This is a genomic window from Mycolicibacterium sp. XJ879 (assembly GCF_053483935.1).
Genome location: NZ_JBEFTH010000004.1, coordinates 57,672 through 171,986, shown reverse-complemented (window position 1 = coordinate 171,986; position 114,315 = coordinate 57,672). Strand labels below are relative to the sequence as shown.

112 protein-coding genes (2 of these 112 running past the window's edge) are annotated in these 114,315 nt (G+C 66.0%); 39 read left to right on the top strand and 73 right to left on the bottom strand.

What is annotated here, in order from left to right:
* From ABQF13_RS11345 to ABQF13_RS11300, 10 genes are all read right to left on the bottom strand, one after another.
* Positions 1-456: the beginning of a virulence factor Mce family protein gene (locus ABQF13_RS11345; RefSeq protein WP_448392840.1), read on the bottom strand. The gene continues 687 nt to the left of window position 1, outside the view; the window shows 456 of its 1,143 coding nt (coding positions 1-456); the start codon lies at positions 454-456; the stop codon falls past the left edge of the window.
* Complete coding sequence (locus tag ABQF13_RS11340) at positions 453-1,700, bottom strand: MCE family protein (protein ID WP_448392839.1); 1,248 nt, start codon at positions 1,698-1,700, stop codon at positions 453-455. Before ABQF13_RS11340 ends, ABQF13_RS11345 begins: the two co-directional genes overlap by 4 nt.
* Positions 1,697-2,944, bottom strand: coding sequence for an MCE family protein (locus tag ABQF13_RS11335; RefSeq protein WP_448392838.1), 1,248 nt, complete (start codon positions 2,942-2,944; stop codon positions 1,697-1,699). Before ABQF13_RS11335 ends, ABQF13_RS11340 begins: the two co-directional genes overlap by 4 nt.
* Complete coding sequence (locus tag ABQF13_RS11330) at positions 2,941-3,969, bottom strand: MCE family protein (protein WP_448392837.1); 1,029 nt, start codon at positions 3,967-3,969, stop codon at positions 2,941-2,943. Before ABQF13_RS11330 ends, ABQF13_RS11335 begins: the two co-directional genes overlap by 4 nt.
* Positions 3,966-5,330: an MCE family protein gene (locus tag ABQF13_RS11325; protein ID WP_448392836.1), complete on the bottom strand. Its 1,365-nt coding sequence runs from the start codon at positions 5,328-5,330 to the stop codon at positions 3,966-3,968. The genes ABQF13_RS11330 and ABQF13_RS11325 overlap by 4 nt, the downstream gene beginning before the upstream one ends.
* A gap of 1 nt (position 5,331) precedes the next feature.
* Positions 5,332-6,186, bottom strand: coding sequence for an ABC transporter permease (locus ABQF13_RS11320; protein ID WP_448392835.1), 855 nt, complete (start codon positions 6,184-6,186; stop codon positions 5,332-5,334).
* 10 nt (positions 6,187-6,196) lie between these two features.
* On the bottom strand, positions 6,197-6,970 hold the full coding sequence (locus ABQF13_RS11315; protein ID WP_448393131.1) for an MlaE family ABC transporter permease: 774 nt from the start codon (positions 6,968-6,970) through the stop codon (positions 6,197-6,199).
* Between the two features lie 191 nt (positions 6,971-7,161).
* Positions 7,162-7,356: a ferredoxin gene (locus tag ABQF13_RS11310; protein WP_448392834.1), complete on the bottom strand. Its 195-nt coding sequence runs from the start codon at positions 7,354-7,356 to the stop codon at positions 7,162-7,164.
* Positions 7,353-7,766: a nuclear transport factor 2 family protein gene (locus ABQF13_RS11305; RefSeq protein WP_448392833.1), complete on the bottom strand. Its 414-nt coding sequence runs from the start codon at positions 7,764-7,766 to the stop codon at positions 7,353-7,355. The genes ABQF13_RS11310 and ABQF13_RS11305 overlap by 4 nt, the downstream gene beginning before the upstream one ends.
* Positions 7,763-8,998, bottom strand: coding sequence for a cytochrome P450 (locus ABQF13_RS11300; protein WP_448392832.1), 1,236 nt, complete (start codon positions 8,996-8,998; stop codon positions 7,763-7,765). The genes ABQF13_RS11305 and ABQF13_RS11300 overlap by 4 nt, the downstream gene beginning before the upstream one ends.
* A 125-nt stretch (positions 8,999-9,123) precedes the next feature.
* On the opposite strand from ABQF13_RS11300, the gene ABQF13_RS11295 reads away from it, so the two are divergent.
* The 3 genes from ABQF13_RS11295 to ABQF13_RS11285 all read left to right on the top strand — a co-directional run bounded on the left by ABQF13_RS11295 (position 9,124) and on the right by ABQF13_RS11285 (position 12,175).
* Positions 9,124-10,305, top strand: coding sequence for a LuxR C-terminal-related transcriptional regulator (locus ABQF13_RS11295; RefSeq protein WP_448392831.1), 1,182 nt, complete (start codon positions 9,124-9,126; stop codon positions 10,303-10,305).
* Positions 10,306-10,514: 209 nt separating this feature from the next.
* The gene (locus ABQF13_RS11290; RefSeq protein ID WP_448392830.1) at positions 10,515-10,907 is read left to right on the top strand and encodes a limonene-1,2-epoxide hydrolase family protein; all 393 of its coding nucleotides are present in this window, start codon (positions 10,515-10,517) and stop codon (positions 10,905-10,907) included.
* Positions 10,908-10,990: 83 nt separating this feature from the next.
* Positions 10,991-12,175 carry a TetR/AcrR family transcriptional regulator gene (locus ABQF13_RS11285; RefSeq protein WP_448392829.1) on the top strand — a complete coding sequence of 395 codons (1,185 nt, stop codon included), beginning with the start codon at positions 10,991-10,993 and terminating at the stop codon, positions 12,173-12,175.
* 6 nt (positions 12,176-12,181) lie between these two features.
* Here ABQF13_RS11285 and ABQF13_RS11280 read toward each other — a convergent pair whose 3' ends face one another.
* Genes ABQF13_RS11280 through ABQF13_RS11255 form a run of 6 tightly spaced genes read right to left on the bottom strand, consistent with a single transcriptional unit; the run spans position 12,182 to position 19,337 of the window.
* Positions 12,182-12,952 carry a glucose 1-dehydrogenase gene (locus ABQF13_RS11280; protein WP_448392828.1) on the bottom strand — a complete coding sequence of 257 codons (771 nt, stop codon included), beginning with the start codon at positions 12,950-12,952 and terminating at the stop codon, positions 12,182-12,184.
* A 36-nt stretch (positions 12,953-12,988) separates the two neighbouring features.
* A complete protein-coding gene (locus ABQF13_RS11275; protein ID WP_448392827.1) occupies positions 12,989-14,083 on the bottom strand; it encodes a 3,4-dihydroxy-2-butanone-4-phosphate synthase in 1,095 nt (364 codons plus the stop codon).
* Positions 14,080-14,592, bottom strand: coding sequence for a flavin reductase family protein (locus ABQF13_RS11270; protein ID WP_448392826.1), 513 nt, complete (start codon positions 14,590-14,592; stop codon positions 14,080-14,082). The genes ABQF13_RS11275 and ABQF13_RS11270 overlap by 4 nt, the downstream gene beginning before the upstream one ends.
* Positions 14,592-15,647, bottom strand: a complete 1,056-nt coding sequence (locus ABQF13_RS11265) for an alpha/beta fold hydrolase (protein ID WP_448392825.1) — start codon at positions 15,645-15,647, stop codon at positions 14,592-14,594. Before ABQF13_RS11265 ends, ABQF13_RS11270 begins: the two co-directional genes overlap by 1 nt.
* Before the next feature lie 22 nt (positions 15,648-15,669).
* Positions 15,670-18,204 carry an FAD-binding oxidoreductase gene (locus ABQF13_RS11260; protein WP_448392824.1) on the bottom strand — a complete coding sequence of 845 codons (2,535 nt, stop codon included), beginning with the start codon at positions 18,202-18,204 and terminating at the stop codon, positions 15,670-15,672.
* A gap of 23 nt (positions 18,205-18,227) precedes the next feature.
* Complete coding sequence (locus ABQF13_RS11255) at positions 18,228-19,337, bottom strand: LLM class flavin-dependent oxidoreductase (protein ID WP_448392823.1); 1,110 nt, start codon at positions 19,335-19,337, stop codon at positions 18,228-18,230.
* Positions 19,338-19,570: 233 nt separating this feature from the next.
* On the opposite strand from ABQF13_RS11255, the gene ABQF13_RS11250 reads away from it, so the two are divergent.
* The 8 genes from ABQF13_RS11250 (at position 19,571) to mmsB (ending at position 30,280) form a co-directional block, all read left to right on the top strand.
* Positions 19,571-20,467 carry an enoyl-CoA hydratase gene (locus ABQF13_RS11250; RefSeq protein ID WP_448392822.1) on the top strand — a complete coding sequence of 299 codons (897 nt, stop codon included), beginning with the start codon at positions 19,571-19,573 and terminating at the stop codon, positions 20,465-20,467.
* Entirely contained in the window at positions 20,467-21,681 is a 1,215-nt protein-coding gene (locus ABQF13_RS11245) for an acyl-CoA dehydrogenase (protein WP_448392821.1), read from the top strand. The genes ABQF13_RS11250 and ABQF13_RS11245 overlap by 1 nt, the downstream gene beginning before the upstream one ends.
* Position 21,682: 1 nt before the next feature.
* A complete protein-coding gene (locus ABQF13_RS11240; RefSeq protein WP_448392820.1) occupies positions 21,683-22,747 on the top strand; it encodes an acyl-CoA dehydrogenase family protein in 1,065 nt (354 codons plus the stop codon).
* A 23-nt stretch (positions 22,748-22,770) separates the two neighbouring features.
* The gene (locus tag ABQF13_RS11235; RefSeq protein WP_448392819.1) at positions 22,771-25,914 is read left to right on the top strand and encodes a long-chain-fatty-acid--CoA ligase; all 3,144 of its coding nucleotides are present in this window, start codon (positions 22,771-22,773) and stop codon (positions 25,912-25,914) included.
* A gap of 63 nt (positions 25,915-25,977) precedes the next feature.
* Complete coding sequence (locus ABQF13_RS11230; protein ID WP_448392818.1) at positions 25,978-26,610, top strand: class I SAM-dependent methyltransferase; 633 nt, start codon at positions 25,978-25,980, stop codon at positions 26,608-26,610.
* A 77-nt stretch (positions 26,611-26,687) separates the two neighbouring features.
* Positions 26,688-28,208 (top strand): CoA-acylating methylmalonate-semialdehyde dehydrogenase, encoded by a 1,521-nt coding sequence (locus ABQF13_RS11225; protein ID WP_448392817.1) that lies wholly within the window; start codon positions 26,688-26,690, stop codon positions 28,206-28,208.
* Positions 28,209-28,214: 6 nt separating this feature from the next.
* Positions 28,215-29,393 (top strand): acyl-CoA dehydrogenase family protein, encoded by a 1,179-nt coding sequence (locus ABQF13_RS11220; RefSeq protein WP_448392816.1) that lies wholly within the window; start codon positions 28,215-28,217, stop codon positions 29,391-29,393.
* Positions 29,390-30,280, top strand: a complete 891-nt coding sequence (mmsB, locus tag ABQF13_RS11215; protein WP_448393130.1) for a 3-hydroxyisobutyrate dehydrogenase — start codon at positions 29,390-29,392, stop codon at positions 30,278-30,280. The genes ABQF13_RS11220 and mmsB overlap by 4 nt, the downstream gene beginning before the upstream one ends.
* 102 nt (positions 30,281-30,382) lie before the next feature.
* Here mmsB and ABQF13_RS11210 read toward each other — a convergent pair whose 3' ends face one another.
* The 3 genes from ABQF13_RS11210 to ABQF13_RS11200 all read right to left on the bottom strand — a co-directional run bounded on the left by ABQF13_RS11210 (position 30,383) and on the right by ABQF13_RS11200 (position 34,405).
* Positions 30,383-32,683, bottom strand: coding sequence for a hypothetical protein (locus ABQF13_RS11210; protein WP_448392815.1), 2,301 nt, complete (start codon positions 32,681-32,683; stop codon positions 30,383-30,385).
* A gap of 182 nt (positions 32,684-32,865) precedes the next feature.
* Positions 32,866-33,552: a nitroreductase family protein gene (locus ABQF13_RS11205; RefSeq protein WP_448392814.1), complete on the bottom strand. Its 687-nt coding sequence runs from the start codon at positions 33,550-33,552 to the stop codon at positions 32,866-32,868.
* Positions 33,553-33,601: 49 nt separating this feature from the next.
* Positions 33,602-34,405 (bottom strand): HAD-IA family hydrolase, encoded by an 804-nt coding sequence (locus tag ABQF13_RS11200; protein ID WP_448392813.1) that lies wholly within the window; start codon positions 34,403-34,405, stop codon positions 33,602-33,604.
* A 115-nt stretch (positions 34,406-34,520) separates the two neighbouring features.
* Between ABQF13_RS11200 and ABQF13_RS11195 the strand changes: the two genes are divergently transcribed.
* Positions 34,521-35,186: a response regulator gene (locus ABQF13_RS11195; RefSeq protein ID WP_448392812.1), complete on the top strand. Its 666-nt coding sequence runs from the start codon at positions 34,521-34,523 to the stop codon at positions 35,184-35,186.
* Positions 35,183-36,421, top strand: coding sequence for a GAF domain-containing sensor histidine kinase (locus ABQF13_RS11190; RefSeq protein ID WP_448392811.1), 1,239 nt, complete (start codon positions 35,183-35,185; stop codon positions 36,419-36,421). Before ABQF13_RS11195 ends, ABQF13_RS11190 begins: the two co-directional genes overlap by 4 nt.
* A 52-nt stretch (positions 36,422-36,473) precedes the next feature.
* Here ABQF13_RS11190 and ABQF13_RS11185 read toward each other — a convergent pair whose 3' ends face one another.
* The 10 genes from ABQF13_RS11185 to secY form a co-directional block, all read right to left on the bottom strand.
* The gene (locus ABQF13_RS11185) at positions 36,474-36,995 is read right to left on the bottom strand and encodes a MarR family winged helix-turn-helix transcriptional regulator (RefSeq protein WP_448392810.1); all 522 of its coding nucleotides are present in this window, start codon (positions 36,993-36,995) and stop codon (positions 36,474-36,476) included.
* A gap of 40 nt (positions 36,996-37,035) precedes the next feature.
* Positions 37,036-38,046: a pyridoxal phosphate-dependent aminotransferase gene (locus tag ABQF13_RS11180; RefSeq protein ID WP_448392809.1), complete on the bottom strand. Its 1,011-nt coding sequence runs from the start codon at positions 38,044-38,046 to the stop codon at positions 37,036-37,038.
* Positions 38,046-39,056, bottom strand: coding sequence for a 3-oxoacyl-ACP synthase III family protein (locus tag ABQF13_RS11175; RefSeq protein ID WP_448392808.1), 1,011 nt, complete (start codon positions 39,054-39,056; stop codon positions 38,046-38,048). The genes ABQF13_RS11180 and ABQF13_RS11175 overlap by 1 nt, the downstream gene beginning before the upstream one ends.
* 4 nt (positions 39,057-39,060) lie before the next feature.
* Positions 39,061-39,726 carry a DUF8713 domain-containing protein gene (locus ABQF13_RS11170; RefSeq protein ID WP_448392807.1) on the bottom strand — a complete coding sequence of 222 codons (666 nt, stop codon included), beginning with the start codon at positions 39,724-39,726 and terminating at the stop codon, positions 39,061-39,063.
* Positions 39,707-41,404, bottom strand: a complete 1,698-nt coding sequence (locus ABQF13_RS11165) for a thiamine pyrophosphate-binding protein (RefSeq protein ID WP_448392806.1) — start codon at positions 41,402-41,404, stop codon at positions 39,707-39,709. The genes ABQF13_RS11170 and ABQF13_RS11165 overlap by 20 nt, the downstream gene beginning before the upstream one ends.
* Positions 41,405-41,477: 73 nt before the next feature.
* On the bottom strand, positions 41,478-42,188 hold the full coding sequence (locus tag ABQF13_RS11160; protein WP_448392805.1) for an anti-sigma factor family protein: 711 nt from the start codon (positions 42,186-42,188) through the stop codon (positions 41,478-41,480).
* The gene (locus ABQF13_RS11155) at positions 42,185-42,709 is read right to left on the bottom strand and encodes a sigma-70 family RNA polymerase sigma factor (protein WP_448392804.1); all 525 of its coding nucleotides are present in this window, start codon (positions 42,707-42,709) and stop codon (positions 42,185-42,187) included. Before ABQF13_RS11155 ends, ABQF13_RS11160 begins: the two co-directional genes overlap by 4 nt.
* 145 nt (positions 42,710-42,854) lie before the next feature.
* Positions 42,855-43,652, bottom strand: coding sequence for a type I methionyl aminopeptidase (gene map, locus ABQF13_RS11150; RefSeq protein WP_448392803.1), 798 nt, complete (start codon positions 43,650-43,652; stop codon positions 42,855-42,857).
* Positions 43,653-43,655: 3 nt separating this feature from the next.
* The gene (locus tag ABQF13_RS11145; RefSeq protein WP_448392802.1) at positions 43,656-44,201 is read right to left on the bottom strand and encodes an adenylate kinase; all 546 of its coding nucleotides are present in this window, start codon (positions 44,199-44,201) and stop codon (positions 43,656-43,658) included.
* On the bottom strand, positions 44,198-45,535 hold the full coding sequence (secY, locus tag ABQF13_RS11140; protein WP_448392801.1) for a preprotein translocase subunit SecY: 1,338 nt from the start codon (positions 45,533-45,535) through the stop codon (positions 44,198-44,200). Before secY ends, ABQF13_RS11145 begins: the two co-directional genes overlap by 4 nt.
* A 256-nt stretch (positions 45,536-45,791) precedes the next feature.
* Between secY and ABQF13_RS11135 the strand changes: the two genes are divergently transcribed.
* Complete coding sequence (locus ABQF13_RS11135) at positions 45,792-46,721, top strand: class I SAM-dependent methyltransferase (RefSeq protein WP_448392800.1); 930 nt, start codon at positions 45,792-45,794, stop codon at positions 46,719-46,721.
* Positions 46,718-47,614, top strand: coding sequence for a class I SAM-dependent methyltransferase (locus tag ABQF13_RS11130; protein WP_448392799.1), 897 nt, complete (start codon positions 46,718-46,720; stop codon positions 47,612-47,614). The genes ABQF13_RS11135 and ABQF13_RS11130 overlap by 4 nt, the downstream gene beginning before the upstream one ends.
* On the opposite strand, the gene ABQF13_RS11125 is transcribed toward ABQF13_RS11130, so the two are convergent.
* Positions 47,593-48,942: a xylulokinase gene (locus ABQF13_RS11125; RefSeq protein ID WP_448392798.1), complete on the bottom strand. Its 1,350-nt coding sequence runs from the start codon at positions 48,940-48,942 to the stop codon at positions 47,593-47,595. The two genes, ABQF13_RS11130 and ABQF13_RS11125, sit on opposite strands and share 22 nt — an antisense overlap.
* A 27-nt stretch (positions 48,943-48,969) precedes the next feature.
* Here ABQF13_RS11125 and ABQF13_RS11120 point away from each other — a divergent pair, with 27 nt between their 5' ends.
* Both ABQF13_RS11120 and ABQF13_RS11115 read left to right on the top strand, forming a co-directional pair.
* Positions 48,970-49,950 (top strand): NAD(P)-dependent oxidoreductase, encoded by a 981-nt coding sequence (locus ABQF13_RS11120; RefSeq protein ID WP_448393129.1) that lies wholly within the window; start codon positions 48,970-48,972, stop codon positions 49,948-49,950.
* Positions 49,947-50,600 (top strand): L-fuculose-phosphate aldolase, encoded by a 654-nt coding sequence (locus ABQF13_RS11115; protein WP_448392797.1) that lies wholly within the window; start codon positions 49,947-49,949, stop codon positions 50,598-50,600. Before ABQF13_RS11120 ends, ABQF13_RS11115 begins: the two co-directional genes overlap by 4 nt.
* A gap of 5 nt (positions 50,601-50,605) precedes the next feature.
* Here the strand turns inward: ABQF13_RS11115 and sppA are convergent, their stop codons facing one another.
* The 15 genes from sppA to ABQF13_RS11040 all read right to left on the bottom strand — a co-directional run bounded on the left by sppA (position 50,606) and on the right by ABQF13_RS11040 (position 61,646).
* Positions 50,606-52,396 (bottom strand): signal peptide peptidase SppA, encoded by a 1,791-nt coding sequence (sppA, locus tag ABQF13_RS11110; RefSeq protein WP_448392796.1) that lies wholly within the window; start codon positions 52,394-52,396, stop codon positions 50,606-50,608.
* Positions 52,397-52,485: 89 nt separating this feature from the next.
* Complete coding sequence (gene rplO / locus ABQF13_RS11105; protein WP_427058591.1) at positions 52,486-52,932, bottom strand: 50S ribosomal protein L15; 447 nt, start codon at positions 52,930-52,932, stop codon at positions 52,486-52,488.
* A gap of 3 nt (positions 52,933-52,935) precedes the next feature.
* A complete protein-coding gene (gene rpmD, locus ABQF13_RS11100) occupies positions 52,936-53,115 on the bottom strand; it encodes a 50S ribosomal protein L30 (protein WP_448392795.1) in 180 nt (59 codons plus the stop codon).
* Positions 53,116-53,117: 2 nt separating this feature from the next.
* Positions 53,118-53,777 (bottom strand): 30S ribosomal protein S5, encoded by a 660-nt coding sequence (rpsE, locus tag ABQF13_RS11095; protein ID WP_448392794.1) that lies wholly within the window; start codon positions 53,775-53,777, stop codon positions 53,118-53,120.
* Positions 53,778-53,802: 25 nt separating this feature from the next.
* Complete coding sequence (gene rplR / locus ABQF13_RS11090) at positions 53,803-54,207, bottom strand: 50S ribosomal protein L18 (RefSeq protein WP_448392793.1); 405 nt, start codon at positions 54,205-54,207, stop codon at positions 53,803-53,805.
* Positions 54,208-54,209: 2 nt separating this feature from the next.
* A complete protein-coding gene (gene rplF / locus ABQF13_RS11085) occupies positions 54,210-54,749 on the bottom strand; it encodes a 50S ribosomal protein L6 (protein ID WP_448392792.1) in 540 nt (179 codons plus the stop codon).
* Positions 54,750-54,762: 13 nt separating this feature from the next.
* Positions 54,763-55,161, bottom strand: a complete 399-nt coding sequence (rpsH, locus tag ABQF13_RS11080) for a 30S ribosomal protein S8 (RefSeq protein ID WP_069405603.1) — start codon at positions 55,159-55,161, stop codon at positions 54,763-54,765.
* Between the two features lie 74 nt (positions 55,162-55,235).
* Positions 55,236-55,421, bottom strand: coding sequence for a type Z 30S ribosomal protein S14 (locus ABQF13_RS11075; RefSeq protein WP_448392791.1), 186 nt, complete (start codon positions 55,419-55,421; stop codon positions 55,236-55,238).
* Between the two features lie 5 nt (positions 55,422-55,426).
* Positions 55,427-56,020, bottom strand: coding sequence for a 50S ribosomal protein L5 (gene rplE / locus ABQF13_RS11070; RefSeq protein ID WP_448392790.1), 594 nt, complete (start codon positions 56,018-56,020; stop codon positions 55,427-55,429).
* Positions 56,017-56,337: a 50S ribosomal protein L24 gene (rplX, locus tag ABQF13_RS11065; RefSeq protein WP_448392789.1), complete on the bottom strand. Its 321-nt coding sequence runs from the start codon at positions 56,335-56,337 to the stop codon at positions 56,017-56,019. The genes rplE and rplX overlap by 4 nt, the downstream gene beginning before the upstream one ends.
* The gene (gene rplN, locus ABQF13_RS11060) at positions 56,338-56,706 is read right to left on the bottom strand and encodes a 50S ribosomal protein L14 (RefSeq protein WP_128107848.1); all 369 of its coding nucleotides are present in this window, start codon (positions 56,704-56,706) and stop codon (positions 56,338-56,340) included. It lies immediately after the preceding gene.
* Positions 56,707-56,967: 261 nt separating this feature from the next.
* Positions 56,968-57,852, bottom strand: coding sequence for a formylglycine-generating enzyme family protein (locus ABQF13_RS11055; RefSeq protein ID WP_448392788.1), 885 nt, complete (start codon positions 57,850-57,852; stop codon positions 56,968-56,970).
* A gap of 4 nt (positions 57,853-57,856) precedes the next feature.
* Complete coding sequence (locus tag ABQF13_RS11050) at positions 57,857-58,549, bottom strand: hypothetical protein (protein ID WP_448392787.1); 693 nt, start codon at positions 58,547-58,549, stop codon at positions 57,857-57,859.
* Between the two features lie 51 nt (positions 58,550-58,600).
* Entirely contained in the window at positions 58,601-60,952 is a 2,352-nt protein-coding gene (locus tag ABQF13_RS11045) for an arylsulfatase (protein WP_448392786.1), read from the bottom strand.
* A 34-nt stretch (positions 60,953-60,986) separates the two neighbouring features.
* Positions 60,987-61,646, bottom strand: a complete 660-nt coding sequence (locus ABQF13_RS11040) for a DUF2306 domain-containing protein (RefSeq protein WP_448392785.1) — start codon at positions 61,644-61,646, stop codon at positions 60,987-60,989.
* Between the two features lie 57 nt (positions 61,647-61,703).
* Here ABQF13_RS11040 and ABQF13_RS11035 point away from each other — a divergent pair, with 57 nt between their 5' ends.
* On the top strand, positions 61,704-62,393 hold the full coding sequence (locus ABQF13_RS11035) for a TetR/AcrR family transcriptional regulator C-terminal domain-containing protein (RefSeq protein ID WP_448392784.1): 690 nt from the start codon (positions 61,704-61,706) through the stop codon (positions 62,391-62,393).
* A gap of 6 nt (positions 62,394-62,399) precedes the next feature.
* Here the strand turns inward: ABQF13_RS11035 and ABQF13_RS11030 are convergent, their stop codons facing one another.
* The 16 genes from ABQF13_RS11030 to ABQF13_RS10955 form a co-directional block, all read right to left on the bottom strand.
* Positions 62,400-64,082: an ArnT family glycosyltransferase gene (locus ABQF13_RS11030; protein WP_448393128.1), complete on the bottom strand. Its 1,683-nt coding sequence runs from the start codon at positions 64,080-64,082 to the stop codon at positions 62,400-62,402.
* Between the two features lie 2 nt (positions 64,083-64,084).
* Entirely contained in the window at positions 64,085-65,560 is a 1,476-nt protein-coding gene (locus ABQF13_RS11025) for a glycosyltransferase (protein WP_448392783.1), read from the bottom strand.
* Complete coding sequence (locus ABQF13_RS11020; protein WP_448392782.1) at positions 65,557-67,083, bottom strand: hypothetical protein; 1,527 nt, start codon at positions 67,081-67,083, stop codon at positions 65,557-65,559. Before ABQF13_RS11020 ends, ABQF13_RS11025 begins: the two co-directional genes overlap by 4 nt.
* Positions 67,080-68,969 carry a hypothetical protein gene (locus ABQF13_RS11015; RefSeq protein ID WP_448392781.1) on the bottom strand — a complete coding sequence of 630 codons (1,890 nt, stop codon included), beginning with the start codon at positions 68,967-68,969 and terminating at the stop codon, positions 67,080-67,082. The genes ABQF13_RS11020 and ABQF13_RS11015 overlap by 4 nt, the downstream gene beginning before the upstream one ends.
* 400 nt (positions 68,970-69,369) lie before the next feature.
* Entirely contained in the window at positions 69,370-69,684 is a 315-nt protein-coding gene (gene rpsQ, locus ABQF13_RS11010; RefSeq protein ID WP_448392780.1) for a 30S ribosomal protein S17, read from the bottom strand.
* Positions 69,684-69,917, bottom strand: coding sequence for a 50S ribosomal protein L29 (gene rpmC / locus ABQF13_RS11005; RefSeq protein ID WP_064345597.1), 234 nt, complete (start codon positions 69,915-69,917; stop codon positions 69,684-69,686). Before rpmC ends, rpsQ begins: the two co-directional genes overlap by 1 nt.
* The gene (gene rplP / locus ABQF13_RS11000) at positions 69,917-70,333 is read right to left on the bottom strand and encodes a 50S ribosomal protein L16 (RefSeq protein WP_046753689.1); all 417 of its coding nucleotides are present in this window, start codon (positions 70,331-70,333) and stop codon (positions 69,917-69,919) included. Before rplP ends, rpmC begins: the two co-directional genes overlap by 1 nt.
* Before the next feature lie 2 nt (positions 70,334-70,335).
* Entirely contained in the window at positions 70,336-71,193 is an 858-nt protein-coding gene (rpsC, locus tag ABQF13_RS10995; RefSeq protein WP_448392779.1) for a 30S ribosomal protein S3, read from the bottom strand.
* Positions 71,193-71,792 (bottom strand): 50S ribosomal protein L22, encoded by a 600-nt coding sequence (gene rplV, locus ABQF13_RS10990; protein WP_448392778.1) that lies wholly within the window; start codon positions 71,790-71,792, stop codon positions 71,193-71,195. Before rplV ends, rpsC begins: the two co-directional genes overlap by 1 nt.
* Positions 71,792-72,073 (bottom strand): 30S ribosomal protein S19, encoded by a 282-nt coding sequence (gene rpsS / locus ABQF13_RS10985; protein WP_006245110.1) that lies wholly within the window; start codon positions 72,071-72,073, stop codon positions 71,792-71,794. The genes rplV and rpsS overlap by 1 nt, the downstream gene beginning before the upstream one ends.
* A 9-nt stretch (positions 72,074-72,082) precedes the next feature.
* A complete protein-coding gene (gene rplB / locus ABQF13_RS10980) occupies positions 72,083-72,925 on the bottom strand; it encodes a 50S ribosomal protein L2 (protein WP_448392777.1) in 843 nt (280 codons plus the stop codon).
* A 28-nt stretch (positions 72,926-72,953) separates the two neighbouring features.
* Positions 72,954-73,256, bottom strand: a complete 303-nt coding sequence (gene rplW / locus ABQF13_RS10975; protein WP_448392776.1) for a 50S ribosomal protein L23 — start codon at positions 73,254-73,256, stop codon at positions 72,954-72,956.
* Positions 73,256-73,912 (bottom strand): 50S ribosomal protein L4, encoded by a 657-nt coding sequence (gene rplD / locus ABQF13_RS10970; protein WP_448392775.1) that lies wholly within the window; start codon positions 73,910-73,912, stop codon positions 73,256-73,258. The genes rplW and rplD overlap by 1 nt, the downstream gene beginning before the upstream one ends.
* Positions 73,913-73,914: 2 nt before the next feature.
* Positions 73,915-74,565, bottom strand: a complete 651-nt coding sequence (gene rplC, locus ABQF13_RS10965) for a 50S ribosomal protein L3 (RefSeq protein ID WP_448392774.1) — start codon at positions 74,563-74,565, stop codon at positions 73,915-73,917.
* A 14-nt stretch (positions 74,566-74,579) separates the two neighbouring features.
* The gene (gene rpsJ / locus ABQF13_RS10960; protein ID WP_003883485.1) at positions 74,580-74,885 is read right to left on the bottom strand and encodes a 30S ribosomal protein S10; all 306 of its coding nucleotides are present in this window, start codon (positions 74,883-74,885) and stop codon (positions 74,580-74,582) included.
* A gap of 553 nt (positions 74,886-75,438) precedes the next feature.
* The gene (locus ABQF13_RS10955; protein WP_448392773.1) at positions 75,439-76,977 is read right to left on the bottom strand and encodes a carboxylesterase/lipase family protein; all 1,539 of its coding nucleotides are present in this window, start codon (positions 76,975-76,977) and stop codon (positions 75,439-75,441) included.
* A 150-nt stretch (positions 76,978-77,127) separates the two neighbouring features.
* On the opposite strand from ABQF13_RS10955, the gene ABQF13_RS10950 reads away from it, so the two are divergent.
* Positions 77,128-78,378: a cytochrome P450 gene (locus ABQF13_RS10950; protein WP_448392772.1), complete on the top strand. Its 1,251-nt coding sequence runs from the start codon at positions 77,128-77,130 to the stop codon at positions 78,376-78,378.
* A gap of 87 nt (positions 78,379-78,465) precedes the next feature.
* On the opposite strand, the gene mftG is transcribed toward ABQF13_RS10950, so the two are convergent.
* The 7 genes from mftG to mftA all read right to left on the bottom strand — a co-directional run bounded on the left by mftG (position 78,466) and on the right by mftA (position 84,983).
* Positions 78,466-79,899 carry a mycofactocin dehydrogenase MftG gene (mftG, locus tag ABQF13_RS10945; RefSeq protein WP_448392771.1) on the bottom strand — a complete coding sequence of 478 codons (1,434 nt, stop codon included), beginning with the start codon at positions 79,897-79,899 and terminating at the stop codon, positions 78,466-78,468.
* 9 nt (positions 79,900-79,908) lie between these two features.
* On the bottom strand, positions 79,909-81,321 hold the full coding sequence (gene mftF / locus ABQF13_RS10940) for a mycofactocin biosynthesis glycosyltransferase MftF (RefSeq protein WP_448392770.1): 1,413 nt from the start codon (positions 81,319-81,321) through the stop codon (positions 79,909-79,911).
* Positions 81,318-82,061: a mycofactocin biosynthesis peptidyl-dipeptidase MftE gene (gene mftE, locus ABQF13_RS10935; RefSeq protein ID WP_448392769.1), complete on the bottom strand. Its 744-nt coding sequence runs from the start codon at positions 82,059-82,061 to the stop codon at positions 81,318-81,320. The genes mftF and mftE overlap by 4 nt, the downstream gene beginning before the upstream one ends.
* Positions 82,062-82,178: 117 nt before the next feature.
* Positions 82,179-83,372, bottom strand: a complete 1,194-nt coding sequence (gene mftD / locus ABQF13_RS10930) for a pre-mycofactocin synthase MftD (RefSeq protein WP_448392768.1) — start codon at positions 83,370-83,372, stop codon at positions 82,179-82,181.
* Between the two features lie 2 nt (positions 83,373-83,374).
* Complete coding sequence (gene mftC, locus ABQF13_RS10925) at positions 83,375-84,574, bottom strand: mycofactocin radical SAM maturase (protein WP_448392767.1); 1,200 nt, start codon at positions 84,572-84,574, stop codon at positions 83,375-83,377.
* A complete protein-coding gene (gene mftB, locus ABQF13_RS10920) occupies positions 84,571-84,876 on the bottom strand; it encodes a mycofactocin biosynthesis chaperone MftB (RefSeq protein ID WP_448393127.1) in 306 nt (101 codons plus the stop codon). The genes mftC and mftB overlap by 4 nt, the downstream gene beginning before the upstream one ends.
* A gap of 14 nt (positions 84,877-84,890) precedes the next feature.
* Positions 84,891-84,983: a mycofactocin precursor MftA gene (mftA, locus tag ABQF13_RS10915; protein WP_448392766.1), complete on the bottom strand. Its 93-nt coding sequence runs from the start codon at positions 84,981-84,983 to the stop codon at positions 84,891-84,893.
* 95 nt (positions 84,984-85,078) lie between these two features.
* On the opposite strand from mftA, the gene mftR reads away from it, so the two are divergent.
* The 4 genes from mftR to ABQF13_RS10895 all read left to right on the top strand — a co-directional run bounded on the left by mftR (position 85,079) and on the right by ABQF13_RS10895 (position 89,252).
* Entirely contained in the window at positions 85,079-85,681 is a 603-nt protein-coding gene (gene mftR, locus ABQF13_RS10910; protein WP_448392765.1) for a mycofactocin system transcriptional regulator MftR, read from the top strand.
* 64 nt (positions 85,682-85,745) lie between these two features.
* The gene (locus ABQF13_RS10905) at positions 85,746-87,392 is read left to right on the top strand and encodes an NAD-dependent malic enzyme (RefSeq protein ID WP_448392764.1); all 1,647 of its coding nucleotides are present in this window, start codon (positions 85,746-85,748) and stop codon (positions 87,390-87,392) included.
* 55 nt (positions 87,393-87,447) lie between these two features.
* Entirely contained in the window at positions 87,448-87,972 is a 525-nt protein-coding gene (locus ABQF13_RS10900; protein ID WP_448392763.1) for an RNA polymerase sigma factor, read from the top strand.
* Complete coding sequence (locus ABQF13_RS10895) at positions 87,969-89,252, top strand: VOC family protein (protein WP_448392762.1); 1,284 nt, start codon at positions 87,969-87,971, stop codon at positions 89,250-89,252. The genes ABQF13_RS10900 and ABQF13_RS10895 overlap by 4 nt, the downstream gene beginning before the upstream one ends.
* Before the next feature lie 54 nt (positions 89,253-89,306).
* Here the strand turns inward: ABQF13_RS10895 and ABQF13_RS10890 are convergent, their stop codons facing one another.
* Both ABQF13_RS10890 and ABQF13_RS10885 read right to left on the bottom strand, forming a co-directional pair.
* A complete protein-coding gene (locus ABQF13_RS10890) occupies positions 89,307-90,479 on the bottom strand; it encodes an NAD(P)/FAD-dependent oxidoreductase (protein WP_448392761.1) in 1,173 nt (390 codons plus the stop codon).
* A 136-nt stretch (positions 90,480-90,615) separates the two neighbouring features.
* Positions 90,616-91,128, bottom strand: a complete 513-nt coding sequence (locus ABQF13_RS10885; RefSeq protein ID WP_448392760.1) for a TetR/AcrR family transcriptional regulator — start codon at positions 91,126-91,128, stop codon at positions 90,616-90,618.
* Positions 91,129-91,797: 669 nt separating this feature from the next.
* On the opposite strand from ABQF13_RS10885, the gene ABQF13_RS10880 reads away from it, so the two are divergent.
* From ABQF13_RS10880 to ABQF13_RS10825, 12 genes are all read left to right on the top strand, one after another.
* Complete coding sequence (locus ABQF13_RS10880; RefSeq protein ID WP_448392759.1) at positions 91,798-92,574, top strand: MlaE family ABC transporter permease; 777 nt, start codon at positions 91,798-91,800, stop codon at positions 92,572-92,574.
* Positions 92,571-93,422, top strand: coding sequence for an ABC transporter permease (locus tag ABQF13_RS10875; protein WP_448392758.1), 852 nt, complete (start codon positions 92,571-92,573; stop codon positions 93,420-93,422). Before ABQF13_RS10880 ends, ABQF13_RS10875 begins: the two co-directional genes overlap by 4 nt.
* Positions 93,423-93,425: 3 nt before the next feature.
* Positions 93,426-94,778: an MCE family protein gene (locus ABQF13_RS10870; RefSeq protein ID WP_448392757.1), complete on the top strand. Its 1,353-nt coding sequence runs from the start codon at positions 93,426-93,428 to the stop codon at positions 94,776-94,778.
* Positions 94,779-94,806: 28 nt separating this feature from the next.
* Positions 94,807-95,835, top strand: a complete 1,029-nt coding sequence (locus tag ABQF13_RS10865) for an MCE family protein (protein ID WP_448392756.1) — start codon at positions 94,807-94,809, stop codon at positions 95,833-95,835.
* Positions 95,832-97,070, top strand: a complete 1,239-nt coding sequence (locus ABQF13_RS10860; protein WP_448392755.1) for an MCE family protein — start codon at positions 95,832-95,834, stop codon at positions 97,068-97,070. Before ABQF13_RS10865 ends, ABQF13_RS10860 begins: the two co-directional genes overlap by 4 nt.
* Positions 97,071-97,102: 32 nt before the next feature.
* Positions 97,103-98,311 carry an MCE family protein gene (locus ABQF13_RS10855; RefSeq protein WP_448392754.1) on the top strand — a complete coding sequence of 403 codons (1,209 nt, stop codon included), beginning with the start codon at positions 97,103-97,105 and terminating at the stop codon, positions 98,309-98,311.
* Complete coding sequence (locus tag ABQF13_RS10850; protein ID WP_448393126.1) at positions 98,308-99,447, top strand: MCE family protein; 1,140 nt, start codon at positions 98,308-98,310, stop codon at positions 99,445-99,447. Before ABQF13_RS10855 ends, ABQF13_RS10850 begins: the two co-directional genes overlap by 4 nt.
* Before the next feature lies 1 nt (position 99,448).
* Positions 99,449-100,879: an MCE family protein gene (locus tag ABQF13_RS10845; protein WP_448392753.1), complete on the top strand. Its 1,431-nt coding sequence runs from the start codon at positions 99,449-99,451 to the stop codon at positions 100,877-100,879.
* A gap of 87 nt (positions 100,880-100,966) precedes the next feature.
* Positions 100,967-102,916: a fumarylacetoacetate hydrolase family protein gene (locus ABQF13_RS10840; protein WP_448392752.1), complete on the top strand. Its 1,950-nt coding sequence runs from the start codon at positions 100,967-100,969 to the stop codon at positions 102,914-102,916.
* Entirely contained in the window at positions 102,913-104,478 is a 1,566-nt protein-coding gene (locus ABQF13_RS10835; protein ID WP_448392751.1) for an AMP-binding protein, read from the top strand. The genes ABQF13_RS10840 and ABQF13_RS10835 overlap by 4 nt, the downstream gene beginning before the upstream one ends.
* Before the next feature lie 5 nt (positions 104,479-104,483).
* Entirely contained in the window at positions 104,484-105,923 is a 1,440-nt protein-coding gene (locus ABQF13_RS10830; RefSeq protein ID WP_165757583.1) for an amidohydrolase family protein, read from the top strand.
* A gap of 6 nt (positions 105,924-105,929) precedes the next feature.
* On the top strand, positions 105,930-107,438 hold the full coding sequence (locus ABQF13_RS10825) for a class I adenylate-forming enzyme family protein (RefSeq protein ID WP_083042326.1): 1,509 nt from the start codon (positions 105,930-105,932) through the stop codon (positions 107,436-107,438).
* Positions 107,439-107,455: 17 nt separating this feature from the next.
* Here ABQF13_RS10825 and ABQF13_RS10820 read toward each other — a convergent pair whose 3' ends face one another.
* The 3 genes from ABQF13_RS10820 to ABQF13_RS10810 all read right to left on the bottom strand — a co-directional run bounded on the left by ABQF13_RS10820 (position 107,456) and on the right by ABQF13_RS10810 (position 110,261).
* Entirely contained in the window at positions 107,456-107,677 is a 222-nt protein-coding gene (locus ABQF13_RS10820) for a ferredoxin (RefSeq protein ID WP_083042327.1), read from the bottom strand.
* Positions 107,674-108,933: a cytochrome P450 gene (locus ABQF13_RS10815; protein WP_083042328.1), complete on the bottom strand. Its 1,260-nt coding sequence runs from the start codon at positions 108,931-108,933 to the stop codon at positions 107,674-107,676. The genes ABQF13_RS10820 and ABQF13_RS10815 overlap by 4 nt, the downstream gene beginning before the upstream one ends.
* A gap of 164 nt (positions 108,934-109,097) precedes the next feature.
* A complete protein-coding gene (locus ABQF13_RS10810) occupies positions 109,098-110,261 on the bottom strand; it encodes a PucR family transcriptional regulator (protein ID WP_448393125.1) in 1,164 nt (387 codons plus the stop codon).
* A gap of 189 nt (positions 110,262-110,450) precedes the next feature.
* Here ABQF13_RS10810 and ABQF13_RS10805 point away from each other — a divergent pair, with 189 nt between their 5' ends.
* The 4 genes in view from ABQF13_RS10805 to ABQF13_RS10790 are tightly spaced (at most 38 nt apart) and all read left to right on the top strand, a layout consistent with a single transcriptional unit that may run on beyond the window.
* Positions 110,451-111,428: a polysaccharide deacetylase family protein gene (locus tag ABQF13_RS10805; RefSeq protein WP_165757585.1), complete on the top strand. Its 978-nt coding sequence runs from the start codon at positions 110,451-110,453 to the stop codon at positions 111,426-111,428.
* A 14-nt stretch (positions 111,429-111,442) separates the two neighbouring features.
* Positions 111,443-112,978, top strand: a complete 1,536-nt coding sequence (locus tag ABQF13_RS10800) for an AMP-binding protein (RefSeq protein ID WP_448392750.1) — start codon at positions 111,443-111,445, stop codon at positions 112,976-112,978.
* Between the two features lie 38 nt (positions 112,979-113,016).
* Complete coding sequence (locus ABQF13_RS10795) at positions 113,017-113,829, top strand: enoyl-CoA hydratase (protein ID WP_448392749.1); 813 nt, start codon at positions 113,017-113,019, stop codon at positions 113,827-113,829.
* Positions 113,826-114,315: the 5' end (the start) of a thiolase family protein gene (locus tag ABQF13_RS10790; RefSeq protein WP_083042331.1), read on the top strand. It continues 716 nt past the right edge of the window; only the first 490 of its 1,206 coding nucleotides appear in the window; its start codon is at positions 113,826-113,828; its stop codon lies off the right edge, out of view. The genes ABQF13_RS10795 and ABQF13_RS10790 overlap by 4 nt, the downstream gene beginning before the upstream one ends.

Genomic DNA, 114,315 nt, shown 5'->3' with positions numbered 1-114,315 from the left:
CGCCAGGGTTTGCTCGGTGCTCGGGAATGCGTCACCACGCGAGAGCGGAATCAGGGAGCCGTCGTGCAGCCTGCCCTGCGGCGCCGCGTCTGCGGGTGGGCTCAGCTCGATGTGCAAAGAGCCCAGCAGGCTGGTCAGACCTATTGTGACGGTGGAGTTTTCCGGCAGCTCGACGTCACCGTCAATCCGCATCGTCAGCAGCGCGTGCCAGCCCTGACGCTCGATGTTGGTCACGGTGCCGACGTCGACATCGCCGACACGGACGCGTGAGTTCGGCTGGATGTTGTTGACATCGGGTAGTTGTGCCTGGATCACGAACGACCCGGGACCACCGCCTGCGGTGCCCGGCATCTGCAACGAGTTCAGCCCGCGCCAGTCCCCACAACCGGCAACCGCCGCCGCCATCGCGGTCGCGGCGCAGGCCGCGACGATGCGGCGCCACCAGATCCATCTCATGGGCCTTCTCCGTTGGCAGGGACCATCATTCCCGACAGACCGGCTGCGGGATCAGTCGGGAGTGCTGGCGGCACGTAGTCGGGGCGCAACCAGGCTTCGCTGTAGGTGACCTCGTTGGGTCTGGCTTGTGCTCCGACGAGGAGGTTCTCACCGATCGGCGGAAAGTTGTACTGCCGGTTCTTGACGATCGGGGCCAGGTATTGCGCGCAAAGCTTTGCCGACTGCTCGGCGCCGCGCCGGGAGGCCGCCTGAACCGCACCGCACAGAAAGCTGATCGGGTTGGCGAAGTTGTTGACGGCCAACGCGCCGGTCAACGCCCCGTTGGCGGGCTCGAAGATGTTATTGAAGTTCGCGACTGTGCCGGGGGCGATGTGCAGTGTCTGCTCGATATCGTCCAGGCTGGCGACCAACACGTCGCTGATCGACGCCAGCTGGTCCGTCGCGGTGCCGATCGCTTCCCGATTCTCGTCGGCGAAGCCCTGCACGTCGCCGATGACATCTCCGAGATCCTCGACCGTGCGCGCGACCTTCTGCGGATCGTCGGCGATCAGCGAAGTCACTGCCGCCATGTTTCCGTTGAGCTGCTCGAGCAGTTCGGCGCTGTCGTGCAGGGCGGAAACCAGTGTCGACAAGTTGGTGAAGGTGGTGAAGATGTCGGAGCTGTGTTCGCCCAGTGTCGCCAGCGCCGAAGACAGCCGGATGACGGTTTCGCGGATATCAGCGCCCTGCCCGCGCAGATTGTCGGCCGCGGTGTTGACCACCGCGCCCAGCGTGCTGACGCCGCCCGGATCGGTGGGCTGAAGAAGTTCGGTCAAGCGCTGCAGTTGAATTCGGACGTCGTCCCATTCCACCGGAACGGCGGTGCGCTCCTGCGGTATCACCGCGCCGGTGGGCATGGCGGGCCCGCCGGTGTAGACCGGGGTCAACTGAATCGCCCTGCCGGTCACCAATTGCGGCGAGAGGACCACCGCTTTGGCGTCGGCCGGCACCGGATGTTTGCGGTCCACCCAGAAGGAGACCTTGGCGCGGGTGGGCTGCGGTTCGATGCGGTCGACGCGTCCCACCGGCACCCCGAGGATACGCACGTCATCCCCGGCGAACAGACCATTGCTGTTCTCGAAATACGCTGTCACCCAGATTTTCCCGTCCGCCTCGATATACCGAGCCACCACGACGACGCCGGCGGCGAGTGTTACCGCCAGTACCGCGGCCAGCGCCGTGCGCAACCAGCGCGGCCCGGTCATGGCTGCTCCGATCCCGCTGTCGCGGTGCCCGGCAGCGCGGGTGGACCCGGTGGCGGCCCGCCAGGCGGTGGCGCCGGCAGCGGTTCGCGGTACGGATAGCGTGGGTCACCCGGTTTGCCGGTGATGGCGTCGGGCAGGGTGAGATGGGGCGCACCGCCCTGACCGGTGCGCGGGTACGGCACCGGCAGCGCAGGCGTACCAGGTTGGCCTGTCTGCGGATCGGTCAACTGCGAAGGAGCCAGCACGTTGGGGTCGAGTCCGAGATCGGAGAACGCCGCGTCGACGAAAGGCTGCACGAACTGTCCGGGCAGGAGGTTGACCACGTAGGCCTTGAAGAACGGACCCGACGACAGCGCCTCACCCAGTGACATCGCGTATTTGTTGAGTAGTGTGACCGCTTCCTGCAACCGTTCCTTGCGGTTGTCGATGATCGACATGACCACGTTGAGCTTTTCCAGCGCCGGCCGCAGTTGCTGGCGGTTTTCGGTGATGAATGCCTTCAATTGTCTTGCGGCCGAGGACATACTGTCCCAGATCTGGTTGACCGCGTCACTCTGGGTACGCAGTTGCGCCAACAACGCGTTGGTGGCGGAGACCAGGCCCGCGATCTGGTCGCTGCGGTGCGCCAAGACACCAGTGGCCTTGGCGGCGTTGTCGAGCAGGGTGCGCAACTGCGCGTCGCGGGTGTTCAGAGTCTGGGCGAACCGTGCCACGCCGTGCACCGCGCTGCGCAGCTTCTCGGGAGTGTCGGCGAAGGTCTCCGACAACGTCGACAACGATTCCGACAGTTGATCTGTGTCCAGCCCGCTGATGGTCTCGGCGAGATCACCGAGCGCGTCCGGCAGCTGGTAGGGCGAGATAGTGCGGGAAAGCGGAATAGGCCCGTGGAGTTCACCGCCGCCCTGCGGCAGCACGGCCAGCATTTTGGTGCCCAGCAGGCTCTTGGTCTTGATCGCGGCCTCGGTCGCCTCCCCCATCCGGATGTTCTTGTCGACGCTGAACCGGACCAGCACGGCGGCTCCGTCGAGTTCGATGGACGACACCCTGCCCGCCGGATATCCGGAAACCTCCACCGTGGCACCGGTGAGCAAACCGCCGGCGTCGGCGAAGTGGGCGGAGTAGGTCTTGACCTGGTTGACCACGGGAAGGTTCTGGTATTGCAGCGCGCCGATGACCACCGCGGAGACCACGACGACGCCGACGGCTCCGATCGCCAGCTGGCTGCGCTCGGTGAAGGATCTCATTTCGGTGCGCACCGCCCCGAAACCTGATCGGCGATCTTGACATACACCGGCTGACCGCCTTTTCCGTTGAGTTTCAACACGATTTCGCACAGATAGAAACTGAAGAAGTCGCCGCTGATGGCCTGTCGGCCCAACGCCCGGTACTTATCCGGCAACGTGTTGAGCAGGGTGTCGAGATAGTCGCGATCGGCCACCGCGATGGCGGCGGCGCGGTCGGTTTCGCGGACCACCTTGGCGAAGGGCCGGCGCGACTGGGCCAGCAGGTCGGCAACCGAACTGGCGGCTGCATCGGTGTAGGCCACCGCAGTTGAGATGTCGCTCTTGCGTTCGGCCAGCCCGCCCACCAGCTCTGACAACGACCTCACCGCCGTATCGAGCCGCTCAGTTTGACTGCCGAGCGAGCCGAGCACGACGTTGAGGTTGTCGATGACCTCACCGATCAGCATGTCGCGGTCAGCCAGGGTGTTGGTCACCATCGCCGCCTGCTGCAGAAAGGATCCGATGGTTGCGCCCTGGCCCTGAAGGGCCGAGATCAACTGCCCGCTGAGCGCATTGACCTGTTCGGGGTCAAGCACCCGAAACAGCGGCTTGAACCCGCCGATGACCGAGTCCAGGTCGAGCGCGGGCTCTGTCCGCGCCACCGGGATCGTTCCGCCCGGTTGCAGCTGACGAACTCCGCCGGCACCCTCCTCCAAGGCCAGATAGCGCCCGCCAATCACATTGTCATAGCGGACTGCGGCACGGGTAGCCTCCGTGAGAACGACGGAGTTCTCGGTGCTGAACTCGACTCTCACGGTGGAGTCGGCATTGAACGAAATGGCTTTCACCGTGCCGACCTCCACGCCGGCGATGCGCACCATGTCGTCGTCTTTGAGACCCGACACATTGGTGAACTCAGCGAGATATCTGTCGCCACCGCCGAATCGGAACTCGGCGAACACCGTCAACAACGCAAAGGTTCCGAACGCACACACCGTCAGGAAGATCAGCAGACGCCACGCAGCACCTTTGAAGTTGTCCCTCATGGATGGTCTCCCGAGCTCGGTGCGGCCGGGTCAGCGGCCGGTGGTACTCCTGGCCATAGCGGCACCCCACCGGGGCCGTACCGGGCCGCCCCGTAGGGCGGCGCTCCCGGGTACGGGATCGGCCCCGGCGCAGGTCCGGGCAGGCACTGCCTGATGCTCGGCGGCTCGGGTACCGCGCGGGTAACCGGGAGGTAGTTGGCCCAACAGCGCTGGCCGATACCGGGATTCGGCCGGATGTCCAGCCCGGTTCCCCAGCCGGTGTTGGTGATGAGCTGGCGTACGGGGAAGTTCTTGGTGGCGTCCGGCAGTGACCCGCAGCCGGGCTTTCCACCTGGCCCCCCTTTCGCGGCGATGGCGGGCAGGTGGTTCGGGTAGGCGTAGGGGTCGTTACCGAACAGCAGACCGACATCGAGCTGGATCGAGCGGCCGTTGGCACCGCCCCAGACGTCGTACCCGCCGTTGTCGAGGAACCACTTTGCGCCTTGCAACCAGCAGGTGTAGACGGGGCTGTACTGGTTCAGCAGACCCGTCGTAGGCTCGAGCACACTGACCAGACCCACCAGGCTGTCCTTGCTCGACGCGAGCAACTCGGTTCCGGAGGTGGCCAACCCGATCGTGTTGAGCAGCAGGGCATCCAGGTGTGCCGCCTGGTCGACGACGGTCTTGCTGGTGGTGCTCGCACCGTCGAGGATCGTCACGATGTCGGAGGCGGCCGCGGCATAGCTGTCGTTGAACCCTTTGAAGGACCGCCAGTCCTGGCGGATGGTTTCGTTGCGGTCGTTGAGCGCGGTGAGCACGACGTTCATGTCGGTGGTGGCCTGCCCAATCCGTTCACCCTGGCCGCGCACGCCGTCAGCGACGGCGGTGAGCACCGCGTTGAGCTTTGCCGGATCGATCATCTGCAGGAGATCCGAGAGGTTCTCGAAGATGGTGTTGACCTCGGTGCTGACGTTGGCTGACTGCAGCGTCGCACCGGCGGCCAGCGGGACCGGGCTGGGGTCCGGTGGGTACACCAGGTCGACGAACTTCGCGCCGAACGCGGTGGTGGCCTGGATCTGTGCCTGCACGTTGGCCGGGATGAACTGGATCTGCTTCGGCTCGATGGCCAGTTCCAGCGTCGCGCGGCCATCACCGCCGGTGATGTCGCGGACCCGGCCGACCTCGACGCCGCGCAGCTTGACCTTGGCACCGGTTTCCATCACCAGCCCGGACCGATCCGACGTCAAAGTGACTGGTACATAAGAGTGGAACGTACCGTTGTAGACGTTGGCGGTGACGAGGAAGAAGCCGGCGATCACAGCGAGCAGAATGGCGGTCCACCATGCATTGTGGAGGCGGGCTTCACCCTTGCGCGGCCGCATGTCAACCCGCCAGGTTGAAATTGCCTGACTGACCGTAGACGGCCAGTGAGATCATCACGATTTCAACCGCAGCGACAACCATCGATGTGCGCACCGCGCGGCCCACCGCCTCACCGACACCAGCGGGTCCACCCGATGCGGTGAAGCCGTAGAAGGTGTGCACGAGCATGATGACGACCGTCATTGCCACGCACTGGAAGAAGGACCAGATCAGGTCCGTCGGGTTGAGGAATGTTCCGAAGTAATGGTCGTACACACCTGAGCCCTGACCGTAGATGACGGTGGTGCCGAACCGGGCCGCAAGAAACGCCATCATCACCGCCACGCAGTACAGCGGGATGACGACCACCACGCCCGCGAGGACACGCGTCGCGGCGAGGTAGGTGATACTGCGGATCCCGATCACCTCGAGCGCGTCGATCTCCTCGTTGATCCGCATCGCGCCCAGTTGGGCGGTGGCCCCGGCGCCGATGGTGGCCGACAACGCCACCGACGTGGTGCCTGGCACGATCAGCCGGACGTTGAAGAATGCCGAGGCGAACCCGGTCAGCGCCTCGAACCCCACCGACGCCAACTGGTTGTAGCCCTGCACCGCAACCAGGGCGCCGGTCGTCATGGTGAGGAACCCGACGATCGCCACGGTTCCGCCCACAACAGCCAGTGCTCCGCTGCCCAGCCCCATTTGGGCGATCAAACGGAACAGCTCGGTGCGGTAATGGACGACGGCATCGGGAATCGCCGCCAACGTGTTGGCGTAGAACCTGGCTTGCCCTCCGATGCGGTTCCAGCCGGCGACGAACCCGTCGACAATGCGCGCCGTCCGTCCGAACGGCTTGCTGGGTATCCCGACACTCATGGGTATCGCCTCACGACACCGTGAACTGGATACCGACCGCGGTGACGAGAACGTTGATCGCGAACAACACCATGAAGGTGAAGACGACCGTCTCGTTGACCGCATTGCCTACGCCTGCAGGTCCGCCGTCGACGGAGATTCCCTTGTAGCAGGCGATCAGCCCGGCGGCCAAACCGAAAAGCGTTGCCTTGGTCAGCGACACGATGACATCCCCGGCCCCGGTGAGCAGGGTGAGGCCGGAGATAAAGGCACCAGCTGAGACGTTCTGGATATACACGCAGAAGAAGAACGCGCCCGTCAGGCCGACGATGATCACCGATGCCGCTAACGCCAGAGCGACGGTTGTCGCGGCGAGCACACGAGGCACGACCAACGCCTGTATCGGGTTGATACCCATGACGCGGAGCGCGTCGAGCTCGTCGCGTATCGTGCGGGCGCCGAGATCGGCACACATCGCGGTCGCCCCGGCTCCGGAGACCACCAGCACCGTCACGATCGGCCCGATCTGGTTCACCGTTCCGATTGCCGCACCGGTTCCCGAAAAGTCGGTGGCGCCAAACTCATTGAGCAGGATATTGAACGTGAACACAAGCAGTACCGAGTACGGCATCGTCAGCATCAGCGCCGGCAGCACCGAAACACGCGCGACGAACCACGTTTGAATAACGTATTCGCGCCAGGCGAACGGCCGCTTGAACATCAAGACGAAGGTGTCCAGCGACATCGCGAACACGCCGCCGATCGCACGTATCGGCTTGGTCGCCGTCTGCGCGGCCATCAACATGGCGTCTCGCACCTCCCTCCGAACAGGTCGATGTGGACCAGTGACATTGGCGAGTGTACGCGCCGCGCCACCCTTATGTCCATAGCCAGTACGCTCTCAGCGCATCCTATATTCCGGGGATTTTGGTTGTAACAGTAATTTAGCTCTAGGTAAGTATCTTGTTGATATCGCCTGCATCCGCGCCAGGGCGGTCATGGAGTCAACATCTGCAGGGCCCCCGACGGGCACAGCCCGATGGCGAGTCGGACCCGCGCCCGCATATCGTCGGGCACCACGTCCGACACGAGCACGACGACACCGTCCTCGTCCTGATCGAAGAACCCGTCGGCGGTCATCACGCACATTCCTGCCGACATGCAGATCTCGCGGTCGGCGGTGACCTTCATCGGCTGAACGCCTCCTGGGTCAGGGCGGAGTTCATGAAGTCGCGGAAATGCAGCCAGCGCCCCTGACGAAGTGTGATGATGTGTGCGAATTCCGACTGCCATTCGTAACCGGTGTCGAGCTTGCGGAAGCGCTGCCGGCCCCAGACGGCGAGCTCGTCACCGTCTGCGATGAACTTCCACGGTTCCATCTCGACGATTTGGATGGTCTCGCCCACCTTGGTGAAGAAGGTCACCGCCTCGGCGATGCCGTGATAATCACCGGCGTACGGGATGACCTCGGTGCCGTAATAGGTGATCCGCACATCGGGATCCATGTGCTCCAGCGCGGCGTTCAGGTCGCCCGCGGGCACGGCGGCGTAGATCGCCTTCGTCGCTTCGATGTTGCGTGCTTCGTTGGCGATGGTGGTCATGACAGCCGCAGGGGTAGCCGGACATACGCGTGCGTCAGCAGGCTGGCGGTCTGCTTTGTGCCGGGGTCATCGCTCAACTCGATGTGCTGGTAACGGTTGAGTACCGCGTTGAGCATCGCGCTGACTTCCAGCCGGGCCAGCGAAGATCCGAGACAGAAGTGCAACCCGGAACCGAACGAGAGCTGCTTGCGCAGGTTCGGCCGATCGATGTCGAGCCGTGACGGGTTGGGAAATACCGCGGGATCGCGGTTGGCCGACCCGAAGAACAGCGCCACCCAGTCACCCGCGCGGATCGGCTTGCCGCCCACCTCCACATCGCGGGTGGCGATCCGAAACAGCCGCTGCGGAGGTCCGTCGAGCCGCATCGTCTCCTCGATGAAGACCGTCAGCAGCGACCGATCGGCACGGACCCGTGCGGCGATTTCGGGTTCGCGCGCCAGGGCGTGCAACAGGTTGCCGATCAGAAACGTCGTGGTCTCACTGCCGGCGACCACCAGCGTGACGCAGAACCGGACGATCTCCTCCGGGGTCAGCCGTTGACCGTCGACTTCGGCACGCAACAACGCCGATATGAGGTCTTCGGCGTCCTCGACGTCCTCGCTCGTCGTTTGTTGGGCGACCAGTGACGTGTGGTCGGCGAGCCTGGCGGCGAAGGTCGCAACCATTTCCTCGTTGCTTGCGATACGTTCCTGCGGCGTCAGCGGCGAGCTCAGCATGAACGCGTTGGCCCATTTCTTGAAGCGGACGTGGTCGCCTTCGGGCAGGCCCAGCAGCCGCACCATGGCCCGGGTGGGTATTTCGGCAGCGAACGGCATCACGTCCACTTCTCCCTCGCCGAGATCGTCGAGCAACTGGGGGATCAACCCGTCGAGCCAGGGTTCCAGCCGCCTCACCCGACGGGGAGAAAACGCTTGTGAGACCAACTTTCGCTCCACCTCGTGTTTGGGTGGATCCGTGTTGACCAGCATCAGGCTGGGCGCGGAGGAGGCCTCTTGCAGCGGGTCCCGCGACGAGAACGTGGCACTGTCGCGCGCGGCCTCGAGTACCTGGTCGTAGCGGAACAGCGCCCATGCGGTGACGGGCTCATCGGCCCCGGGCACGGTCCCCGGCGGCCAGTCGCGGTAGCCCGCGACCGGGGAGGACGCGCGCAGCTGGTCGTACAGCGGATACGGGTCGGCGACGCCCTGTGGCGTGGTCAGCATTTCCAGCGCTGAAACGGTGGTGGATGACATGTCTCTTAGCCTCGGACAGCCACGCCAGCAAAGCGATCCCCCGTTGGGGAGTACTCCTACCCCCGTACGAGGGCAATTTGCGGTTCTGACCGCAACGACACCGCGGTCGGGGCACAGTGGACACCATGATCATCGCCGACGGCACACGGGACGCCGAGTCGGGCGAGACGTTGGCGGGCCATCCCGGCTGGGCGTCACGTCCGGCTGAGGAAAGTGAGGCTGCCCGCCGGTACCGAGAGGTGTTTCGGGGTTGGGGTGTCGACCCTACCGACGATCCGATGGCCGTGGTTTCGGAGGCTATCGACAGCAAGGCCACCGAGGTACGAAACGCGTTGGAGGCCTGTGGTGACGAAGAGGCGATCGTCGCGCTGGAGTCGGTGCTCGACTTGTGTTCACTCGAACGGGAGCTGATCGAGGACGGCGCGCGGCGGCGCACTTTCGCGCTGTTACAGGTCCAGGAGGCGTTGAGCAAGCTGCGGGTGGTCGATGATGTCGCGACGATCGTGGACCGGGCGCCGCGAGAGTTGGTGGCGTCGTGCGGATTTGATCGCGCCGTACTTTTCCGCGTGCACGAGGGCCGGATGTTCATGGAGTCGGCCTATTTCGGCGACGATTGCGAGGGTGCCGAGAAGATGGTCGCATTCGCACAGTCCGTGGCGCCGCCGCTGGATCACATGCTGTTGGAGACACAGATGATCCGCCGCCACGCACCGGCGATTGTCCGGGACGCCCGCAACGATCCCCGCGTCAACAGGCCGATCGTCGACTTCTCGATGACTCATTCCTACGTGGCGGCACCGGTGATGCCGACCGGCAAGGTGATCGGTTTCCTGCATGCCGACCGGCTGTATTCGGGCCGCCTGGTCGACGAGATCGACCGCGACACGGTGTGGGCGTTCGCAGAGGGGTTCGGGTATGCCTACGAGCGCACGGTGCTGCTGGAACGGATGCGCCGCCAGCACGCGGAGGTGCGTAACGCACTGGCTTCCGCGGACGAGGCGGCTCGTGCGTTACAAGACGCCGATCTGGACCTGCGCAAGATCGAACCCCTGGAGCGCAGTCCGGCGGCGCGGTCGTTGGCCGAGGTGCAGACGAGGGTGATGACCATCCTCACGCGCCGCGAGGTCGAGGTGCTTCGGCTGATGGCAGCCGGTCGCACGAACCAACAGATCGCCGATGAACTGGTGATATCGGCGGGCACGGTCAAGTCCCACGTCAAGAGGGTGCTGCGCAAGCTCAACGCGACCAACCGCGCAGAGGCAGCGTCGGCCTACGTGCGTTTGGCCAGTGTTCCCGAACTCAGCTGATCCGAACAGCTTTCACTACCCGGCGCAACCGCTGGCACCGAATCAACGGATGGTGCAGCCCAGCTGAGGATTATGTCTATCACCAGTATCAGCTGACACCAGTTCCTATTGAGTAATTTCGATTGAAATATAAGATATTGCCGAGCGCTAAGTCGCTTGGCAGTACCATGATGCTGGATCAGTTATGACCGGTTCGAAGGAGGCTGCCGATGACCGACACTGCACAAGCCACCGAAAGGCTCGTCCGCGATTTCCTTGACTCCTGGATGACGAGAGATCTCGATGCGATCTGCTCTGCGTTCGCAGACGACGCCGTCTACCACAACGTGCCGGTCGACCCGATTGTCGGTATCACCGCCATACGTGGGATCTTTCAGGCGTTCCTCGACGCGTTCACCGAGGCCAAACTGGACGTCGTCGCGCTCGCCGCGGCGCCAGGGCTGGTGCTGGCCGAACGGGTCGACTACTTCACGCTCACCGAGGGCGGCAAGGTCGAACTGCCGGTGACCGGTGTGTTCGTGGTCGAGGACGGCAAGATCAAACGGTTCAGCGATTACTTCGACCTCGCCGACTTCGAGCGCCAGAGCGGGGTCAAACTGTAGCGGATCTGCGGTGAGCGACTTCTGGCAGGATTGAAGCCGCTAACGTCGGCCGGTTGCGAGGGTGCGAAGGGAGGACCTCCGACATGGAACCCGTCGTCGGCACGGTCAAACGCCGGCCGAAGGATCGCAAAAAGCAGATCCTGCGCCAGGCGGTCCGCCTCTTCACCGAACGCGGCTTTCACTCGGTCCGACTCGAGGAGATCGCCGAGGCCGCCGGTGTCACGGCCCGCGCGCTGTACCGGCACTACGAAAACAAGCAGGCGCTGCTCGCCGCGGTGATCATCACCGCGCAGGACGAGTACCAGTCCGTCCTGGGTCGGGATCCGGACTCGACGGATCAACCGCTGCGAGACCAATTGCCGGACCTGATCACCGCTGCCGTCGCGACCCGCGCGTTGACGGTGTTGTGGCAGCGCGAGGCGCGCTACCTCAACGACGCCGACCGGGCGCAGGTGCGCAGCAGGATCAACACCATCGTCGCGGGCATGCAGGCCGGCATCCGGTTGGAAGTGCCCGAGCTGAGCGACCGGCATTCCAGGCTCCGCGCTTGGGCGGTCTCGAGCACGTTGACCAGCCTCGGCCGCCACTCCCACACCCTCCCGCGGGAAGAGCTCAAAGACCTTCTCTACCAAGCCTGTATGGCTGCCGCACGGACAGCGCCGGTCAGCGACCTGACTTCCAATATCGCGACCGCCCATCCCGAACGCGCGCTGTTCTCCCGGCACGAGACACTGCTGGCGGCTGGTGCGCGGTTGTTCCGCGCACAGGGCTACCCGGCTGTCAGCACCAGCGAGATCGGGAAGTCGGTCGGTATTGCGGGCCCGGGTTTGTACCGGTCGTTCTCTTCCAAGCAGGCGATCCTGGACACGCTGATCCGCCGTCTGCACGAATGGTGGACGCTTGAATGCGTCCGAGCATTGCGGGCCGACGGTGACGAGGCCGCACGGCTGCAGCGACTGGTCGCCGGACGGGTCCGTGTCAGCCTCGACGACCCGGACCTGGTGTCGGTGTCGATCACCGAACTCGCCCATGCCTCCGAGGAGGTGCGCGAGAGCTACCTCAGGAGCCAGGCGGACCGCGAGGCGGTGTGGACGGAGCTCATCCGCAAGCTGGTGCCCGAGACCACCCCGGCGCAGGCCCGCCTGCTGGTAGCGGCGGCCGACAGCTTTGTCGACGATGTGGCGCGGACATGGCGGCTGACGCAATATGCGGGGGTGACCGACGAGATCACCGCCCTGGCACTGGCCATCCTGACCAGCAGACGCTGACGGTCGTCACCACAGCGCGGCGGCGGTGCCGCCGTCCGCGAGCTGTGCGCTGCCGTTGACCATCGAGGCATCATCGGACAGCAGAAAGGCCACCACCCCGGCCATCTCCTCGGGACCGGCCATCCGGCCCTGCAAACGATCGATCATCGAGTCGGCTCCGCCTTCGCCGAGCGCCTCATCGAAGGTCGTCATCGCCGTCCGTTGCATCGGGGTGTCCACGAAAGCGGGCAGCACGGCGTTGGATCGCACGTTCGCCGAACGTAATTCGGCGGCGGTGACGCGACTCAGGTGGATGATCCCCGCCTTGGACATACCGTAGGCCGAGGTGCCGCCTGCCGCCTTGAGCCCGGCCAGCGAGGACATATTGACGATGGCGCCGCCACCGCGTTCGATCATCTTCGGCGCCGCATGCTTGGTACACAACCAGGCACCACGTAGGTTGATTTGGATCACGCGGTCGAAATCCTCGAGCGCGGTGTCGAGCACCGAAGCGAAGTGCACCACACCGGCATTGGCTACCAGCTTGTCGACGCCTCCGAAGGCCGCCGTACAGGCATCGACCATGGCGATCACCTGCTGTTCGTCGCTGACGTCGACGCGATGCGCGACCGCACCGCCACCGACCTTCGCTGCCGCGGCCTCGGCGGACCCGGCGTCGATATCGGCGCACAACACCCGACAGCCCTCGGCGCCAAGCCGTTCCGCGATCGCCAGGCCGATCCCTGCGCCCGCTCCGGTCACGATCGCCGTCTTGCCGGCCAGGTCTGGATATGTCATCGAACTCCCTTGGGTGGTGTCGTCATGGCTGCCATTTCACCCCGCGACCCGTAGCCCATGCTCGCGAATCGCCCCGAAAATCACCAAACCGAATCCCGGTTCGTCATCGGCCAGCCTGACGGTGTAGACCCCGAGATCGCGCAGAATCCACGCCACCGTCTGCGACAGCTCTTCTGAATCAACCTCTTCGGTGTCGGTCAGGCCGCAGGCACGCATGGGGCCGGCGGGGCGGAGGTAAACGACGACCCCGCCGTCGCGTGCCCGCATCTCGCTCAGCGCGTTGTCCAGGGTGGTACCGCACCGGCAGGCGGTCGACCCGAACACATCTGACGACAGGCACTCGACGTGGACGTGCAGCGGTACCGGCACCCCGGCTCCGACGTCGCCGACGATGACGGCGAGGTGCTCACCGTCGCCGTGTGTCTCGCGGAAACCCATGACACGGAACCTGCTGCCCCGGTTGGGCAACACCGTTTCTGCCATCCGTACGACCTGAGGTTCGGTGCGGCGCCGGTAGCTGACGAGCTCCGCGACGGAAACAACCGCCAAACCGTGCTCGAGGGCGAACTCGAGGAGCTCGCCGCTCCGGGCCATCCCGTTGGGACGCTGGCGCGACACGATGTCGCACAACCCCGCCGCCTCTCGCCGGCCCGCGAGGCGGGCGAGGTCGAGCGCGGCCTCGGCGGGACCCGGCCGCCCGAGTACGCCGCCGGGTGCCACCTCGACCGGAACCACATGTCCGGGTCGGCGAAAGTCCACTGAGTCAGCGGTTTTGGCTGCCAGCGCCGCGATGGTCGCGGCACGGTCGGTCGCCGATATGCCGGTGCCGGTCCCCTTCCAGTCGACCGTCACCCGGTGCGCACTCGCATCGGACCGCGCACCTGATCCGGCATTGCCGCGGTGGCATATCGGTGGCAGGTTCAGTCGCTCGCACTCGGCGGTCGGCAGCGCGACCCTGACATAGCCCGAAGTATGCCGAACCGTGAAGGCCAGCAGCCGTGGTGTGGCGGCTTCGGCGGCGAAGGCGAGGTATCCCTCATGGTCGTGCTCGGGGCCCATGGTCACCACGACCGGGCGGCCGGCGCCCACCGCGGTGATCGCGCGGCGCACCCTGGTATCGGTCGTCTTCATGTCTGCTCCTGCAAGTCTGCGCAGGCGATCCGGCGAAAGCGGCTGCCATGGAACACCAGTGGCGCAATCTCGGCATCTGCGTCCAAGGCACAGACCTCGAGGACCACGATCGTGTGATCACCGGCCCGCACTTCGGTGCGCGGCCGACAGTCCAACCAGGCGCTCGCCCTGGACACGAACACCGCTCCGTTCGCCAGCTCCGTCCAGGGCACACCGGCGAACCTGTCACCGTCTTTGCGTGACAGGCTGCGGCACGCCTCAGCGTGGTTCTCCGCCAGCACGCTCAAGCCCAGCCGCGCCGCCCTTTTCAGTCGCGGCCATGTCCTGGAGTCGTTTCGGATGCAGATCGAGACCAGTGGCGGTTCGACCGAAACCGACGTGAACGAACTGGCGGCCAACCCGACCGGCTCACCGTGGACCATCGCGCACACGGCGGCCACCCCGGACGGGTAACAGCCGTAGACCTGTCGCAGTTCGGCGCCGTCGATGGGAACGGGGCGCAGGGCCATTAGCGCAGTCCCGCCAGGAAATCGAGCAGTAACCGGTTGGTCTCCTTGGGCTCCTCTTGTTGGATCCAGTGCCCGACATCGGCGATCATGTGGGTGCCGCAGTAGTTGGGCATCACCTCATGCGCGCGTTCCACCGCCTCGGCGCCCCACGTCGTTCCGACGTCGTACTGGCCCCCGATGAACAACGCCGGCGGGATCAGCGGCGTGTTTTCCTGCTCGGCGAGGTCGCACCAGTCGTTGTCGATGTTGTGGTAGAAACTCAGCGGCCCGCCGAACCCGGACCGTTCGAACTCTGCGGTGTAGAAGTCGAGATCGGCCTCGGTGAACCAGTCCGGCATCGTCTCCGGGTACATGAACGCGTCCTTGAGGCGGGCCCCCTCGGCCAGACACAGCGGGCCGGAGCGGATCACCTCGATCGGGTCCATCGATTCCAGGTCGACGCCGGCCGCCACCGCCGCCTGCGTGGCCGCGATCATCCCCTGACCAGACACGGTGTAGGTCAGCCCGAGCAACCAGGCGCGCAGATCCTCTTCGATCTCGGTGATGACGGCGTCTTGTTCGGCGAAGTAGTCCTGATACCAGAGCTTGCCGGGGCCCGCCAGCTCGAGGTGGTAGTCCTTGGGCCTGCGCTCACCGAACGGGCTGCCGGGCAGGCCGATCACGCCGCGCCCGGCGAACGGAACGCTGATGCCGACGACGCCGCGGCAGCGTTCAGGGTGCAACCAGGCGAATGTCCACGCCACCGGCGCGCCCCAGTCGTGACCGACCACCACTGCCTGCTTCTCACCGTAGGCGTCGAGAACGCCCACGATGTCCCCGACCAATTCCTTGATGCGGTACGCCTTTTGCACCCGGTACTTCGACGAGCGTCCGTAGCCGCGCTGGTCGATGGCAACCACCCGGTAGCCCGCGCCGGCCAACGCCGGAATCTGATGACGCCAGGAGTACCAGGACTCCGGGAACCCGTGTACCAGGATCACCAGCGGTCCCTCGCCTTCCTCCACGGCATGGATCCGGGCGCCCCGGCAGTTCAGCAACCGATGGGTCTGCGACATTCTCGACATCTGTGCCCCTTCTCTAGCGGGTGTGGCTTGCGGCGAAACCGGCTGTCAGTGCCTGGGATTGCTCGAGGTGGTCGGGGGCGGGAACCGTGCGGTTCTGGTAGTTGCGGGCAATCAGCGTCTGCTGGCCCGACAGCCTGGTCCGCGCCCAATTGCCCAGCACCCGCGTGGCAAACCTCGGTGACATCAGCGCCGCCGGTGGCTTGACCAGATGGACAACCGCCAGGAACTCGCCGTAGCTTTCGGGGTCATCGTGTACCAGTTCCAGCACCCGGTCCATGTACCAGGTCAGTGCGCCGAAGTAGAACGGCCGCTTCTTGGCCACATCCTTCAACCAGTCGAACCGAAAGTTCTGCTCTCTGATCACAAACCAGGCGGTGTCGGCCAGCTTCGCGATCCGACGGTAGTAGCGCCGCGGCAGATCGGGGTCACCGGATCCGCGTTTCGCGAGCAGCGTCTGCATCTCGCGGACTTCCTTGAGCGCCAGGGTCATACCGAGTCCCGACACCGGATCGGAACTGGTGTAGGCGTCGCCCACCGCCAGCAATCCGCTGGGCAGGTTGCGCTTCTTCTCGTAATGCAGCCTCAGCATGTTGGGATAGCGGAAGTTGTAGATCGGCGATGCCGGTTCCAGGCCGTCGATGTTTTCGCCGACCACCGGTGAGGGCATCAGGTCGGCGAAGCGACGAAACTCCTCGGCGGTGCGCGGCGGCGAATAGCAGTTGTAGGCGACCAGTGTGGTGGACAGGATGGTGCGCGAACTATCGGTGTAGTACTGCGCCGCGTAGGTGTCCTCATACGGACGGTACGCGTAGCAGATCATCATCACCTTGTCCTGCCACTGACGTTCGGGTGGTACCCAGTGGTACATGGTCGAGTAGAAGCAGTTGATGATGTCCTGTTCGATCTCGGGCGCCCCGATCCCGGCCTGCTCGAGGAACTCCGGAACGCGGGTGTTCTTGCCCGAGGCGTCGACGACGAATTCAGCGGGCACGACCTCCAATTCACCGCGCCGGTCCACGGCGACGCCGATCACGGTGTTGGCTTCGCGGTCGTAGACCAGGTCGGCGACCTCTGCCTCGTAATGAAACTCGACGCGCGGTTCGTCGTCGAGGCGACGGCGCACGCACCACTCGAGCAGCGGACGACCGGCGCAGACGATCTGGATATCGCCGGTTCCCGGCTTCTTCCAGGTGCCGCCCAGCCGGATCCGGTACTGAGCGGCCATGTCGACGTCGAATGCGCCTTCGCGCACCATATCGTCGATGATGCCGGGGAATATCCGCTCCAACTCGATGCGCCCGGCGGTGAGCAGGTGGTGCAGATGCCAGCCCTGAGCGGCACCCGGACGACCTTCGCGGCGGCGGTGCGGGTCGTCCTTCTCCAGCACGATCACCCGCTCGAAGAACTCGGTCAGCATCTTGGCGGCGGCAATGCCGGCGATGCTGCCTCCGATGACGACGGCGGTGCCGCGACCGCGGTACCGCACGTCGGCCAGATCGACATCGGCGTAGTCCAGCCGCAGCGGGACGCGCCGCCGTGCCGCCCCGCTCGGCACAAACTTCTCATAGTAAAGGCCGATGCGGTGAATGTTGCGGTTGTCCAACCAGTTCCGGACGGCTTCCACCATCGCGGCCGGACCGCACAGATAGACATCTGCGTCGCCGCCGGCGAGCATCTCATCGTCGAGCAAATCAGTCACCAGCCCGACCGGCCCGGACCAGCGGTCATCGGCACGTGACACGATCGTGTGCACGCATAGGTTCGGGATCCGCTGCTGCAACTGCACGAGCTCGTCGCGTTTGCAGAGGTCCTCGACGTCGGTGACCCCGTACAGCAGGTGGATCGGCTGGCCGGGATCGCCGGTCAAACTCTGCGCCATCGCCAGCACCGCCGACAATCCGGTGCCACCGGCGACCAGGACCAGCGGGCGCACCACCGGTCGTAGGTAGAAGCTGCCTTTGCTGCCGCGCAAGGCGATTCGGTCACCGGGTTTGGCGCGGTCGCGCAGGTAGTCCGACATGACACCGCTGGGAAGCAACCGGATGATGAACTCGAGTTCAGCGCGTCCGTCGGCCGGATGCGCATAGGAGTAATTGCGCCACGTGTCCGTTCCGGGAACCTGCAACTGCGCGAACTGCCCCGCCTGGTAGGACAGCGCGGGCATAGCCGAAACGTCGAGCCGCAGAATGGCCGTGGACGACGAGATGAGCTGCACCTCGGTGACCGTGGCATGCCCGGCGACCAGTTTGGCAGCGTTGTCGTCAGCCGGGTACTGCAGGTCGATAAGGCAGTCGGAGTTGGCGAATGTCTGGCACGTCAGCACCTTTCGCGCGTCGCGTTCGACCTCGGATAGCCCTTCGGTACGTCCCATCTCGTACTCACCGGAGCGGCAGGTGCCCACACAGGTGCCGCAGATGCCGCTCTGGCACTCGTTGACGATCGCAATGCCGTTTTCTTCCGCAGCTTCCAGAATCGTCTGGTCGGGCCGCGCGGTCATCATTCTGCACGCACCGTCTGAGTACCGGACGGTGATCTTGTGTGGGTCCATCGCGATGCCTTTCGATTCGGCGACTAGGCGATTGCGATCGCGGGCTTATTGGCGATGCGGGCGTTCAGCCTGGGCATGACCTCCTCGGCAAGCAGCCGCATCGACTCCTTCCACGGTCCGGGGTTGTCGCTGTAATCGCAACCGAGGGTCAGCAGGTGACCGAAGCCGCCGACCTGGTCATAGGTGGCCTCCAGCTTGTCGACCACTGTCTCGACGGAGCCGACCACAAAAGTGTTCTCCGCCAGGTATTCCGGTGTTACGTCCTCATCGGGAACCGAGGGGTTGTGCTTGTAGAACTTGGTCATGCCGAACATCCGGAACGTCGGCAGAACGTACTCGCGCATGAAGCGGCCAATCATGCCGTCGACGGCGTATCGGAATGCCTGTTCGTCGGTTTCAGCGACGACGACCTCGCGCACCAGGCGCCAGTCGCGGCGGTCCGGAGTACGGCCGCTGCGGGCGGCCCCCTCGAGCACTGCGTCCCAGTGCGTCGCGACGTACTCGGTGTTCAGATCGAGGCTCATCGGAAGATAGCCGCGCTCACCGGCAAGCTTGAGCGTTTCGGAGCCGGCGCTGAACCCGGTCACCCCGATCGGCGGGTGAGGCGCCTGGAAGGGCTTGATGTGCCGATGCATCAGGCCTTCGAACATCGGGGCGATCCCGTTGGCATTCCAGTACTTTCCGCGGTACTCCCACGGGTTGTCCTCGGTCCAGACCTTGAGCATGATCTCGAGTGCTTCCCGGGTCATTTCCCGGTGCTCACCGTTCTGCCCGTCGACATCGAAGAGCGCCCAGTCGCCGGGGATACCGCTGGCACCCACCCCGAGCATGAAGCGGCCCTGGGCGAGGTGGTCGAAATAGGCGACCCGGTGCGCCAATTCCACCGGATGGTGGTACGGAAGCAGATGGGCGCCGGGCGCCAACTTGATCGACTTCGTCCGCAGCAGCGCCTGGGCCAGCAGCAGGTCCGGTGCGCAGATCGGCTCCCAGGGCACGGTGAAGTGCTCGCCGACCCACGCCTCGACGTAACCCAGTTCGTCGGCGAGTTGGATCAGCTCGAGATCCCACTGGGTCGCGTCGTACAGGCTGCGCTCCGGCGGGTGCGCCGGCATGAGAAATAGTCCCAGTTCCATCTTCAGCCCTCTCAGTAGTTGCCCGCTCGCCAGACGGCTCGCTGCGATGTGCACCACAGTACTAGCAAGATACTTCATCTAGCGCAAGTAGGCTACTGTCTTGGCGATTTACTTCTTCAATTATTTCGTAACTGACGTACTGGCTATGGACATACCGCGTTGGGTCCGCGTAGCCTGCTCGATGAGCAGCGTGGCCGCGCCTAAAGCGGTGACGACCCGAAGGGAGCATTTTCGTGCAGCATTTCGACTACCTCGATTACGAGCTCCTCGATGACGGCCGAATCGCCGTCATCACACTCAACCGCCCGAAACAGCGCAACGCGCAGAACCGCGGAATGCTTGTCGAGCTCGGATCGGCTTTTGAGCTCGCCGAAGAGGACGATGCCGTGCGGGTGGTCATCCTGCGCGGTGCCGGGCCGTCCTTCTCCGCCGGCCATGACCTGGGATCCTCCGACGACGTTCGCGAGCGTTCACCCGGACCCGGTCAGCACCGGACGTATCTCTGCAACGGCGGAACGATCGGCGGGGTCGAGACACGACATCGGCAGGAATGGCACTACTTCTTCGAGAACACCAAGCGCTGGCGCAATCTGCGCAAGATCACCGTCGCCGAGGTACACGGGATGGTCTTGTCGGCCGGGCTGATGCTGGCGTGGTGTTGCGATCTCATCGTCGCGGCCGACGACACCATCTTCGCCGACGTCGTCGGAACCCGCCTCGGAATGTGCGGTGTGGAGTACTTCGGCCATCCGTGGGAGTTCGGCCCCCGCAAGGCCAAAGAGCTGCTGCTCACCGGCGACGCGCTCAGCGCTGACGATGCGCACGCTCTCGGGATGGTCAGCAAGGTCTTTCCCAACGACGAACTGGCGCAGAACACCGTCGAATTCGCCCGTCGGATCGCCAAGGTGCCGACCCTGGCCGCACTGCTCATCAAGGAGTCGGTGAACCAAAGCGTCGACGCCATGGGGTTCAGCAGCGCGCTGGACGCCTGCTTCTCGCTGCATCAGCTTAACCATGCTCATTGGGCCGACATCACCGGCGATCCGTTGGGCATCGGCACCGTCGCGCACGGGCTCGAGGACTGGCGGCTGTCACCGGAGATCCTCCCTGCGGCCAAGCGGCGGCCCTGATGGACGTCGACTACCCGCCGGAGGCGACCGCCTTCCGCGACCAGATCCGGGCGTTTCTGGCTGAACACCTGCCGAGTGACTGGGTTGGTGCCGGTGCGCTGCCGCCTGACGAGCGCGAACAGCTCGGGGCGCGGTGGCGCAAGATCCTCGCCGATCGCGGTCTGATCGCGGTGTCCTGGCCCAAGGAGTACGGCGGTGGCGGGCTCTCGGTGATCGAGCAGCTGGTGCTGGCCGAGGAGTTCGCCCGCGCCGGCGCCCCCGACCGCGACGAGAACGATCTGGCCGGCATCGAACTGCTCGGCAACACGATGATCGCGCTGGGCTCCGAGGAGCAGAAGCGCCACTTCTTACCGCGCATCCTGACCGGCGAGGACCGCTGGTGCCAAGGGTTCTCCGAACCCGAGGCCGGCTCCGACCTGGCCTCCGTGCGAACCAAGGCGGTGCTGGATCGCGGCGACTGGGTTATCAACGGACAGAAGATCTGGACCTCGGCCGGTCCCACGGCCAACTGGATCTTCGTGCTCGCCCGCACCGACCCCGATGCGCCCAAGCACCGCGGCCTGTCGATGCTGCTGGTGCCGATCGAGCAACCCGGCGTCGTGGTGCGGCCGATCGTCAACGCCGCCGGACACGCCTCGTTCAGCGAGGTGTTCTTCACCGATGCCCGCGCCCGTGCCGCCGATGTGCTCGGTGGCGTTGGCGGCGGCTGGCGCACCGCGATGACACTGCTCGGTTTCGAACGTGGCTCACAGATCATCACCGCCGCAGCGGAGTTCGGCCGTGATCTTGAGCGGCTGGTGATTCTGGCCCGGCAGCGCGGACGGAACATCGATCCACACGTGCGCGACGAGCTGGCGTGGTGCTATTCACGCGTGCAGATCTTGCGCTATCAGGGGTTTCGCGGTCTGACAGCGTTGTTGAACGGGGAGCGTCCCGGCGCCGACGCGGCGATACACAAAGTCATCTGGAGCGAGTACTTCCAGCGTTACACCGAACTCGCAGTCGAAATCCTCGGCCTCGATGCACTCAGCCCCGAAGGCCCGGGAAACGGTGCGGCGCTGATCATTCCGGCAGCAGGCACACCCAACTCTGCCAGCTGCTGGATGGATGAGCTGCTGTACGCGCGCGCCGCAACCATCTATGCCGGCAGCTCACAGATTCAGCGCAACGTGATCGGCGAGCAGCTGTTGGGTCTGCCCAAGGAGTCCCGCTGACATGGATTTCCGGTACAGCACCGAGCAGCACGACTTTCGTGCCGCGCTGCGTGGCCTGCTCTGCGAGGCAGCGCCGCTGCATCGCGTACGCGAGATGTCGGGGTTCGACGAACACCTGTGGCGGCGGCTGTGCACTGAAATGGAGCTACCCGCGATACACGTCGGGGCCGAGTACGGCGGCGCGGGCGGATCCCTGGTGGAGGCCGCCATCGTCTTCGAAGAGCTCGGCCGGGGGCTGACGCCGGTTCCCTTGCCGGGCACCGTCTTGGTGACCGAGGCCTTGCTGCGGATGGGCGACGAGGAACAGCGCCGCAGGCTGCTACCCGGGTTGCTGAGCGGGGAAGCGATCGGAGCTTTCGCATTGGCAGAGCCGGACACGGCGGTGCGAGCCAACGTCGCCGGCGACCGCATCACCTTGTCGGGCACCTGCTCACCGGTGCTGCACGGACACGTCGCCGACCTGTTTCTGATACCGGCCGAGCACGACGGAGCGCTTCGGCTGTACCTGGTGGCCGCCGACGCCCCCGGCGTTTCCGTGGCACCGCTGCCGTCGTTCGACACCACCCGACCGGTCGCCCGGCTCACGTTGCAGCGGGCGCCCGCGGAGGAGCTGGCGTCGTCCGACTCCTGGGAGCGGGTACTCGACGTGGCGCGTGTGCTGTTGGCAGCCGAGATGCTCGGCGGCGCCGAAACGTGTCTGGAGCTGTCGGTTGAATATGCCACCAGCAGAAGGCAATTCGATCGACCGATCGGCTCGTTCCAGGCAGTCAAGCATGCGTGCGCCGAGATGATGATCGAGATCGACGCCACCAGGGTCGCTGTCATGTACGCCGCGATGAGCGCCGCCGATCCCGAGCAGCTCGCGATCACCGCTCCGCTGGTCAAGGCCCAGGCCGCCGACACCTTTGCTATGTGCGCCGGTGCGGCGATGCAGGTGCACGGTGGCATCGCGTTCACCTGGGAGCACGACATCCATTTGTACTTCCGCCGTGCCAAGACCACCGCAGCCCTGTTCGGCAGCAGCACCCATCACCGGGCGCTGCTCGCCGACCGCGTCGGTTTGTAAACCCGCATCGGGAGGAGCCAGCGATGACCATCTCGCCGTCCACGGGTATCACGCTCAGCGACGCACTCACGCGGCAGGCGCGAGTGCGTCCGGCCGACGTCGCGTTCGTCGACTGGCAACGACGATGCACGTTCGAAGAAATCGACCGCCGGGTGACGCGCCTGGCCAACGCGCTGGCGGCGCGTGGCGTCGGCCGTGGCGACCGAGTGGCAGTGCTGGGGCTGAACCGGATCGAGATCGTCGAAAGCTGGTTCGCCGCACTGCGCCTGGGCGCGATCGTGGTCCCGGTGAACTTCCGGCTCGTCGCCAACGAGGTCGGCTATGTGCTTTCTGACAGCGGTTCTTCCGCGGTGATCGTCGATGGTGACCTCGCCGCCGTCGCCGAGAAGGCACGCGCCGCCGCGCCGTCAGTACACACCGTGTTGACCATCGGTGGCGACTTCGAGGACGCCATCACCGCTGCCAGTGCCGACCCTGTCGGCGGACCCGACGTCGACCAGGCCCCCGCGTTCCTCGTGTACACCTCCGGGACCACCGGCTTCCCCAAGGGTGCGGTGCTCACCCACCGCAATCTCTATCTGCATGCGTTCAGTTCGATGGCCAGCCTCGGCCACCGGGACGACGACGACTGTTGGATGGGCGTCGCCCCGCTGTTCCACACCGCGGGGATCTCCGGGATGTTGCCGGCGTTTCTGACCGGCGGCAAGGTCGTGATTCCGCCGTCGGGCGGTTTCGACGCCGAGGCCACCATCCGCACGATTGTCGACGAGCGGGTGTCGTCGTGCTTCATGACACCGGCGCAGTGGCAGACGGTATGCGCACTGGACAACCTCGCCGACTGGGATCTGTCGCGTCTGCGCCGGGTCTGGTGGGGCGCAGCGCCCGCATCGACGACGTTGCTGCAGAACATGATCGACGCGTTCCCCCAGGCCGAGATCATCGCCGCCTTCGGCCAGACCGAGTGCAGTCCGATCACTTGCCTGCTGCGGGGCGAGGACGCGGTGGCCAAGATCGGCTCGGTGGGCACCCCGATGCTCAACGTCGAGGCGCGCATCGTCGACGAGGACATGAACGACGTCACGCCCGGCACCGTCGGCGAGATCGTGTATCTGGGCCCGCTGGTGATGACGGAGTACTGGAACAAGCCCGCCGAGACTGCCGAGGCCTTTCGGGGCGGATGGTTCCACTCCGGTGACCTGGTCCGGCAGGACCAGCAGGGCTACATTTATGTGGTCGACCGGAAAAAGGACATGATCATCTCGGGCGGTGAGAACATCTACAGCGCCGAGGTGGAGAGCGCTGTGGCGGCCCAACCGAAGGTCGCCGAGGTGGCGGTGATCGGTGTGCCCGATCCGGATTGGGGCGAGACACCGATGGCGGTGATCGTGCCGCGCGACGCCGCCGACCCGCCGACCGAGGCCGAGATCGAGTCGCACTGCCGGGCGCAGCTGGCCGCCTACAAGCGACCGCGACGCATCGCGCTCGTCCAGGAGTTACCCCGCAACGCGGCCGGCAAGGTCCTCAAGAACGTGCTGCGTGAGACCTATGCGGCGGCTCTTGCCTACGCCGCGGGGCCGACCGACGTCCCCCTGCTCGAGGAGACCATCGGGGCCAATTTCGAACGCACGGTCTCGGCCCATCCCGACGTCGACGCGCTCGTCGACGTGACCACCGGCCGACGCTGGACCTATGCCGAACTCAATGCCGAAATCGACGTCGTCGCAAGGGGTTTGATGGCTCTCGGAATCGCGGCGGGCGACCGCGTCGGTATCTGGGCACCCAACTGCGCGGAGTGGACGATCCTGCAGTACGCCACCGCCAAAGTCGGCGCGATCCTCGTGACGGTCAACCCCGCCTACCGCACGCATGAGCTGACCTACGTGCTACAGCACTCGGGGATCCGGATGCTGGTGGCGGCCACCGAGTTCAAGTCCTCCGACTACCGCGCCATGGTCGCCGAAGTGCGTCCGGCAGCGTCCGACCTGACCGAGGTGGTGTTCGTCGGCACCGACGACTGGCAGCAACTTCGACGGCGGGCCGACGACATCTCGGTCGACGACCTGCGCGCCCGGATGACCAGCCTGGCACCATCGGATCCCATCAATATCCAATACACCTCGGGCACAACGGGTTCACCGAAGGGCGCGGTGCTGTCACACCGCAATATCCTCAACAACGGCTTCTTCGTCACCGAGCTGATCAACCTCCGCGAAGACGATCGGCTGTGCATCCCGGTGCCGTTCTACCACTGTTTCGGCATGGTGATGGGCAACCTCGGTGCCACCACCCACGGCGCGACCATGGTGATCCCGGCCCCCGGCTTCGACCCGGCGGCGACGCTGGCGGCCATCGAGGCCGAACGCTGCACCGCCGTTTACGGGGTGCCGACCATGTTCGTGGCGATGCTGGCCCACCCGGACCTGGCGCGACGCGATGTGTCGTCGTTACGCACCGGAATCATGGCGGGCGCGACCTGCCCGGTGGAGCTCATGAAGCGCTGCATCAACGAACTGCACATGTCGGAGGTGTCGATCGCCTATGGCATGACCGAGACCTCTCCGGTGTCCTGCCAGACCCGCATCGACGACGACCTTGACCGGCGCACCGCCACCGTCGGGCGTGTGCACCCCCACGTCGAGATCAAGGTTGTCGACCCCGACACCGGAACGACGCTCAACCGCGGTGTGCCAGGCGAGTTCTGCACGCGGGGCTACTCGGTGATGACCGGCTACTGGTGCGACGAGGACAAGACCCGCGAGGCCATCGACGGCGACGGCTGGATGCACACCGGCGACCTCGCCGTGATGCGCGACGACGGGTACTGCCGGATCGTCGGGCGCATCAAGGACATGGTGATCCGCGGGGGCGAGAACGTGTACCCCCGTGAGATCGAGGACTTCCTGCACTCCCACCCCGATATCGAGGATGTGCAGGTGATCGGTGTACCCGACGACGATTACGGCGAGGAGATCTGCGCCTGGGTCAAGATGCGGTCGGGTGCAGAGCCGCTCGATGCCGCCGCGGTGCGCAAATTCGCCACCGGAAAGCTCGCGCACTACAAGATCCCGCGCTATGTCCACATCGTCGAGGAGTTCCCGATGACCGTCACCGGCAAGGTGCGCAAGGTCGACATGCGCGCCGAGACCATCCGGTTGCTCGACCTCTGACCTCCAATTGCCAATACGGCAATATGTGTTGCCACCTAGGAGACCTCACCGGATGGTGGAGGTATGACGAGCGAACTTGATCAGAATTACTGGGACGAGCGGTGGGAGCAGGTCTACCGCACCCGCCAGGCCACCGCCGATAGCCGCGAGCCGAACCCGCAACTGCGCGCCGAAGTCAGCGCGCTCAAACCCGGCCGAGCGCTGGATGCCGGTTGCGGCAACGGGTCCGACGCGATGTGGCTTGCCACGCAGGGCTGGCAGGTGACCGCCGCGGACTTTTCCACCGCCGCGCTCAAGCACGCGCGAAGACGCGCCGACGACGCCAACTTGGGCGACCGAATCGATTGGGTGCACGCCGATCTCGGTAGCTGGACGCCGCCCGCCGCCCGTTTCGATCTGGTGACCAGCCACTACCTTCACGGTGTGCCGCAACGGACGTCGGCCTTTCGCCGCCTCGGTAATGCGGTGGCGCCCGGCGGCACGCTGCTGATCGTCGGCCATCATCCCGACGACCGACCCGATGACCCCGCAGCGCCTCCTCTGGAGGCGTTCTTCCGGGTGGAGGAACTGCTCGACGCCCTGGACCCGGCCGGCTGGCATGTCGTCGTCGCCGAGACCAGGGTGCGCCCCGGCGCCGACCACGACGGCAACCCGATCACCCGCACCGACGCGGTGCTGCGGGCACAACGACGCTGATCGGGCAGCGCACCCCTTGCGTACGTGCCCAGCGCATTACTAGGATATCCAACTATCTAGTAGCGAAGGGCAAGCTCATGACCAAGCAGATTCCGCACTTCATCAACGGGCAGCGCACCGCCGGTGAGTCCAAGCGCACCGCCGACGTGTTGAACCCGAGCACCGGGCAGGTGCAGGCCACGGTGCCGATGGCCTCGGCCGCCGACGTCGACGCCGCGGTGGCAGGCGCCGTCGATGCACAAAAGGAGTGGGCGGCGTGGAACCCGCAGCGCCGCGCACGCGTCATGATGAAGTTCATCGAGCTGGTCAACCAGAACATCGACGAGCTCGCCGAACTGCTCTCTCTCGAACATGGCAAGACGCTCGCCGACTCACGCGGCGACGTCCAGCGCGGCATCGAGGTCATCGAGTTCTCCGTCGGCATCCCGCACCTGCTCAAGGGTGAGTACACCGAGGGCGCCGGCCCGGGTATCGACGTGTACTCGCTGCGCCAGCCGCTCGGCGTGGTCGCGGGCATCACCCCGTTCAACTTCCCGGCGATGATCCCGTTGTGGAAGGCGGGCCCGGCGCTCGCATGCGGAAACGCCTTCATTCTCAAGCCTTCTGAGCGGGACCCGTCGGTTCCGCTGCGGCTGGGCGAGCTGTTCATCGAGGCGGGGCTTCCGCCCGGCGTGTTCCAGGTCGTACACGGCGACAAGGAGGCCGTCGACGCCATCCTCGAGCACCCGACCATCGCGGCCGTCGGCTTCGTCGGCAGCTCCGACATCGCGCAGTACATCTACTCCGGCGCGGCCGCCAACGGAAAGCGCTCACAGTGCTTCGGCGGCGCCAAGAACCACATGATCGTCATGCCCGACGCCGACCTCGACCAAGCCGTCGACGCGTTGATCGGGGCGGGCTACGGCAGCGCAGGGGAACGCTGCATGGCGATCAGCGTCGCCGTCCCGGTCGGTGAGCAGACCGCAGATCGCCTGCGCGCCAGGCTCGTCGAACGCATCAACAACCTGCGGGTCGGCCACAGCCTCGATCCCAAGGCCGACTACGGGCCGCTGGTCACCGAGGCCGCGCTGGCGCGGGTGCGCGACTACATTGCCCAGGGTGTGGACGCCGGCGCCGAACTTGTGGTCGACGGACGCGAACGCGGCAGCGACGAACTGCAATTCGGCGACGACAGCCTCGAGGGCGGCTACTTCATCGGGCCCACCCTGTTCGACCACGTCACCACCGACATGTCGATCTACACCGACGAGATCTTCGGCCCGGTGCTGTGCATGGTCCGGGCGCACGACTATGACGAGGCGCTGCGGCTGCCCTCCGAACACGAGTACGGCAACGGGGTCGCGATCTTCACCCGCGACGGCGACGCGGCCCGCGACTTCGTCTCGCGCGTGCAGGTCGGCATGGTCGGCGTCAACGTGCCGATCCCGGTTCCGGTGGCCTACCACACCTTCGGCGGCTGGAAGCGCTCCGGCTTCGGCGACCTCAACCAGCACGGGCCGCACTCGATCCTGTTCTACACCAAGACCAAGACCGTTACGCAGCGGTGGCCCTCGGGCATCAAGGACGGCGCGGAGTTCGTCCTGCCCACCATGAAGTAGGCGTCCGTGGATTACTTCGGGCTCGACGACGACGAGCGCGTGATCGCCGAGACGGCGGCCGCGTTCGCCGAGAAGCGCCTCGCGCCACACGCGTTGGAGTGGGATGCCGCCAAGCACTTCCCCACCGACGTGCTGCGCGAGGCGGCCGAGCTCGGCATGGCGGCCATCTACTGCCGCGACGACGTCGGCGGCAGCGAATTGCGCCGGCTCGACGCGGTGCGGATCTTCGAGGAGCTGGCCAAGGCCGATCCGAGCATCGCCGCGTTTCTGTCGATCCACAACATGTGCGCGTGGATGGTCGACACGTTCGGCACCCCCGAACAACGCAAGGCCTGGGTGCCGCGGTTGGCGTCGATGGAGAACATCGCCAGCTATTGCCTGACCGAACCCGGCGCGGGCTCGGATGCAAGCGCATTGCGCACCAGGGCCGTTCGCTCAGGCGGCGACTACGTGCTCGACGGCGTCAAACAGTTCATCTCCGGCGCCGGGTCGTCGGACGTGTACGTGGTGATGGCCCGCACCGGCGGTCAGGACTCACCGCCGGGCCACCGTGGCATCTCGGCGTTCCTCGTCGAAAAGGACACGCCGGGGCTGAGTTTCGGTGCTGACGAGCTGAAGATGGGCTGGAACGCCCAACCGACCGCGCAGGTGATCTTCGAAGGCGCGCGGGTGCCCGCCGACGCGATGCTCGGCGGCGCCGACGGAGAAGGTGCCGGCTTCGGCATCGCGATGAACGGCCTCAACGGCGGCCGGATCAATATCGCCGCGTGTTCGCTGGGCGGCGCGCAGGCCGCTCACCAGAAGGCGGCGCGCTACCTCGCCGACCGGCAGGCGTTCGGCGGCGCGCTGCTCGACGAACCGACGATCCGGTTCTCGCTCGCCGACATGGCCACCTCGTTGCAGACGTCGCGAGTGTTGTTGTGGCGCGCGGCTGCTGCGCTCGACGAGGACCACCCGCAGAAGGTGGAACTGTGCGCGATGGCCAAACGCTACGTCACCGACGCCTGCTTCGAGGTCGCCGATCAGGCGTTGCAGCTGCACGGCGGATACGGATATCTGCGCGAGTACGGGCTGGAGAAGATCGTCCGCGATCTGCGGGTGCATCGGATCCTGGAAGGAACCAACGAAATCATGCGCGTGGTCATCGGTCGGGCCGAAGCGGCCAGGGCCCGCGCGTCGGCATAAAGCAGGGAGATCGCATGAGCACGGTCGCGTTTCTGGGGTTGGGCCACATGGGCGGGCCGATGGCGGCGAATCTGGTTGCCGCGGGCCACACAGTCCACGGTTTCGACCCGGTGCCGGGCTCGCGCGACGCGGCTGCCGAGAAGGGTGCCCAGGTGTTCGACAGCGGCGCCGCGGCCGTCGGCGACGCGGACGTCGTGATCACCTCGCTGCCAAACGGCGACATCGTCAAGTCGTGCTATGCCGAGGTGTTGCCCGCGGCCAAAGACGGCGCGTTGTTCATCGACACCTCGACGATCTCCGTCGACGACGCCCGCTCGGTCCACCAGCAGGCCGTCGACCGCGGTTTCGCCCAGCTCGACGCGCCGGTATCCGGTGGGGTGAAGGGTGCTGTCGCGGGCACGTTGGCGTTCATGGTCGGCGGTGAAGACAACGCCGTGGCGCGCGCCCGGCCGGTGCTGGAACCGTTGGCCGGCAAGATTATTCACTGCGGAGCCTCGGGCACCGGCCAGGCCGCTAAATTGTGCAACAACATGGTGCTGGCGGTGCAGCAGATCGCCGTCGGCGAGGCGTTCGTACTCGCCGAGAAGCTCGGGCTACCGGCACAGTCCCTGTTTGATGTCATCACCGGCGCCACCGGCAACTGCTGGGCTGTACACACCAACTGTCCGGTGCCGGGTCCGGTGCCGACGTCACCGGCCAACAACGACTTTCAGCCGGGCTTCGCCACCGCGTTGATGAACAAGGACCTCGGCCTGGCGATGGCCGCCGTGAACTCGACAAGCGCCAAGGCGCCGCTGGGCAGCCACGCCGCCCAGATCTACGCCGAGTTCGCGACCGACCACGCCGACAAGGACTTCAGCGCGGTCATCGAACAGCTACGGGACTGACCTACAGTGGCCGGTCCGCTTGTGATCGTAAAGATTCGGCGACGCGGCAGCTTGTCTTGTTATATACGGCATTTCGATACCTAGACCGGTGATCCACCGAGGTTAGGTCCTTCGAAGTAAGCCGGTCACGCCAGCGAGGAGCAGGGCCAGCAAACTCCATGCGAAAAATTTCAGAAGGAATAGCCACCCAGTCAGCCAGAGTGGCCCATCTGTTCGAATGATCCAATCCGCGTTTGGCGTTCCCCATGCGGGAACTACGCTATTCAATGTAAATGATAACCAGTGCCAACAGGGATACCCCGGATATGCCTCACATGGGCTATTTGCAGTAACAGAGAAGTTCCCCATACTCGCCGATACCGTAGCCGCGCAACCCAATCTTCCAGGCTCACCAGTTATGGACGAATTTTCGCCACAGATACCTCTTAGCACGGCAGCTCGCGCGCGCTCGTAATTCGCTGGGACGATGCGGTCTTCGATGTTGAACACCGTCAACGAACTCACAGCGAGAACTATAATGAGCCAGGCTAATGCTGCGATTGGGTAATAACCGTGGCCGACCAACGCCCCGTACATCAACCTAGGAACCTTTGTGGGAGTTGGTGACTGGCGGGTTACCTTGTTCGCTGCAAAGAATCTCAGGCGTCGTCCAGCTGCAGGGTCGCCGTTTCGTTCATAGACTTCAGCTAATGCCCACCACGGTTGAGCAGGTTTCTTCTTGTTTGGGTGCGACTTCAACCATCTCCGCGCCGCACCAGTGCTCCCCCGCACCGGACCTTGGATATCAGCGACCCGCCAACCTGTAGCTGTCAGAGGAGCCGGCAGTTCCTCCCCGGTCTCTAAGTCACCGATTACTGCGCGTCGAAGATCTAGACCCTCGATGTGAATCGGGGACCGCAGCACAAGCCCCCTCATCGAAGCCGATTTAATGCATACCGCGCCGACGTGAACGTGCGGGTGATCCGAATTGTTGCTATCCGACGCGGAGTCGTCGGCTTTAATATTCGCGAGTTCCACATGTGATCGCTTAGCAGAACAACTCCAAGCCGTGCTGCGCGCACAGCCAAAGTGCCGGTCAAAGCATGCGCCGGGGCCATGGACCTCTCTTCGAGGGTCGTCAACGTCGTCATTCTTTCGACGAACGATAGACCTGGTGAGATTGACCTCACCTCCGATAGTTGCGCCAAGTATGCAGACAGTGCCACACGCCCTGAAAACGCCTCTAGCTCCGGCCGCGCCGGCCATCAGGTCACCCGCGATTGCGATGCCATCGAGTTTGAGAGCTTCTCGCCCACAATTTCGTAGCGTCGCCCCCCTCAACTCAAGGTCGCCACCAATCTTTGCACCGTTTGCACGCACTGTTCCGGCGGCTTCGAAACCGTTTCGGAGGTAAAGATTCCTTGCAATTTCGGCACCGTCAACATTGATGGCATCGCCGTCCGGATTCAGAAGAGTCGCTGTGCTGAGATTTAGTGATCCGCCAATACGGGCATCAACGGCGTGAACACAACCCTCGGCGGCGAATCCGTCGGCAAGTACTAATCCGCCGGCGATGGAGATGCGATCGATGTGAAGCGCGTCGTCCCCGGTGTTTCTTAGTGTGGCCGCACTCAAGTCGAATAAGCCCCCGACACGCGCCTCGGGTCCGCGAACTTTGCCATCGGACTTGAAACCCCTGCGCGCCAGTATCCCGCCGGTAATCTCGGCGCTGTCGAAGCTGAGCGTGTCCGCGCCGGCGTTGTATATGGCGGCGTTGTTCAGATTCAGTTGCCCGCCGATGTGTGCGGCAAGAATGAGCACCTCGCCGTGGGCCTCGAAGCCGTCGTTAAGCAGCAGTTCGCCCTTCACTTCAGCGCTGTCGAGGTTTAGTGCAATGCGTTCACGGGCCGCCTCAGTTTCGTTTCGAAGGATTGCGTGACTCATCACCAGACGGCCGCCGATCTGAACTCCTCGCGCACTGAAGGTTCCAGTGACTTCGAATCCGTTGTCTGCCAAGCAGTCACTTGCTATCTTCGCTTGGTCGAGTTCGACTCCTCGTGCATGCGTGCCGGAGAGACAGAGTTCCTTGATCTCGGCGCCGCGAAGGCTGATCCGCGCTTGTGCATCACAATTCAACAGACGCAACGGGTGAGGAAACTCAACACCGGCAAGATCCAACTCCTCCAAGAACAGTGCTCCTCGAATCTGGAGTCCGTGCGGGTCTACATTGGTACTGCGGCTCGCGAGAACCTGGCGGATTGCAATGGTTGGGATGTAACGCTCATCGGTCCGACTTCTTTCGGACGGTCGCTCTCCTTGATGGTGACCCAGGTCTAGAAGGCGGCCGGTTCGAGCTGCGACTTTTAGGCGACTCACCCAGCGCTGCAACTCCATTTTCGAGCCGATCCCGGTCGAAATGTTCATATCAAAATGATGCCGACAAGGCGCTGATTCGTTTGCCGCTTTCGATTATCTGCGATAAAAGCAGGCCAGCGAAGTGAGCCCGATTTGGAGATGCAGCCACGCCGCCGAGATCTACGCCGAGTTCGCGACCGACCACGCCGACAAGGACTTCAGCGCGGTCATCGAACAGCTACGGGACTGACCTACACATCGCGCCATGCGCGGTTGCCGTACCCGTCGAGGTGCACGACCTCCTGCACCGGCTTGCGGGTGGTGGGTCCGTATCGACCCCGCGGCCAACCGAGCGGCACGATGCACACCGGGGTCACCGTCAGCGGCAGGCCCAAGATCCTGCGTGCCGACGTCACGCTCCACAGCGGCAGGGTGATCAGCGACGCGCCCAGCCCCATCGCCCGCGCCGCCAGCAGCAGGTTCTGCACGCTGGGATAGATCGAACCGAAGAACGACGACTCCCCCACGAACGGGGACGGTATGTACGGCACCCGTGCGCCGCCACGCAGGCACGGCACGACGAGGACCGGGATCTCGCTGAAGTGGTCGACCTGCCATTGGACGGCCCGCAGGATCTTCTGCATCGACTCGTCACCGGCGGCGACGCGTCGGCCGGCCGCGCCGTACAGCGACCACGCTTGGCGGTAACGCTTGCCGAGTCGGTCCTTGACGCGCTGGTCCTTCACCACGATGAATTCCCAGTTCTGCCCGTTGGATCCGGTGGGCGCCCGCAGCGCCAACTCGATGCACTTGAGCACCACGGCATCGTCGACGGGGTCGGGCAGGACGCGGCGCACGGCCCGCTGGGTCATCATCGCTTCGGCCAGCGGCATATCGAGGCGGGCAAGCGCGTCCTCGACGGTGGGGATGTCGGTCATCCCATGAAACTACCGCGCCGACTCCCGGCGGCAGAGTGACGCCTGGCTGTTACGCCGCCGACGAACTGTGCGTCTTGCACCAGCTGGCATGCAGCCGTTGACATTCGGCTATACGTAGCGGCTCGCTGCCACCGAAGTCCGGCCGCACCGCCACCGCCGTCGGGATGTCGGGGGTGCCTTCGCCGGTGATGACGACGGTGGCCAGCCCGGCGGCGTTCGCGGCGCGCAGGCCCGTCGCCGAGCCGCACACGGCCAACGCATCGTCGGCCGACAGGCCCAGCTCCCACAGCGCGTGTCGATGCGCGTCGGGATCGGGCATCGTCTTGTGGACGTCGTCGGCGGTCACCACGGTTTCGACGACGCCCTCGCCGGCCAGCTGGCGCACCAACGGCTCCGCCCAGCTGCGCTGCCCGTTGGTCACCACAGCCACCTGCACGCCCGCGGCGTACGCGTCGGTGAGCAGATCGATCAGCCCGGGCCGCGGTGCGAGATCGTGCTCGAGGACCAACTCGTCGAACATCATCGTCTTGGTGTTGTAGATGTCATCGGCGAGCAGGGCGGTCAGCACATCGGACTCGGTGGCCACGCAGCGCTTGCGCAACTCGGCCGCCACCCGCTGACGCTCATCGACCAACGCGAGCAGTTGGCGGTAGCGCGTCACTGACCACTCGAAGTCCAGCCCGTGGGCGGCGAAGGCGGCGTTGTATGCCACCCGGTGGCCGTCGCACTCGATGTCGGTCAGCGCATCGAGGTCGAAGACGACCGCCCGCAGTTGGCTGTCGGCTCCGGCCGGCGCTGCCTGATCCCACCAGAAGCGTCCGGCACGCCATGTCTTCTCCTGCGTTATCGACATGGAAATAGGGTGGCGCATGTCACAGCCCTCGCGCCTCCCCCGCTGGGGGGATAGTCAAGGTCAACTTGCGCGGCGACCGCCCCGACCAAGCATCAGGTCGCAATAAGGTGTTGTCATGACCGTAGCCGCCGAACCGGTGCGAATCGTGCTGGTAGACGACCACGAGATGGTGATCGAGGGGCTCAAGGCCATGCTCGCGGCGTTCTCCGATCGCGTCGTAGTGGTCGGCCAGGCCGTCGGCGCTGAGCGGGCGCTCAGCGTGATTGACGAACTCGACCCCGACATCGTGCTGTGCGACGTGCGGATGGAGGGCTCCAGCGGTCTGGACGTATGCCTGGCGCTGCGGGAGCGCAACGCGGAGCGCAAGGTCGTGATGCTGTCGGTCTACGACGACGAGCAGTATCTGTTCCAGGCTCTGCGCGTCGGCGCATCCGGATACCTGCTGAAGAGCATCAGCAGCGACGAACTGGTGCGCCAGCTGGAGTTCGTACACCGCGGTGAGACCGCGATCGATCCCGGTATGGCGGCCAGGGCCGCCGACACCGCTGCACGGTTGCAGCGCGACGAGTTCTGGCCCGGCGTGCGCCAAGGCCTGACCCAACGTGAGAGCGAGATCCTGTCGTTTGTCGTCGACGGGCTGTCCAACCGCGCGATCGCCACCAAGCTGGTGATCGGCGATGAGACCGTCAAGAGCCACCTCAGCTCGATCTACCGCAAGCTCGGGGTCAGTGACCGCACCGGCGCGGTGGCCACGGCACTCCGTGAAGGGATCTATCGGTGACCACAGGACCCCGGCCCGGCGACGCGGTCCGCGACCTCAGCGAGTACGCGCTGGCCGTCGACCGCGAGCTGGCGCTGCTGCGCGAACTGATCCAGGCCGCATCCAAGGGCCCCGGCGTCGAGCCGTTGGCTGCCGCGGCCGCGCGGATGATCACCGCGGCGACCGCCAGCGACGTGTGCTTTGTGCACGTTCTCGACGACACTGAACACTCACTCACGTTGGCCGGTGCGACGCCGCCGTTCGACGCGGCGGTCGGCAAGATCAGACTGCCGCTGGGCCAAGGGATTTCGGGATGGGTGGCCAGCCACCGCGAACCCGTGGTGATCACCGAGGACAAAGAGTCCGACCCCCGGTACATGCCGTTTCAGTCGCTACGCGGTTCGGATTTCACGTCGATGGTGTCGGTTCCGATGGAGACCGATCCCGGCGGGCTGGTCGGCGTGCTCAACGTGCACACCGTCGAGCGGCGCGACTTCACCGAACGCGACGTCGAGCTGCTGTTGGTGATCGGCCGGCTCATCGCAGGCGCGATGCACCAGGCCCGGCTGCACCGCCAGCTGGTCGCCCGCGAACGCGCGCACGAAGTGTTCGTCGAGCAGGTGATCGAGGCGCAGGAACTCGAACGCCGCCGGTTGGCCGGCGACATTCACGACGGCATCTCGCAGCGCCTGGTCACCCTGTCCTACCGGCTGGATGCGGCGGCCCGCGCCGCCGATCCGGCCGTCGCCGCCGAACAGCTGGGCACCGCCCGCGAACTGGTGGAGTTGACGCTGCAGGAGGCGCGGGCGGCGATCAGCGGGTTGCGGCCCCCGGTGCTCGACGACCTCGGGCTGGCCGGCGGGCTGGCCAGCCTGGCCCGCTCGATCCCGCAGGTGAACATCGATGTGGATCTGGCGGAAACCCGGCTGCCCGACCATATCGAGCTCGCGCTGTACCGGATCGCGCAGGAATGCCTGCAAAATGTCGTCAAACACGCCAACGCCACGACGGCCCAGCTCACCTTCGCCGTCGACGCGGGTCGGTCTGCGCCGGTCGCGCGGCTCGAAATAGTCGACGACGGCGTCGGTTTCGACACTTTCGAGCATCCACTGGGCAGCGACGAGATGGGTGGCTACGGGCTGTTGTCGATGGCTGAGCGCGCCGAGATCGTCGGCGGCCGGCTCAACATCCGGTCCCGCCCGGGCACGGGGACAGCGGTGACGGCGACCATCCCGCTGCCGTCCCAACCCCAGTGATTTGTGTGCGTTTTGCGGCGCTCACCGCTCCTGAACGCACACAAATCGCCCGCTAGAAGTCGCCGGAGTTCCTGCGCAGCGTTTCGATCGAATCGGCGAGCGCCCGCGACTCGTCCTCGGACATGCCGATGTCGGCGAACACCTCCTTGTTGAGGGTCACCGTGGCGTCCTCGACCGTCGAGCGGCCGAGGTCGGTGATCCGCACCAGCGTGGTACGGCCGTCGGTCGGATGGGGGGTCCGCTCCACCAGTCCGTCGGCTTCCAGACGACGGATCGCGTGGGTGACGCTGGTGACGTGCACCTGCAACCGGTCGGACGCCTTGGTGATCGGCAGTTCCCCGTTACGGCTGAACGCCAACAACCGCAACAACTCGAATCGGGAAAAGCTCAGGTCGTAGGGCCGCAGCGCGGTCTCCACCCGGGCCAGCAGGATCTGGTGGGCCCGCATCACCGATGTGACCGCGACCATGCCGTCGGCGACGTCACCCCATCCGGAGCGCTCCCAGTTGGCGCGGGCCAGCGCGATCGGGTCGCGATGGTCGGGCTGCGACGGCTGCGGGTTTTGCGAGGCCACGCCTCTTCATACCGCACCAGCGCGCCCGGGCCGCTGATTTCTAACGTACGGCGGCCAGCACGGCGCGGGTGGAGCGGCGGTCACCGACGGTGATGCGCACGCCGCCGTCGGCGTAGTGGCGCACCCGCAGCCCGGCGCCGTCGAACACCTGCGTCCAGTCCCGGTCACGGCGCGGCAGGTAGACAAAGTTGGCGTGGCTGTCGGTGCTGTACACGCCCATCGAACCCAACCGCATCCGCAGGTAGCGAGATTCGTTGGCGATCATCGAGATGCGTTGCTGCAGCTCGGCTTCCGCCTCATAGGAGGCCTCGACGGCCACCTGACCGGTGCTCGCGATGCCGAACGGCAGTTGCATGGCCCACAGCCTGCGGGCCAGTGGCTGGGCGCAGAAGCCATAGCCGATACGCAGTCCGGCGAGGCCGTAGGCTTTCGAGAAGGTCCGCAGCACCACGAGATTCGGAAAGCGCGCGACCAGTCCCGCAGCGTCGAGCCGCGATTCCGGTGCCAGGAACTCGACGTAGGCTTCGTCGAGCAGTACGACGGTGTCGGGCCGCACGCACCGCAGGAACGCCTCGATGTCGGCGGGCGTCTCGATGGTGCCGGTCGGGTTGTGCGGCCGGCACACCACCACCACCCGCGCGTCGGCCGCGGCGCGCGCCAACGCCTCCAGATCGTGCCGGCCATGGCTGTCCAACGGCACGGTGATCGGCACCAGCCGGGCCATCCGCGCGAAGACCGGATATCCGTCGAACGTCGGTGACGTCATCGCCAGCACCTCGCCGGGGCACGTCACCGCCTGCAGCACCTGCATGATCACACCGGTGGCGCCGACGCCCAGGACCACCTGTTCGTCGCGCACCCCGATATGCGCGGCGATCATCGAGCGCAACCGCTGCGGCAGATACTCCGGATACCGGTTGGCCGAACCGATCGAGGCGCTCAGCGCCATCTGCACCGCGGGCAGCGGCGGGAACGGATTCTCGTTCAGCGACAACGCGAACGGGCTCATCACGTCCGGTAGTACGCCGCCGTCACCTTCCGGTGTGGTCATCAGCCGCGACCGCCCCACCGCACCGCGGCCGCGCCCGCGAAGTCGCCGGCATGGGCGAACGCCGCCATCATCACCACGTCACCGGCCTGCAACCGACCCTCGGTGACGGCCCGGTCGAGGTTGATCGGGATGCCCGCGGCGAACAGGTTTCCGCACTCGTCGAACGTGTCGACGTGGCGCTCCTTGGGCAGTTCGAGCGCTTCGCGCCAGTTGCGCAGGAACACCCGGTTGGGCTGGTTGGTGACGAGCAGGTCGAGATCTTGGGGTTTGAGGCCGATGCGGTCGCACACGGCATAGGACACCTCGGGAACCTGGCGGTTGCCCCGCGCGAGCACCTTGGTGATCTTGGCATCGGTGAATCCGATGTAGCCCTCACCGGGCCCCGGCTGCCACCATTTGCGCGGCGGATCAACTGCGATGGTCATATCCCCGGCGAATTCCCCGTAGGTGCGGCACTCGACGTCGAGGATCGGCGAGCGTTCCGACACCGCGACCAAACCCACCGCGGCGCCGTCGCCCGGGACCGCGGCCTGCGCCTTTCGCCGCACACTCGGTTGGTCGAACACCTGCCCGGCGGCGTTCTGCGCGACGGCGATCAACGCCGTCTGTCCCGCACCCGACGCCAGTAGCTGACGTGCCAGCTGCATCCCGAGGACAAACGCAGCGCAGCCACCGTTGTGCAGATCCAGCACCCAGTTCGGTTTCATCCCAAGCCGATACGCGACCGCGCCACCGGCGCCGTAGAACGGCATGTCCGGTAGCTGGGTGTGGGTGATCAGCACGTCGACGCCGGCGATCACGTCGGCCCCGTGTCGTTGCACCAGGTCCGCCGCGGCGCGCTCGACCATGTCGACCGCGGTCTCATCCGGGCCGACGTGGTGACGGTAGCGCGGCGCGCGGAACATCACGTTGTCGCGCAGTGCATCTGATTCGGCGAACTGCGCGTAGTAGCTCGCGCCGATCGGCTCACCCGGCAGATAGCTGGCGATATCCAGCAGGCTGACGGTCATCTGTTCACCTCATCCAGTCCGGTGTCACGGGAAGCCCGTTGGAATAGCGGTATTCGGCGATCGCCTTGAGGTTCTGCAACTCCAGCAGGTGGCCCGCGCCAAACATGTCCCAGAAGTCGCCGACCCACACGGGTCGCTGCGGCGGTGCAGTTTCCGGATATGGGTTGTGGTCGTAGAACGGGTGATGGCAGTTGGTCCACAACACCACGGATCCCGGCTTGTTGAACACCGACTGCGCGTCGACGATCCGCATCAAATAGATCATCCAGAGGTGCTTGCCCTGGTCCCACGCGCAGTGGTAGTCGACCGTCATCGCCTGTTTGTTGGCGTGGGTGCGGGTGAAGATCCGGGTCTCTGAGCCGAGCCGGTCGTAGGCAAGCCACAGCCCGGGTTCTTCGGTGGTGGTGAAGCCACGCAGGCTGTAGGTCCACTCCTCGAGGCTGCGGGTATCGGACATGTATTCGAACAATTCGTCGGGTGGACAGTCGATATGGCTGTTGACCGTGCAGAATTCGCCGAACACGTCGTCGTGCGGATAGACCGACCGCATCATCTCCATGATGATCGGGGTGGCCTTCTCCCGCGGTGACGTCTCGACGCGGACGAGCCCGCCGAGCGGGTCGGTGGTACCTCGGTGGGCGACGATGTCATCAAGTGCGGGCAACGACATGGGATCTGCTCTCCTTTGCGCGGGCAACGGCTGAGGTGAGAAAAGCTGCAAAGGGCGGGATTTCGTCTGCCGAGCATTCGACGCCGACGACCGACGGACCGTCAACCGCCAGTGCGGTATCCAACGCGGCAGGCAGCCGCAAGAGGTCGTCGACGTCGAACGAGGCCAGCCCCGGAAACATCGCGGCCAGACCGGCTCCGAGCCGGCTCGGGCCGAACCGGTTGTAGCTGTAGCGGTCGCCGTAGAACAGCTGCTCGCGGGTCACGCACATCGCATGCGCGTGGTTGTCGAACAACAGAAACGTCACGGGCAGCCGGTACTGCAGCGCGGTGTGGATCTCCATGCCGTGCATGAGAAATGCGCCGTCGCCCGCGATCACCACGGTGCGGCGCCGACGCCCGAACGCCATACCGACACCGGCGCCGAAACTGTAGCCCATACCGCCCATGCCGAGCGCGACGAGGAACCGGCTGTCGCGGCGCACCGGCAGGTGATGGATCGCCGATGCGCCGATGTTTCCGGCGTCGACGACGATGTCGGTGCCGTCGGGCAGCGCGCCGTCGATCACGCTCATCGCGTCGCGGTACCGGATCCCCGGACCGCCGTGTGCCGGTGGTTCCAGGCACGTGCGCGGCACCGCGTCGGGCACCCGCACGCCGGTGGCGCGGCCGTTACCGGACAGCGCCGCGGTCAACAGCATCAGCGAGCCGCGCAGATCGTCGGTGTGCACGTGGGTACACGGCAGGTGCGGCGGGTCGGATCCGATGGAGTACACCGACGTCGCCGCCAGCGCGGTCTCCAGCCCGGCGCGCGCCGTCACCGTCATGCGGGTGCCCACCAACAGGCACAGCGCGCTGCCCGCGACGGCGGTGGCGACGCTGGGATGTCCCATCACGCCCGTCACGCCCAGAAACGACGACGATCCCGAACCGGGCGTACCCGCAGCATCTTTCGCGTCGGGCACGCAGGCCACCCGGGCGCGCACCTGGGCCCGCAGCCGTTCGAGTTCGACGCGCGCATCGTCGCGAGCGACCTGTTCGCCGGCGATGATCGTGACGGGCCCGTCGGCGCGCCGCAGCGCGCGCCCGATGGGGTGTGGGTCGCCGAGTTGACTGCGAAGCTCATCTGAAACCCCGGCGCCGCCGTTGACGGGCAGTTCGGCCTGCTGAACGTCCTTGGGTAACAACAACACCGACGGCCCGCGCAACCTTCGAGCCGCGGCGATCGCCTCCGGCAGCGCCGCTTGGATGTCGGCCGGGGTCAGCACGCGTCTGCAGTGCGCCGAAACCGCGGAGAACAGCGCGTGCGCATCAAGCGCGCCGTTGAGTCCGCTGGTGTCCTGGAACGCCCCGCGTCCGTCGAGCACCGTCGGGGACTGCCCGATCAGCGCCAGCACCGGCACCCGGCTGGCGAATGCCTCCCCCAGCCCGGGCACCGTGTTCAGGCAGCCGCCGCCCGAGGTGGCGGCCAGCACGCCCAGGCCGGCTCCGCTGCGGCTGTATCCGTCGGCCATGGTCGCCGCGGAGAACTCGTGCTTGGCCAGCACCGCGGTGATCCCGTCGCGGAAGTGGGCGGCGTCGTAGAGGTCTTCGATATTGGCGCCGTCGACGCCGAAGATGTACTCGACGCCGATCGCCGCGAGATATTCGACGATGTGGTCGACCACCCGATGCGCCATCGCTGCCCCGCTTTCGCACGCTTACCCCCGGAATACGGCGAGCTACCCGGTTGGGTTCAACGCGCGCCGCGATTCACAGCCGGCGTTCCAGCAGCACCTGGTCGTCATCGGCCGAAACCAGTTGCACCGCAGCGATTTCATTCGGCTGCATCGGGGTGTTGGCGCTCGGCAGCGCGGTGGCACCGGACAGCCCCAGCCAGGTCGCGACCTGTTCGCGGCTGCCGTCGCGGCCGATCACCACCATGCCGAGGTTCTGCGGCGGCGCGTCGCGCTGACCCCAGTCGCCGTAGGTGCAGGCCATGTCGATACGGGTGCCCCAGCCGTAGCCGGTGACGGTGATCGTGGCGTTGATCGGCGTCTCGGACACCTTGACCATCTCCAGTTCGGTGCCCGAGGCCTGCGGCGCGGGGGGTTGGGTGTCCAGCACCCCGGGACGCAGCACGAGCACCAGACCGAGCGCCAGCAGCGCGGCGGCCATCGCGACCGCGGCGGTGGTGACCCAACGGGTCCGCCTGCGTCGCGCATGCACCTTGTCCAGCAGGGTGTCGAGCACCTCGGGCCGCAACGCGGGCGGGTCGCATTGGTCGATATCGGTGACGTCGATCGTGGCCAGCAGCGCGGGTATGCCGCCGAGTTCGGCGACCGCGGTCCGGCACCGCGCACAGGTCTGCAGGTGCGCCTCGTATTCGCGGCGCTCTTCGCTGGACAACGAACCCAGCACGTAGGCGGCGTCCCAGGTGAGGTAGCGATCGTCATCGCTTCGGGGGAAACCGGATTCGGTCATCGCGTCACCCCCATCTCCTGCAACTTCAGCCGCAGCGCACGCACCCCGTAGTGCAGCCGCGACTTCACCGTGCCCTCGGCGATCTGCAGATCGGCGGCGATCTGCGCAGTGGTCCAGCCCTGGTAGTAGGCGCGGCGGATGACGGCCCGATGTTCCTCGGACAGTTCACGAATGGCTTCACCAAGCAGCATCCGGTCCAGTGCCGTCTCCACCTCGTCGGGACCAGCGCGGTCCGCCGTCTTCTCCATGTCCGGCGTGCCGGTTTCACTGCGGAAGCGGGCGCTGCGTCGCTCGTCGATAACGAGGTTACGCGCCACGGTGAACAGCCACCCCCGAGGTGAGCGCTCCCGGTCGGCGGCCACCTCGGGATGGCGCCAAGCACGCAACAGCGTCTCCTGCACGACATCCTCCGCCCGGGCCGTATCCCCCGTCAGCCGCAAGGCGTAGCGCCAGATGGCTGCGGCATGCTCGTCGTAGAGCAGCCGCATGACGTTGGCGTCGAGGGCATCCGGGTCGTCCAAACTCAACCTCCATCAGAGATACGAGGTTGCCGGTCGTCCGGTTCAGTATTCGCCCATTCGCCCAGTCCGCCGAACGTGGGTTACCCGCACGTCTACCCCCTCCCACAAAAGTGTGCGGGTAACCCACGTTCGCGGCGGCCTGAAGCTACTGCGTGAGGATGCGGGGGCCGTCTTCGGTGACGGCGACGGTGTGCTCCCAGTGCGCGGCGCGAGAACCGTCGGCGGTGACGACGGTCCATTCGTCTTCGAGCACCACGGTTTTGGTGGTGCCCAGCGTCAGCATGGGTTCGATGGCCAGCACCGACCCGGGCGCCAGATAGGGTCCGCGACCGGGTGCCCCCTCGTTGGGCAGAAACGGGTCCATGTGCATCTGCCTGCCGATCCCGTGGCCGCCGTAGCCGGCGACGATGCCGAACTTGCGGCCGTGACGCGCTTCGGCGGCGCGGGTGCCGACCTCGATCGCGTGTGAGACATCGGTGAGCCGGTTGCCGGGCACCATCGCGGCGATCCCGGCCTCCATGGCCTCCCGAGTGGCCTGCGACAGCGTTTCGTCGACGGGGATCAGCGGCCCGACACCGAACGTGATCGCCGAGTCCCCGTGCCAGCCGTCGACGATCGCGCCGCAGTCGATGGACACCAGGTCCCCCGCCGCCAGCGTCTCGCTGGCCGACGGGATGCCATGCACGACGCGCTCGTTCACCGAGGAGCAGATGCTCGCCGGAAAACCGTGGTAGCCCAGAAACGACGGCACCCCGCCGCCGTCGCGGATCACCGACTCGGCGATCTCGTCGAGCTCGAGCGTGGACACCCCCGGCACGGCCGCCTGCCGCACGGCCTTCAGGGCCGACGCCACCAGTGCGCCCGCGACGGCCATTGCGTCGAGTTCGGCGGAGGTGCGCTGGGCGATGACCTTGCGGTTGCGCAAGCCGGGGAGTCCGATCATCTGCTACTTGCCGAGCGCCTGCAGCGCCCGAGAAAACACCTCGTCGAGCCCGCCGACCGCGTCGACGGTGTGCACGTTGTCGCGGTAGTACTCCAGCAGCGGCTGAGTCTCATCGCGGTACACCTGCATCCGGTTGTGGATGACTTCCTCGGTGTCGTCGGCGCGGCCACGGGCCTTGAGGCGCTTGAAGAGCTCCTCTTCGGACACCGCGAACTCCAGCACCGCGTCGAGTTCGGTGCTGCGCTGTTTGAGCATCTCGTCGAGCGCCTTGGCCTGCTCGACCGACCGTGGGTACCCGTCGAGGATGAAGCCGTCCGCGGCGTCGGGCTGGGTGATCCGGTCCTCGACGAGCTTGTTGGTCAGCTCCGAGGGCACCAGGTCACCGGCGTCGAGGTAGCGCTTGGCCTCCAGCCCGAGCGGGGTGCCATCGCCGATGTTCTTGCGGAACAGGTCCCCGGTCGAGATCTGCGGGATGCCGAGCTTCTCGGAGAGCTTCTGGGCCTGGGTGCCCTTACCGGCACCGGGTGGCCCGAGCAGAACGACCCTCACTTCAGGAACCCTTCGTAGTTGCGTTGCATGAGCTGGCTCTCGATCTGTTTGACCGTATCCAACCCGACGCCGATCATGATCAACACCGCAACACCGCCGAACGGCAGGTTCTGCACCGGACCGCTACCGCCGACGGACAGGAACATGTTCGGGAGCACGGCGATGCCGCCCAGGTAAATCGAGCCGGGCAGGGTGATCCGGTTGAGCACATAACGCAGGTAGTCGGCGGTCGGCGCACCCGGTCGGATACCGGGGATGAAGCCGCCGAACTTCTTCATCTCGTCGGCGCGTTCGTCGGGGTTGAATGTGATCGACACGTAGAAGTACGTAAAGAACACGATCAGGCCGAAGTAGACCGCGATGTAGATCGGGTCGGACGGGTTGGACAGGTTCTCGGCGACGAACCGCTGCCACCAGCCGGTGCCGGGGCTGGCGCTGCCGCTCTGGATCAACTGCGTGATCAGCTGTGGGATGTAGATCAGCGACGACGCGAAGATGACCGGGATAACACCGGCCTGGTTGACCTTCAGCGGCAGATACGTCGACGTGCCGCCGTACATTCGCCGGCCCACCATCCGCTTGGCGTACTGGACGGGGATGCGCCGCTGGCCCTGCTCGACGAACACCACGCCGATGAGGATGGCCAGCGCGCCGGCGCAGACCAGGGTGAAAACCAGGCCGCCGCGGCTCTCCAGGATCATCTGGCCCTCGCCGGGCATTGCCGAGACGATGCTGGCGAAGATGATCAGCGACATGCCGTTGCCGATGCCGCGCTCGGTGACCAGCTCGCCCATCCACATCACCAGCGCCGCGCCCGCGGTCATCACCAGCACCATGACGACGAGCACGAAGATGTCGATGCCGTCGTTCTGGCCCTGGATGATGTCGAGCGAGCAGCCCTGCAGCAGCCCGCCGTTAGCGGCCAGCGCCACGATGCTGGTGGCCTGCAGGATCGCCAGCGCGATCGTCAGATAACGCGTGTACTGCGTCATCTTGGTCTGGCCGGCCTGACCCTCCTTGCGCAGCTGCTCGAATCGCGGGATCACCACGGTCAGCAGCTGCACGATGATGCTGGCGGTGATGTAGGGCATGATGCCGACCGCGAACACCGACAGCTGGAGCAGCGCGCCCCCCGAGAACAGGTTGATCAGGGAGTAGACCTGCCCGGCGTCGCCGCCGCTGACCTCGGCGATGCACTTCTGGATGTTCGGGTAGTTCACGCCGGGCGACGGGATCGATGCGCCGACCCGGTAGATGATGACAATGCCCAGGGTGAAAAGAATCTTTCGCCTCAGGTCGACTGTCCGCAGCGATGAGATGAAAGCCGAAAGCACTCTTCCTCCTGCGCAGCCGACCTTGTGGCCGCAGCGTACGAACTGGGCTGGTGTGACCAGCGTCTTGGTTAAGTCGTGTGCGGACCTCCGCCGAGCGCGCAGCCTGCGAAGTTACCCGTCAAACAGTCTACGAGAGTAACAGTTGGAAACGCCTCGCCATGAATCCCAGACTCACAGCAGTCTCTCAGCTCGGGAACATAGCGTGTCAAGCATCTCGTTATATCTACTAACTAGCGACAGGGATGTAAGGAATCAGATGACTCGGACCGACAACGACACCTGGGATCTGGCTTCGAGCGTCGGGGCGACGGCCACGATGGTCGCGGCCGCCAGGGCGCTGGCCACCAACGCCGAGCAGCCCCTGATCGACGATCCGTTCGCCGACCCCCTGGTGCGTGCGGTCGGCGTGGATTTCTTCACCCGGCTGGTCACCGGGGAGTTGCGTCCCGCCGATTTCGACGACGACGGCAACATGGGCGGCATGCAGCGGATGACCGACAACATGGCGGTGCGAACCAAGTACTTCGACGAATTTTTCGCAGCCGCCACGCGCGCCGGCGTGCGGCAGGCGGTGATCCTGGCGTCGGGGCTGGACGCGCGCGCCTACCGGTTGGCGTGGCCCGCCGGCGTCGTCGTCTATGAGATCGACCAACCGGAGGTGATCGCGTTCAAGAGCGCCGCGCTGGCGGAATTGGGCGCCGAACCGACCGCTGACCGTCGCGCGGTCGCTGTGGACCTGCGCTTTGACTGGCCGTCGGCGCTGATCGCGGCGGGCTTCAACCCCAGCCAGCCGTCGGCGTGGAGCGCTGAAGGCCTGCTGGGCTACCTGCCGCCCGGCGCCCAGGACCGCCTGCTCGATACGATCACCGAGCTGAGCGCGCCCGGCAGCTGGATCGCGGTGGAGAGCGTGCCCCGGATCGATCCCGACCGTCAGGAGCAGGCGGTCGAGCGGATGCGCGCCGCAGCGCAGCGGTGGCGTGAGCACGGCTTCGACCTGGACTTCACCGAGCTCGTCTACCTCGGTGACCGCAACGAGGCCGCCGCGTACCTGGATGACCGTGGGTGGCGGCTGACCCGCCACAGCGTCCGGGACCTGCTGGTCGCCAACGGGTTGCCGCCGCTGGACGACGAGGAGGCCGCCGACTTCGGTGAGCTGCAGTACGTCAGCGGGATACTTTCCGCATGAGCCGTACCGATGGCGACACCTGGGATCTGGCCTCCAGCGTGGGTGCGACGGCGACGATGGTCGCCGCGCAGCGTGTGCTGGCCCACCGCGAGGGGTTGATCGACGACCCGTTCGCCGAGCCGCTGGTACGCGCGGTCGGGCTCGACTTCTTCACCCAGGCCATCGACGGCGAGATCGATTTGGAGGCCGTCGACCCCGAGTTCAACGTGCGCAGGGCCGCCGAGGGCATGGCGGTGCGCACGCGCCACTTCGACCGGTTGTTCACCGACGCCGCCGCGGCCGGGGTGCGCCAGGCGGTGATCCTGGCGGCGGGTCTGGACGCCCGGGCCTACCGGTTGGCGTGGCCGGCCGGGACCACGGTGTATGAGGTCGACCAGCCCGAAGTCATCGAGTTCAAGACCGCGACGTTGGCGAGGTTGGGTGCGCAGCCGACCGCCGACCGTCGCACGGTCGCCGTGGACCTGCGCGAGGACTGGCCTCAAGCGTTGCGCGACAACGGATTCGACCCGGCTCAGCCGACTGCCTGGATCGCCGAAGGCCTGCTCATCTATCTACCGCCCGAGGCGCAGGACCTACTGTTCGACCGGATCACAGAGCTGTCGGCGCCCGGCAGCCGACTGGCCACCGAACACATCCCCGACATCACGATGTTCTCCGACGAGCGCTCGCAGCGCATCGCCGACCGGATGAAGAAGTACGGCTCGAACATCGAAATGGGCGAGCTGATCTACCACGATGAGCGCAACGACGTTGTCGAGTACCTGACCCAGCACGGCTGGACGGTGTCGGCGCAGTCGATGCGAGAAGCCTACGCCGCCAACGGGTTCACCTTCCCCGAGGAGGAGACCATCGGAATGTTCGCCGATATGAGCTACCTGAGCGCGGTGCTCTGACGCCCATCGGCGAGTTCGAGGAACCGGGCGTAGCGGTCCTGCGTCGGCGCCGTCCACTGCGGGTCGGGTTCGACGACGCGTCCGGTGCGTGCCCAGCGCGACCCGTCGGTAAGCGACGACTCCAGCCCAACGGCCACCCGGCCCAGGAACGCGGCGCCCAGCGCGGCCCCTTCGGGTATCGCGCTGAGGTGCACGGGTAGCCCGGTCGCGTCCGCGACGGCCTGCATCCACGGCGCGACGCGGGTGCCGCCGCCGGTCGCCACGATGCGCGCGGCCTGCGCGCCGCTGCGCTCGACGAGTTGGCGCACGACGAACCCGGATGCCTCGTAGGCGGCGCGGCGCACGCTGGCGCTGTCATGGGTGAGGTCGAGGCCGTCGAGCACGCCGCGGCGGTCCGGGTCGTGGTAGGGCACCCGCTCACCGCGGACGTACGGTGACCACACCGGCACCCGTCGCGCGTCGACGGCCGCGCCCGCGCTCGGCCCCAACAGGCGGTCCGCCCAGCCCAGAAACAGCCCGCCGGCGTTGCTCGGCCCGCCGATCTGGCACCTGCCCGGCATGCGGTGCGGCAGCGTCCACAGCCCGGGCACCTCGCGGTACGACTCGATCATCGTCCACACGATCAGCGTCGTACCGCACAGCACCAACACATCGCCGACGTCGTCGGCGCCGGCGACCATCTGCTCGCACACCGCGTCCACCGCGCCGGCCGCCAGCACCGCGTCGGAGTCGTGGACCCGGCCGGCCGGCGTGCCGGTCGCCGCGACGCGCGGCATCTGTGCCGGCGTGACTTCACAATCGGCACAGACCTTTTCGCTCCAGCCGTCGCCGTCGTACAGCGGGTAGCTGGTGCCGGCCGTCGTCGTGTCGATCATCGCCTCCCCCGCCAGCGCGTGGTTGGCGGCAGCGGCCGCGGGCCAGTAGCCGTGCGCGCCGGGGGCCTGCCGCGCGGTCCAGCGCAGCAACTCGACCGACTCGCCGGTGAGGAACCGGGTGTCGGGCCCGGCGTCGAAGGCGCGTCCGCGGCTGTCGCCGTAGAGCAGGCCCGGGGTCAACGGCCGGCCCTCGGCGTCGACGGCGGTCAGCGAGGGCACCATCGCGGTGACGGCCACCGCCGCCGCGTCCGGCACGCGCAATTCGGCGAGCGCGGTCAGCGGCCCGCGCCGCCACGCCTCGTCGGCGTCGTGCTCGAGCCGGTCGGGCCCAGGCACCCGCAGCCGATGGGGAATCCGTGTCCTGGCCAGCACGTGGCCGTCGGCGTCGGCGGCGACGGCCTTGACGGCGGTGGTGCCGATGTCGACGCCGATTGTGACGTCTTTGGCTGACACGGGCGTCACCGTACGCCAGCATGAGCAATCGTGACCCGACTTCGCGCGCTCGTGACCGCACCGCTTCGCGGTCCGGGCTTCGACAAACTGCAGCAGTTGGTCGATGTGGTGTATGACCCCTGGATCGAGTTGCGCCCGCTGCGGATCTACACGGCCGAACAGCTCGCCGAGCGCGTGTCGGCGGAGCGCGCCGATGTGCTTGTAGTGGAAGGTGATTCGGTTACCGGGCCGGTTTTCGGCCTGCCGCTGCGTGCGGTCGCCGCCACCCGCGGAGACCCGAACAACGTCGACGTCTCCGGCGCCACTGCGGCGCGAATCCCGGTGCTGCACACCCCCGCCCGCAACGCCGACGCCGTTGCGGAGATGGCCGTCGGCCTGTTGTTCGCCGCGACGCGCCATGTGCTCACCGCCGACGCCGACGTCCGCGCAGGTGAGGTGTTTCGCGACGGCACCATCCCCTACCAGCGTTTCCGCGCGTGGGAGGTCGCGGGCCGCACGGCAGGCCTGGTCGGGCTGGGCGCGGTGGCGCGCGCCCTGCGGTGGCGGCTCGAGGGGCTGGGGATGACGGTGATCGCCTACGACCCCTTCCACGACGAGGCTCGCCACAGCCTCGACGAACTGCTCGCCGAGGCCGACGTCGTGTCGCTGCACGCACCGGTCACCGAGGACACCGTCGGCATGATCGGCGCCGCTCAGTTCGCCGCGATGCGCGACGAAGTGGTGTTCCTCAACACCGCGCGCGCCCAGTTACACGACACCGACGCGCTGGTCGACGCGCTGCGGCGGGGCAAGGTGGCCGCGGCGGGTCTGGATCATTTCGTCGGCGAATGGCTGCCGCCGGATCATCCGCTGGCGGCGATGGACAACGTCGTGCTCACCCCGCACATCGGCGGGGCGACGTGGAACACTGAGGCACGGCAGGCGCAGATGGTCGCCGACGGCCTGGAGGCGCTGCTGTCGGGGCGCACACCCGCCCATATCGTCAATCCGGAGGTGCTCAGGCCATGAGGTTCGTGGACAACCCCGAGGACGCGGTGCTCGCAGCGGCCAAGGACATGCTGCGCCGCGGGCTGGTCGAGGGTACGGCAGGCAACATTTCGGCCCGGCGCGAGGACGGAAACCTCGTGATCACACCATCATCGGTGGACTACCGCGATATGGCGCTCGAGGACCTCGTCGTCGTCGACCCGGGCGGTGCGGTGGTGTCGGGGAAGGACGGTCGGGCGCCGTCGTCGGAGATGGCGCTGCACCTGGCGTGCTATCGCGCGTTCGACGACATCGGCAGCGTGATCCACAGTCATCCCGTGTGGGCGACGATGTTCGCCGTTGCGCACCAACCGATTCCGGCATGTATCGATGAATTCGCCGTCTACTGCGGCGGCGATATCCGTTGCGCTGACTACGCGGCGTCCGGCACCGCCGACGTTGGCCACAACGCGGTGAAGGTGTTGCAGAACCGCGCGGCTGCGCTGATCGCAAACCACGGTCTGGTCGCCGTCGCGCCGCGGCCGGACAAGGCGCTGCACGTCACCGCGCTGGTGGAGCGCACCGCGCAGATCGTATGGGGCGCACGGGCGCTGGGCGGTCCGGTGCCGATACCCGAGGACGTCAACCATAACTTCGCCGCGGTGTACGGGTACCTGCGCCAGCAGGGGTGACCACCTCAAAAGCGGGAGTCACCCAGCCACAGCGCGCTCACTCCGGACAGCGAGCGCTCGGCATTGTCGAGCACACCCACCACCGAGCGGCCCACCAGCGCCGCGAACGCCTCCGGCAGCGAGGCCGCCGCGGGCTGCGACGACGGCTTGGGTCGCAGCAGGTCCATCAACGACGAACCGGGATAGGCAACCGTGCGGACCTCGTCCTCCGCGTCGAGCCCGGCCAGCACCTGCGCGCGGTTGATCGCGGTGCGCAGCCCACCGAGTTCGTCGACAAGGCCACGCTCCAGCGCGTCGGCGCCCGTCCACACCCGCCCCCGGGCGACCACCTCGACGTCCTCGACGCTCAGGTTGCGACCCTGGGCGACCCGCTCGATGAAGTCGGTGTAGAACAGGTCCGCTTCGTCCTCGACGTGCGCGCGCTGTTCTTCGGTGAACGGTTGGTTGACCGACCACGCGTCGGCGTTTCGGTTGGTGCGCACCGAATCCGACCCCACCCCGAGCCGGTCCTTGAGCTCACGCGCCACCAGCTTGCCGGCCACCACACCGATCGACCCGGTGATCGTCCCGGGGTTGGCGACGATCGTATCGGCGGCCATCGACACGTAGTAACCACCGGACGCCGCCACCGAACCCATCGACGCAACGACCGGGGTTCCGTTGTCACGCACCCGGTCCACCTCGCGCCAAATGGTTTCCGACCCGGTGACTGAGCCGCCGGGGCTGTCGACCCGCAGCACGATGGCCACGACGTCATCGTCGGCGGCGGCTTCGCGCAAAGCCGCGGTGATGGTGTCGGCGCCGACGCTCGAGTTGCCCAGCGGCAGCATCGGAGGCCCGCCGCGACCGCTGACGATCGGCCCGTCCAGCGTCACCACCGCGACGACCGGTTTGGCCTTGCCGGCGATCGCGGGCAGTGACGGCCCCGATCGCGGCGCGGTGGCCCGCGCATACCGCGACAGATACAACCGCGGGGGCGCGTCGTCGGAGTCGGCATCGCCGGTTTCCGGTGATATCCCCGGCGCACCAACCAGTTCGCCGATGCGGGCATAGGCTTCGTCACGGAAGCCGATGCGGTCGACGAGCCGGCCCATGACGGCGTCGTCGCGCAGCAACGGCGCCTTGTCGACGAGTGCGTCGAGCTCCTCGGGATCGAGATGGCGCGACTGGCCCACGTCGGCCAGCACCTGGGCGTGCAGGCTTTCGATCAGCCGGCTGTCGGCTTCCCGGTGGGCGTCGGTGTAGCTGTTCTCCGTGAAACGGTTTGCGGCCGACTTGTATTCGCCGCGGGCGACGAACTGCGCCTCGAGGCCCGCCTTGTCCAGCGCGTCACGCAGGAACGTCGCGCTGGTGGCGAAGCCGACCAACCCGACGGAGCCCGACGGCTGCATCCACACTTCGCGAAACGCGGACGCCAGGTAGTAGGACATGGTGCCCGGATAGGTCTCGGCCCACGCCAGCGACGGTTTGGCGTCGCTGAATGCCGCGATCGCCGACCGCAGTTCCTGCACCGGCCCCGCTGCGGCGCCCGGAAGCTGGATCCGCGCGATCAGGCCCGCGACCCTGGGGTCCTCGGCGGCGCGGTGGATGGCCTCGACGGCCGCCCGAAGCAGCACCGGCCGGCCGCCGGCCAGAAACGCGAACGGGTCGAACCCGCCGGTCTCGTTGGGCACCGATAGCAGGTCGAGCTCCAGCACAACACCGTCCGGCACGCCACGGTGGCGGGCGGTGTCCATGCGCTTGACCAGTGCGCGAATGTCGTCAACTCCGGGGACGCCGGGCAGCAATGCGAACATGCTTCGAGCGTACCGACGCCGCGCCGACTTCAAGCCGGCGGTTTGTGTGCAGTTCGTTGCGGTGAGCGCAACAAACTGCACACAAATCCCTACAGTTCGGTCGCCGAACCGCCTGCCGCGGTGATCTTTTCGCGCGCGCTACCGCTGAACTTGTGCGCGGTGACATTCACCTTCGCGGTCAGCTTGCCGTCGCCGAGCACCTTCACCAGCGTGTTCTTGCGCACCGCACCCGCCGCCACCAGCTCGTCCACGCCGATATCGCCGCCGTTGGGGAACAGCTTGTTGATATCGCCGACGTTGACAACCTCATACTCGGTGCGGAACCGGTTCTTGAACCCCTTGAGCTTGGGCAGTCGCATGTGAATCGGCATCTGGCCGCCCTCGAACGTCGCGGGGACGTTCTTGCGGGCCTTGGTGCCCTTGGTGCCGCGACCGGCGGTCTTCCCGCGGCCGGAACCCTCACCGCGACCCACCCGGGTCTTGGCCGTCTTGGAGCCGGGAGCCGGCTTCAGGTCGTGCAGCTTGATGGGTGTCATCGGTTAGACCTCCTCCACCTGTACGAGGTGATGCACGGTCTTGATCAGCCCGCGCGTCTGCGGGTTGTCGTCGCGGACGACGGACTGCCGGATCCGGCGCAGTCCCAGCGTCCGCAGGGTTTCCCGCTGCTTCCAGCGCGCACCGATGGTGCTGCGCACCTGGGTGATCTTCAGCTCTGCCATGGCTATGCCGACCCTTCCCGTGTGGTCGATGCCGCCAATGCCTCGGCCTCGCGCCGGGCGCGGAGCATGCCTGCCGGCGCCACATCCTCGATGGGCAGACCGCGCCGGGCGGCGACCTCTTCGGGACGCTGCAGCATCTTGAGCGCGGCGACGGTGGCGTGCACCACGTTGATCGCGTTGTCACTGCCCAGCGACTTGGCCAGGATGTCGCGCACGCCAGCGCATTCCAGCACCGCACGAACGGCGCCGCCGGCGATCACACCGGTACCGGGGCTGGCCGGACGCAGCATAACCACACCGGCTGCGGCTTCACCCTGCACCGGATGCGTGATGGTGCCGCCGATCAGCGGAACCCGGAAGAAGTTCTTGCGCGCTTCTTCGACGCCCTTGGCGATGGCGGCCGGAACCTCCTTGGCCTTGCCGTAGCCGACGCCGACCATGCCGTTGCCGTCGCCGACGATCACCAGCGCGGTGAAGCTGAACCGGCGGCCACCCTTGACCACCTTGGAAACTCGGTTGATCGAGACGACGCGCTCGAGGTAGTTGCTCTTGTCACCGTCGCGGCCACGGCCGCCCCGGTCGTCGCGCCGACCCCGTCCCTCGCGCTCACCGCGCGCCGGGCGGCCTTCTGGGGGGCCGCCGGCGGTTGCCTGTTCGGCCATCATGCAGTCCTTCCGTTAACAGTCATTAGAACTTCAGCCCGCCTTCGCGCGCCGCGTCGGCCAGTGCCGCTATCCGTCCACCGTAGGTGTATCCACCGCGGTCGAACACGACCTTGTCGATCCCGGCGGCCTTGGCCCGCTCGGCGATCAGCTGACCGACGCGCACGCTGTGGGCCTTCTTGTCGCCGTCGACCGCGCGCACATCGGGCTCGATCGACGACGCGGCAGCAAGCGTGGTGCCGTTGACGTCGTTCACCAGCTGCACGTGAATGTGCCGTGACGACCGGTGCACGACGAGGCGGGGCAGCTCGGCCGTGCCGGAGATCTTCTTACGGAGCCGGGCATGCCGCCGCAGCCGCGCGGTGCGCCGAGTCTCGGAGATGTTGCGCCCCACGGCCACGCGCTTCGCGGACTCTGTCTGAGAAGCCATATCTACTTACCTGTCTTTCCGACCTTGCGGCGGATCTGTTCACCCGCGTAGCGAACGCCCTTGCCCTTGTAGGGGTCCGGGCGGCGCAGCCGGCGGATGTTCGCCGAGATCTGACCGACCTTCTGCTTGTCGATACCCGAGATCGAGAACTTGGTGGGCGACTCCACCGCGAAGGTGATGCCCTCCGGCGCCTCGACGCTGACGGGATGGCTGAAGCCAAGGGAGAACTCGAGGGTGTTGCCCTTGAGCTGCACGCGGTAACCGACGCCGTGGATCTCCATCTTGGTGGTGTAACCCTCGGTCACCCCGGTGATCAGGTTGGCCACCAGCGTGCGCGACAACCCGTGCAGCGAACGGTTGTGCCGGTCGTCGTCGGGTCGGGTCACCACGATGGCGCCCTCGTCGTCGCGCGACACCTTGATCGGCTCGGCGACGGCCAGTTCAAGAGAACCCTTGGGCCCCTTGACCGCCACGTGCTGACCTTCGATGGTCACGTCGACCCCGGATGGCACCAGGACCGGTTGCTTTCCAATGCGGGACATGTCTAAACCTCCCTCACCACACGTACGCGAGGACTTCGCCGCCCACGCCCTCGCGAGCCGCCTGGCGATCGGTCTTCAGCCCGGCCGACGTCGAAATGATCGCCACACCAAGGCCGCCGAGCACCCGCGGCAGGTTCGTGGACTTGGCATAGACGCGCAGACCGGGCTTGGACACCCGGCGCAGACCCGCAATGCTGCGCTCACGGCTTGGCCCGTACTTCAATTGCACCACCAACGATTTGCCGACCCGAGCATCCTCGGTGCGGTAGTCGGAGATGTAACCCTCGGTCTTGAGGATCTCGGCGATGTTGGCCTTCAGCTTCGAGTGCGGCAACGTCACCTCATCGTGGTACGCCGAATTGGCGTTGCGCAGACGCGTCAAGAAGTCTGCGATCGGATCCGTCATAGTCATGACAGCCGGTTCACCTTCCTCGCGGCGGTTCCCGTCAGGGCCTGCCGCGCACCTGTTCTAGTAGTGGTCTGCTGTTACCAGCTGGCCTTTTGGACGCCGGGCAGTTCGCCGGCATGTGCCATCTCGCGCACGCAGATCCGGCACAGGCCGAACTTGCGAAACACCGCGCGAGGCCGGCCGCACTTCTGACACCGCGTGTAGCTGCGCACCTTGAATTTCGGCTTCTTGTTGGCCTTGTTGACCAATGCCTTCTTTGCCATCTAGCTCAGTTCTCCTTGAACGGAAAGCCCAGCGCCCGCAACAGGGCCCGGCCTTCGTCGTCGGTCGTCGCCGAGGTGACGACGGTGATGTCCATACCGCGTGGGCGGTCGATGCTGTCCACGTCGATCTCGTGGAACACCGACTGCTCGGTCAACCCGAACGTGTAGTTGCCGGTGCCGTCGAACTGCTTGGGCGAAAGCCCGCGGAAGTCGCGGATACGCGGCAACGCAATCGAGATCAACCGATCGAGGAACTCCCACATCCGGTCGCCGCGCAGCGTGACGCGGGCGCCGATCGGCATGCCCTCGCGCAGCTTGAACTGTGCGATCGACTTGCGGGCCCGGCGCACCTCCGGCTTCTGGCCGGTGATGAGCGCGAGATCGTTGACGGCGCCGTTGATCAGCTTGGCGTCGCGAGCGGCGTCACCGACGCCCATGTTGACGACGACCTTGACCACGCCGGGGATCTGCATGACGTTGCCGTAGCCGAACTCCTGTCGGAGCGAATCCCGGATTTCTTGGCGGTAGCGCTGCTTGAGGCGCGGAAGGGACTTCTCTTCCTGGGCAAGCGAAGCGCCAGTATCGGTATCAGTGGTCATGAGATGTCCTTGCCGTTGGTCTTGGCGATGCGGACCTTCTTGCCGGTCTCGTCGTCCCTGCGGTACCCGACGCGGGTCGGCTTACCGTCGGAGTCGACGACCATCACGTTGGACACGTGGATCGGGGCCTCCTGGGTGACGATGCCGCCGGATTGGGCGCCGCGCTCGTTGCTCGACACCGCGGTGTGCTTCTTGATCCGGTTCACACCCTCGACGAGCACCTTGTTGCGGGTCGGGTAGGCCACCAGCACCTTGCCCTTGGCGCCCTTGTCCTTACCGGAGATCACCAGCACGGTGTCGCCTTTGTGGACCTTCATCTACAACACCTCCGGGGCGAGCGAGACGATCTTCATGAAGCGCTTCTCGCGCAGTTCACGGCCGACCGGGCCGAAGATGCGCGTGCCGCGCGGATCGTTGTCGGGCTTGATGATGACCGCGGCGTTCTCGTCGAACTTGATGTAGCTGCCGTCGGCGCGGCGGCGCTCCTTGACGGTGCGCACGATCACGGCCTTCACGATCTCGCCGCGCTTGATGTTGCCGCCGGGTATGGCTTCCTTGACGGTCGCCACGATGACATCGCCGATGCCGGCGTAGCGCCGCCCGGAGCCGCCGAGCACCCGGATGCACAGGATCTCCCGTGCGCCGGTGTTGTCGGCGACCTTCACCCGCGATTCCTGCTGAATCACTCGATCTCCTCGACCTGGTATTTGTATGCACGCCAGATACCGACCTGGACGTACGCGGTCTTGCTGTCACCGAAGGGCACGCGGGGCCTATCCGGGACGGATCGGCCGAGGTCTGCCCAAGGCAACCGCCTAATACTAGGTCACGACCTGCGCTGAACCAAATCCGTCGCCTTACCGCCGACTCGCCGCCACTCGCCGCCGAACGTGGGTTACCAGCACGCTTTGCGCCCGGTCAGCGTGCGTCGACCCCACTCTCGGCGTTCAGGCGTCGGCCACGCAGCGGAAGCCGATGTGGGTGGTCGCGCTGTCCTGCGACTGCGGTGACCGCGCCGAGGGCCGGTAGCGGTGGCAGTACTCGGGGGCGCACAGGTGCGAGCCGCCCTTGAGGGCCTGGTGAACGGCCGGATCGGCGGGTCCGCTCGGTGTGCAGCAGGCCTTCGGCGGCTCGTCGAGGCGGTGATGGCCCTGAAACCGCGTCGTCGTCCACTCCCACACGTTGCCGATCATGTCGACCAGGCCGAACGCGTTGGGCGGAAACGTGCCGACCGGCGACGTGCCGATCCAGCCGAGGGCGCCGGTGTTGCGGTACGGGAAGTCGCCCTGCCAGATGTTGGCCATCACCTGCCCGCCCGGGCTCACCTCGTCTCCCCAGGAATAGGTCGACGTCGTCCCCCCGCGGGCGGCGAACTCCCACTCGGCCTCGGTGGGTAGCCGGCGACCGGCCCAGCGTGCGTAGGCGGCGGCGTCCGGATAGGCCACCTGCACGACGGGGTGGTCCGCGCGGTCCTGCCACGACGGCCCGTCGGGCCCCAACGGGTGCCGCCAGCACGCCCCCGGCGTCCACGCCCACCACTGCCGCCAGTCGCGCAGGTCGACGGGCCCGGATGTGGGTCGAAACACCAACCCGCCCGGAACCAGGTCCTCGGCCGAGGCGCCCGGGTAGAGCGCCGGATCCATCGGCCGTTCGGCGACGGTGCGGTAGCCGGTCTCGGCGACGAACGCGGCGAACTGGGCGTTGGTCACCGGATGGCGCTCGACGGCGAACGCGGCGACCGTGACGGTGTGCGACGGCGCCTCTTCCGGATAGAACTGCGTCGAGCCCATCCGGAAGGACCCGCCCGCCACCTCGACGAGCTCGGTGCGCATGAGCTCAGGGTAGAACGACGGTGAAGTCGGCCATCAGGGGTGAGGTCATCGGGTCGAAGTGCGGGGTGTCGGCCGGCCCTTCGACGTGGATGGCGACGAGATAGTTGTTCGTGTTGGTCCAGATGTGCGCGATGCGGTCACCGAATTCGACGGCGTCCGCTGTCGCGCCCGACCACATCCCCAGCAGCTTCTGCCCGCTGTAGCCGCACAGTTCGGCAGGTAACACGCTGACGCTGCTGACGTTGGCCCCCGCCATCGCGTCGTTGACGTACTTCTCGAATGCCTCAGCCGGATCCAACTGTGTGCGCGCAATCGTCACTGTCGCCGAAAGCCCGTCCGGGCCCTGCAGTTTCGCGCCGATGTCACCGTCGCCCGCCGACGTGGACCAGCCCTCCGGCAGGGCGACGGTGATCCTGGGTGCCGCCGGGTCGTCGACCTTCGCGACCACGCCGACCGGCGGCGGGTCGGGAGGTTCGCAGGTGGCCTCCCCCGCGGGCACCGGTGTGCGCGTGGTGGGGGCGATGCCGGGTTCGGGAAGTGTGATCTGCGGCGTCGGGATGGCCCGCGTCGACGGCGTCGACGTGGCGGGGACGGCGATATCGGCGGGCACCGGCATGCCTTCGCTGGTCCTGTCGCAGGCGGTGAACACGACGGCGCCGAGGCCGAGCGCGGCCAGCGCCGCCCACCGGGTGCTCATCAGTCCTTCGCCACTGTCAATCGCTTCAGTCCTTCGCCACTGTCAATCGCTTCAGTCCTTCGCAAAAGCGCGCGCGAACTCACGTTCGACATCGACATACGGCTGGCCCGAGACATCGACGTTCACCTGGGCGATGGTGCCGCCGGTGAACGCGAAAGGTGGTTTGTAGGAGCTTGATACCGGTGAGCCAGTATTGCGGCCGACGCCGAGTGCGGCGCCCGCGAGGCCGAACGTTCCCGGGTGGATCTTCATCCCGGTCATCGTGGCCACCTCGGCGTCGTCGATGTAGAGCGCGGCGTCGCCGATCGGGGTATGGCTGCCCTCGACCGTGCCGGTCCGGGTGAACGCGACACCGAACCTGTGCCGGCCCGCTGGCACGGTGTCACGCGACGACAACTTCTGCTCGTCTTCACCGAGGAAGTTGTAGACGTAGTGCAGCCGGCCGTCCTGCAGGAACAGCGCGTGTCCACCATGTGCCGCACCGTGTTTGAACACCACGCCTTGGGCGTCGGTGCTCTCGGTGGTGACCTCGGCGATGACGACGAACGACCGACCCGCGATCTCCACGGCGGCGCCCGTCCCGACCTCGGCGGCCCCCGGATAGTACACGTAGCTGTCCCGGGCACCGGCCAGGCTCGGCCGCCACCGGCCGATGGTTTCGAACACGTCGAGGTCCCCGAGGGGAAGACCGTTGTACTTGTCGGCCTCGCTGAACCACAGCGCCTTGAGTTCTTCGAGCTTCTCCGGGTGCTCGGCGGCCAGATCACGGGTTTGGCTGCGGTCGGCCTCGATGTGATAAAGCTCCCAGCGGTCCTTGTCGAAATGTGACCAGCCCGCCGGTGACGCCGGGTGCACCGCGTTCGCGAACCACCCCTTGTGCCAGATCCCGCGGGTACCCAGCATGGTGTAAAACTGTGTCTCCTTACCGGTCGGCATATCCGGATCGGTAAGGGCCACTTTGAAGCTCATCCCGTCGAGTGGCTTCTGGGGTATCCCCTTGACGGTGGCGGGTGGGGTGATCTCGAGCAGGTCGTACACCGTCGGGGTGATGTCACAGACGTTGACGTAGTTGTCGCGCACCTCCCCGTGCGCACGGATGCCCTTGGGCCAGGAGATGATCGCCGTATCGGCAATACCACCCTCGTGGGACGCGTAGCGCTTGAACAGTTTGTAGGGCGTGTTGAACGCCATCGCCCAGCCGATCGGATAGTGGTTGTAGGTCTCGGGCCCGCCGAGGACGTCGAGGACTTTCAGCCCGTCCTCGACGGTGTCGATGTAGCCGTTGAAGAACTTGACCTCGTTCACCGAGCCGTTCGGGCCGCCCTCGCCGCTGGCGCCGTTATCGGAGATGACCACGATGATGGTGTTGTCGAGTTGGCCGGACTGCTCCAAATAGTCCAGCACGCGGCCGATTTGGTCGTCTGTGTAGGACAGGAACCCGGCGAACACCTCGGCCATCCTGGTGAACAGCTTCTTCTCGTCATCGTCGAGTTCGTCCCAGGGCCGCACCGTATCCTGCTCCGGCCACTTCTGGCCGTCCGGGCCCGTGACATCCAGATACGGGTTGATCGCCGAGAGTTCGGTATCCGGCGGAACGATGCCGAGCCGTTTCTGGTTCTCCAGCACCACTTCGCGGTAGTGCTCGTAGCCCATGTCGAACTTGCCCGCGTACCGGTCCGACCACTCCTTGAACACGTGATGCGGCGCATGCCCGGCGCCGGGACACAAGTAGGTGAACCACGGCTTGTCGGGAGCGATCACCTTGGCATCGCGAATGAACTCGATTGTCTTGTCGGCGAGGTCTTTAGACAGGTGGTAGCCGTCCTCCGGGGTGCTCGGCGGCGCGACGGGATGGTTGTCGTAGACGAGGTCGGGATACCACTGGTCGGTCTCACCGCCCATGAACCCGTAGAACCGCTCGAACCCGCGCGACAGCGGCCAATGTCGTTTGGTAGACGCCAGATTCGACTCCTCGAGCGGTGTCATGTGCCACTTGCCAACCGCGTAGGTGTTGTAGCCGTTCTCGGCGAGCACTTCGGACAACAGCGCCGAGTCATGCGGGATGCGCCCGCTGCAGCCGGGAAACCCGTCGGTGAACTCTTCGACGGTGGCCATGCCGACCGTCGTCGGGTTGCGGCCGGTGAGCAGTGCGGCGCGGGTCGGCGAGCACAACGCGGTGGTGTGGAACTGTGTCAGCCGAACACCGCGATCGGCGATGCGGCTCATGGTTGGCATCTCGACCAGACCGCCGAAGCAGTCCCACGTGGCGATGCCGACATCGTCCCAGACGAGGTACAAGACGTTGGGCGCCCCCTCGGGCGCCACCGGTGCGGCGTACGGCCCCCAGTCGGGTTCGGAATCTCGGATGTCGAGTTCGATTTTGCCGTGAAATTCCGTCGCCATGGCCCGCACGCTACACGCGCGCGGCGACGGTTTGCTAAGGAATCGGCGACGTTGCGATCACGGGTTTCTTGTTCAGCCACCACTGCACGAGACCCAATGGAATCACCCAGCCCAGCCAGCCCACGGTGCCGGCCACGAACCAGAGGAAGCGCTCCTGGTTGCCGCCAAACACAGTGTCCTGCAACGGATCGAACGTGATGAAAACGATGGGCGACCAGACTCGGTTGGTGATGATCGAAAACGTCAGCGTCGCACTGCGAATCATGTGCCGTCGATGCTCGGCGAAATCCCGCTGCCGTGCCGCCAGGAATCCGTTGACCGTGAACCAGAGCCACAGCGTGCCCAGCACGACGTTGCTGACCGCCAGTACCGGACCGAACGGCGTGGCCGCTCCGATGACGATGGCCGACGCGGCGGCCGGAATCATCGTACCGACATAGACGCGGCCGGTGCGCCGATGCAGGGTGGGGTGGCGGCGACGCAGGCCGGGCCAGAGTTGGGCGACGGCAGTCACCATCGCGAGGCTGCCCAACATGACGTGGGCAACCAACAACGGGTAGTGCAGGGCGAACGTCGCCGGTACCCGGGTGTCGCCGCTGAAGTACGGCCGCAGCGAGTAGACCAGAAACGCTGTGACGACCACGAGCAGCGCTCCGGCGAGCCGCCGGCCGGGGATTGTTTTTGCGTATGGCATACGCAGGAAACGTACGGCATACGCACCCCAGCGTACAATCGTTTATGCTGGCGAGAAATGACCGAACCTCTGCCCCGCGCGCTGGAGATTTTGTGGCGCGAACCGCGCGCACCCCGACGCTCAGCAGGGCTGAGCCGTGAACGCATCGTCGATGCGGCCATTGCGGTGGCCGACGCCGATGGTCTGGGCTCGCTGTCGATGGCCCGGTTGGCCGAGCGTCTCGGTTGCGGCACGATGTCGCTGTACCGGCACGTCGCCAACAAGGATGAGCTGTTGACTTTCATGCTGTCGGCGGCCACGCGACAACCACCTAGCCTCGACCCATCGGATTGGCGTGCGGCGCTAAGTGATTGGGCTATGGGCTTGTGGCAGCTCTACCACCGGCACCCGTGGATTCTGCAGGCCAGCGTCGCGGGCCCGCCCGCCGATCCGGGCCAGGTGGCTTGGCTGGATGCAGGCCTGGCGGCGTTGGGCCGTACCGGGATGGCCGAACGCGACAAGCTCGCGGCGGTGTTGGTCGTGCTGCACTTCGCGCGGGGCGCAGCGGCGGTACACCTTGAAGCCAGTCATGTCGACAGCCCGGACTACCCCGCGCTGCTTCGCCGGGTGATCGACACGGATCGGTTTCCCGCGTTGAGCGCGGCGCTGGCGGACGGGGTGTTCGACGACGCCGACACCGACCGCGAGGCCGACTTCCGGTCGGGGTTGCGTCAACTGCTCGACGGCATCGCGACCCGGGTGAAGTAGCCGCGGTTAGGCGTTCGGTGACACGTCGTTGACCCGGTAGAGCCGCCAGTCGGGTTGGCTGTCACCGTTGTTCGGGATTTCGAGCTCGAGCGTGGCGATATCGGCGCCGGTGTCGTACAGCGTCGGGTACCGCAGGTTCAGCGCGTCCGCGGTGCCACGGCCCTCCCGTGGGATCGCGAGCATGTACCTGACGCTGTGGGCGGTCGGCGCGTTCAGCACCGCGGTGAAGTCCGGATCGGAGGGCACCACGAACATTCGCGGGCGACTCGAGGCCGCCAGGATGGCGAACCCGTACTCGGTGTCGACGATGACCGAACCGTCCGGAAGGTCGAGCCGTTCAAGGTAATCGGCGATCTCACGTTCGGTGGAAAAGCTGGCGGCGACCCGGTGCTCGATGGCTTTGCGCTCGTCGACGCTGTCGGGCTGCGGTGCCAGCACCGCGCCGAGCGCGTACTCCTGGGGCGCGTACTCGGGCTGTCCCATCCCCCACGCGGTGACGGGTATGGCGACCGCGAACGCCGCTGCCACCGGGGCGTAAACGGCCCAGGACCGCCGTCGCCCGGCCGCCCCAGCTGCGGGCCGCGCCGTGGCGAACTTACCGCGTCGCTTGGCGGGTGCCAGCACGCCATCGGGCACGGCGAGCATCGCCAGGCACGCCGCAAGCGGGACCGCGATGATGTAGAACCGCAGAAACGGAAACGTGGACCCGGTGGCGTAGCTGATGGTCTGAAATGCCAGCGCGGCACCGAATATCGCGACCGGTGGAGCCAGCACATGCCAGTCGGGTGCGCGTCGTCGGCGTGCCACAGCGAGGATGGTAAGTGGCATCAATGTCGGCGCCAACAAGGTGATGCAGATCGCCGCGAAGGTGAGCCCCTCACCGAAATTGGGTGCGCTGTGGCCGGATTGCTCGAGGATGGCGGCGTTCCCGTACTGCGAGGTGAACTGTCCGAACGCCTCGCCGGTGATCAACCAGCTGACCCCGGCCCAGCCGAGGAAGGCTGCCAGGCCCGGACCGCTGACCATGACCATGTCCAGCAGCGCGCGGCGCAGCCGGGGGACAGGACGGGCGCGCAGATAGGTCGTCCCACCCACCAGTACGCCGGCAGCCGCGATGCAGGCCACAGCGTCGTATCGGGTCAGGTAGGCCAGGCCCATCGCGATGCCGCCCGCCGTCACCAGGTGGTGAACGTCGTCGTCGAACATCCACATGATGAGCCGCCGCACCGCCCAGGACATGAAGAACAGGAACGGCGCCTCGCTCATGCCGTTGGCGCCGTAGAAAATGATCATCGGGTTGAGCGCGAACAACGCCGTGATCGCCAGCACGTAGGTGCGTGGTAGTCCGCGGTCGGTGCCCATGCTCATGATTTGGATGACCGCACCGGCCATGAAGACCGCCGACATGATGGTTCCGGAGAATGCCCGTTCCGCCATATCCGGCCACACCGGGCTGGCGGCGATTGCCGGTATCTGCACCACTGCGGTCAACGGCGTGAAGATGAACCCGATTGCGGCCAGGTGCGGGTCGCGGCTGAACAGCACCGCCTGAGCCGCCGAGACCCGCGCCAGCGCGTCGCCCATGATGAACCCGTTTTGGACCTGAAGCCAGTAACCGACGGCCAGGTAGGCGGTCAGCGCCATCAGAAAGATGATCGCGCGGAGCCGACGGTTCGACCACCCGGCCATGGTCATGTGGACCCGTCGTCGTCATCGGGTTGTTCGGCGAGGCCGTGAAAAGTCTTCTCCCAGTACGACGGATTACGCACCAGCTGATAGCAGCCCTTGGCGGCGGCGATGCTCATCATCAACCAGAAGGCCGGCACGGTCAGCGCCGCCAGCAGAAGGTCGGATCGGTCGTCTTCGCGCAGCGCGATCAGGTTCATGTAGAGGGTGGTGGCGTTCCCCAGCACCAACGCGATCAACGCGGGAAAGTAGACGAACGCCGGGAACACATCCTCGACGACCGCGGGCTGGCCGAGGAACCACAAGAGCGTGATCAGCCAGAACGCCAAGTTCAGCACGGCGACGATCGGCGTACCGCCCAACACCAGGTTGAACCGGACGAATCCGCGCAGCCCGATGGTGCGGAACAGTTGGACCGGCTGCCGGATATGGACCAGCCAGGTCTGCAAATATCCCTTGTACCAACGAGATCGCTGGCGAATCCAGTTGATCGGATCGCTGTTGGCTTCCTCGAGGGTACTCGAATCGATGACGGCCGTATGGTAACCGTGCGCGGCGATACGCAGTCCGAGGTCGGCGTCTTCGGTGACATTGAAAGGATCCCAGGCGCCGATCTCGTCTAATACGCTGCGCCGCAGATGGTTCGACGTGCCTCCCAAGGGGATGGGCGACGTGCTCATCATCATGCCTGGCAGCAGGTAGCCGAACCACAGCGCGTACTCTGCGGTGAACCAGGCGGTCAAGATGTTCTGGTGGCCGTTGTAGTACACCAGCTTCGCCTGCACGCATGCGGTCTTCTCTGAGAGGCGGCGAAACGCAGCGACCACCCGTCGAAGCTGCAACGGTTCGGGCATGTCCTCGGCGTCGTAGATCGTGACGATGTCGCCGGTGGCGAAGTGCAGACCGTAGTTGCACGCCTTCGGTTTCGTGCGCGGTTCCGCGGGCGGAACCAACAGGATGGTGATCGCATCGGATTGTTCACATGCCTTGGCGGCGTTGATGGTCACGGCGTCATCGGCCTCGAGCAGCAACAGCACCTGGAGTTTGTCTCGCGGGTACTCCAGCGCGGCCATCGATCCGATCAGGTCGCCGACGACCTCGGGTTCGTTGTAGGCGGGCACCAGGATCGTGTAGCGCGGCAGTTCATGGTCATCGAGCGCGCGTGCCTCCTCGTCGGATATGACTATCGCGCGCGAGGCCAGCCCCTCGCGAAAGATCAGTACCCGGTCGAGCATGGTCAGCAGGTAGGCGAGCGTACACGCGGCGACGAGCACCACCGCCGTCGTCATCGGTTTCCAGACAACGCCGATGACCACGACAGCGAGCGCGGCCCACAGCATCCACCGTTGCCATCGCACGAGCGGACTCGACGCAGAATGCATCGGATTGTCTTCGCGCAGGCCTTCAATCGCGCGGTGTAGTGCACGCGTCTGCGCTGTTTCGGGTGTCCCGGCGGCGGCCGCGTCGATGTTCGTGGTCATCGGTGCCCCGCCGCCATGAATTGCGCAGCCACCAGCGCACGGCCGAACTCGGTCAACAGGTCACTGTCTTTGAACCCCGGCGAGTCGTCGCTGAGTACAGCGTTACCCCGGAACAACATCGTGATCAGCGTCCGCAGTGTGGACGCCATGCTGTCGGACGGTGTCGGGAACAGTGCGTCGGGTTCATGGTTGTCGACCGCGAAGACCGTGATGCGTTGGCCGACCTGCGAGTCGCGCCAACCGAAAGTCAGCCCGGTCCAGGTGATGAGCAGCTTGTCGTCGACCACTGAGTAGAGGGATCCCGTGACGCCGGACCCGAGGTCGATACGCTCGGCCGGGCTGAGCCTCGCTTCGGCGAGTTCGTAGAGCACTCGCATCGGATAGATTTCGAACGCAAACGGGCGCGCGGTCACGATGCTGTCGACCACGAGCGTGCGGGGCCGCGCGTACTTGTCGAAGCGGGGATCCCCGGTGCTGGCCGTCATCCGTTGTCGGGTGAGCACGGTGCCACCGCCGTAGAACCGATGTACCCAGTCGAAATTCTCGTAGCCCGTTGAGGTCCAGCCCGGTGGTGCGACCAGCGGCTGTCCCGCGACGGGCCGGCCGGGGGCGGTGCCGGAGAGCCGCGACGCGGTGGCATCGACCGGCACGGAAAAAATTGTCAGCACGATCGCCACCGCGATCACCAGTGGTACTGCGCTCCAAACCTGCCCGGCGGCAAGGGGTTCCACCTTGCGGTCCAGGACGCGTTTGGGCAGGCCACGCCGGGACTGAAAGTACATGGCGATACCGACCACCGATATGGCGGTGAGCGCGGGCACCTGTTGGTACACCCACACGGGTGCGGAGTTGAAGAACAACCCGATCGCGATGAGCGTGGCGAAGCCGACACCCCATGCCGCCGCCGACCCGATGAACCCGCGCCGGAAGGTGCGTCCGACACCGATACCGGTGCCGATCGCCGCGATGATCAGAGTGGATGCGCCCGCGGCGAATTTCCCGCCGCCCAGAAACACCACCGACAGGTAGTACGGCAGCGAGAACACCATGAACATCAGCCCCCACACCCACGCGAAGCGGATGACCGGGCGCAGGCCGAAAAGCACGATGCTCGAACTGAGCACGAACAACCACATCGCCACCAGATCGAGCCGCAGCAAATAGAAATACAGTGCGAATCGCGGCACCAGCACCGCCTGGACCAATACGGCCAGTACCAGCCCCATGCTGCCGACGATGATGTCGGTCTGGCGGTCATGAATCGGCAATTCGGTGCGGTGCCGACGCGCCACGCCGATCGCCACCAGCACCGCTGCCGCAGGCACCACCCACACGTATCCGCCGACGCCCTCGTTTCGGGTGGTCCGGATGACGCTGGCAATGCTGTCGTGAAATGCCACGGCGGTGCAGGCCACGATGAACGCCCACCGCACCGCCAACCGGTACGACGGGTGCAGGGAGTACCACCACGACAGAAGTGACCGTATGGTTGAGGCCGCGCGGTCTGCCGTCGCGGTGCTCATGGTCGGCCTCGGGCCCGCCTGTTGCGCAACACGATCAGCGTGACACCCACGACGAGCAACACTCCCATGCCGCCCAGGAACACCCACGACCACCGGATGCGGTCTTCTGCGGTGGCCTCTTGCGACCGTTGCTCAGCATCGGTGGCCACCACGACGGGACTTTGGTCGGGCATCGCGATGAGCGCGTTACCGCCGACCCGCGACCAACGTTCGACATCCGAGTTGATCCAGTTCAGCAGATCGTCGAGCTGTGCAGAGCCGTTGTTGGAGGTGGCGATCAGCAGGGTACGGTCACCGTCAACGACCGTCTGCAGCGATCCGAACGGGCGCGCAGGATCCAGCGTGACCGTGCCCTCTTCCCCGGTCCCGTCGACGTTCGATACGGTGATCTGTCCTTGCGTATCGATGTTGACGGGCAACGTGATCCGGTCATCAGACCATCCTTCGGCGCTTACCAACACGGCCGGGTTGGTCGAGCTGATCGCGTCGTCGACTGAGGTGACAGTGGGTCCGATGCGCAGCGCGCTGAGCCGCTGCAGGGCGACCAGAAGGGCCACCGCGCGCCGGGTGTCGTCGAACCCGCCGTCGATGCCGACGTTCAGCCGTGGCATCAACGCCTGCGGTACCGACTGGAACCCGCCGGGCACCGGTGGTTTCGCCGCGGCGCTTTGCACCGGGCTGTCGCCGTCGATGGTGAGGGTGATCGGCTGGAATTCGCCGCAGCGGCCGGTGTTTCCGGCGATCCTGACCGCGACGCCAAGGTTGATGTAGCGCTGCAGCAGGTGATCGGGGACGTCGATCCAGCGATCGATGTTTCCCGACCCGTCAGTGGGCCACTGGTCGATGGTCTCACCGGCGACGGACGCGACGAGGTCGCCGCCGACCGGCGACGGCAGCGGCGTGTACGAACCGCGCAGGTGCACGCGGATGTTGTGCGCGGAGCGGCCGAGACGTGTCTGGTCCAGGCCGATCGTCACCTGCGGCGCCAACGCTGTCGCGTTCACCCCGGGTTGACCGAGTTCGCGCAGCGAGGTGACATCGGCCGGCAAGACCGGACTGGACCGAAGCGGTCCCGCTACGGCGCTCGAGCTCAGCGCGAGCCGTCCGACATCGCTGGACAGCAACCGCACCTGATCGGAAAGCGCGTCAGCAGAACCGGTTATCTGCAGAACCGGCACGCCGGTGTCACCCTGGAGCGCGACACCGGCGTCTGGGCTTTCCCGGATGACGACGTGGCGTTGCATCGGCGCCGACGGTTCGACGGGTGCATCCTGTTCGGCTTCAAGCGGGCTCACCGTCACTTCGGGATACTGCTGGCCGTAGTGGGCGACGACCGCGGTCGCCAACCGTATCGCCGCCTCGGACTCGGCGCGTGTCGGTGCCGCCGGCAAATACATGTTGAGCTGGCGCAGCACCGGCGGCAGAAAGTCAGCGACCGTGGTGGGCGCCGCTTCTACGCCGGTGTAGCGCACGGCGGTGTTGACCAGTCGCAGCGGGTTCGACGGATCCAGACAGTAGCCCTCGATCGGAACCAGGTAACTTCGCAGCGTCACCGTCGCCGCATTGTCCTCGATCCGCACCCCGGTCAACGGAATCGCCACCGGCCCGCCCTCAGGCGGCAGCGGCACCCGCGAAAGCGTGCGGTCGCCTTGCATCGCGGTGACGGTGCCGACCCCCACGTTGACCGGCATCTCCACCACCGCGTCGACACTCTCGGGGACCAGACCCCGGGGCACCGGAACGGTAATCGGCATCACGCCCTGGTCACCGTAGAACGCCAACGTCGACGTCGCACCGAGGACGTTCAGGCCGAGGCTGGGCGCGTCGGCCACCACGCCCCCTTCACCGGGTTGCGGCCACGCCGACGGGGCCGTGAGAGCCAGCACCAGCCCCACGCCACACACGGCGCTGACGCACTTCGACCAAAACTGTGGATTCCCCCGAGTCACAGCAAATCAGTATGCCCAACATTCAGGCGGTGACAGTCAAATACGAACTTTCCGGGCGTTGGATGTCTACCGGCTGCTGATCGACCCGCCCGAACGCCTGCCGGTCGTCCTCCTCGGTCTCCATCCGGCAGTAATCGCCGACGATCAGCTTGAACTGCTCACGCGTGGACTGACAGTCATTTACGCTCCTAACGCCACGGCGAGTGTCGGGTTGTCCTACGCCAGAATGGAAATAGCGTGTGACAACTCGACACTCGGCGCAAAGAGGTCGCGTCTATAAACGCAGAATCGCCCAACTTCATCCGAAGTTGGGCGATTCAGCGTGTGGTCGCGAGGGCTACTTGGCCTTTTCGAGGATCTCGACCAGCCGCCAGCGCTTGGTGGCCGACAGCGGGCGGGTCTCCATCAGCGAGACGCGGTCGCCGATGCCGGCATCCCCCTTCTCGTCGTGGGCCTTGACCTTCTTCGTGGTGCGGATGATCTTGCCGTAGAGCGGGTGGCTCTTACGGTCTTCGAGCTCGACCACGATGGTCTTTTGCATCTTGTCGCTGACCACGTAACCGATCGCGGTCTTGCGGCGGCCGCGCTGCTCTTCGGCGCGCGGTGTGCGCTTGGGCCCCTTGGGCTTTGCCTGGTCTTGTTTGGAAGCCATTACGAATCCTCACCTACGGGCCCGGAAGCCAGGCCCAACTCACGTTCGCGCAGCACGGTGTACACCCGCGCGATTTCCTGACGCACCGTTCGAAGCCGGCGGTTGTTGCTCAGCTGACCGGTAGCCATCTGGAAGCGCAGGTTGAACAGCTCTTCCTTGGACTCGCGCAGCCGCTCCTTGAGCTCGTCGTCGGTCAATTCGCGCAGTTCGCCCGGCGTCACTCCCACTGCCATCAGAAGTGCTCCTCTCGGGTAACGATGCGTGCCTTGATCGGCAACTTGTGGATCGCGCGAGTAAGTGCGGCCCGCGCGGTTTCTTCGTCGGGGTAGCTCAGCTCGAACAACACCCGGCCCGGCTTGACGTTGGCCACCCACCACTCCGGCGAACCCTTACCCGAGCCCATCCGGGTTTCGGCGGGCTTCTTGGTCAGCGGGCGGTCCGGGAAGATGTTGATCCACACCTTGCCGCCACGCTTGATGTGCCGGTTGATGGCGATACGGGCGGACTCGATCTGGCGGTTGGTGATGTAGGCGTGCTCCAGTGCCTGGATGCCGTAGTCACCGAAACTCACCGTGGTGCCGCCGCTGGCGAGACCGCGTTGCCTCGGGTGATGTTGCTTGCGGTGCTTGACCTTACGGGGAATCAGCATTGTCAGCTCTCTGTCTTCTCAGTCGTGGTCTCCGCGGCGGCACCGGCAGCGGCCTCGGTGCCCGCTGCAGCCTCGGCCGCCGCAGGGGCGGCTTCGGCCCCGGCAGCCGCGCGGCTGGCCTCGGTGCCCGTCGCGGTGGTGCCCGATGCACCGCTGCGGCGCGGGCGGGTACCCGACGGGCGCTCGCGACGTGGCCGCTCCGAGGGCGGTGCCACCGTCAACTCGCGCTTGCCACCGACGATGTCGCCCTTGTAGATCCACACCTTCACGCCGATGCGGCCGAACGTCGTCTTCGCCTCGTACAGGCCGTAGTCGATGTCGGCGCGCAGCGTGTGCAGCGGCACCCGGCCCTCGCGGTAGAACTCCGAACGGCTCATCTCAGCGCCGCCGAGACGGCCCGAGCACTGCACGCGGATGCCCTTGACGTTGGGTTGACGCATCGCCGACTGGATCGCCTTACGCATGGCGCGGCGGAACGCGACGCGGTTGCTCAACTGCTCGGCGACGCCCTGAGCCACCAACTGTGCCTGGGACTCCGGGTTTTTCACCTCGAGGATGTTCAGCTGTACCTGCTTGCCGGTCAGCTTCTCCAGGTCGGCGCGGATGCGGTCGGCCTCGGTGCCGCGGCGGCCGATCACGATGCCCGGCCGCGCGGTGTGGATGTCGACGCGCACCCGGTCGCGGGTCCGCTCGATCTCCACGTCGGCGATGCCGGCCCGCTCCAGGCCGGTGGCCAGCAGCCGCCGGATCGCGACGTCTTCCTTGACGTAGTCCTTGTACTGCTTGTCTGCATACCACCGGGACTTCCAGCCGGTGGTGATACCGAGCCGGAAGCCGTGGGGATTGATTTTCTGGCCCACTACTCCGAGCCCTCCTTCGCGTCGGACGCTTCAGCAGTCTTCTTAGCGGCAGCCTGCTCAGCCGGCGCCTTCTTGGCGGCAGCTTTCTTGGCCGGTGCCTTTTCAGCGGTTGCCTTTTCGGCGGTCGCCTTCTCCGCAGGTGCCTTCTTCTTCGCGGGCGCCTTCTTGGCGGCGGCAGCCTTGCTGCCCTGCGCCCGGCGGGCCCGCGACGCGCTGGCCGACCTGCCGCCCCCGTCGTCCTTCGATGGCCGGCTCTCCAGGATCACCGTGATGTGGCTGGTGCGCTTGCGGATCCGGAACGCGCGGCCCTGTGCGCGGGGGCGGATGCGCTTGGCGGTCGGCCCCTCGTCGGCGTGGATGGTGGCCACCACCAGGGTGGACGGATCCAGGCCGTCGTTGTTCTGCGCGTTGGCGGCAGCGCTGGCGATCACCTTGGCGACCGGCTCGCTGGCCGCCTGCGGCGCCCACCGCAGGATGTCGAGCGCATCGGCCACCGGCTTACCGCGCACCAGGTCGATGACCCGGCGCGCCTTCATCGGCGAGACGCGCACAAACCGCGCCTTGGCGACGGCGGTCGGATATTCAGTCGCTGTAGTCATTAGCGCCTCTTGGCCTTCCGGTCGTCTTTGATGTGACCCTTGAACGTGCGGGTCGGTGCGAACTCACCGAGCTTGTGCCCGACCATCGACTCGGTGACGAACACCGGGACGTGCTTGCGGCCGTCGTGCACCGCGAAGGTGTGCCCGATGAAGTCGGGGATGATCGTCGAGCGACGCGACCAGGTCTTGATGACCTGCTTGGTGTTCTTCTCGTTCTGAACGTCGACCTTCTTGAGCAGATGGTCGTCGACAAACGGACCTTTTTTCAGGCTGCGTGGCATCGTCTACTCCTACCGGTGATGCTTCTTGCCCGTGCGACGGCGTCGGACGATGAGCTGGTCGCTTGGCTTGTTGGGCTTGCGGGTACGGCCCTCGGGCTTACCCCACGGGCTGACTGGGTGGCGGCCGCCGGAGGTCTTGCCCTCACCGCCGCCGTGCGGGTGGTCGACCGGGTTCATCACGACACCACGGACGCTGGGGCGCTTGCCCTTCCACCGCATCCGGCCGGCCTTGCCCCAGTTGATGTTGACCTGTTCGGAGTTGCCGACCTGGCCGACGGTGGCGCGGCAGCGCACGTCGACGCGGCGGATCTCACCGGAGGGCATACGCAGCGAGGCGTAGGTGCCTTCCTTGCCGAGCAGCTGGATGCTCACACCCGCCGAGCGGGCCAGCTTGGCGCCGCCGCCGGGCCGCAGCTCCACGGCGTGGATGACGGTACCGGCGGGGATGTTGCGCAGCGGCAGGCTGTTACCGGGCTTGATGTCGGCGTTGGGACCCGACTCCACCACGTCACCCTGCGACAGACCTTGCGGGGCGATGATGTAGCGCTTCTCGCCGTCGAAGTAGTGCAGTAGCGCGATGTGGGCCGTGCGGTTGGGGTCATACTCGATGTGCGCGACCTTGGCGTTGATGCCGTCCTTGTCGTGGCGACGGAAGTCGATCACCCGGTAGGCGCGCTTGTGGCCGCCACCTTTGTGCCGCGTGGTGATCCGGCCGTGCGCGTTGCGCCCACCCTTGCCGTGCAGCGGACGCACCAGCGACTTCTCCGGATGGTCGCGAGTGATCTCGGCGAAATCGGAGACGCTGGCACCGCGACGACCCGGGGTCGTCGGCTTGTACTTGCGAATTGCCATGTTTCTCTTGGTCTCTCTGATCCCCGGGCTAGGCCGGTGCTCCGAACAAATCGATGGGCTTGCTTCCCTCGGCCAGCGTGACGATGGCGCGCTTGGTGTTCTTGCGCTTGCCGTAACCGGTGCGGGTGCGCTTGCGCTTGCCCTGCCGGTTGGCGGTGTTCACCGACGCGACCTTGACCTTGAAGATCTTCTCGATAGCGATCTTGATCTGGGTCTTGTTCGAGTCCGGGTGAACGATGAAGGTGTAGACGTTGTCCTCGATGAGCCCGTAGGACTTCTCCGAGATGACCGGGGACAAGATGATGTCGCGGGGGTCAGTGACGGTCGCCATCAGGCCGACACCTCCTCATTGCTGTTCGAGCTGATGTACGCGTTGAGGGCCTCGACGCTGAACACCACGTCGTCGGCCTTCAACACGTCGTAGGTGTTGAGCTGATCCGGCGAAATCACATGCACGCCAGGAAGGTTGCGCACGCTCTTGACGCTGGTCTCGTCGGTGCGCCCGATCACAACCAGCACCTGCTTGCGGTCGGTCAGGGTGGCCAGGAAGCTCTTGGCGCTCTTGGTCGACGGCGTCTGGCCCTCAACCAGTTCGGTGACCGCGTGGATGCGGCCGTTGCGCGCCCGGTCCGACAGCGCGCCGCGCAGTGCCGCCGCGATCATCTTCTTCGGGGTGCGCTGGCTGTAGTCCCGCGGCTTCGGGCCGTGCACGATGCCGCCGCCGGTGAACTGCGGCGCGCGGATCGAACCCTGGCGGGCGCGTCCGGTGCCCTTCTGCCGGTACGGCTTCTTACCGCCGCCACGAACCTCGGCGCGGGTCTTGGTCGAGTGCGTGCCCTGGCGAGCCGCGGCCTGCTGCGCGGTCACCACCTGGTGCATCAGTGCGATGTTGGCGTCGACGTCGAACAGCGCGGCGGGCAGCTCGACCGAGCCGTCCGTCTTGCCGCCCGGGGTGTGGACGTCAATCTTGAGGGTGTTGGCAGCCATATCTACTTCTCGCCTCGCTTGATTGCGCTGCGGACCATCACCAGACCGCCGTTGCGGCCGGGGATGGCGCCCTTGATCAAAATCACGCCGTTTTCGGCATCGACCTTGTGCACCAACAGGTTCTGCGTGGTGACGCGGTCATTGCCCATCCGGCCCGCCATCCGGGTGCCCTTGAACACCCGGCCCGGCGTCGCGCAGCCGCCGATGGAACCGGGGCGGCGATGCACGGCCTGGGCGCCGTGGCTGGCGCCCTGACCGGAAAAGCCGTGGCGCTTCATCGTGCCGGCGAAGCCCTTGCCCTTGCTGGTGCCGGTGACGTCGACATAGCTGCCGTCGCTGAAGATCTCGGCGGTCAGCTCCTGGCCGACCTCGTATTCGTCGGCGGCGCCGTCGTCGAGCCGCAGCTCAGCGAGATGGCGGCGGGGGTTGACGCCCGCGGCGTCGTACTGACCCTTCAGCGGCTTGTTCACCTTGCGCGGGTTGATCTCGCCGTAGGCCAGCTGCACGGCGCTGTAGCCGTCGCGCTCGGCGGTGCGGATGCGCGTGACGACGTTGGGACCGGCCTTGACGACCGTCACCGGCACGACCCTGTTGTTCTCGTCGAACACCTGCGTCATGCCCAGCTTGGTGCCCAGAATGCCTCTCCTAGCCATTTCTCTGGAATCTCCTACTGGATGTTGACGTCAACGCTGGCCGGCAGGTCGATACGCATGAGCGCGTCGACCGTCTTCGGCGTCGGGTCGAGGATGTCGATCAGTCGCTTGTGTGTACGCATCTCGAAGTGCTCCCGCGAGTCCTTGTACTTGTGCGGTGAGCGGATGACGCAGTACACGTTCTTCTCAGTTGGCAGCGGCACCGGGCCGACCACGCTGGCGCCCGTGCGGGTGACCGTCTCGACGATCTTGCGCGCCGAGGCGTCGATCGCCTCATGGTCGTAGGCCTTGAGCCTGATGCGGATCTTCTGTCCCGCCACGCTTCTCCTACCTCACTACTAACGGGCCCCTGCTGGGCCTGGTCTGTAACCCGCGCGCCAAGACCAACCCGGTCGCGCGGGCATTGCCGCCGCTGTTTTCCTGTCTATGGTTCACCGACCCCCGCGCTCGGGTGTGTCGCCCTCACGCGTATCCGTCCGCGTCGGAAACCGTCGCGATCGAGATGGGGACCGGACACGCCCGCTTGGGGCGCTGGTCGTATGCCCCCTGCCAGGCAGTCCCGAAATGGGCTCCGTCCCGGCTCAAGGCAACCCGAACAGTATGCCTTAGATCGCAGCCTCGGCCAAATTCGCCCACAGGGACAAACGAGCGGAAAAGTGCGAGTAGATCGCACCATCATGTCGAACTCGGCGCCGCCCCGACCAGGCTACCGCGCCCCGGCCGCACGCCCGGCTACCTTACTGCGGAGTAAGATAGCCGCACATGGCCGTCGCGACCACGTGCTGGTGACGCCGATCCGGCCGCCGAGAGATGTAAGGGCGGGATCTGCCTCGCACTTTTCCGCCCGTTTGTCCCTTTCGGCGCATAAACCATCTAACCCAAGCCCGCCCAGAACGGGCACTGGTGGCGCTCCTCGAACGTCGTGACCACCCGGCTGCCGTCGGGCTGCAACAACATCCGCTCCCCCGCGGCGTCGTCGCCCAACTCCGGCCAGCCCGAACCCGGTGAGCCGGTCGTCACGAACTCGCTCCAGTAGTCGATCATCTGCTCGGATAGCCGCTGCTGCGCTGGGGTCAGTGCCGGCGCACCGCCGACGTCGAACAGATAGCGCAGCTCCAACGAGTGCCCGGCCCCGACCGGCAACGGCGCCGCACGCAACGGCTCCGGCGCGGGCGCATGGGGATCGTCGAACTCGTAGGAGTACACGGCCCGCCCGTCGGCCAGCGCATCGGCCATCCGGTCGGCGACGCACGCGAACACGCCGTCCGTCGTCGCCGCCGAATACGCCAGCGGCACACTGCCTCCGAAGCGGTCGGGTGGATATCGCTGCGCCACCGCCTCCGCGTGCGCACCGAACGCTTCGGTGAGCAACTCGGGATAGTGGGCGGCGTCGATCGCGCGGCCGCGCACATACTGCAGCGCGGTGAACAAGTTGAACTCGTCGGCCGTCGTGCCGATCAACACCGGCACACGTGCCGCGCGCCCTTCGGCCAGCCCGGTGAGCGGATCCACCGGAAGCCTCGCCGTTCCGGTCACCGGACCGCTCAACTGTTCGGTGCCGATGCGGTCATAGAACAGGGCGCGCGCCAGCTTGTCGGCCGGTAACGCACGTAGGCACTGCGCGGCGACGACGGCGCCGGCGCACCCGACCTCGGCCGCGTACCGCAGGCTCACCTCCTGGGCGGCCGGCAGTTCGTATTGGGCCTGGCACGGCGCGCTCTGGATGATCGCCGCCCGAAACAACCCGGCCGAGTCGGGTGCGACGAGGTGGTCGCAGACCGCCATGCCGCCCGCGGACTCCCCGGCGATCGTGACTTTCTGCGGGTCGCCACCGAACGCGGCGATGTTGTCGCGCACCCACCGCAGCGCCGCCTGCTGGTCGGCCAGCCCGTAGTTGCCGACGTCGGCGCCCGCACCCAGCGCGGGATGCGCGAGGAATCCCAGCGCGCCCAGCCGGTAATTGAGGGTGACGACGACGATTTGGCCGCGGCCGGCCAACGCGCGCGCGTTGTAGATGTCGCCGCTGCCGTTGGTGAAGCCCCCGCCGTGGATCCACACCATCACCGGCCGGAGCTCGCCGGACGGCGGCGGTGTCCACACGTTGAGGATCAGGCAGTCCTCGCTGGTGGGCCGGCCGTCGACGTCGTTGGTGGCGTCCTGGACGCACCGTGGGCCGGGCCGCGCGGCGTCGTGCAGGCCCTCCCAACTGCGCACTGGCTGCGGCGGGCGCCAGCGCAGCGGGCCGACCGGCGCTGCGGCATAAGGGATTCCGGCGAAGTAACGGTGATCGGCAGAGACGGTGCCGCGCACCGCGCCCATGTCTGTCTGCACCACCCCGGGCGCGGCCGGCACGTCGACGACGGCAGTGCCGCCCTGTGCGCACGAGCAGAGCACAACCAATGCCACGGCCACCGCTATGACCTTGGCCGGGACCGGGCGAAGCGTTGCCGAGAGCACGGCGCCGAGACTACTGACACCGTCTGGATGCCAGCGTGTGCTTCGTCACATATACTGGTAACTTGACACCCGTCAAGTTAGGTCGAGCGCGATGGAGGAGCCTGTATGAGCACGCCGACGATGGATGAGGCCGCCAAGGTCCTGGCGGATCCGAAGGCCTACGCCGACGACAAACGGCTACACGCGGCGCTTACCCACCTACGGGCCAACAACCCGGTGGCCTACGTCGACAACCCGCCGTACCGGCCGTTCTGGGCGATCACCAAGCACGCCGACATCATGGACATCGAGCGCGCGAACGACCTCTGGCTGTCTGAGCCCCGGCCGCTGCTGGCGACCGCGGAGGCCGACGACCTCGCCAAGGCGCAACTCGAGGCCGGCATGGGTCTGCGCACGTTGATCCACATGGACGATCCGCACCATCGCAAGGTGCGAGCGATCGGCGCAGATTGGTTCCGCCCCAAGGCGATGCGCGCGCTGAAGACGCGGGTCGACGAGCTGGCCAAGCACTATGTCGACAAGATGGCCGAAGTGGGGCCGGAATGCGACTTCGTCACCGAGGTGTCGGTCAACTACCCGCTGTACGTAATCATGTCGCTGCTCGGCCTGCCCGAGGAGGACTTCCCGCGCATGCTCCGGCTCACCCAGGAGCTCTTCGGCGGCGACGAGGACGAGTACAAGCGCGGCACCACACCCGAAGAGCAGATGGAGGTGTTGGTGGACTTCTTCGACTATTTCCGGAAGCTGACGGAGTCCCGCCGGGCGAATCCCACCGATGATCTGGCATCCGCGATCGCCAACGGTCGCGTCGACGGGGAACTGCTCTCCGACGTCGACTGTCTGTCCTACTACGTGATCGTGGCCACCGCCGGGCATGACACCACCAGCCACGCGATCTCCGGTGGGCTACAGGCGCTGATCGAGAATCCCGCTCAGCTCGCTCGGCTGAAGGAGAACCCGGACCTGATGCCCACCGCCGTCGAAGAGATGATCCGCTGGACCACCCCGGTCAAGGAGTTCATGCGCACCGCCGCCGCCGATGCCGAGGTGCGTGGCGTACCGATCAAACAGGGCGAATCCGTCTACCTCGCTTATGTTTCCGCTAACCGCGACGAGGATGTGTTCGACGAGCCGTTCAAGTTCGACGTCGGTCGCGATCCGAACAAGCACGTCGCGTTCGGTTACGGCGTGCACTTCTGCCTCGGTGCGGCGCTGGCCCGGATGGAGATCAACAGCTTCTTCACCGAACTGCTCCCCCGCCTGGAGTCGATCGAGTTGGCCGGCGAGCCGGAACTGACGTCGACGGTGTTCGTCGGCGGGCTCAAGCACCTGCCGATCCGCTACTCGCTGCGCTGAGCGACTCGCCCTTTGTGGCGAGCAGACGCAAAGTGTTGCCGAATCCGCGTGTTTAGTACGACTTTGCGTCTGCTCGCCGGAAGAAAATCAGCCCGTGACGAACTCCGCGGCGCGATGCCCCAGCATCACGATGGTGGCGTGCGGGCCGCGGCTGGTGATCGTCGGTAGCAGCGATCCGTCGACCACCCAGAGGCCGTCCATGCCGCGGACCCGGCATCGCGGGTCGACGACGGCCGCGGGGTCGTCGTCGGACCCCATCGGCGCGGTGCCGCAGAGATGCTGCGAGGTGGACCACGACACCGCGCCGACATCGGTGGTGGCGTCGACCAGTTCGCGGGCCAGCTCGGCGCCCGCCTGCAGCTGGGCCACGTCGTCGGGCTCGCTGTCGTAGCGGTGCTCGATGGTCGGCGGCACGGTCGGGTCCGCTGATGTGACGGTGACGCGCCCCCGCGAACGCGGTTGCATCAACGTCACACCGAGATGCGGCCGGTCGGCGGGATCGTTGCGGCGCCCGCTCACCATTGCGCCGAAACCCGCTGTGTAGGGTCTGATCTCGAGTCCATCAGCGGTGGTCAGCACCGCCTCCAAAGGTAGCGCCGCGCGGCTGGGCGACCAGTTCACCGGCAGCACCCACTCCGGATGATCGGCGGTGGAGGCGCCGACCGGAAGCGCCGCATGCACCTGGATCCCCGCTGTGCGCAGGACGTTCTCCGGCCCGACACCCGACAGCATCAACAGATGCGCTGAGCCGATTGCACCGGCGCACAACACGATTCGATCCGCCGCCAGCTCGACAGCGCCGTTCGGACCGATACAGTCCAGCCCTGTTGCCCGGCTCCGGTCGATGCGAACCCGCGCGGCCCGATGGTTGGTCAGCACGGTGAGGTTCGCCCGGCTCATCGCCGGCTGCAGAAACGCGCCGCCGGGGCCCACCCGGGTTCCCTTCTCGACGTTCAGCGGGACAGCGCCGACCCCAGCCGGAAGCGAGGTGTCGGCCGTGGACCCGTTGAGGTCGGGTATCCAGGGATATCCGGCGCCTATCGCCGCATCAACGAAAGCGGCGGTGCAGCCCTCGAATTCGGCAACCCGACGCACCGAAATCGGGCCGGCCGACCCGTGGATCGGGGTGTCGAAGTCCAGGTCGGTCTCGATCGCCAGGAAATGCGTGAGCACCTCCTCCCACGTCCAGCCCGGTAACCCCCAACCGTCGAAGTCGCTCGGCAGCCCGCGACAGAAATAGCCGCCGTTGACCGCTCCGGATCCGCCGACGACGGCGCCGCGCATGATTTGTGCGTGGCGTTGCGGCGACGACGTCAGCGTCGTGGGATACCTGCGCACCACCGAACTGGCCGCGCCGATCGGCAGCCGCAGCCCGTCTTGAATCTGGATGAGCACCTGCGGGTCGGATGGGCCCGGCCCAGCCTCCACGACGGTGACCCGGCAGTCCGGGTCTGCTGAAAGGCGTTCGGCCAACACAGATCCGGCACTTCCCGCACCGACAATGAGTACGTCGCTGTGCAAGGCGGAACTTCAGGTCCTGATCTGGGGCTTGAGCGCACCGAAATGGCGTTCCCGTACCACGCCGGTCCACAGACCGGCTCCGTAGGCGATGTCGTCGAGTCGTTTGAGCAGGATGTAGGTGAGCAGGCCGATGGGTTTGGCGTCCTCCTCGGCCTTGCTGTTGCGGCCGATCCAGTCCACCACCCCGTCGACCACCGCAGCCACCAGCACCACCTGCCGGCACCGTCGCGACAGCAGTGCGGCGATCAGCGCGACCGGCCAGTAGTGCCGGCAGATCGCCGAAGCGAGTTGCAGCGCCGCCGACCACAGGCCGTGCGCGGCCACCACCGCGACTTCCTTGGGCTCGGTCTCCACCGTGGACAGGGACCTGGCGATGCGACGACCGGTGATGGTGGCGACCACCATCGACGCCAGATATCCGAAGCCCGAGCCCATCACCAGCAGCATCCACACCACAAGCGTCCACCCCGAGATCACCAGCGGCGCGGTCTTGCCGGGGTGGCGTACCGCAAGCGGCGCGGCCGCCGAGCCGTAAAAAGACTTGCGCGAGAGCCATTCTCGAACCTGTGTGCGGTGATCGTGGGCGACGAGCGCGACCGGCTCATAGCGCAGCCGGGCTCCTGCCTCGATCAACCTCCAGCACAGGTCGACGTCTTCGCCGGACCTCAGCGTCTCGTCGAATCCACCGATCTCCTTGAGCACCGAACGGCGGCAGATGATCGCGGCGCTGGGCACGTAGGACACGGTGCCGTAGGGTACGACGGGCGCCTCACGCACGCCGAGGTCGAGCGAGGAGCGCACGGCTTCGTAGCGGGCGACGGTGTTGACTGGCTCGCGCAGCCCGACGATGCGGGGGGCGACCAGCGCGACCGCGGGGTCGCAGAAATGGCCCAACAGGGCCTCCAGCCATCCGCGCCGGGGCACCACGTCGGAGTCCAGGAAGGCCACATAGTCGGTGCCGCACGCCGCCATGCCGGCGTTGCGCGCTGCCGCCGGTCCCCTGCTGCGGTCGTGGCGCAGCACGGTGACGTCGCAGTGCATGTCGGTGAAATCGGCCGGTTGGACCGGGGCGATCGACCCGTCGTCCACCACGATGACGCGCAGCCCGCGCAGCGAGGCGACCAGACGATGCAGTCCAGTTGTGTTGTCGCGCACCGGGATAACGACCGTCACATCACGGTGCGAGGGTCCGGTGGCCGGTCGCGGATGTGCGACGGTCGCGTCGAGCAGTGTGCGTGCGAGCTGTGCGCTGACGGCGTCGTGCACTTCGAGGCGGCCCGCGTTGAGCATGGTCCGTGCGGCCGGCGCCAGGCGCAGCAACCGGGTGGGGGATCCACCGAGCAGCGCGGAGCCCTCGCCGAGCACCTTGACGCGGCGATCCACCTGGATCGCGAACCCATCCGGCAGCCGCGGGCCCGTCATGTCAACATCCCGTCGCGCCCCGGCGCCCAGCGGGCGATCCGCTGCACGCAGCCGTCGACCATGCTCGCGAACAAGTACGTGCCCTCCTGCGCGGACGCAGTGGTGGGGTCGCCGAGCACACCCACCTCGCTGACCGCGGCGACGCCGCCGCGACGCATCTGGGGCATGAGCTCCGCCAGCGGCGCTCGGTTACCGGGCACGCGTTCGTCGAGCCTCACGTCCTTCGGCGAAATATGTAGCAGTACAGAGGTTTCGGTATGGCCGGCGTGCGCGTCGGCGCTCGCCACGCTGCACGAGCACCATGCGGCATCCCGGCCTTCGCGGCGAAGCAGAGTCGTCGCGCTGACCAAGGCGTCGACGTTTCCGCCGTGGCCGTTGACGAAGATGACACGCGAGGCCCACCGCGAGGCTGACCGGCCGAACTCCAGCAGCAAAAGGTGCAGAGCCGAGGTGCCGATCGAGATGGTGCCGCTGAACCCCTCATGCTCGCCGCTGGCGCCGTACCCGATCGCCGGCCCGACCATCCAGTTCGATTCATCTCGGTCGGTCATCCGCTGCCCGACGGCGTAGGCCACCGCGGTCGCGATGCGGGTGTCGGTGTCCAGTGGCAGGTGGGGTCCATGCTGTTCGGTCGATCCGACCGGAACGATCAACGCTGATGACGCGTTCTGTAGCTGCCTCGACGTCACGTTACCGAGCGCGCGAAGGGAAGCCACCCGCCGATGGTAGGCCGAATTCACCTGTCGTGCGCCGATTGTTGGTGCATGCGTAGCAATTGATTTTCCGAAGTCGTCGCCGACGACAGCCGAGTCACCACGTCCGTCCCCTGCGCCACGCCTGTACCAGCAGCGACGGCCTCAGCTCGCCGGATCGGCGGGTACCCCCAGCGCCTGCACAAACCCCGGCGGGACGAGCACGTGCTCGGGCGCAAGATCCTGCACGGCGGCCAGCCCCAGGCCCAGCAGGGCCGAGTCGATGCCACCGCGCAGGACGTCGAGGACGTTCTCGACGCCGGCCTGTCCGTTGGCCGCCAGCCCCCACAGATAAGCCCGGCCGATCATGACCGCGCGCGCACCGAGTGCCACCGCCTTGACGACGTCGCTGCCCCGCCGGATGCCGCCGTCCAGCAACACCTCGACCTGGTCGCCGACGGCCTCTGCGATCGCGGGCAGGGCCCGGATCGACGCGGGCGTTCCGTCGAGGTTGTTCCCGCCGTGGTTGGATACCGAGATCGCTGAAACACCTGCGTCCACAGCACGTTTGGCGTCGTCGACCCGCATCACGCCCTTGAGCATGAACGGTCCGCCCCACAGTTCCCGCAGCCAGGCGATGTCGGCCCAGGTCGGCGGCGGGGTGGACATCCACTCGCCATACGCCGCGAAAAACGGCGGGCCGGGTTCACCGCGGGCCGCCTGGTTGGGCACCTGCAGGTTGGGCGGACGCAGGGTTTTGGCCCATTGCAGGAACCAGCGCGGGCGGGTCAGCCCTTCGGGCAGCATCCGGACCGTGGTGCGCAGGTCCATCTGCTCGGGGATCTTGGGGCTGCCCCAGTCCCGACCGTGGGAGAAGCTCCAGTCGGTGGTGACGATCAGGCCGGCCGCGCCGGCCTCCCGGGCCCGCTGGACGCGGGCGGCGATGGCGTCGCGACCACCCAGCCAGTACACCTGGAAGAACGTCTTCGGGTTGGCGGCGATCACTTCTTCGATCGGCTTGCTGGCGAACGACGACAGCCCCATCGCAGTGCCGCGCGCTGCGGCCGCGCGCGCGACGGCGACCTCCCCGTCCGGATGCACCGCCTGCACGCCCGTCGGCGAGATCACGACGGGCATCGAAATATCTTGTCCCATCACGGTTGTCGCCAAGTCACGCTTCTCAACCCCGCCGACCACGTGGGGCGCGAAGCCCAACTCGGCGAAGGCGTCGACGTTGTCGGCGACCGTCACACCCTTCTCGCTGGCCGCGATCAGCGCCGCGTACACCGACTTGGGCAGCCGCTTCCTGGCCCGCTGCTGGGCGATCGCGACGGTTTCGAACCAGGTATCTCGCGTCATTCCTACACCGGGCTTTCGTTGCACAGCCGGGCCGGAGGTTTGGTCAACAGCTTGAGCATGACCGGCTGACTGCGGGAGTGGTCTTGGCTGGGCCGCGGCTTGTCGCGCTCGCGGGCCAGCGCGGGGGCGCCGTAGCCCTCGACGCATTCGGGGTCAGGACCGTCCATCGGCAGGCCCGTGAAGAACTTCGCGGCCATGCAACCGCCGCGGCAGCTGTCGTAGTGGTTGCAGCTTGCGCACGCACCTGCGGACTGCGGTTCGCGCAGCTCCTGAAACAGCGGCGCGTTCTTCCACACATTCTGGAATCCGGTGCCGAAACCACTATCGCGCAAGACGTTTCCGGCAAGGAACCGGTCGTGGATGGCGAACGGGCAGGCGTAGACGTCGCCGATCGGATCGATGAGGCACACCACCCGCCCGGCCCCGCACAGGTTCAGGCCCGCCAGCGCGCCCGGTTCACCTAGGCCGGACAGGTGGAAGAAGGAGTCACCGGTCAGCACGCGGTCGCCCTTGGCCACCAGCCAGTTGTAGAGCTGGACCTGCTGTTCGGCGGTCGGATGCAGGTCGTCCCATACGTCGGCGCCGCGGCCGGAGGGCCGCAGCCGGGTGATGCGCAGCGTCGCACCGTACTGCGCTGCCAGCGCGGCGAATTCGTCGAGCTGGTCGACGTTGTGGCGGGTGACGACGACGGAGATCTTGGCGTCCTTGAAGCCCGCGTCGGCGAGGTTCTGCAGCGCTGTGGTCGCCATCGCGAACGATCCGGCGCCGCGGACGGCGTCGTTGACCTCGGCGGTCGCGCCGTCCAGGGAGATCTGCACGTCGACGTAGTCGCTGGCGGCCAGCCGCGCGGCCACCTCCGGGGTGATGCGCACCCCGTTGGTGGAGAACTTCACGCCGACGTGATGGTCGGTGGCGTAGTCGACGAGCTCCCAGAAGTCAGGACGCACAGTCGGTTCGCCGCCACCGATGTTGACGTAGAACACTTGCATGCGCTCGAGCTCGTCGATGATGTCCTTGCACTGCTGGGTGCTCAGCTCACGCGGATCACGTTTGCCCGATGAGGACAGGCAGTGCACGCAGGCCAGGTTGCAGGCGTAGGTGAGTTCCCAGGTCAGGCAGATCGGGGCGTCCAGTCCGTGCTCGAACTGCTCGATCAGACGTGGAACCGGCGCCGGCGCGGGCGGCATATCTACAGAAGTCATTGCGGTACCAGCATTTTCGATTGGGCAAGCACACACAGTGCATGCAGGTAGGGAGCCTGTTGCGCGTCGTCGACGCCGGCGGCACGGCAGGCGGACCGAACATCGGGATGATCCGCGAGGGTGTTGACCACGTCGACGATCGTCCGGTTCTTGAGAAATGACAGCTTGCGCGTCCCGAAGTGGTACAGCAGCGCACCGAACGGCTCCGGCCGCACCGCCACCTGGTGGTGCAGCCGCCAGCCGCGTCCGGGGTCGAACGCCGTGCCCGTCGGCGACACCGCGTCGCCGCCGGACACCGCCATCGACGACGCCACGGTCAGTAGACCCCGCACATCCCGTCGATCGACACCTCTTCGACCAGCGTCTCGGTCACCAGCTCGGTGTTCTCGACCTGCTGATTCGGCTCCATGGCGGTCCACCTTTCGGATCACAGACTCTCGACAATTGTGAGCGAGATCGCCATAATATGGCATCGAGTGCCGAATTAAAAGTGGGGGTGGGCTGATGCGACCGGATTCCCCGCCGCGCGTGGGTCGTCGACGCTCCACGACCACCGACCACCTCAGCAACGTGGCCATCGACCTGTTCAACGCGCGGGGTTTCGACGCGGTCAGCGTCGAGGACGTCGCCGAGGCCGCGGGGATCGCCCGCCGCACGTTGTTTCGCTACTACCCCTCCAAGAACGCCCTGCCGTGGGGTGACTTCGACGGCCACCTCGACCATCTGCGCGATTTGCTCGCCGACCTCGACCCGGGCGTGCCGATCGGCGAGGCGCTGCGCGGCGCCCTGCTGGCGTTCAACACCTTTGACGAAGCGGAGACGGTCCGTCACCGCCAGCGGATGCGCGTGATCCTGGAAACCGCTGAACTGCAAGCCTATTCGATGACAATGTATGCCGGTTGGCGCAAGGTCGTCGCGGCGTTCGTGGCACGCCGGCTAGGGGGAAGACCAACCGACCTGACACCGCAGACGGTGGCATGGACGATGCTCGGGGTGGCCCTGTCGGCCTACGAACACTGGTTGGCCGACGAGACGGTTTCGCTGGCGCAGGCACTCGGGGCGGCCTTCGACACGGTCAGCGACGGCCTCTCGGAACTGGAACGCTGAAACGCTTCGCGCATCGACGACGTCGGCGCTAACTTGGGGGCCAGTCGCCGGAGGGGATTTCTCGATGCCCGAGAAGAAAGCTGGACACGCTCTGCTGTTCGACGCGTTGTGGACCAAGGGCACCGCGTTCACCCATGATGAACGTCGCGAGTTCAAGCTCCTGGGCCTGCTGCCAACCGCCACCAAGACGCTGGCCCAGCAGGCCGAGCACTGCTGGCAGGAGTTCTGCAGGCGCCGTGCGGATTTGGACAAGCACATCTACCTGCGCGCGCTGCAGGACCGCAACGAGACCCTGTTCTACCGAGTGCTGCGCGACCACATCGGCGACACAATGCCGATCGTCTACACGCCCACCGTCGGAGAGGCGTGCCAGCGGTTCAGCGAGATCTACCAACGCCCGCGCGGGTTGTTCGTGTCCTATCCCGACCGGAAGTGGCTGCGTGAGGTGTTGCGCAACCGGTCATTCCATGACGTCGACGTCATCGTCGTCACCGACGGCCAGCGCATCCTCGGCCTGGGCGACCAGGGCATCGGCGGGATGGGCATTCCGATCGGCAAGCTCTCGCTCTACACCCTCATCGGCGGCATCGATCCCGCCCGAACCCTGCCGATCGTGCTCGACGTCGGCACCGACAACGTGGAGCTCCTCGAGGATCCGCAGTACCTGGGCTGGCGTCACCGCCGCATCGACGGTGACGAGTATTTCGCGTTCATCGACGAATTCGTCAGCACGGTAACCGAAGAACTGCCCGATGTGCTGCTGCAGTGGGAGGATTTCGCCAACGCACACGCGTTGCCGATCTTGCGGCGCTACCGCGACCGGCTGCTCACATTCAACGACGACATCCAGGGCACCGCGGCGGTCACCCTCGGTGCGCTGCACGGCGCCGCCAAGGTCGCGGGCCTGCCGCTGTCACAGCAGCAGGTGGTGATGCTGGGCGCCGGTTCGGCCGGTATCGGGGTGCTGGAGATGGTGCATCGTCAGATGGTCGCCGAAGGGCTGTCGCCGCAGCAGGCCGCCGCGCAGATCTGGGTCGTCGACATCAAGGGCCTGCTCACCGACGACCGCACCGATCTGTCGCCGGACCAACACAAGTTCGCCCAGCCGGCAGGGCGCGTCGCCGACTGGGGACTGACCGAACCACCTCAGCTCGCCGACGTCGCGCACCATGTGGATGTCGGCGTGCTGATCGGGCTATCCACTGCCGCAGGGGCTTTCACTGAACAAATCGTGCGTGAGGTTGCGGCCAAGACACCGCGGCCGATCATCTTTCCGCTGTCTAACCCCACCAGCCGTGCCGAGGCCCACCCGGCTGAACTCGACGAGTGGACCGAGGGCCGCGCGCTGATCGCCACCGGCTCCCCGTTCGCTCCGTTGCGCCGCGGCGGCGTCGAACACCCGGTCACCCAGTGCAACAACGCCTACATCTTCCCCGCCGTCGGCTTGGCCGTCACCGCCGCGCAGGCCCGCCGCGTCACTGACGAGATGATGCGGGCCGCGGCAGCTGCCCTCGGTGACGCCTCCCCCGCCCTCACCGATCCGGCTCGACCGCTGTTGCCGGCGTGGTCGCAACTACCCGAGATCGCTGTGGGTATCGCACACGCCGTCGCCGTCCAGGCCGTCACCGACGGTGTGGCCCCGCACCGTAGCCCGGCCGAACTGGCGGCCCGGATCGCGCAGGTGCGGTGGGAGCCGGAATACCGGGGCTGAAAATAATTTCGCCGGAAGGCGTCGGAGTTTGGGCCCGGATGGCGACGATATGGGTGTGAGCGCCGAATCGGATGGCGACGACGCTCCACGGGCCTTGCTGGCGCTGTACGACGAAGCACTGCCGGTTGTCTACGGCTACTTCGTAAGGCGCTGCGGGGACCGTGGCACCGCCGAAGACCTGACGTCGGAGACCTTTCTGGCGGCGATGGATGCCGCCAGAAAGGCGAATCCCCCGCCGATCAGTCGGCGGTGGCTGCTCGGGGTGGCCCGCCACAAGCTGGCTGACCACTACCGCCGCCGCCACGACCGGTTCTCCGTCCCCGTCGCCGAGCTGCCCGAACCGCTCGACGCGCCCGACGACTGGGACGTCGAACTGGATCGCATCGTTGCCGAGAGCGTGCTCGCAAAGCTGCCCGAACAGCATCGCACCGTGCTGGCGCTGCGCTACCTGGACGACTGTTCAGTGCCCGAGTGTGCCGAGTTGATCGGCCGAACCGTGCACGCCACCGAGGCGCTGTTGGTGCGGGCCCGCCGCGCCTTCAGATCGAACTATCCGGAGCCGGAAGGAGGGAAGTCGTGAACAACAGCAACGACCCGTTGACCGTGCTGCACGGCGACGAACTTCCCGTCCACCCAGATCCGGCGTTCGCGGCTCGGCTGCGCGCACGTCTCGAATCAGCTGTGTCCCTTCCTAATCGAACCCAAGGAGTTGTCATGAGCGGCACCGATACCGCGATCGCCGAACTTGCCGGGACCGAAACCGCCGCGTCCAGCGTGCCCCGCTCGGCGGCGCTGCCCTACCTCGCCGTGTCCAACGCACGCGAGGCCATCGCCTGGTACGTCGACGCGCTGGGCGCGACGCTGGTCGGCGAGCCGATCGTGATGGACGACGGCCGCATCGGCCACGCCGAGCTCGCGCTCGCAGGCGGAATGTTCTACCTCGCCGACGAATATCCCGAGATCGGCATGAAATCTCCTGCCCCGCAGGCGGCTTCCGTGATGCTGATGCTGGCGGTGCCGGACGCCGACGCCGCCGTCGAGCGGGCCCGCGAGCATGGGGCGACCGTTGCGGGGGAGGTCAGGGAAGCCCACGGTTCGCGCAGCGCGGCGATCATCGATCCGTTCGGGCACCGCTGGACGCTCAGCGGACCGCTGACCGGCGCCGCGACGCCGATCCAGCACGGCGACGTCGGCTACGTCGCGGTGTGGGCGCCCGACTCCGACCGCGCGGCGGCGTTCTACGGCCACGTGCTGGGCTGGACCTACGACCCGGCCACCCGCCAGGTCACCAACACCGAGCAACGCATCGGCATCGTCGCGGCACCCGGCACGCCGACGATGGTGTGCTGCTATGCGGTCACCGACCTGGCGGGGGCACGGCAGTCCATCCTCGACGGCGGCGGCAGTGTCGGCGATGTGCAGGAATTCGACTTCGGTGCGGTGCTCAACGCGACCGACCCGGCAGGAGCCCCGTTCGCGGTGTTTGAACCTGCGCCGGGAACCCGCCGACCGAAGCTCAACGGCGCTGGGCCAGGGGAGCTTTCGTACATCACCTATCAGGTGCCCGACTCGACGGCGTTCAAGGCGTTCTACAGCCGGATGCTGTTCTGGTCATTTGAGCCGGGCCGGGTCGAGGACGGCTGGGGCATCCAGCACACCCATCCGATGGCGGGGCTGGCCGGCGGCGCGACCGAGTCGGTGACGGTTCCGATGTGGACCGTCGAGGACGTCGACGCGGCGGTCACCCGGGTGGTCGAGGCTGGCGGCACGGTGCTCGACGCGCCGTCCCAGCAGAGCTATGGCAAGTCGGCGCTGTGCGCCGACGACCAGGGCACCCGCTTCTACCTCGGCGAATTTTGAGATTTCGGCGCGCTTTTGCCCCGCTAGGGTGCATGAGCGCGCCGAAATCGCCCACTACAGGACGTCGGCGATGGGGGCACCCGCAGCGATCTTGCTGCGGGTCTTCATCACCTTGCCCGGCAGGCCGCCGCCGACCACGCCGGCGACCACGCCGTCGCGCTCGTAGAACGCCAGGAACTTGCGTCCGTCGTCCTCGACGATGTGCACGGTGTCGGTGGCCTCAGGCTCGCCGAGGCACTGGATCTTGATGTCGTACTGGTCGCTCCAGAAGTACGGCACGGCGGTCACCGCCGACACTTCCTGGCCGATCAGCGAAGGCACCAGAACGCGGGCCTGGTCGGCAACGTTGCTCCAATGTTCAACGCGCACTTGCTTACCCACAGTGTTGCGCCAGGATGCGACGTCGCCGATCGCCCACACGTTGGGTGCACTGGTCCGGCCGGATGCGTCGCAGACGACGCCGTTGTCCAGGTCGATGCCGGAGCCTTCCAGCCAGCCGGTGGCGGGCTGGGAGCCGATCCCGACGACGACGACGTCGGCATCGAGCTCGGTGCCGTCGCTCAGGATCACCTTCTCGACCCGGTCGCTTCCGCTCACCTCGGAGACACCGACGCCGCAAAACACGTCGACGCCCTCGCCGCGGTGCAGCCGGGCCACCAGCTCGCCGATCTGTTCTCCGAGCACCGACGCCAGCGGTGCCGGCTGCGGCTCGACCAGCGACACCGCGACGCCGAGCCTGCGCAGGCTGGCCGCGACCTCGCAGCCGATGAAGCCGGCGCCGACGACGACCGCGCGCTGCGCCGACTCCGCCTCCTTGCGCAGCGCGAGGCTTTCGTCGAAGTTGCGCAGCACGTGGATTCCGGCGAGGTCGGGAAACGACGGAATGCGTTTGGGTACCAGGCCTGTCGCGATGATCAGCTCGTCGTAGCCCAGCTGGCTGCCATCGGCCAGCGTCAACGTCTTGGCGGCGGTGTCCACCGAGCGCGCGCCGTTGGCGAGGAGCACGGTGATGTCGTTGTCCTCGTAGAACTCGGCAGGCTTGAGCGTGACGTCGTCAGTCTCGGCGCGCAGCACTTCCTTGGACAGCGGCGGCCGGTCGTAGGGCAGGTGGTCCTCGTCGCTGACGATCGTCACCGGTCCGGTGTACTCCGAACGACGCAGCTGTTCAGCCGTGCGGGCAGCCGCCAACCCGCCACCGACGATGACGATGCCCCTAGCAGTGGTCATGCGGAGTTTTTACACGATGGCGTCGGCGTACGGTCCGCCACCCTGGCCTAGCAGGCCACCGCCACTCGGCACACCAGACCTGTTTCGGCCATCCCCGGGCTCAGGTACCGGCGTCGAGGATGGGCGGCGAGGCCGATCATTTCCGAATGAAGATCGCCTTCAAGGTTTCGAAGGCTCGGTCGAGGTCGATATCGTCGGGCGCCACCCGCCACTCCAGATGGACGCCGATAATGGCGCCAGTAAGGACCGCGACATATTCCTCCCGGCTGACACCGGGTGGCAACGAAGCATCGAGAGTCCAATTCTCCACCCACTTGCGCAACGAACGGTGCAAATCGGCATAGAAGCCGTGCACCGGCGATCCCGGCTCCACGGCTTCGGCGACCAACGTGATGAGCAGCCTGGTGCTGGGCTCCTGAATGAGTGTCTTGATCCGATCCAAGCTGGCTGCTGTGCCGCCCGCCGGAGCCTCGGCTTGCTCGAGCCAGCTGCTCGAAATCTGTTCGATCACCGCCTCGAGCAGGCCGTCCTTATTGCCGAAGTGCCACGGGATTGAGCCTCGGCTGATGCCGGCGCGGTCAGCGACATCGGCGACGGTCGTCTTCCGAAAACCTTGCTCGGCGAACAGCTCTGCCGCAGCAGCGACCAACAGCCGCCTGCTTTCACTGCTTGTCTGTGCCCGTCTGGTCGCCGCCATCCGCCCCATCACCGCCCTCTGAGTGCATGCGTAGTCTGGCAGATGACCCGTTACGTGTCACCTGGCCGACTGTATGTTATCCAACACAGTGCGACGGTGGGTTGATGAAACACGCCGGTGGCGGGTCCCGCCCTTGACGACGGTGCGGTACGTCCAGCATTTCCGGCGATATGTTGTGCCACAACACATAAAGGTGCGAGCACGTCATATTGCCTGGGCGCGACCTTGTTGACACGCTTCTCTCACCTACCGAGAGAGGACCTTCAGTTGCATACCGAGAAGCTGAAGCAATTGAGCGGCAAAGAAATTGCCGTCACAGTCGACGACCAATAGCACTGGGCGGAAATCCCGATCGCGCCGGCCGGAAGCTCGAATGGTCAACCGGGCCGACATCGAGGCGAGCGAGACGGTCTACAGAACTGCTGCCGCACCATCAGCGCCCGCCGAGTTTTTCACAGTCTGCCAATCGACTCTTTACATGTCATAGAACCGATTGTATGTTGTCCAACACAGAAGGGAGGTGGGTTCGATGGCAGTGCGCACTCATCGGATGGCCAGCGACGCCATCGCCTCCCCACCGGTCGTAGTTGTCCCGTCACGAACCGTCGGCAGGGCGCACCGATGACGACGCTGGCAACCGCCGCCAAACCGGTCCGTGGCCTCGGTGAGTTCTTCGGCATGGCGCTCGACACCTCGGTGGCGTTGCTGCGCTGGCCATTTCCGTGGCGGGAGTTCGTCATTCAGGCATGGTTCGTGGCGCGGGTGTCGCTTGTGCCTACCGTGCTGCTGTCCATCCCCTTCAGCGTCATGCTGGTGTTCACCTTCAACATCCTCTTCGCTGAATTCGGCGCGTCAGACTTGTCGGGCACCGGCGCCGCAAAAGGCACGGTCACCCAGGTCGGTCCCATCGTGACCGTCTTGGTGGTGGCCGGCGCCGGCGCCACCGCGATGTGCGCGGACTTGGGGGCCCGAACGATTCGGGAGGAGATCGATGCGCTGCGGGTGATGGGCATCGATCCCATTCACGCCATGGTGGTGCCGCGGGTACTGGCTGCGACGTTCGCGGCGGTGGTGCTGTCCTCCATCGTCAGCGTTGTCGGTCTGCTCGGCAGCTTCTTCTTCGCGGTCTTCGTCCAGAACGTCACCCCCGGCGCGTTCGCCGCCGGGCTCACCCTGATCACCGGGCTCGCCGACGTGGTGGTCGCCATCATCAAGGCCGCTCTCTTTGGGTTGGCCGCCGGATTGATCGCCTGTTACAAGGGCATATCCGTCAAAGGTGGTCCAGCAGCGGTCGGCAACGCGGTCAACGAAACGGTGGTGTACTCCTTCGTCGCGTTGTTCGCGATCAACGTCATCACGACGGCTCTCACCGTCCGCCTGGTGGGAGCGATCAGTTGACGAGCCTGCCAAGCCGACATTTCGGCCGGCTCAACCGCATCCGGCGCGACTGGCTAACGGCGTTGGATCGGGTAGGTCTGCAGACGCAGTTCTACGCTGCCACTCTCCGTTTCACCGGAGATGCGTTGCGGCATTACAAGACCGAGATTCTGAGATTGATCGCGATCATGGGTCTGGGCACCGGGGCGTTAGCGGTGATCGGCGGGACAGTGGCGATCGTCGGCTTTCTGACCCTGACCACCGGCGCACTGATCGCGGTACAGGGCTACAACCAGTTTGCCGAAATCGGCGTCGAAGCCCTGACCGGCTTCACTTCGGCGTACTTCAACGTCCGATTGATCGCGCCGCTGACATCCGCGATCGGACTGGCGGCAACCATCGGCGCGGGTGCTACCGCGCAGCTGGGCGCCATGCGAATCAGCGAGGAGGTCGATGCGCTCGAAGTCATGGGCATCCGGTCCATCGCCTATCTCGCCTCCAGCCGCGTCATCGCCGGAGTGATCGTGGTGATACCGCTGTACTGTGTCGCGGTCCTGATGTCGTTCATGGCAGCCCGATTCGGCACCACGTTCGTCTATGGACAGTCCCCGGGTGTCTATGACCATTACTTCAACACGTTTCTCAACGAGACCGACCTGGTCTGGTCGTTTGTCCAGACGGTGGCGGTCGGCGTGATCATCATGCTGGTGCACACGTACTACGGCTTCAACGCTGCCGGTGGACCCGCCGGCGTGGGCGAGGCCGTAGGTCAGGCGGTACGTGCGTCGCTGGTGTGCGCTGCCGTCGTCACTATGTTCGTCTCACTGGCCATTTACGGCCAGTCCGGTGACTTCCACTTCACGGGGTAGCGAATGCATCCCAATAGCGGACGGCCGCAACATCTTCGCCCGGCGTGGTGGGTTTTCTTCCTGGTCGTCGTCAGCGTGGCGTTCATGGTGATCTGCTCGGCGCTGTTCGTGGGCGCGTTTCGGACCTCCGTGCCAGTGACGGTGACAGCCGAACGAGCCGGGTTGGGTATGGAGCCCGGCGCCAAGGTGCGGTTGCGCGGCGTCGAGGTGGGCCGGGTCGCCGAGAGCGGGGGGCCGAGCTCGCAGACGAAGCTTCGACTCGAAATCTCGCCGGACCAACTCCGCCACATCCCGGCCAACGTGACCGCTCAGATACGGGCGACGACGTTGTTCGGCGCAAAGTACGTCGACTTGATCTATCCCGACTCGCCGAGCGACAAGCCTCTCGCCGCTGGCGCCGTGGTGCAATCCTCGAACGTCGGCACCGAGATCAACACCGTCTTCGAGGATTTGGTTGCGGTTCTGCACCAGATCGATCCGCCGAAACTGAACGCGGTGCTGACCGCAGTGGCTGACGGCGTTCGCGGCCAGGGCGAGCGCATCGGCGAAGCAACCACCGCAGCCAACGAGGTACTTCAAACGCTGAATCCGCGGATGGCGACGGTGCGGCTGAACTGGCAGGCGGCGCAACGCTTCAGCGATGCCTACGGCGCCGCAGCCAGTGACATCATCGCGGTGCTGGACGCATTCAGTACCACCAGTGCCAGCGTCAGCGAACGCCGCGATGACCTCGACGCGCTGCTGTTGGAAACCACGGGACTTGCTCGCGCCGGTATCGATCTGCTCGAGCCCACCAGCGCCGACCTGATCGAGGCGATCAACCTGGTGCGGCCGACGACCAACCTTCTGCACACGTACAACCCCAGCTATACCTGCCTGCTGATGGGAGCCAAGTGGTGGCTCGACAACGGCGCCTACGACATCATGGGGGGCAACGGCCGAACCGCGCTGTTGGACGCGGGATTCAACTGGGGCGATGACGCCTACCGCTATCCCGAAAACCTGCCGATCGTCGCCGCGAAGGGCGGCCCGGGAGGCAAACCCGGATGCGGGTCGCTGCCCATTGTGCGCGAGAACTTTCCGGTGCGCCAACTCATCACGAATACCGGTTGGGGGACGGGCGTCGAGCTGCGGCCGAACCCCGGTATCGGCCACCCGTTCTACGCGAACTATCTCCCGGTGACCCGTGCGGTTCCCGAGGCTCCGAGCATCCGGGGCGAAGGCCCGCCCGCGATCGGGCCGGTGCCCTACTTCGGCGCGCCACCCTACGGCGCACCGCTGTACGGACCCGACGGTGCACCCCTGTATCCGCCGCCACCACCGTGGGCCGCACCCGGGCCCGCAGGTGAGCCGTGACCGACACTGCCAGACAAGGGACACCGCTATGAGATCTGACCTGATCAGCGCGCTGTGGCGGCTGATTGCTTTTACCATGGTCGGGGCGCTGGCTACGTTCGCGCTGTTGATGGTGTTCGCCCAACTGAGATTTGGTGCCCAGAGCAGCTTCCGGGCCGAGTTCAGCAGCGCCTCAGGGCTTCGAGAGGGCGACTTCGTCAGGGTCGCCGGCGTCGAGGTCGGCAAGGTCACGAACGTGGGCGTCCAATCCGACAATCGCGCTCTCGTCGAGTTCGCCGTCGATGAATCGGTCGTCCTCACCCATGGCACCAGGGCGCTCATCCGCTGGGACAACATCATCGGAGACCGATTTCTCGAATTGGCTGAGGGCGCCGGCGGTTTCGAACGGTTGTTGCCGAATCAGACGATTCCGCTCGCCCGCACCGAACCGGCGTTGAACCTCGACTCGCTGATCGGCGGGTTCAAACCGCTGTTCCGGGCACTGGATCCAGATCAACTCAACGACCTGACCGGCCAGCTGATCCAGGCGTTGCAGGGTCAGGGGCCGGCAATTGGCTCGCTGCTGGCTCAGACCGCTGCGTTGACCAACACCGTCGCGGACAGGGATGAGCTGATCGGAGAGGTGATCGTCAACTTGAATTCTGTGCTCGGGTCCCTTGCAGAAGAGAGTGGCCAATTCGCCAAGGGGGTGGAGAAGCTCGCCGAGTTCACCGCAGGCCTGGCCGCCCGAAGAACCGATGTCGGCACCGCGCTGTCGGCCGTCGACGCTGCGTCCGTGTCGATCACCGACCTGCTCAGGCAGGGCCGTGCCCCGCTGAAAGAAGCTGTCGCCCAGACGGATCGAGCCGCCGCCATCGCAGTGACCGACCACGAGTACCTGGACCGGATCCTGGACACCCTGCCCGACGCCTACCAGGCGCTGGCCCGCCAGGGTCTCTACGGCGACTACTTCAGCTTCTACGTGTGCGACCTGGTGCTCAAACTCAACGGCAAAGGCGGCCAGCCGGTGTACGTCAAGGTCGCCGGCCAGAGCTCGGGCCGGTGCGCACCCCGATGAGGCAATTCTCCGACCGCAATCCGTTCGCCCTCGGTGCCGCCGGGCTCGCGCTGGGCACCGCCATCACCGTGCTGGCCTTCCAGTACCCGAACCTTCCGCTGATCAATGACACCGACCACCACTCCGCATACTTTGCGGAGGCGAGTGGACTGCGCGTCGGTGCGGAAGTGCAGGTGGCCGGCGTCGAGGTGGGGCGGGTGACGCGTATCGCCTTGGACGGGCCGCAGGTACTGGTCGGCTTCACCACCGCCGGCGACGTCCAGTTGGGCGACCGGACGGAGGCAACGATCACCACCAAGAGTCTGTTGGGCGCCAAGACGCTCGAGCTCACGCCCAGGGGGGAGGGTACCCTGCGCGGGCCTATCCCCGGGGAACGCACCACGCCCGCATATCAACTCACCGACGCGGTCGGGAAACTGACGACAACGCTCGGCGACCTGGACACCGGCCAGCTCGCCGACTCCATGCGGGTGCTGTCGCAGACGTTCGCCGATACCCCGGCAGATCTGCAACTGGCAGTGGCCGGGATGGCGAGATTCTCCAGAACCCTCAACGAGCGAGATCAGCATCTCCGCGACCTCCTCGCGAATGCCAGGAAGGCGACCACGGTGCTGGCCGAGCGCACCGACCAGGTCGTCGGCCTCATCGCCGACACCAACGCACTGCTCATCGAATTGCAGAAACACCGCAGCGCCCTCGATCACATCTCCGGTGACCTGTCGGTCACCGCCCGCCAACTGTCCGGACTCGTCGAGGACAATCGTGCGCAACTGCGTCCCGCGCTGGACAAGCTCAACGGCGTACTGGCGATCATCGACAACCGCAAAGAACGTGTGCAGAAGTCGATCACCCTGCTAGGCGGCTACCTCATGTCGCTAGGTGAGTCGGTGGCATCCGGGCCCTTCTTCAAGTCATACCTGGCGAACCTGATCCCCGGTCAGTTCATTCAGCCGTTCATCGACGCCGCGTTCTCCGACCTCGGGCTGGACCCCAACGTGCTGCTGCCCTCCGAGCGCACCGACCCGACGGTCGGGCAGCCCGCCACCCCCGCTCTGCCAGTGCCGTTCCCACGCACCGGACAGGGCGGCGAACCACACCTGAACCTTCCCGATGCGATCACCGGCAAGCCCGGCGACCCTCGCTATCCATACCGGGAGCCGCTGCCGGCGCCGCCCCCTGGCGGCCCACCGCCCGGACCGCCGGCCGTACCGCAGAACCAAGGAGGCACACCGTGAGGTCCCACCGGTTGCGTATCACGCTGGGCGCCATGCTCACCGCGCTCCTGATAGCGGGCGGCGTGGTGTTGATCGGATCGAATATGACGATGAGCCGCACCCACATTGTCGCCTACTTCGACAACAGCAACGGCATCTATCCGGGCGATGACGTCGTACTGCTCGGCGTGCCCGTCGGCTCGATCACCCGCATCGAACCGCAACCCGAGCGCGTCAAGATCGAATTCTGGGTCGACGACCGCTACCCCATCCCGGCCGATGCCTCGGCGGTGATCTTGTCGCCGCAGTTGATCACCTCGCGCGCGATCCAACTGACACCGGCCTACACCGGAGGCCCGAAAATGGCTGACAACAGCGTCATCGACCTGGATCGCACGGCGGTCCCGGTGGAATGGGACGACTTCCGGGACCAATTGGAGCGGCTGACCGACTATCTGGAACCGACCGAGTCAGGCGGCGTGAGTCCGCTCGGGTCACTGATCGACACCGCCGCCAACAACCTCTCCGGGCAGGGGACGAGCATCCGCGAGACCATCATCGAGCTGTCCGGCGCCCTGTCGGCGCTCGGCGATCACAGCGGTGACGTCTTCTCAACCATCCGCAACCTGTCGACTCTGGTGTCGGCGCTACGCAGCAGCACTGACTTGATGGCGCAACTGAACGGCAATCTGGCGTCAGTGACTGGGTTGTTGGCCAACGACCCCGCAGAGGTCGCCCGGGCCATCGAAGACGTCAACACCGCCGCCGGCGACGTGACAGCATTTTTGACCGAGCAGCGAGATGCGGTGGGCACCGCCGCCGACAAATTGACCTCGATCTCGACGGCAGTGGTCGACCAACTCGACGACATCGAACAAGTCCTGCATATCGGCCCGACGACCTTGCAGAACGTCATCAACGTCTACGAGCCGGCGCACGCGTCGCTGACGGGCGCCGCCGTGGTGAATCACTTCGCCAACCCGATCTCGTTCTTGTGCGGCGCGGTGCAGGCAGCCTCGCGGATGGGATTCGAGCAGTCGGCGAAGCTGTGTGTGCAGTACCTGGCGCCGATCATCAAGAACCGCCAATACAACTTCCCGCCCATCGGTCTCAACCCAATCGTCGGCGCCACGGCGCGGCCGAATGAGGTCACCTACAGCGAGGATTGGCTGCGCCCCGACCATCGCCCGACACCCGCGGCGCCCGCCGACCCGGCCGACGGGCTCACCGGCATCCTTATGCCGTCGGGGGGCGAGCGATGAAAACCTTCAGCGTCTGTCGCGCGTCGACCGCACTGCTGACCGCGCTCGCCGCCGCGGCGATGGCCGGGTGCGGATGGCAGGGCGTGAACTCGCTGCCGCTTCCGGGGACCGCCGGCGACGGTGCAGACGCCTTCGAGATCCAGGCGCAGCTGCCGAACGTGTCGAACATCGAGCGGAACTCGCGGGTGCGCGTCGGTGACATCACCGTCGGCAATATCAGCCGCATCGAGCTCCAAGGCTGGCATGCCCTGGTCACCATGACGATCGACGGCGACGTCGACCTGCCCGCGAACAGCACCGCCACGGTCGGCCAGTCCAGCCTCTTCGGCTCGCTGCACATCGAGCTCGCACCGCCCGCCGACGCCGAACCCCGCGGACGGCTGCACAACGGATCGATGATCCCGCTGCCCTTCGGAAGCGCCTATCCCACCACCGAACAAACGCTCGCCGCGGTATCGATGGTGCTCAGCGGTGGCGGACTAGGTCAAATTCAAGAGATCACAACGGCTTTCAACACCGCCTTCGCCGGACGTGAAAGCGACGTTCGCAGCTTTATCGAGCAACTCGATCGATTCATCGGCAATCTGGACGCGCAAAAGGAAGACCTGCTCGCCGCCACCGACAGGTTGAACGCGCTCACCGCACAAGTCGCCTCGCAACAGCCGATACTCCAGAAGGCGCTGCAACAGATCCCCGAAGCTCTCGACGTGCTCGCCGAGCGCCGAGAGGTTCTGGTGGATGCCCTCGACCGATTCGGCAGTTTCAGTGACCTGGCCTCCTCCACGATCGATCAGACCACCGAATCTCTGGTGGCCGAGCTCCGCGAGCTTGGTCCGGTGCTGAAGTCGCTGGCCGACGCCGGCCCTGCCATGACACGTGCGTTGTCCTTGTTTAGCACCTATCCATGGCCAAATGAAACCATCCACAACTGGTTTCGCGGCGACTACGCGAACATCACAGCGATCTTCGACCTCACGTTGAGCCGGCTGGATTCCGGCCTACTCACCGGCACTCGCTTTGAAGGTGCACTGACCGAGTTGGAACTGCAATGGGGCCGCACCATTGGCCAGTTGCCGAGCCCGTACACCGCCGCGAACCCGTTGGTGGCTCCCTACCGATGGGACCAGGGGCCCTAGCATGCATCTCACACGCCGCATCAAGGTTCAGCTCGCGCTCTTCACCATCGTCGCGTTGATCGCCGGTACGGTGATGGTCGGCGGCTACCTTAAGCTGCCCGCTCTGTTGTTCGGCATCGGCCGCTATCAGGTCGTTCTCGAAATGGCGCAGACCGCTGGGCTTTACCCGAGCGCCAACGTCACCTACCGCGGCACGACGGTGGGTGAGGTCACCGACGTACGCCTCACTCCCGAGGGGGCTGAAGCGCGGCTGTCACTGGACTCCGGTATCGATATTCCTTCGAATCTGGAAGCGCGTGTAAGCAGCGTTTCCGCGGCCGGCGAGCTCTATGTTGCGCTAAATCCGCGCGACAGCACGTCAGCGCCGCTGGCAAACGGTGACACCATCGGGCGCGACCATACCTCCACTCCGCCTGAAATCGGCACCTTGTTGAATGCGACAAGTGAAGGGCTGCAGGCCATCCCGAAGCGGCAGCTGCGCACGGTCATCGACGAGTCATATATCGCGGCCGGCGGGTTGGGGCCAGAGCTCACCCGCATCGTCAGGGGATCCACTCAGCTGGCCATCGACGCACGACAGAACCTGGACGCCATGGTCACACTCATCGACGAGGCGGGACCGGTACTGGACTCGCAGAGCGACACCGCCGACGAGATCGCCGCCTGGGCATCTCATCTGGCCTCCGTGACCGAGCAGCTACGAACCACAGACAGCTCCGTTCGGGGCATCCTGCAGCAGGGCCCGTCAGTCACGGCGGAGGCCAGGCGCCTCATCGACCGGTTACAACCCACGCTGCCCGTGCTGATGGCGAACCTCGTCAGCGTGGGTCAGGTGGCGATCAACTATCAGCCGGCGCTGGAACAACTGTTGGTGCTGCTGCCACAAGGGGTTTCCACCCTGCAAGGGGTCGGGGTGGCCAATCACGGCACCAGGCAGGACTACAAGGGCGGCTTCCTGGACTTCAATCTGAACCTCAACCTTCCGCCGCCCTGCACCACCGGTTTCCTGCCGGCACAACAGCAGCGGGCGCCCGCCCTGACCGACTACCCGGATGTGCCCGAGGGTGATGTGTACTGCCGGGTGCCGCAGGATTCACCGTTCAACGTGCGCGGCGCGCGCAACCTGCCGTGCCTGACCGTGCCGGGTAAGCGTGCGCCAACCGTCAAGATGTGCGAGAGCGACGAGCAGTACGTGCCGCTCAACGACGGGTTCAACTGGAAGGGCGACCCGAACGCGACATTGTCCGGTCAAGACATTCCGCAATTGCCACCGGCGGCCAGTGGTCCCACGCTTACCGCGACACATTACGATCCCGCGACCGGCACGTACCTCGGGCCTGACGGTCGCACCTACGTCCAGGGCGATCTCGGACAGCACCCACCGGGCGGCACGACATGGCAGTCGATGCTCGTCCCGCCCGGAGTTGGTTGATACCAGCATCGCAACCGTTTACATGTCGACGCACATGGCCTATGTTGATTAACATAGAAATGTCGGTATCGAGGAGGTCAGCCAATCGTGCGGTGGGTCACATGCGAAACAGAACGAGGCGAGAGAACTGGTGTCGTGGTTGGCGACGTCATCCACACCATGCCGGACGGCATCGCCCTCATCGACCTGCTGCCCCGCGGACGTGACGGCCTGCGCGACGCCGCCGAGCAAGCGATTTCCCAACCCGCCGAGACGCTCCGAATCGATCAGGTCAAGCTCAAGGCACCAATCCCGCGGCCGCCATCGATCCGCGACTGCCTCTGTTTTCTCGACCACATGCGCAACTGCCAGGAAGCACTCGGCCGGAGCCGGGCACTGGGTGACACCTGGTATCGCGTACCGGCTTTCTACTTCACCTGCCCCGCCACCGTTGCCGGTCCGTACGACGACATCGCCATCGCACCCGGAAGTGCCTGGCAAGACTTCGAATTGGAAATCGCGGCGGTGATCGGGGGGCCAGCTGGTCGTGATCTCTCGGTAACACAAGCGGAAGAGTCGATCATCGGCTACACAATCCTCAACGACTGGTCCGCACGAGACCTGCAGCTCCTCGAGAACCAACTCGCAATCGGTCAGGGCAAGGGCAAGGACAGCGCAATCACGCTCGGCCCGTACCTGGTCACCTACGACGAACTCGACCCATATCGCAGCGACGGCAGGCTCGACATCACGGCGACCGCGCTGGTCAACGACGACGTGGTCGGCTCGGGATCGGTCGCCGGCATGGACTGGACCTTCGCCGAGGTGATCTCCTACGCGTCGCGTGGTGTACCGCTAACTCCCGGCGACGTTTTCGGTTCCGGCACCGTGCCCGGCTGTACCCTCATCGAACACCTCGACATGGCAGACCTAGCCGCCTTCCGGGGCTGGTTACACCACGGCGATGTGGTCACGCTCAGGGTGGCGGGACTGGGCGAAACCTGCCAACGAGTGGTCTCCTCGCCGGCGCCGGAACCGTTACCGCCGCGGCCCAATCCTGAAGCTGATCCCCCGAGCCCAAGGGTGAACCGAGCGCCCGCGAAGATTCCGTTCACTCGCGGGCTACATGGGCTCGGCGACGGGGTCTGGGCGTGGACCCTCCCCGACGGGGGTTACGGGTGGAGCAACGCCGGGCTCATCACCGGCGACGGCGAATCATTGCTGGTCGACACGCTGTTCGACCTGGCGCTCACCCAAGAGATGCTCGACGGAATGCGTTCGATAACGCGCGGTGCGCCGATCACCCATGCCGTCATCACCCACGCCAACGGCGACCATACGCACGGAAACCAGTTGCTCGACAGCACCGTTCGGGTCATCGCCGCCGCGGACACCGCATCGGAGATCGATGAGGGGATGGCGCCGGAGATGCTCGCCCTCGTTCAGTCTGCTGACCTCGGCGGTGTCGCCAATGCGTATGCCCGAGAACGGTTTAAGTACTTCGACTTCAGCGGAATCAAGCTCAGAAACGCAGACCAGACGTTCGAGCGTGAGTTGGCCATCGACCTCGGGGGCCGCAGAGTTGACGTACTCAATCTGGGTCCGGCCCACACGAACGCTGATTCAATCGTTTTCGTGCCCGACGCCGGCGTACTCTTCGCCGGAGATCTGCTCTTCATCGGGTGTACGCCGATCGTATGGTCCGGCCCCATCGCGAACTGGATATCCGCCTGCGAGACCATGATCGCGTTGGAGCCAACCATCGTCGTACCCGGCCACGGCCCTATCACCGACGTCGACGGGATCCGCGGGGTGCGCGACTATCTCAACTACGTCGTCGAATACAGCGATGCCGCCCACGCTGCTGGTCAGTCCGTGTACGAGGCCGCCGACAGGATCGACCTCGGCGAGTACGCCGACTGGTTGGACGCGGAGCGCGTGCTCGTCAACATCTATCAGCGCTACCGAGAACTCGATCCGCAGACGCCGCAGCACTCGGTCGTCGAACTGCTCGTACTTCAGTCGGAATGGCTTGACCGTCGGGCACGTTCGCGATGAGCACAGCGCTGCCGACGGCTGGCCGTCAAACGGTCGCCTCCGGGTTGAGGCATCGCGTCGATACGTCACCAAACGCGCCGTTCTTGCTTTTCGACACCGATAGGGCCGAACCGTCCACCCTCACCTTCGCCGAAGTGTGGGAACTGGCGCGAGGTGGAGCCGCGGTTCTCTCGTCGCTGGGGGTCGGTCGGGGCGATCGGTTCGCAGTTGTCGTTGGCAACTGTCCGGAATTCTTCGCTTGTTGGTTCGGCGCCGCAATACTCGGCGCAACGGTGGTTCCGGTCAATCCCGCCAGCACGACCGATGACCTGACCTACGCCTTCGCGCACTCGTCCAGTAAGGCAGTCATCTGCGGTTCCCAACAACTGGAGACCGTCCGCAATGCGTGGCGCGGCGCACCCCAGGCAATTGTGGTAACCGGCACCGACTTCGGTTCGCGCGCTGCAGAAGCCGTCGTGGAACTCGGCCACCCGGTAGAACCGCACGATCTACTGTCGATCATGTACACCTCCGGCACCACCAGTCGCCCGAAAGGGGTGATGGTGACGCACGCCAATTACGTGACCGCGGGCCACGTGGTGGCACAACAGCTGCGTATCCGGGCCGATGACCGGTGGATGGTGGTACTGCCGCTGTTCCACGCCAACGCCCAGTACTACTGCGTGATGTCGGCGTTGGTGTCGGGGGCCTCGGTGGCCGTCGCCGAACGGTTCTCGGCGTCGCGATGGCCGGCTCAGGTCAGCCGATGCGACGCGACGCTGGGGAGTTTGTTCGCCGCCCCGGTACGGATGATTCTCGCGCAACCGAATTCACCGCTGGATCACCAGAATCGGTTGCGGGCATGTCTATTCGCGCAGAATCTGACCGCTGAACAACTCGAAACCTTCGAACGGCGGTTCGGCTGCCCGCTGCGGCAGTGGTACGGCATGACCGAGACGATCGCCCCACCGCTGATGAACCCGCTGTACGGACCGCACGACAACATGACCGTGGGACTGCCCACAGAGTCGGGCCGCGTCCGGATCGTCGATGATGCCGGCGTAGACGTCGCGGCGGGCGAGTCGGGAACCCTGCTGGTCGGCGGGCACCCCGGCACCACACTGATGCTCGGTTACCTTGACGACGCGACGGCGTTCGCCGAGGCTTACGACGACGGATGGCTGAACACCGGCGATGTGATGCTGCGTCGCCACGACGGATTCCTCGCGTTCCGGGACCGCGCGAAAGACATGATCAAACGCTCCGGCGAGAACGTGGCAGCCGCGGAGGTCGAGCGGGTGCTGAACGCCCACCCTGCGGTGTTCGAGTCGGCGGTCGTGGGGGTGCCCGACCCGGTGTACGGCGAGGGAATCAAAGCCTTTGTAGTACTTGATGATCAGTGCGGTGATGTCCCCAGCGCCGACCAGTTGGTTGAGTTCTGTCGCGGCCATCTCCCGAAAGGCAAAGTCCCCGACGTCATCGAGTTCACGGCGGACCTGCCCCGCACCTCGGTCGGAAAAATCCGAAAGCACCTGCTTCGCTCCGAACAATCACGACCTACGTCGCCGCACGGAAGGATATGACAACGATGTCGTCACAGAAAACGCTTCTCGCAGGGGGCGAGGTGCTGGTCGGCGATCCGCTCACCGCGACCATGCGGCGGGCCGACGTGCTGATCGAGGACGGCTCGATCACGGCCATCGCGGCGGATCTCCCCCGCGAGGACGCCCAAGTGATCGCCGCGACGGGCCGGTGGATCGTCCCGGGATTTGTCGACGCTCACCGCCACCTATGGCAGACCACCATGCGGGGGCTGACGGCGAACTGGAATCTCACCGATTACTACTGGAACATTCGCAACCACTTCGCCGGTCTGCACGACCCCGACGACGTATTCGCCGGCCAGTACGCGGGTGGGCTCGACGCGCTTGCCGCCGGCGTCACCACCACCATCGACCACTCGCATATCACCAACTCGCCACAGCATTCGGATGCCGCCGTCGAGGGCGTGAAGGCCAGTGGCGTACGCGCCCTGTGGTGCTACGGGTTCTTCCCGTCACCGATGGCCGATCCCATTTTCACGTCGCCAGAAGACCGGTTCAACGACGCGCGCCGGGTCCGGACCGCGCACTTCGCAAGTGAGGGCGGCCTGGTCCGGATGGGCGTCGCGCTCACCGAACTCGGCTTACTGCCGTTCGACGTCACCCGCGAAGAAATCGAGATCGCAGCCGAACTCGACATCGCCGTCACCATGCACACCCGGTGCATATGGAGCGAACCGCGAGTCAATGATGTGGAGATCCTCTCCCGCGCTGGACTGTTGCGGGCCGGCCAGATCCATTCGCACGCCAACATGTGCACGCAGACAGATCTGGCGCTGCTGCGCGACACTGGCTGCTCGGTGGCCAGCACCCCCGATACCGAGCTTGAAATGGGTTGTGGCCTCCCGATATTCCGTCGGGCCGAGTCGGCAGGGGTGATTGCTGGAATCGGTGCGGACATCGTGTCGAACAACAGCGGTGACTTCTTCACCGCGATGCGCATCCTCATGCAAGCCGAACGCGGGGTGGCATTGCAGCCTGTGCTGGAGTCATCCGGCTTGGCCGGCGTCGGTGAGCTTCCGCTTACCACCCGGCAGATCCTGCGCGCGGCCACGTTGTCGGGCGCCGAGGCATTGGGTCTGGGTTCCACCTGCGGCTCGGTCGAGGTCGGCAAGGCCGCCGACCTGCTGCTGTTGCGCAACGACCGGTTGCATCTGCGGCCGGTGATCGATCCGGTGGATTCCATTGTCTTGCAGGCCACCACCCGCGACATCGACAAGGTGCTGGTCGACGGACGGATGGTCGTCGACAACGGTTCGCTACCGGCCGATGTCGAGCGCCGAGGTATCGATCTGATCGAGCAGGCACACGAGCGGATCGCCGAGCGGGTGGCTCGCATCGGCGGTTGGCGGCTGCCGCTCCCCCCGGGCCTGATCGAATCCCTGGGTGCCACGATTGACGGCAACCTCGCAGCGGCGACGAGGTAGCAGCCAATGCCCACGATCGGATCGACCCTCCGCGCGACCGCTGCTCGCGTGCCCGAGCGTCGCGCACTCGTCTACGGCTCCGTCGAATACACCTACGGCCAACTCGACGCGGAGGTGGATCGGTATGCGGCTGTCCTGGCCGCTCGCGGGGTGACGAAGGGCGCCCGGGTTGCGCTGTTGGCAAGCAACTCCGACCGATTCGTCGTCGCCTTCTACGCCATCCACCGCCTCGGCGCCATCTTCGTGCCGATCAACCCAGCGCTCGCTGCGCCGGAGATCGCGCATATCGCCCGGGACTGCCGCGCGACGGCGCTGCTGTTCGAGCCGGCGCTGGCGGAAAAGACCCGCACTGTACTGACCGAGCCCCTAGCAGGGCCCCTCGACTGCCTCGCGCTGGGCGATGCCGAGGGATTTGACGACCTGGTCGCCCTGGCCCGCCGGTACCCGGCGGATTTCGCCGATCCAGAAGTACACGAGGGCGACGACGCTCAGATCCTGTATACCTCGGGAACCACCGGCGCCCCCAAAGGGGCGTTGTTCGACCATCATCGAGCACTGTGGGTGGCCGTCTCCTCCGTCGCTACCTGCGGGATGATGGACGGCGACCGTCTCCTGCACGCGGCTCCGCTCTACCATGCCGCGGCGCTGTGCCTGATGCTCATCCCTGGCACGCTGGTCGGGGCCACCCACGTCGTGGAGGGTCAGTTCGACGCGGCCGCCGTCGCCAACAGCCTGGAACGCGAACGCATCACCATGTTCTTCGGCGTCCCCACCATGTATCAGTTTCTGCTGCGGACCCCGCATATCACCGAACGCGACATGTCGTCTTGGCGCACCGGTATTTTCGGTGCGGCTCCCATGCCTGCCAGCACGGTCGAAGCGATAGGCGCGACGTTTCCATCACTGAACCTCATCCAACTCTGCGGGCAGACGGAGGCCGGCCCCAGTGGCATCTTCAGCTCGGGTGAGCAGGTCCGGTGTCGGCCGGACGCAAGCGGTCGACAGGCCATGCTGGGAATGGAATGCAAGATCGTTTCCGAGGATGGCAGCGATGTCGCGCCCGGGGATGCCGGCGAATTGCTGCTTCGCGGTCAGACAGTGATGAAGGGCTACTGGAACAACCCGGGCGAAACCGCGCGAACCATCGTCGACGGTTGGCTCCACACAGGCGATGTCTGTCGGCTCGACGCGGACGGATACATGACATTGGTGGACCGGCTCAAGGACATGATCATCACCGGCGGCCGCAACGTCTACTGCGTCGAGGTAGAAGGTGTCGTTGCGGCCCACCCCGATGTGCTCGACGTCGCCGTGGTTGGCCGTCCACACTCGGATTACGGAGAGAGCATCGTGGCGTTCGTCTGTGTGGCAGCAGGGTCAACGCTGACTCTGCAGGAGCTGCGGGATTTCGCGGCACCTCGCCTCGCGAAGTACAAGCTCCCGCACGAACTCGAGCTCGTAGCGGAGATTCCCCGCAACGCTTCGGGCAAGATCGTCAAACGATCGTTGGCGTAATCTGTGCCAACAGCCTTCTAAGAGATTAGGCGGCCGTCGGGGTCGAAGACATCGATAGCCGCCACCGGGCACATGGCAGCGGCGTCCAGCACCGCAGCGGTCTGGCCCTGGGGGTCGGCGTCAAGCAACCTGACCCAACCTGCATCGTCTTCAGCGAATACCTTTGGCGCCCTGCGGTTACAGAAACCGCTGGCCATACAGGTTTCTGCGCGCACTTCGATGTGTACCTCGTCGCTCATAGGATCACCGGCCGTGATTCCCAGCCTCGTGATGCCACATTCAACGTACGTCGCACGGGTGGCTGACTGCCCTCCCGGAGGTCGGGGAAGGCGCGCAATAGCCTGTCGAGGATCACCTTGCCCTCGAGTCGCGCCAATGGAGCGCCCACGCAGTAGTGAATACCGTGGAAGAACGCCAGGTGCTGTTTGTGGTCAGCACGGTGGATGTCGAAGGCCGAGGCCGCATCAAAGACTCGTGGGTCCCGGTTGGCAGCCGGAAGACAAGTCAGCACAAGGGTTCCCGGCTGTAGCACGTGCTCACCCAGGACGGCGTCGGTGGTGACCTTCCGCGCCGCCAGGTGAAGAGGCGGGTCGAAGCGCAGAATCTCCTCGACGACTGCCGGTATCAGGCTGGGGTCGTCGAGTACGGCGCGCATTGCATCCGGGTGATTCATCAGCAACGTGACGCCGTTACCGACGAGGTTGGTGGTTGTCTCGTTGCCGGCGACCAACAGCAGCGCAACTTGAGCGATCAAGTCCGAATTCTCGAGTAGGTCGCCTTGAAAGGTCTCCGTGCTGAGCATGTGCGAGATCAGGTCGTCCGACGGTTGCGCTCGACGCTGGTCGATGAGTTCGCCAAGGTAATCGAATAGCACCAGGCTGGTACGAATCGCTCGATCACGCCGCTCGCCTTGCACCATCGGATCGAACGTCGAGGCATAGGCGAACGACCACTCACGGAAATACGGCCAGGTGTCACGAGGTACGCCCAGAATCCGGGCGATCACCGCGACCGGAATCTCGGCCGCCAGCCCGCTCATCAAGTCGATCTCCTGACCCGGCTGCAAGCACGCCAAGGCTTCGCTGGTGATTTCCTCCACGATGGGGTGCCAGCGGCGGACCGCGTCGGGTGTGAACGCATGGCGAAACGTGGAACGAACCTGCGTGTGCCAGGGCGGATCGGCGAACATGAACAGGCGCCGAGCGGTGCCGATGAATCGACGGTGTTCTGGATCCGTAGGGTCGTGGATTCCCGGTCCAGTCAACGCGAATACGTCGCTGGAGAAGGCTTTTGGGTCCGAGCCGATCTGCCGGATGTGGTCATAACGCGTGACGAGGACGCCCTGCATCATGTCCATGGGGTGAATACCGTCACCCAATTCGCGCAGCGCATCGTAATACGGGAACGGGTCCTGCTCCACGCCGCCGAAGAGCACCTCGAGGAGCTGATCGGCTTCGGTCTTGCCTTCGGTCGTGCGCCCGTCAATCCCCGCCATGGGTCATTCCTTTAGTCGTCGTCTTCCGGTTCCGCATTCAACGTGGTCACTCCACGATCGAGTTCTATGTCGTCCAACATACAATTGGTTGTCCAGCATGTACAGCCCCGGGTGCGGCCGCAGAGTACGAGTGGGCTCCCCTCAGGTCGCCGTGCGCGCGACAGTCATTGATCGGTTGCCGCGCTCCGGTGCCGGGCCAGCTCGACGGCCACCCGCAACCGAAGACTGCGGACGTCGATGTGTCGTCCCAGAATCTTTTCCACCCGCTGGATCCGTTGGGTGACCGTGTTCGGATGAAGGTTCAAGTCCTCGGCGGTATGGGTGGGGCTCCCCAGGGTGTCCAAGTAGCGCCCGAGCGTGGGTAGCAGTCGATCGACATCCTCATGCGCCAACAGCGATCCCAGTTCATCGATCACCAACTGGTCGGCCATATGACGGTTCTCCGAGGCAAGGACGACGACAGCGACATCGGGATAACACAGCACCGGCGTTGCAGCCGCCGACAATGTGATGTCGGTTTGCACCGCCTCGTAGTGCGACGTCCGAAATCCGACGCAGCCGGCGCGCGCAGCGCCGAAACTGACCGTGACATCGTCCGGCAGGTCGAGCTCGCGCAGCTTCGGGTAAAGGTTGGCGTTGACCAATCGGAACCAACCATGCGAAGAACTCGGACCCGCCGGGATCGCAATGTGCTGATTGGCGATTTCTGCGATCGCGCGCCGGATGATCTGTGCCAGTTCGTCGCCCCATGCGACCCCGGAAGACCGCACGACGTAGCCCGCATGCAGGCCCTCGGTGCGATAGCCGAGAACCTCGTTCAGTTCGTGCAGACCGCCCGTGCCCGCCAGCACCGCTCGGATGATCTCGGCTCGTCGGGAAGTGGCGTCGGTCAGCAGGCGATCTCGAACGGAGTTGTAGACGGTGATCGTTTGTCCGGTCATCCGCCGGATGTATTCGAACAGTTGCGTCGATCCGTGTTCCAGCAGCTCCACCCGGTCATTCAGCGAGATCTCCGCGGCGGACCGAAGATGAGAGGTAAACGCGTTCCAGAGCGCGGCATGCCCGAGTTCATAAGCGCGCAGCACCGCCGGAAGGGGCACGCTGGCCTCGGCCATCCGCGTCGCGAACTCGCTGGCGGCCGCAGGCAGTTGCGGCGAAACGAATTCTCCGCTGAGCATGCCCTTCAGCCTCGGCAGATGGGACCGGATCGACGCTTCCAGCCCGGGCAACGTAACGGGTGCGGTACCTCGCATTTCGGGGATCTCCCGCCACAGCTCTATGGCGAGATTGCCGAACAGTTCATCGCCGCGAAGGTCGAGCCAGCGCACCAACGGGGCGAGGGACACCGTTCCGCGGTGCGGCGTTGTCATGGCTACCAATATGGGAGACACCGTGCGGTTCGTCCAGCTTTTCGGGCGATATGTTGTGCCGCAACACATAAAGGTGCGAGCCCACCATATTGTCCGGGCGCTGCCTACTTGACACGCTTCTCTCAACTATCGAGAGAGGACCTTGAGATGCAGGCCGAAAACCTGAAGCAATTGAGCGGCACGGAAATTGCGGTCACAGTCGATGACCAATGGCAGTGGACGGGAATCCCGTTCCCGCCCGGCCGCGGGCCTCGGATGGTCGCCGAAGCCATGATCGAGGCCTTCGCCAATCACTCGGTACCCGGCGTCTACGCGTTCAACAGCACGGCCGCTGCGGAGAACGATCCGAGCGCGATGCAGGTTCTTGACGTCTGGTGCCAAGCCGGACACTTCGTCGGCAACCACACCCACCAGCACATCAGCCTCAACTGGCTCGACAGCAAAACCTATATATCCGACATCGAGGCGAGCGAGAAGGTCCTACAGAACTGGATCGACGCATCGCCGTCGCGCTACTTCCGGTACGCGTTCGGTATGGAAGGCGACACCGTCGAGAAGACTCGTCAGGTGCAGGCCCACCTCAGCAAGACGGACTACCTGTCCGCGCCGGTGACGCTGTGGTTCTATGACGCCCAATTCATGGTCGCCTATGACCGCGCGATCCAGCTCGACGACCGCGCCGCGATGGCGACCATCGAGGACATGCTGGTGACGACGGCAGTGGCTCAGATCGAGCGTCAGGTCGCGGCCGCCCACGCCGCGATCGGCCGTAAGTCGGCCCACATCATGCTTATTCACGGCACCACCGTCGCTGGTGCGACGATCGACCGCGTGCTCGGGGAATTGGCGCAGCGCGGCGTCTCCTTCGTGACACTCGAGAAGGCGATGGCCGATCCGGTGAATCTCTACGGAGCTCCGCTGACCACCCGTCAGTTCCGAAACTCCACCCAGAAGTGGGCCGAAGCCGCCGGCATCGACATCGACGACACACCACCCGCCGTGCTCGCCGAGGTGGAGCAGATCGCGCCGATCGACGGGATGAGTTACGACGCAGTGCTAGGTCGCGCCATACAGGAATGGACGCAACGGATCTCGTTCACTCCCGTACCGGCTGACTTCCACTGAACCGAAAGATGACCGTGTCCACTGAACCCAGCGTCTACTGCGGCGCCGACTGCCGCCCGTTGAGTGCGGTCAGGCAGCGAGCGGCCCGGATGGCCGCCGGAATGCACAATTGCGGCATCGGTCCGCAAGACCGCGTCGCGGTGGTGATGCGTAATGACATCGCTCAACTGGAGGTCACCCTGGCCATCGGCCTGCTCGGGGCCGTTCCAGTAGCAGTCAACTGGCACTGGACCGGCGACGATCTGGCCCACGTACTCGCGAACAGCGGCGCCAAACTGGCCGTCGCACACAGCGATCTTCTCCCAGGAACCCGCCGTCACGCACCCAGCGGGATGAAACTGGCTGAAGTGCCGCTTCCCGCCGCAGTCACCGCGGCGTACAGCATCACCGACCCCGAACTGACCGAAACCGCGCCGGTGGTGGAGGATTGGGTACAGCAGTTCGACCCGTGGCCGGAATCGAGCTCCCAGCCACCGATGAGCGTCATCTACACCTCGGGCACCACCGGGCTGGCCAAAGGCGTGTTACGACAACCGATCACGCCAGATCATCTACCGGCAATCACCAAGACGCTCGCGGACCTCCTTCACCTGGCTCCTGGTCGGGCCACACTGCTGCCGGCACCGCTGTATCACTCCGCACCCAACGTGCACATGACCTTCGCGGCGGCACTCGGCATGGATATTCACATCATGCCGCGCTTCGAGGCCGAGGCATTTCTGCGCGGCATCCATGATCACAAGATCAGCAGCGTCCAAGTGGTTCCCACGATGTTCGCTCGGCTGTTGCAGTTGCCGTCCCGGGTGCGCCGGGCCTACGACGTCTCGTCGCTGGAGCGGGTGGTGCACGCCGCAGCCCCGTGCCCACCGGAAACCAAACGCGCGATGATCGATTGGCTCGGACCCATCATCTACGAGTACTACGGCGGCACCGAAGTAGGTGTACTGACCATCTGCGACTCCGATGATGCGATCAGCAAGCCTGGCACCGTCGGTCGTCCCATCGCCGATGCCCACATCGTGGTACTCGACGATGCGGGAAACGAAGTCGCGGCCGGGACCGACGGCATCGTATATGGCCGGCCTTTCACGGGCTGGCCCGATTTCACCTACATCGACGATGCCGCGAAGCGACGCGCAGTGGCCGTCGGTGACCATGTCACGCTCGGCGACGTCGGGCACCTCGACGCGGACGGTTATCTGTACATCAGCGACCGCATCAACGACATGGTGGTATCGGGAGGGGTCAACATTTATCCGGCTGAGGTCGAGTCCTGCCTGATGAGCCTCGACGGCGTCGCCGATGTCGCGGTGTTCGGAGTGCCCGACGAGGATTTGGGGGAAGTGCTGGCGGCTCATGTGCAGCTGCGGGATGGTGCCCGGCTGACCGGTGACGATATCCGTGCCCACGTCGCCGCCAGGCTGGCCCGATACAAGACGCCGCGCATCGTCGCATTCGTCGACAGTCTGCCGCGCGAGGACACCGGCAAGCTGTTCAAGCGCCGACTGCGGGAACAGTATCTGCAAGAACCAATGGAGAAGGCGAAATGACAAGCAGCTGTGTTCTTTTCGAACGACCAGCGCCCACCGTGGCCCGGCTCGTGCTGAACCGGCCCGAACGCCGAAACGCGCAGAACGCCACCCTGCTGTATGAACTCGATGCTGCGTTCCAGCAGGCGGCCGCGGATGACGACGTGAAAGTCGTGCTACTGGCCGGCGCGGGACCGGACTTCTCCGCCGGCCACGATCTATCGGAAATCACCACCGAACTGCCCGGTCAACCGGTGGCCACCATCGCGGCCGCGCTGGATGCCCCGGGCGTGGAGGGGCGGCACGCGTTCGAGTGCGAGGCGTACCTCGGCTTGTGCCGCCGCTGGCGCGATCTGCCGAAGCCCACCATCGGGGTCGCCCACGGCCGGTGTATCGCCGGTGCGTTGATGCTGTTGTGGCCGATGGACCTGATCGTGGCCGGTTCGGGAACCGTGTTCTCCGACCCGGTTGCCGCGTTCGGACTCAACGGGGCCGAGTACTTCTCCCATGTGTGGGAAGTGGGTGCCCGCAAAGCCAAAGAGATGCTGTTCACCGGCGAGCCGCTCACCGCGCGCGACGCACACCGCCTCGGGATGGTCAACCACGTCGTGCCTGACGATGAACTCGCCGACTTCGCTCTCGAGCTCGCGCAGAAAATCGCCCGGATGCCCGCGTACGGCCTGCGGCTGGCCAAGTCGAGCGTGAACCAGGCGCTCAATGCTCAGGGATTCGACTCGGCCATGGACGGGGCGTTCGGCCTGCATATCGCCGGGCACGCCAACAACCTGGCTCGATACGGCGAGATCATCGACCCGAAGGGGATCGACCGCATCCGCCAACTGTCGCGGTCATCGAGCGGCGCCGCCCAATGAGGGACGTGTACATCGTGGGGGCCGGGATGACGCCATTTCGGCGCAACCCGGAAACGACTCTTCGAGCACTTGCGACAGGTGCGGTCGCCGAGGCGGTGCGCGACGCCAACATCACCATGGCTGAGGTGAATACGGTGTACTTCGCCAACGCGGCGCACGGCTTGATCCACGGCCAGGAGATGATCCGCGGCCAGGTCGCGCTTCGCGACTCGGGCTTGACCGGGCAGGCGGTTGTCAACGTCGAAAATGCGTGCGCCTCCGGGTCCACCGCGGCTCATCTAGCCTGCACCGCGGTCGCCTCCGAGGCGGTTGACGTTGCCCTGGTGGTCGGGGCCGAGCAGATGAGTCATCCGGACAGATCACGCAGTCTCGCAGCGATCGGCACCGCGGTTGACATCGGCGAGGTCGAAACGTTGCGAACCAAACTCCACAGCGAAACCGGATCTGCGAGCAGCCGGTCCCTCTTCATGGACATCTATGCGGATC

Excerpts from the sequence above, each read along its gene's own strand:
- ABQF13_RS11320 (WP_448392835.1), bottom strand. The coding sequence starts at position 6,186 with ATGAGTGTCGGGATACCCAGCAAGCCGTTCGGACGGACGGCGCGCATT.
- ABQF13_RS11240 (WP_448392820.1), top strand. The coding sequence starts at position 21,683 with ATGGATTTCCGGTACAGCACCGAGCAGCACGACTTTCGTGCCGCGCTG.
- ABQF13_RS11055 (WP_448392788.1), bottom strand. The coding sequence starts at position 57,852 with ATGCGCACCGAGCTCGTCGAGGTGGCGGGCGGGTCCTTCCGGATGGGC.
- ABQF13_RS10855 (WP_448392754.1), top strand. The coding sequence starts at position 97,103 with ATGCTCACCGCGCTCCTGATAGCGGGCGGCGTGGTGTTGATCGGATCG.
- ABQF13_RS11165 (WP_448392806.1), bottom strand. The coding sequence starts at position 41,404 with ATGGCGCATCGGGTGGTCGACCACATCGTCGAATATCTCGCGGCGATC.
- rplP (WP_046753689.1), bottom strand. The coding sequence starts at position 70,333 with ATGCTGATTCCCCGTAAGGTCAAGCACCGCAAGCAACATCACCCGAGG.
- ABQF13_RS11260 (WP_448392824.1), bottom strand. The coding sequence starts at position 18,204 with ATGGACCCACACAAGATCACCGTCCGGTACTCAGACGGTGCGTGCAGA.
- rplR (WP_448392793.1), bottom strand. The coding sequence starts at position 54,207 with ATGGCTTCTCAGACAGAGTCCGCGAAGCGCGTGGCCGTGGGGCGCAAC.
- ABQF13_RS11205 (WP_448392814.1), bottom strand. The coding sequence starts at position 33,552 with ATGACCGACATCCCCACCGTCGAGGACGCGCTTGCCCGCCTCGATATG.
- ABQF13_RS11160 (WP_448392805.1), bottom strand. The coding sequence starts at position 42,188 with ATGACCGAATCCGGTTTCCCCCGAAGCGATGACGATCGCTACCTCACC.
- ABQF13_RS11325 (WP_448392836.1), bottom strand. The coding sequence starts at position 5,330 with ATGCGGCCGCGCAAGGGTGAAGCCCGCCTCCACAATGCATGGTGGACC.
- ABQF13_RS11230 (WP_448392818.1), top strand. The coding sequence starts at position 25,978 with ATGACGAGCGAACTTGATCAGAATTACTGGGACGAGCGGTGGGAGCAG.
- ABQF13_RS11270 (WP_448392826.1), bottom strand. The coding sequence starts at position 14,592 with ATGGCCCTGCGCCCCGTTCCCATCGACGGCGCCGAACTGCGACAGGTC.
- ABQF13_RS10870 (WP_448392757.1), top strand. The coding sequence starts at position 93,426 with ATGCATCCCAATAGCGGACGGCCGCAACATCTTCGCCCGGCGTGGTGG.
- ABQF13_RS11170 (WP_448392807.1), bottom strand. The coding sequence starts at position 39,726 with ATGTCGTTGCCCGCACTTGATGACATCGTCGCCCACCGAGGTACCACC.
- ABQF13_RS10905 (WP_448392764.1), top strand. The coding sequence starts at position 85,746 with ATGCCCGAGAAGAAAGCTGGACACGCTCTGCTGTTCGACGCGTTGTGG.
- ABQF13_RS10850 (WP_448393126.1), top strand. The coding sequence starts at position 98,308 with ATGAAAACCTTCAGCGTCTGTCGCGCGTCGACCGCACTGCTGACCGCG.
- ABQF13_RS11180 (WP_448392809.1), bottom strand. The coding sequence starts at position 38,046 with ATGACCACACCGGAAGGTGACGGCGGCGTACTACCGGACGTGATGAGC.
- rpsQ (WP_448392780.1), bottom strand. The coding sequence starts at position 69,684 with ATGGCTTCCAAACAAGACCAGGCAAAGCCCAAGGGGCCCAAGCGCACA.
- ABQF13_RS11030 (WP_448393128.1), bottom strand. The coding sequence starts at position 64,082 with ATGGCCGGGTGGTCGAACCGTCGGCTCCGCGCGATCATCTTTCTGATG.
- ABQF13_RS11300 (WP_448392832.1), bottom strand. The coding sequence starts at position 8,998 with ATGTCATCCACCACCGTTTCAGCGCTGGAAATGCTGACCACGCCACAG.
- ABQF13_RS11340 (WP_448392839.1), bottom strand. The coding sequence starts at position 1,700 with ATGACCGGGCCGCGCTGGTTGCGCACGGCGCTGGCCGCGGTACTGGCG.
- ABQF13_RS10805 (WP_165757585.1), top strand. The coding sequence starts at position 110,451 with ATGCAGGCCGAAAACCTGAAGCAATTGAGCGGCACGGAAATTGCGGTC.
- ABQF13_RS11235 (WP_448392819.1), top strand. The coding sequence starts at position 22,771 with ATGACCATCTCGCCGTCCACGGGTATCACGCTCAGCGACGCACTCACG.
- rplE (WP_448392790.1), bottom strand. The coding sequence starts at position 56,020 with ATGACCACTGATACCGATACTGGCGCTTCGCTTGCCCAGGAAGAGAAG.
- mftR (WP_448392765.1), top strand. The coding sequence starts at position 85,079 with ATGCGACCGGATTCCCCGCCGCGCGTGGGTCGTCGACGCTCCACGACC.
- ABQF13_RS11265 (WP_448392825.1), bottom strand. The coding sequence starts at position 15,647 with ATGTCGCAGACCCATCGGTTGCTGAACTGCCGGGGCGCCCGGATCCAT.
- rpmC (WP_064345597.1), bottom strand. The coding sequence starts at position 69,917 with ATGGCAGTGGGAGTGACGCCGGGCGAACTGCGCGAATTGACCGACGAC.
- rplO (WP_427058591.1), bottom strand. The coding sequence starts at position 52,932 with ATGACACCCATCAAGCTGCACGACCTGAAGCCGGCTCCCGGCTCCAAG.
- ABQF13_RS11335 (WP_448392838.1), bottom strand. The coding sequence starts at position 2,944 with ATGAGATCCTTCACCGAGCGCAGCCAGCTGGCGATCGGAGCCGTCGGC.
- ABQF13_RS11280 (WP_448392828.1), bottom strand. The coding sequence starts at position 12,952 with ATGACATATCCAGACCTGGCCGGCAAGACGGCGATCGTGACCGGAGCG.
- ABQF13_RS11330 (WP_448392837.1), bottom strand. The coding sequence starts at position 3,969 with ATGAGGGACAACTTCAAAGGTGCTGCGTGGCGTCTGCTGATCTTCCTG.
- ABQF13_RS11275 (WP_448392827.1), bottom strand. The coding sequence starts at position 14,083 with ATGAAGACGACCGATACCAGGGTGCGCCGCGCGATCACCGCGGTGGGC.
- ABQF13_RS10865 (WP_448392756.1), top strand. The coding sequence starts at position 94,807 with ATGAGATCTGACCTGATCAGCGCGCTGTGGCGGCTGATTGCTTTTACC.
- ABQF13_RS11255 (WP_448392823.1), bottom strand. The coding sequence starts at position 19,337 with ATGGAACTGGGACTATTTCTCATGCCGGCGCACCCGCCGGAGCGCAGC.
- ABQF13_RS11315 (WP_448393131.1), bottom strand. The coding sequence starts at position 6,970 with ATGTTGATGGCCGCGCAGACGGCGACCAAGCCGATACGTGCGATCGGC.
- rplX (WP_448392789.1), bottom strand. The coding sequence starts at position 56,337 with ATGAAGGTCCACAAAGGCGACACCGTGCTGGTGATCTCCGGTAAGGAC.
- rplF (WP_448392792.1), bottom strand. The coding sequence starts at position 54,749 with ATGTCCCGCATTGGAAAGCAACCGGTCCTGGTGCCATCCGGGGTCGAC.
- ABQF13_RS10830 (WP_165757583.1), top strand. The coding sequence starts at position 104,484 with ATGTCGTCACAGAAAACGCTTCTCGCAGGGGGCGAGGTGCTGGTCGGC.
- mftC (WP_448392767.1), bottom strand. The coding sequence starts at position 84,574 with ATGACTTCTGTAGATATGCCGCCCGCGCCGGCGCCGGTTCCACGTCTG.
- ABQF13_RS11130 (WP_448392799.1), top strand. The coding sequence starts at position 46,718 with ATGAGCCGTACCGATGGCGACACCTGGGATCTGGCCTCCAGCGTGGGT.
- ABQF13_RS11195 (WP_448392812.1), top strand. The coding sequence starts at position 34,521 with ATGACCGTAGCCGCCGAACCGGTGCGAATCGTGCTGGTAGACGACCAC.
- ABQF13_RS10835 (WP_448392751.1), top strand. The coding sequence starts at position 102,913 with ATGAGCACAGCGCTGCCGACGGCTGGCCGTCAAACGGTCGCCTCCGGG.
- ABQF13_RS11020 (WP_448392782.1), bottom strand. The coding sequence starts at position 67,083 with ATGAGCACCGCGACGGCAGACCGCGCGGCCTCAACCATACGGTCACTT.
- rpsS (WP_006245110.1), bottom strand. The coding sequence starts at position 72,073 with ATGCCACGCAGCCTGAAAAAAGGTCCGTTTGTCGACGACCATCTGCTC.
- sppA (WP_448392796.1), bottom strand. The coding sequence starts at position 52,396 with ATGTTCGCATTGCTGCCCGGCGTCCCCGGAGTTGACGACATTCGCGCA.
- rplB (WP_448392777.1), bottom strand. The coding sequence starts at position 72,925 with ATGGCAATTCGCAAGTACAAGCCGACGACCCCGGGTCGTCGCGGTGCC.
- rplD (WP_448392775.1), bottom strand. The coding sequence starts at position 73,912 with ATGGCTGCCAACACCCTCAAGATTGACGTCCACACCCCGGGCGGCAAG.
- ABQF13_RS11115 (WP_448392797.1), top strand. The coding sequence starts at position 49,947 with ATGAGGTTCGTGGACAACCCCGAGGACGCGGTGCTCGCAGCGGCCAAG.
- mftA (WP_448392766.1), bottom strand. The coding sequence starts at position 84,983 with ATGGAGCCGAATCAGCAGGTCGAGAACACCGAGCTGGTGACCGAGACG.
- ABQF13_RS11025 (WP_448392783.1), bottom strand. The coding sequence starts at position 65,560 with ATGACCACGAACATCGACGCGGCCGCCGCCGGGACACCCGAAACAGCG.
- ABQF13_RS10860 (WP_448392755.1), top strand. The coding sequence starts at position 95,832 with ATGAGGCAATTCTCCGACCGCAATCCGTTCGCCCTCGGTGCCGCCGGG.
- rpmD (WP_448392795.1), bottom strand. The coding sequence starts at position 53,115 with ATGGCAGAGCTGAAGATCACCCAGGTGCGCAGCACCATCGGTGCGCGC.
- map (WP_448392803.1), bottom strand. The coding sequence starts at position 43,652 with ATGATCGGACTCCCCGGCTTGCGCAACCGCAAGGTCATCGCCCAGCGC.
- ABQF13_RS10825 (WP_083042326.1), top strand. The coding sequence starts at position 105,930 with ATGCCCACGATCGGATCGACCCTCCGCGCGACCGCTGCTCGCGTGCCC.
- ABQF13_RS10950 (WP_448392772.1), top strand. The coding sequence starts at position 77,128 with ATGAGCACGCCGACGATGGATGAGGCCGCCAAGGTCCTGGCGGATCCG.
- ABQF13_RS11305 (WP_448392833.1), bottom strand. The coding sequence starts at position 7,766 with ATGACCACCATCGCCAACGAAGCACGCAACATCGAAGCGACGAAGGCG.
- mftF (WP_448392770.1), bottom strand. The coding sequence starts at position 81,321 with ATGACGGGCCCGCGGCTGCCGGATGGGTTCGCGATCCAGGTGGATCGC.
- rpsE (WP_448392794.1), bottom strand. The coding sequence starts at position 53,777 with ATGGCCGAACAGGCAACCGCCGGCGGCCCCCCAGAAGGCCGCCCGGCG.
- ABQF13_RS11035 (WP_448392784.1), top strand. The coding sequence starts at position 61,704 with ATGACCGAACCTCTGCCCCGCGCGCTGGAGATTTTGTGGCGCGAACCG.
- rplC (WP_448392774.1), bottom strand. The coding sequence starts at position 74,565 with ATGGCTAGGAGAGGCATTCTGGGCACCAAGCTGGGCATGACGCAGGTG.
- mftD (WP_448392768.1), bottom strand. The coding sequence starts at position 83,372 with ATGACGCGAGATACCTGGTTCGAAACCGTCGCGATCGCCCAGCAGCGG.
- rplW (WP_448392776.1), bottom strand. The coding sequence starts at position 73,256 with ATGGCGACCGTCACTGACCCCCGCGACATCATCTTGTCCCCGGTCATC.
- ABQF13_RS11310 (WP_448392834.1), bottom strand. The coding sequence starts at position 7,356 with ATGAAGGTCACCGCCGACCGCGAGATCTGCATGTCGGCAGGAATGTGC.
- ABQF13_RS11290 (WP_448392830.1), top strand. The coding sequence starts at position 10,515 with ATGACCGACACTGCACAAGCCACCGAAAGGCTCGTCCGCGATTTCCTT.
- ABQF13_RS11075 (WP_448392791.1), bottom strand. The coding sequence starts at position 55,421 with ATGGCAAAGAAGGCATTGGTCAACAAGGCCAACAAGAAGCCGAAATTC.
- ABQF13_RS10890 (WP_448392761.1), bottom strand. The coding sequence starts at position 90,479 with ATGACCACTGCTAGGGGCATCGTCATCGTCGGTGGCGGGTTGGCGGCT.
- ABQF13_RS11135 (WP_448392800.1), top strand. The coding sequence starts at position 45,792 with ATGACTCGGACCGACAACGACACCTGGGATCTGGCTTCGAGCGTCGGG.
- mftB (WP_448393127.1), bottom strand. The coding sequence starts at position 84,876 with ATGGCGGTGTCCGGCGGCGACGCGGTGTCGCCGACGGGCACGGCGTTC.
- rpsH (WP_069405603.1), bottom strand. The coding sequence starts at position 55,161 with ATGACTATGACGGATCCGATCGCAGACTTCTTGACGCGTCTGCGCAAC.
- rplV (WP_448392778.1), bottom strand. The coding sequence starts at position 71,792 with ATGACTACAGCGACTGAATATCCGACCGCCGTCGCCAAGGCGCGGTTT.
- ABQF13_RS11200 (WP_448392813.1), bottom strand. The coding sequence starts at position 34,405 with ATGTCGATAACGCAGGAGAAGACATGGCGTGCCGGACGCTTCTGGTGG.
- ABQF13_RS11245 (WP_448392821.1), top strand. The coding sequence starts at position 20,467 with ATGGACGTCGACTACCCGCCGGAGGCGACCGCCTTCCGCGACCAGATC.
- ABQF13_RS11040 (WP_448392785.1), bottom strand. The coding sequence starts at position 61,646 with ATGCCATACGCAAAAACAATCCCCGGCCGGCGGCTCGCCGGAGCGCTG.
- ABQF13_RS10880 (WP_448392759.1), top strand. The coding sequence starts at position 91,798 with ATGACGACGCTGGCAACCGCCGCCAAACCGGTCCGTGGCCTCGGTGAG.
- ABQF13_RS10845 (WP_448392753.1), top strand. The coding sequence starts at position 99,449 with ATGCATCTCACACGCCGCATCAAGGTTCAGCTCGCGCTCTTCACCATC.
- ABQF13_RS11285 (WP_448392829.1), top strand. The coding sequence starts at position 10,991 with ATGGAACCCGTCGTCGGCACGGTCAAACGCCGGCCGAAGGATCGCAAA.
- ABQF13_RS11210 (WP_448392815.1), bottom strand. The coding sequence starts at position 32,683 with ATGAACATTTCGACCGGGATCGGCTCGAAAATGGAGTTGCAGCGCTGG.
- ABQF13_RS11225 (WP_448392817.1), top strand. The coding sequence starts at position 26,688 with ATGACCAAGCAGATTCCGCACTTCATCAACGGGCAGCGCACCGCCGGT.
- ABQF13_RS11295 (WP_448392831.1), top strand. The coding sequence starts at position 9,124 with ATGATCATCGCCGACGGCACACGGGACGCCGAGTCGGGCGAGACGTTG.
- ABQF13_RS11175 (WP_448392808.1), bottom strand. The coding sequence starts at position 39,056 with ATGACCGTCAGCCTGCTGGATATCGCCAGCTATCTGCCGGGTGAGCCG.
- ABQF13_RS10815 (WP_083042328.1), bottom strand. The coding sequence starts at position 108,933 with ATGGCGGGGATTGACGGGCGCACGACCGAAGGCAAGACCGAAGCCGAT.
- ABQF13_RS10820 (WP_083042327.1), bottom strand. The coding sequence starts at position 107,677 with ATGAGCGACGAGGTACACATCGAAGTGCGCGCAGAAACCTGTATGGCC.
- ABQF13_RS11050 (WP_448392787.1), bottom strand. The coding sequence starts at position 58,549 with ATGAGCACCCGGTGGGCGGCGCTGGCCGCGCTCGGCCTCGGCGCCGTC.
- ABQF13_RS11045 (WP_448392786.1), bottom strand. The coding sequence starts at position 60,952 with ATGGCGACGGAATTTCACGGCAAAATCGAACTCGACATCCGAGATTCC.